Annotated in this window: 99 protein-coding genes and 1 pseudogene (1 of these 100 only partly in view); 51 read left to right on the top strand and 49 right to left on the bottom strand. The window is 64.0% G+C overall.

Translation table 11 applies throughout. The annotated features are described in order from the left end of the window. Window positions 1-409, bottom strand: partial view of an exodeoxyribonuclease III gene (locus tag GWL_RS19560; RefSeq protein ID WP_008333590.1) — the 5' portion only. 368 nt of this gene lie to the left of the window's left edge; the window shows 409 of its 777 coding nt (coding positions 1-409); its start codon is at window positions 407-409; its stop codon lies off the left edge, out of view. A 174-nt stretch (window positions 410-583) separates the two neighbouring features. Between GWL_RS19560 and pyrE the strand changes: the two genes are divergently transcribed. Further along, window positions 584-1,243, top strand: a complete 660-nt coding sequence (pyrE, locus tag GWL_RS19555; protein ID WP_008333588.1) for an orotate phosphoribosyltransferase — start codon at window positions 584-586, stop codon at window positions 1,241-1,243. Between the two features lie 90 nt (window positions 1,244-1,333). Here pyrE and GWL_RS19550 read toward each other — a convergent pair whose 3' ends face one another. The 6 genes from GWL_RS19550 to GWL_RS19525 all read right to left on the bottom strand — a co-directional run bounded on the left by GWL_RS19550 (window position 1,334) and on the right by GWL_RS19525 (window position 5,743). Continuing rightward, window positions 1,334-1,834, bottom strand: coding sequence for a hypothetical protein (locus tag GWL_RS19550; RefSeq protein WP_008333586.1), 501 nt, complete (start codon window positions 1,832-1,834; stop codon window positions 1,334-1,336). Window positions 1,835-2,015: 181 nt separating this feature from the next. Next, window positions 2,016-2,543: a TlpA disulfide reductase family protein gene (locus tag GWL_RS19545; RefSeq protein WP_008333584.1), complete on the bottom strand. Its 528-nt coding sequence runs from the start codon at window positions 2,541-2,543 to the stop codon at window positions 2,016-2,018. A 156-nt stretch (window positions 2,544-2,699) separates the two neighbouring features. Continuing rightward, on the bottom strand, window positions 2,700-3,359 hold the full coding sequence (locus GWL_RS19540; RefSeq protein ID WP_008333582.1) for a BON domain-containing protein: 660 nt from the start codon (window positions 3,357-3,359) through the stop codon (window positions 2,700-2,702). Beyond that, a complete protein-coding gene (locus tag GWL_RS19535; RefSeq protein WP_008333581.1) occupies window positions 3,352-3,948 on the bottom strand; it encodes a phosphoheptose isomerase in 597 nt (198 codons plus the stop codon). Before GWL_RS19535 ends, GWL_RS19540 begins: the two co-directional genes overlap by 8 nt. Before the next feature lie 141 nt (window positions 3,949-4,089). Beyond that, window positions 4,090-4,458: a YraN family protein gene (locus tag GWL_RS19530; protein WP_008333580.1), complete on the bottom strand. Its 369-nt coding sequence runs from the start codon at window positions 4,456-4,458 to the stop codon at window positions 4,090-4,092. Between the two features lie 7 nt (window positions 4,459-4,465). Continuing rightward, window positions 4,466-5,743, bottom strand: coding sequence for a penicillin-binding protein activator (locus GWL_RS19525; protein ID WP_008333579.1), 1,278 nt, complete (start codon window positions 5,741-5,743; stop codon window positions 4,466-4,468). 13 nt (window positions 5,744-5,756) lie between these two features. On the opposite strand from GWL_RS19525, the gene rsmI reads away from it, so the two are divergent. Beyond that, on the top strand, window positions 5,757-6,677 hold the full coding sequence (gene rsmI / locus GWL_RS19520) for a 16S rRNA (cytidine(1402)-2'-O)-methyltransferase (RefSeq protein ID WP_008333578.1): 921 nt from the start codon (window positions 5,757-5,759) through the stop codon (window positions 6,675-6,677). Window positions 6,678-6,819: 142 nt separating this feature from the next. Here rsmI and GWL_RS19515 read toward each other — a convergent pair whose 3' ends face one another. From GWL_RS19515 to GWL_RS19490, 6 genes are all read right to left on the bottom strand, one after another. After that, on the bottom strand, window positions 6,820-8,028 hold the full coding sequence (locus GWL_RS19515) for a septal ring lytic transglycosylase RlpA family protein (RefSeq protein WP_008333571.1): 1,209 nt from the start codon (window positions 8,026-8,028) through the stop codon (window positions 6,820-6,822). Window positions 8,029-8,202: 174 nt separating this feature from the next. Continuing rightward, on the bottom strand, window positions 8,203-9,312 hold the full coding sequence (gene rodA / locus GWL_RS19510) for a rod shape-determining protein RodA (protein ID WP_034351487.1): 1,110 nt from the start codon (window positions 9,310-9,312) through the stop codon (window positions 8,203-8,205). A 106-nt stretch (window positions 9,313-9,418) separates the two neighbouring features. Then, on the bottom strand, window positions 9,419-11,386 hold the full coding sequence (gene mrdA / locus GWL_RS19505) for a penicillin-binding protein 2 (RefSeq protein ID WP_008333567.1): 1,968 nt from the start codon (window positions 11,384-11,386) through the stop codon (window positions 9,419-9,421). Window positions 11,387-11,405: 19 nt separating this feature from the next. Next, window positions 11,406-11,915, bottom strand: coding sequence for a rod shape-determining protein MreD (gene mreD, locus GWL_RS19500; RefSeq protein WP_008333565.1), 510 nt, complete (start codon window positions 11,913-11,915; stop codon window positions 11,406-11,408). After that, window positions 11,912-13,015, bottom strand: a complete 1,104-nt coding sequence (gene mreC / locus GWL_RS19495) for a rod shape-determining protein MreC (protein WP_008333560.1) — start codon at window positions 13,013-13,015, stop codon at window positions 11,912-11,914. Before mreC ends, mreD begins: the two co-directional genes overlap by 4 nt. 298 nt (window positions 13,016-13,313) lie before the next feature. Then, window positions 13,314-14,357 (bottom strand): rod shape-determining protein, encoded by a 1,044-nt coding sequence (locus tag GWL_RS19490; RefSeq protein WP_006465688.1) that lies wholly within the window; start codon window positions 14,355-14,357, stop codon window positions 13,314-13,316. Between the two features lie 359 nt (window positions 14,358-14,716). On the opposite strand from GWL_RS19490, the gene gatC reads away from it, so the two are divergent. The 3 genes from gatC to gatB all read left to right on the top strand — a co-directional run bounded on the left by gatC (window position 14,717) and on the right by gatB (window position 18,065). Next, window positions 14,717-15,019: an Asp-tRNA(Asn)/Glu-tRNA(Gln) amidotransferase subunit GatC gene (gene gatC, locus GWL_RS19485; RefSeq protein ID WP_008333559.1), complete on the top strand. Its 303-nt coding sequence runs from the start codon at window positions 14,717-14,719 to the stop codon at window positions 15,017-15,019. 73 nt (window positions 15,020-15,092) lie between these two features. Continuing rightward, a complete protein-coding gene (gene gatA, locus GWL_RS19480) occupies window positions 15,093-16,559 on the top strand; it encodes an Asp-tRNA(Asn)/Glu-tRNA(Gln) amidotransferase subunit GatA (RefSeq protein WP_008333552.1) in 1,467 nt (488 codons plus the stop codon). A gap of 45 nt (window positions 16,560-16,604) precedes the next feature. Beyond that, the gene (gene gatB / locus GWL_RS19475) at window positions 16,605-18,065 is read left to right on the top strand and encodes an Asp-tRNA(Asn)/Glu-tRNA(Gln) amidotransferase subunit GatB (RefSeq protein WP_008333550.1); all 1,461 of its coding nucleotides are present in this window, start codon (window positions 16,605-16,607) and stop codon (window positions 18,063-18,065) included. Between the two features lie 86 nt (window positions 18,066-18,151). Here the strand turns inward: gatB and GWL_RS19470 are convergent, their stop codons facing one another. The 11 genes from GWL_RS19470 to GWL_RS19420 form a co-directional block, all read right to left on the bottom strand. Next, the gene (locus GWL_RS19470) at window positions 18,152-19,075 is read right to left on the bottom strand and encodes a cupin-like domain-containing protein (RefSeq protein ID WP_008333549.1); all 924 of its coding nucleotides are present in this window, start codon (window positions 19,073-19,075) and stop codon (window positions 18,152-18,154) included. Between the two features lie 138 nt (window positions 19,076-19,213). Further along, window positions 19,214-20,818, bottom strand: coding sequence for a methyl-accepting chemotaxis protein (locus GWL_RS19465; protein ID WP_008333547.1), 1,605 nt, complete (start codon window positions 20,816-20,818; stop codon window positions 19,214-19,216). Window positions 20,819-21,025: 207 nt separating this feature from the next. Next, window positions 21,026-22,519 (bottom strand): M81 family metallopeptidase, encoded by a 1,494-nt coding sequence (locus GWL_RS19460; protein WP_008333546.1) that lies wholly within the window; start codon window positions 22,517-22,519, stop codon window positions 21,026-21,028. Between the two features lie 37 nt (window positions 22,520-22,556). After that, window positions 22,557-23,816, bottom strand: coding sequence for a Zn-dependent hydrolase (locus tag GWL_RS19455; RefSeq protein WP_008333544.1), 1,260 nt, complete (start codon window positions 23,814-23,816; stop codon window positions 22,557-22,559). Window positions 23,817-23,851: 35 nt separating this feature from the next. Further along, on the bottom strand, window positions 23,852-24,556 hold the full coding sequence (locus GWL_RS19450; protein WP_008333541.1) for an ABC transporter ATP-binding protein: 705 nt from the start codon (window positions 24,554-24,556) through the stop codon (window positions 23,852-23,854). After that, complete coding sequence (locus GWL_RS19445) at window positions 24,553-25,320, bottom strand: ABC transporter ATP-binding protein (RefSeq protein WP_008333539.1); 768 nt, start codon at window positions 25,318-25,320, stop codon at window positions 24,553-24,555. The genes GWL_RS19450 and GWL_RS19445 overlap by 4 nt, the downstream gene beginning before the upstream one ends. Continuing rightward, window positions 25,317-26,321: a branched-chain amino acid ABC transporter permease gene (locus tag GWL_RS19440; RefSeq protein WP_008333537.1), complete on the bottom strand. Its 1,005-nt coding sequence runs from the start codon at window positions 26,319-26,321 to the stop codon at window positions 25,317-25,319. Before GWL_RS19440 ends, GWL_RS19445 begins: the two co-directional genes overlap by 4 nt. A gap of 41 nt (window positions 26,322-26,362) precedes the next feature. Then, on the bottom strand, window positions 26,363-27,229 hold the full coding sequence (locus tag GWL_RS19435) for a branched-chain amino acid ABC transporter permease (protein ID WP_008333536.1): 867 nt from the start codon (window positions 27,227-27,229) through the stop codon (window positions 26,363-26,365). Between the two features lie 81 nt (window positions 27,230-27,310). Next, window positions 27,311-28,504, bottom strand: coding sequence for an ABC transporter substrate-binding protein (locus GWL_RS19430; protein ID WP_008333535.1), 1,194 nt, complete (start codon window positions 28,502-28,504; stop codon window positions 27,311-27,313). Between the two features lie 577 nt (window positions 28,505-29,081). After that, window positions 29,082-30,575 (bottom strand): CoA-acylating methylmalonate-semialdehyde dehydrogenase, encoded by a 1,494-nt coding sequence (locus tag GWL_RS19425; RefSeq protein WP_008333534.1) that lies wholly within the window; start codon window positions 30,573-30,575, stop codon window positions 29,082-29,084. Between the two features lie 35 nt (window positions 30,576-30,610). After that, window positions 30,611-31,939 (bottom strand): aspartate aminotransferase family protein, encoded by a 1,329-nt coding sequence (locus GWL_RS19420; RefSeq protein WP_008333533.1) that lies wholly within the window; start codon window positions 31,937-31,939, stop codon window positions 30,611-30,613. Between the two features lie 338 nt (window positions 31,940-32,277). Here GWL_RS19420 and GWL_RS19415 point away from each other — a divergent pair, with 338 nt between their 5' ends. Beyond that, on the top strand, window positions 32,278-33,696 hold the full coding sequence (locus GWL_RS19415) for a PLP-dependent aminotransferase family protein (protein WP_008333531.1): 1,419 nt from the start codon (window positions 32,278-32,280) through the stop codon (window positions 33,694-33,696). A gap of 6 nt (window positions 33,697-33,702) precedes the next feature. Here GWL_RS19415 and GWL_RS19410 read toward each other — a convergent pair whose 3' ends face one another. After that, a complete protein-coding gene (locus GWL_RS19410) occupies window positions 33,703-34,635 on the bottom strand; it encodes a DMT family transporter (protein ID WP_008333530.1) in 933 nt (310 codons plus the stop codon). A 93-nt stretch (window positions 34,636-34,728) separates the two neighbouring features. Between GWL_RS19410 and GWL_RS19405 the strand changes: the two genes are divergently transcribed. Beyond that, window positions 34,729-35,649, top strand: a complete 921-nt coding sequence (locus GWL_RS19405; RefSeq protein WP_008333529.1) for a LysR family transcriptional regulator — start codon at window positions 34,729-34,731, stop codon at window positions 35,647-35,649. A gap of 126 nt (window positions 35,650-35,775) precedes the next feature. After that, window positions 35,776-36,423, top strand: coding sequence for an HAD family phosphatase (locus GWL_RS19400; protein WP_008333525.1), 648 nt, complete (start codon window positions 35,776-35,778; stop codon window positions 36,421-36,423). 22 nt (window positions 36,424-36,445) lie between these two features. On the opposite strand, the gene GWL_RS19395 is transcribed toward GWL_RS19400, so the two are convergent. From GWL_RS19395 to GWL_RS19380, 4 genes are all read right to left on the bottom strand, one after another. After that, on the bottom strand, window positions 36,446-38,014 hold the full coding sequence (locus tag GWL_RS19395; protein ID WP_008333523.1) for a methyl-accepting chemotaxis protein: 1,569 nt from the start codon (window positions 38,012-38,014) through the stop codon (window positions 36,446-36,448). A gap of 481 nt (window positions 38,015-38,495) precedes the next feature. Next, window positions 38,496-39,224: a DsbA family protein gene (locus GWL_RS19390; RefSeq protein WP_034351688.1), complete on the bottom strand. Its 729-nt coding sequence runs from the start codon at window positions 39,222-39,224 to the stop codon at window positions 38,496-38,498. 85 nt (window positions 39,225-39,309) lie between these two features. Beyond that, window positions 39,310-39,921 (bottom strand): NAD(P)-dependent oxidoreductase, encoded by a 612-nt coding sequence (locus GWL_RS19385; RefSeq protein ID WP_008333515.1) that lies wholly within the window; start codon window positions 39,919-39,921, stop codon window positions 39,310-39,312. A gap of 63 nt (window positions 39,922-39,984) precedes the next feature. Beyond that, the gene (locus tag GWL_RS19380; RefSeq protein WP_008333514.1) at window positions 39,985-40,881 is read right to left on the bottom strand and encodes an MBL fold metallo-hydrolase; all 897 of its coding nucleotides are present in this window, start codon (window positions 40,879-40,881) and stop codon (window positions 39,985-39,987) included. 124 nt (window positions 40,882-41,005) lie between these two features. On the opposite strand from GWL_RS19380, the gene GWL_RS19375 reads away from it, so the two are divergent. Continuing rightward, window positions 41,006-41,938, top strand: coding sequence for a LysR family transcriptional regulator (locus tag GWL_RS19375; protein WP_008333512.1), 933 nt, complete (start codon window positions 41,006-41,008; stop codon window positions 41,936-41,938). Between the two features lie 36 nt (window positions 41,939-41,974). On the opposite strand, the gene GWL_RS19370 is transcribed toward GWL_RS19375, so the two are convergent. Next, the gene (locus GWL_RS19370; RefSeq protein WP_008333510.1) at window positions 41,975-42,535 is read right to left on the bottom strand and encodes a PAS and helix-turn-helix domain-containing protein; all 561 of its coding nucleotides are present in this window, start codon (window positions 42,533-42,535) and stop codon (window positions 41,975-41,977) included. Window positions 42,536-42,802: 267 nt separating this feature from the next. Here GWL_RS19370 and GWL_RS19365 point away from each other — a divergent pair, with 267 nt between their 5' ends. Continuing rightward, the gene (locus tag GWL_RS19365; RefSeq protein WP_008333508.1) at window positions 42,803-43,498 is read left to right on the top strand and encodes a CoA transferase subunit A; all 696 of its coding nucleotides are present in this window, start codon (window positions 42,803-42,805) and stop codon (window positions 43,496-43,498) included. A 13-nt stretch (window positions 43,499-43,511) separates the two neighbouring features. Continuing rightward, the gene (locus tag GWL_RS19360) at window positions 43,512-44,162 is read left to right on the top strand and encodes a 3-oxoacid CoA-transferase subunit B (protein WP_008333506.1); all 651 of its coding nucleotides are present in this window, start codon (window positions 43,512-43,514) and stop codon (window positions 44,160-44,162) included. 106 nt (window positions 44,163-44,268) lie between these two features. On the opposite strand, the gene GWL_RS19355 is transcribed toward GWL_RS19360, so the two are convergent. After that, window positions 44,269-45,783 (bottom strand): sensor domain-containing diguanylate cyclase, encoded by a 1,515-nt coding sequence (locus GWL_RS19355; protein WP_008333498.1) that lies wholly within the window; start codon window positions 45,781-45,783, stop codon window positions 44,269-44,271. A gap of 95 nt (window positions 45,784-45,878) precedes the next feature. Here GWL_RS19355 and GWL_RS19350 point away from each other — a divergent pair, with 95 nt between their 5' ends. Further along, complete coding sequence (locus GWL_RS19350; RefSeq protein WP_237713608.1) at window positions 45,879-47,333, top strand: PAS domain-containing sensor histidine kinase; 1,455 nt, start codon at window positions 45,879-45,881, stop codon at window positions 47,331-47,333. After that, window positions 47,318-48,667 carry a sigma-54 dependent transcriptional regulator gene (locus GWL_RS19345; protein ID WP_008333494.1) on the top strand — a complete coding sequence of 450 codons (1,350 nt, stop codon included), beginning with the start codon at window positions 47,318-47,320 and terminating at the stop codon, window positions 48,665-48,667. Before GWL_RS19350 ends, GWL_RS19345 begins: the two co-directional genes overlap by 16 nt. Here GWL_RS19345 and GWL_RS19340 read toward each other — a convergent pair. From GWL_RS19340 to GWL_RS19330, 3 genes are all read right to left on the bottom strand, one after another. After that, entirely contained in the window at window positions 48,664-49,896 is a 1,233-nt protein-coding gene (locus GWL_RS19340; protein ID WP_008333492.1) for an MFS transporter, read from the bottom strand. The genes GWL_RS19345 and GWL_RS19340 overlap by 4 nt on opposite strands. A 73-nt stretch (window positions 49,897-49,969) precedes the next feature. Further along, on the bottom strand, window positions 49,970-50,728 hold the full coding sequence (locus GWL_RS19335) for an SDR family oxidoreductase (protein WP_008333490.1): 759 nt from the start codon (window positions 50,726-50,728) through the stop codon (window positions 49,970-49,972). Window positions 50,729-50,862: 134 nt separating this feature from the next. Continuing rightward, entirely contained in the window at window positions 50,863-51,681 is an 819-nt protein-coding gene (locus tag GWL_RS19330) for an SDR family oxidoreductase (protein ID WP_008333489.1), read from the bottom strand. Window positions 51,682-51,791: 110 nt separating this feature from the next. Here GWL_RS19330 and GWL_RS19325 point away from each other — a divergent pair, with 110 nt between their 5' ends. Beyond that, on the top strand, window positions 51,792-52,733 hold the full coding sequence (locus tag GWL_RS19325; RefSeq protein ID WP_008333488.1) for a GlxA family transcriptional regulator: 942 nt from the start codon (window positions 51,792-51,794) through the stop codon (window positions 52,731-52,733). Between the two features lie 14 nt (window positions 52,734-52,747). Here the strand turns inward: GWL_RS19325 and GWL_RS19320 are convergent, their stop codons facing one another. Further along, the gene (locus tag GWL_RS19320; protein WP_008333487.1) at window positions 52,748-53,080 is read right to left on the bottom strand and encodes a multidrug efflux SMR transporter; all 333 of its coding nucleotides are present in this window, start codon (window positions 53,078-53,080) and stop codon (window positions 52,748-52,750) included. Window positions 53,081-53,293: 213 nt separating this feature from the next. Between GWL_RS19320 and GWL_RS19315 the strand changes: the two genes are divergently transcribed. The 4 genes from GWL_RS19315 to GWL_RS19300 all read left to right on the top strand — a co-directional run bounded on the left by GWL_RS19315 (window position 53,294) and on the right by GWL_RS19300 (window position 56,093). Then, on the top strand, window positions 53,294-54,031 hold the full coding sequence (locus GWL_RS19315; RefSeq protein WP_008333486.1) for a hypothetical protein: 738 nt from the start codon (window positions 53,294-53,296) through the stop codon (window positions 54,029-54,031). Between the two features lie 79 nt (window positions 54,032-54,110). Then, a complete protein-coding gene (locus tag GWL_RS19310; protein ID WP_008333485.1) occupies window positions 54,111-54,455 on the top strand; it encodes a DMT family protein in 345 nt (114 codons plus the stop codon). Further along, window positions 54,455-55,678: an MFS transporter gene (locus GWL_RS19305; protein WP_008333479.1), complete on the top strand. Its 1,224-nt coding sequence runs from the start codon at window positions 54,455-54,457 to the stop codon at window positions 55,676-55,678. The genes GWL_RS19310 and GWL_RS19305 overlap by 1 nt, the downstream gene beginning before the upstream one ends. A 43-nt stretch (window positions 55,679-55,721) precedes the next feature. Then, the gene (locus GWL_RS19300; protein ID WP_008333478.1) at window positions 55,722-56,093 is read left to right on the top strand and encodes a cytochrome c family protein; all 372 of its coding nucleotides are present in this window, start codon (window positions 55,722-55,724) and stop codon (window positions 56,091-56,093) included. A gap of 22 nt (window positions 56,094-56,115) precedes the next feature. On the opposite strand, the gene GWL_RS19295 is transcribed toward GWL_RS19300, so the two are convergent. After that, the gene (locus GWL_RS19295; protein ID WP_008333477.1) at window positions 56,116-56,994 is read right to left on the bottom strand and encodes an oxygenase MpaB family protein; all 879 of its coding nucleotides are present in this window, start codon (window positions 56,992-56,994) and stop codon (window positions 56,116-56,118) included. A 409-nt stretch (window positions 56,995-57,403) separates the two neighbouring features. Between GWL_RS19295 and GWL_RS19290 the strand changes: the two genes are divergently transcribed. The 4 genes from GWL_RS19290 (at window position 57,404) to GWL_RS19275 (ending at window position 65,034) form a co-directional block, all read left to right on the top strand. After that, a complete protein-coding gene (locus GWL_RS19290; protein ID WP_008333476.1) occupies window positions 57,404-60,592 on the top strand; it encodes an efflux RND transporter permease subunit in 3,189 nt (1,062 codons plus the stop codon). 3 nt (window positions 60,593-60,595) lie between these two features. Then, entirely contained in the window at window positions 60,596-61,828 is a 1,233-nt protein-coding gene (locus GWL_RS19285) for an efflux RND transporter periplasmic adaptor subunit (RefSeq protein WP_008333474.1), read from the top strand. Next, window positions 61,825-63,303: an efflux transporter outer membrane subunit gene (locus GWL_RS19280; protein ID WP_008333472.1), complete on the top strand. Its 1,479-nt coding sequence runs from the start codon at window positions 61,825-61,827 to the stop codon at window positions 63,301-63,303. Before GWL_RS19285 ends, GWL_RS19280 begins: the two co-directional genes overlap by 4 nt. A gap of 180 nt (window positions 63,304-63,483) precedes the next feature. Further along, on the top strand, window positions 63,484-65,034 hold the full coding sequence (locus GWL_RS19275) for a methyl-accepting chemotaxis protein (RefSeq protein ID WP_008333470.1): 1,551 nt from the start codon (window positions 63,484-63,486) through the stop codon (window positions 65,032-65,034). A gap of 158 nt (window positions 65,035-65,192) precedes the next feature. Here the strand turns inward: GWL_RS19275 and GWL_RS19270 are convergent, their stop codons facing one another. Then, window positions 65,193-65,936 carry a response regulator gene (locus tag GWL_RS19270; RefSeq protein WP_008333468.1) on the bottom strand — a complete coding sequence of 248 codons (744 nt, stop codon included), beginning with the start codon at window positions 65,934-65,936 and terminating at the stop codon, window positions 65,193-65,195. After that, window positions 65,933-67,387: an ATP-binding protein gene (locus GWL_RS19265; protein WP_008333465.1), complete on the bottom strand. Its 1,455-nt coding sequence runs from the start codon at window positions 67,385-67,387 to the stop codon at window positions 65,933-65,935. The genes GWL_RS19270 and GWL_RS19265 overlap by 4 nt, the downstream gene beginning before the upstream one ends. Before the next feature lie 227 nt (window positions 67,388-67,614). Here GWL_RS19265 and GWL_RS19260 point away from each other — a divergent pair, with 227 nt between their 5' ends. The 8 genes from GWL_RS19260 to GWL_RS19225 all read left to right on the top strand — a co-directional run bounded on the left by GWL_RS19260 (window position 67,615) and on the right by GWL_RS19225 (window position 78,147). Further along, window positions 67,615-68,916 carry an efflux RND transporter periplasmic adaptor subunit gene (locus GWL_RS19260; protein ID WP_050978164.1) on the top strand — a complete coding sequence of 434 codons (1,302 nt, stop codon included), beginning with the start codon at window positions 67,615-67,617 and terminating at the stop codon, window positions 68,914-68,916. A gap of 11 nt (window positions 68,917-68,927) precedes the next feature. Beyond that, window positions 68,928-72,083, top strand: a complete 3,156-nt coding sequence (locus GWL_RS19255; RefSeq protein WP_008333461.1) for an efflux RND transporter permease subunit — start codon at window positions 68,928-68,930, stop codon at window positions 72,081-72,083. After that, complete coding sequence (locus GWL_RS19250; RefSeq protein WP_008333458.1) at window positions 72,083-73,591, top strand: efflux transporter outer membrane subunit; 1,509 nt, start codon at window positions 72,083-72,085, stop codon at window positions 73,589-73,591. The genes GWL_RS19255 and GWL_RS19250 overlap by 1 nt, the downstream gene beginning before the upstream one ends. A gap of 352 nt (window positions 73,592-73,943) precedes the next feature. Then, window positions 73,944-74,798: an NAD(P)-dependent oxidoreductase gene (locus GWL_RS19245; protein WP_008333457.1), complete on the top strand. Its 855-nt coding sequence runs from the start codon at window positions 73,944-73,946 to the stop codon at window positions 74,796-74,798. A 232-nt stretch (window positions 74,799-75,030) separates the two neighbouring features. Further along, window positions 75,031-75,864 (top strand): amino acid ABC transporter permease, encoded by an 834-nt coding sequence (locus tag GWL_RS19240; RefSeq protein ID WP_008333455.1) that lies wholly within the window; start codon window positions 75,031-75,033, stop codon window positions 75,862-75,864. Further along, a complete protein-coding gene (locus GWL_RS19235; RefSeq protein WP_008333453.1) occupies window positions 75,861-76,514 on the top strand; it encodes an amino acid ABC transporter permease in 654 nt (217 codons plus the stop codon). The genes GWL_RS19240 and GWL_RS19235 overlap by 4 nt, the downstream gene beginning before the upstream one ends. Further along, on the top strand, window positions 76,498-77,292 hold the full coding sequence (locus GWL_RS19230; RefSeq protein ID WP_008333452.1) for an amino acid ABC transporter ATP-binding protein: 795 nt from the start codon (window positions 76,498-76,500) through the stop codon (window positions 77,290-77,292). The genes GWL_RS19235 and GWL_RS19230 overlap by 17 nt, the downstream gene beginning before the upstream one ends. Window positions 77,293-77,343: 51 nt before the next feature. Then, complete coding sequence (locus GWL_RS19225) at window positions 77,344-78,147, top strand: transporter substrate-binding domain-containing protein (protein ID WP_008333450.1); 804 nt, start codon at window positions 77,344-77,346, stop codon at window positions 78,145-78,147. Window positions 78,148-78,221: 74 nt separating this feature from the next. Here GWL_RS19225 and GWL_RS19220 read toward each other — a convergent pair whose 3' ends face one another. Further along, window positions 78,222-78,944, bottom strand: a complete 723-nt coding sequence (locus tag GWL_RS19220) for a FadR/GntR family transcriptional regulator (RefSeq protein WP_008333449.1) — start codon at window positions 78,942-78,944, stop codon at window positions 78,222-78,224. A 447-nt stretch (window positions 78,945-79,391) separates the two neighbouring features. On the opposite strand from GWL_RS19220, the gene GWL_RS19215 reads away from it, so the two are divergent. Then, window positions 79,392-80,648 (top strand): MFS transporter, encoded by a 1,257-nt coding sequence (locus GWL_RS19215; protein WP_008333446.1) that lies wholly within the window; start codon window positions 79,392-79,394, stop codon window positions 80,646-80,648. Window positions 80,649-80,738: 90 nt separating this feature from the next. Here the strand turns inward: GWL_RS19215 and yfcF are convergent, their stop codons facing one another. From yfcF to GWL_RS23520, 4 genes are all read right to left on the bottom strand, one after another. Beyond that, window positions 80,739-81,398, bottom strand: coding sequence for a glutathione transferase (gene yfcF, locus GWL_RS19210; protein WP_008333444.1), 660 nt, complete (start codon window positions 81,396-81,398; stop codon window positions 80,739-80,741). A 355-nt stretch (window positions 81,399-81,753) separates the two neighbouring features. Beyond that, window positions 81,754-82,488, bottom strand: a complete 735-nt coding sequence (locus GWL_RS19205) for a GntR family transcriptional regulator (RefSeq protein ID WP_008333442.1) — start codon at window positions 82,486-82,488, stop codon at window positions 81,754-81,756. Window positions 82,489-82,682: 194 nt separating this feature from the next. Further along, window positions 82,683-85,118 carry an autotransporter domain-containing protein gene (locus GWL_RS19200; protein WP_157174288.1) on the bottom strand — a complete coding sequence of 812 codons (2,436 nt, stop codon included), beginning with the start codon at window positions 85,116-85,118 and terminating at the stop codon, window positions 82,683-82,685. A gap of 65 nt (window positions 85,119-85,183) precedes the next feature. After that, window positions 85,184-85,399, bottom strand: a complete 216-nt coding sequence (locus GWL_RS23520; protein ID WP_008333435.1) for a hypothetical protein — start codon at window positions 85,397-85,399, stop codon at window positions 85,184-85,186. Between the two features lie 253 nt (window positions 85,400-85,652). On the opposite strand from GWL_RS23520, the gene GWL_RS19190 reads away from it, so the two are divergent. The 7 genes from GWL_RS19190 to GWL_RS19160 all read left to right on the top strand — a co-directional run bounded on the left by GWL_RS19190 (window position 85,653) and on the right by GWL_RS19160 (window position 95,215). Continuing rightward, entirely contained in the window at window positions 85,653-87,728 is a 2,076-nt protein-coding gene (locus GWL_RS19190; protein WP_008333433.1) for a tetratricopeptide repeat-containing sulfotransferase family protein, read from the top strand. A 15-nt stretch (window positions 87,729-87,743) separates the two neighbouring features. Then, window positions 87,744-88,907 carry a tetratricopeptide repeat protein gene (locus GWL_RS19185; RefSeq protein ID WP_008333431.1) on the top strand — a complete coding sequence of 388 codons (1,164 nt, stop codon included), beginning with the start codon at window positions 87,744-87,746 and terminating at the stop codon, window positions 88,905-88,907. A gap of 37 nt (window positions 88,908-88,944) precedes the next feature. Then, entirely contained in the window at window positions 88,945-89,553 is a 609-nt protein-coding gene (gene cysC / locus GWL_RS19180; RefSeq protein WP_008333430.1) for an adenylyl-sulfate kinase, read from the top strand. Window positions 89,554-89,841: 288 nt separating this feature from the next. Next, entirely contained in the window at window positions 89,842-91,083 is a 1,242-nt protein-coding gene (locus tag GWL_RS19175; protein WP_008333429.1) for an MFS transporter, read from the top strand. Beyond that, window positions 91,080-91,913 carry an amidohydrolase gene (locus tag GWL_RS19170; protein ID WP_008333420.1) on the top strand — a complete coding sequence of 278 codons (834 nt, stop codon included), beginning with the start codon at window positions 91,080-91,082 and terminating at the stop codon, window positions 91,911-91,913. Before GWL_RS19175 ends, GWL_RS19170 begins: the two co-directional genes overlap by 4 nt. A 278-nt stretch (window positions 91,914-92,191) precedes the next feature. Continuing rightward, window positions 92,192-93,862, top strand: a complete 1,671-nt coding sequence (locus GWL_RS19165; protein WP_008333413.1) for a phosphoethanolamine transferase — start codon at window positions 92,192-92,194, stop codon at window positions 93,860-93,862. Window positions 93,863-93,928: 66 nt separating this feature from the next. Beyond that, window positions 93,929-95,215: an FAD-binding oxidoreductase gene (locus tag GWL_RS19160; protein WP_008333412.1), complete on the top strand. Its 1,287-nt coding sequence runs from the start codon at window positions 93,929-93,931 to the stop codon at window positions 95,213-95,215. 15 nt (window positions 95,216-95,230) lie between these two features. On the opposite strand, the gene GWL_RS19155 is transcribed toward GWL_RS19160, so the two are convergent. Further along, window positions 95,231-95,761, bottom strand: coding sequence for a cysteine hydrolase family protein (locus GWL_RS19155; protein ID WP_008333411.1), 531 nt, complete (start codon window positions 95,759-95,761; stop codon window positions 95,231-95,233). A gap of 175 nt (window positions 95,762-95,936) precedes the next feature. On the opposite strand from GWL_RS19155, the gene GWL_RS19150 reads away from it, so the two are divergent. Together GWL_RS19150 and GWL_RS19145 are read left to right on the top strand one after the other, a co-directional pair. Continuing rightward, window positions 95,937-96,119 carry a hypothetical protein gene (locus GWL_RS19150; RefSeq protein WP_008333409.1) on the top strand — a complete coding sequence of 61 codons (183 nt, stop codon included), beginning with the start codon at window positions 95,937-95,939 and terminating at the stop codon, window positions 96,117-96,119. Window positions 96,120-96,244: 125 nt separating this feature from the next. Continuing rightward, window positions 96,245-98,704 carry a DEAD/DEAH box helicase gene (locus GWL_RS19145; protein WP_034351479.1) on the top strand — a complete coding sequence of 820 codons (2,460 nt, stop codon included), beginning with the start codon at window positions 96,245-96,247 and terminating at the stop codon, window positions 98,702-98,704. 34 nt (window positions 98,705-98,738) lie between these two features. On the opposite strand, the gene GWL_RS19140 is transcribed toward GWL_RS19145, so the two are convergent. Continuing rightward, window positions 98,739-100,172, bottom strand: coding sequence for an MFS transporter (locus tag GWL_RS19140; RefSeq protein WP_008333402.1), 1,434 nt, complete (start codon window positions 100,170-100,172; stop codon window positions 98,739-98,741). Window positions 100,173-100,376: 204 nt separating this feature from the next. Between GWL_RS19140 and GWL_RS19135 the strand changes: the two genes are divergently transcribed. The 4 genes and pseudogenes from GWL_RS19135 to GWL_RS19120 all read left to right on the top strand — a co-directional run bounded on the left by GWL_RS19135 (window position 100,377) and on the right by GWL_RS19120 (window position 102,333). Further along, the gene (locus tag GWL_RS19135; protein ID WP_008333400.1) at window positions 100,377-100,658 is read left to right on the top strand and encodes a hypothetical protein; all 282 of its coding nucleotides are present in this window, start codon (window positions 100,377-100,379) and stop codon (window positions 100,656-100,658) included. 40 nt (window positions 100,659-100,698) lie between these two features. Then, window positions 100,699-101,062 (top strand): annotated as a pseudogene (locus GWL_RS23120) (SDR family oxidoreductase); the annotation flags it as partial. Between the two features lie 670 nt (window positions 101,063-101,732). Then, complete coding sequence (locus tag GWL_RS19125) at window positions 101,733-101,993, top strand: DUF4148 domain-containing protein (protein WP_008333395.1); 261 nt, start codon at window positions 101,733-101,735, stop codon at window positions 101,991-101,993. A 115-nt stretch (window positions 101,994-102,108) separates the two neighbouring features. After that, window positions 102,109-102,333: a hypothetical protein gene (locus tag GWL_RS19120; protein WP_008333393.1), complete on the top strand. Its 225-nt coding sequence runs from the start codon at window positions 102,109-102,111 to the stop codon at window positions 102,331-102,333. A 215-nt stretch (window positions 102,334-102,548) separates the two neighbouring features. Here GWL_RS19120 and GWL_RS19115 read toward each other — a convergent pair whose 3' ends face one another. The 3 genes from GWL_RS19115 to GWL_RS19100 form a co-directional block, all read right to left on the bottom strand. After that, window positions 102,549-103,052: a T6SS immunity protein Tdi1 domain-containing protein gene (locus GWL_RS19115; RefSeq protein ID WP_081486102.1), complete on the bottom strand. Its 504-nt coding sequence runs from the start codon at window positions 103,050-103,052 to the stop codon at window positions 102,549-102,551. Then, on the bottom strand, window positions 102,976-103,419 hold the full coding sequence (locus GWL_RS19110; protein WP_008333389.1) for a hypothetical protein: 444 nt from the start codon (window positions 103,417-103,419) through the stop codon (window positions 102,976-102,978). The genes GWL_RS19115 and GWL_RS19110 overlap by 77 nt, the downstream gene beginning before the upstream one ends. A gap of 661 nt (window positions 103,420-104,080) precedes the next feature. After that, window positions 104,081-104,743, bottom strand: a complete 663-nt coding sequence (locus GWL_RS19100; RefSeq protein WP_008333388.1) for an NUDIX domain-containing protein — start codon at window positions 104,741-104,743, stop codon at window positions 104,081-104,083. Window positions 104,744-104,954: 211 nt separating this feature from the next. On the opposite strand from GWL_RS19100, the gene GWL_RS19095 reads away from it, so the two are divergent. From GWL_RS19095 to GWL_RS19070, 6 genes are all read left to right on the top strand, one after another. Beyond that, window positions 104,955-105,818, top strand: a complete 864-nt coding sequence (locus tag GWL_RS19095) for a cysteine hydrolase (RefSeq protein ID WP_008333386.1) — start codon at window positions 104,955-104,957, stop codon at window positions 105,816-105,818. 29 nt (window positions 105,819-105,847) lie between these two features. Continuing rightward, window positions 105,848-107,050, top strand: a complete 1,203-nt coding sequence (pncB, locus tag GWL_RS19090; RefSeq protein WP_008333384.1) for a nicotinate phosphoribosyltransferase — start codon at window positions 105,848-105,850, stop codon at window positions 107,048-107,050. A gap of 28 nt (window positions 107,051-107,078) precedes the next feature. Continuing rightward, window positions 107,079-108,776, top strand: a complete 1,698-nt coding sequence (locus GWL_RS19085; protein ID WP_008333382.1) for an NAD+ synthase — start codon at window positions 107,079-107,081, stop codon at window positions 108,774-108,776. Between the two features lie 66 nt (window positions 108,777-108,842). Next, entirely contained in the window at window positions 108,843-109,892 is a 1,050-nt protein-coding gene (locus GWL_RS19080) for a bifunctional nicotinamide-nucleotide adenylyltransferase/Nudix hydroxylase (RefSeq protein WP_008333381.1), read from the top strand. 225 nt (window positions 109,893-110,117) lie between these two features. Further along, window positions 110,118-111,056 carry a LysR family transcriptional regulator gene (locus GWL_RS19075; RefSeq protein WP_008333379.1) on the top strand — a complete coding sequence of 313 codons (939 nt, stop codon included), beginning with the start codon at window positions 110,118-110,120 and terminating at the stop codon, window positions 111,054-111,056. A gap of 33 nt (window positions 111,057-111,089) precedes the next feature. Continuing rightward, window positions 111,090-112,010, top strand: coding sequence for an ornithine cyclodeaminase family protein (locus tag GWL_RS19070; RefSeq protein ID WP_008333377.1), 921 nt, complete (start codon window positions 111,090-111,092; stop codon window positions 112,008-112,010). Between the two features lie 74 nt (window positions 112,011-112,084). Here GWL_RS19070 and GWL_RS19065 read toward each other — a convergent pair whose 3' ends face one another. Next, complete coding sequence (locus GWL_RS19065) at window positions 112,085-112,984, bottom strand: DMT family transporter (RefSeq protein ID WP_008333375.1); 900 nt, start codon at window positions 112,982-112,984, stop codon at window positions 112,085-112,087. A gap of 219 nt (window positions 112,985-113,203) precedes the next feature. Here GWL_RS19065 and GWL_RS19060 point away from each other — a divergent pair, with 219 nt between their 5' ends. Continuing rightward, window positions 113,204-113,827, top strand: coding sequence for a glutathione S-transferase family protein (locus GWL_RS19060; RefSeq protein ID WP_008333373.1), 624 nt, complete (start codon window positions 113,204-113,206; stop codon window positions 113,825-113,827). Window positions 113,828-113,874: the final 47 nt, after the last annotated feature.

The raw sequence follows: 113,874 nt of genomic DNA, 5'->3' as shown, positions 1-113,874 counted from the left end.
GTTCCATCAGGTGCGGCAGGAAGGCTTCCATGAAGCGGAACTTGGCTTCCTGGCGTTCCTCGCTGGAGGAACCCGAGGGTGCATAGAGCGAGATCACGGTCAGGTCGCCGTAGTCGCATTCGACATAGCGGCCTTCGTCATCGAATTCGGTATTGCCGAAGCCGATGCGCACCGAGTCCGGCTGGCGGCGGCTGTAGACGCCCACGCCCGAGTAGCCCTTCTTCTGGGCATAGTGGAAATGGCCGACATAGCCGGCCGGGGCCAGGAAGTCTTCGGTCATGTCGGCGGCCTGGGCCTTGAGTTCCTGCACGCAGACGAAGTCCGGCGCTTCCTTCTGCATCCACTCGAAGAAGCCCTTCTTGGCGGCCGAGCGGATTCCGTTGAGGTTGGCGGAGACGATTTTTGGCATGGATGTCCTGTTTGCTTGTTGTGCAAGCGTGTTCATTAAGGCCGGTAGCATAACCGATAGGATGAATCATTTAAAATGGCGGCCTGATGAAGGCTTTGCCACCGCGCTGCCTTGCCCTGCGGCAAGCGGGCGCGGTCCGCACCTTCCGTTTTGACTCTTCCCGGGAAATACATTGTGAGCAACTTGCGACAGGAATTCATCGAATTCGCGGTATCGGCCGGCGTGCTGCGCTTTGGCGAATTCGTCACCAAGGCAGGCCGTACCTCGCCTTACTTCTTCAACGCCGGCCTCTTCAGCGAGGGTGCGACCCTGGCCCAGGTGGCCCGCTTCTACGCCCAGACCCTGCAGGATTCGGGTGTGGAATATGACATGCTGTTCGGCCCCGCCTACAAGGGCATCACCCTGGCCTCGGCCACTGCCGTGGCGCTGGCCGGCATGGGCCGCAACGTGCCCTTCGCCTTCAACCGCAAGGAAGCCAAGGACCACGGCGAAGGCGGCACCATCGTCGGCGCCAAGCTGCAGGGCAAGGTCGTCATCATCGATGACGTCATCTCGGCCGGCACCTCGGTGCGCGAGTCGGTGGACATGATCCGCGCCGCCGGCGCCACCCCCTGCGCCGTGCTGATCGCACTGGACCGCATGGAGCGCTCGGGCAAGGACGGTGCGCTCTCCGAACTGTCGGCCGTGCAGGAAGTGGCGCGCGAATACGACATGCCGGTCATCTCCATCGGCAACCTCAATGACCTCTTCGAGTACATCTCCAACGGCGGCGATGCCCGCCTGAGCCAGTACAAGGATGCGGTGGCAGCGTATCGGACCCGTTACGGCGTCTAAGTACCCTGGAAATGCCTCCAACAGGCATTAAATGAAGAAAAAGGCTGGATCCGCGAGGTTCCAGCCTTTTTTGCGTGCGCGTTGGAAGAATTACGCCAGATTCTGGGGCAGGGTAGTCACGCGCTGACGCTGCAGGCGGTCATCGAGCTCGCCCACCTGGGCGGCCACGGCATTCTCGGTCTGTTCCACACGCTGGTGGAGGTCACGCTGCAAGGCATCCAGACGCTGCGCCAGCAGGGTTTGCTGTTCGCTCTGGCGCTGCTGCAACTGCTCCAGCTCGGTCTTCAGATAGCCGCGCAGGTCGTTGAAGCGCGAATGCTCGGCCTGGTCGGCCAGGGCGCGCTGCGCTTCCAGCTGCTTGGTCAGGCGCCGGCTTTCCAGCATCACGGTCGTCTGCAGCGCCAGAATGTAGAGCAGGAAGAAGGCCGTCAGCACCACCACCACGCCCAGCATCACCGCACCCAGCGGCGCCTGGAACTCGGTATAGATCAGCGACAGCGTGGTCGTGGCCGTAAAGGCCGTCCAGTTGACGGCGGCAAAGATGGCGACCAGCGCCAGCAGCACAATCAGGAAAATGGTCCGGAATTTCATGTCAGCCTCCTTTGTTGTGAAGGTGTCGGCAGAGGCACGCAAGTGCTTGTCATGACAGCAATATGAATATCTTGGACTAGGTCAGGCGCAGGGATGTTCCTTGCAGTTGCCCGATTGCAATCGGAAATGAAAAAGCCGGCATCACAGCCGGCTTTTTTGGGGGGGGAGGGTGGCGCAGGGCTCAGGCGGCCGCCAGGGCCTTTTCCAGCAGCTGATGCAGTTCGGCGAACTGCGGCTCGCCCACGTAGCGTTTGATGATGTTGCCATCCTTGCCGATGACGAAGGTGGTCGGGGTCAGCTTGACGTCGCCGAAGGCCTTGGCCAGCGTGTCTTGCGGGTCGAGGGCGACCTTGAAGGGCAGCTTGCGGGTCTCGGTGTAGTTCAGCACGTAGTTGGGCGGGTCATAGCTCATGGCCACGGCCACGAAGTCCAGGCCACGGTCCTTGAACCTGTTGTAGGTCTCGATCATCTGCGGCATCTCGCCCACGCAGGTGGTGCAGCTGGTGGCCCAGAAATTGACCATGACCACCTTGCCGCGCAGATCCTTCAAGGCGACCTGCTGGCCATCGAGCTTGGTGAAGGTGACGTCGGGTGCGGCATTGCCGGCATTGACCTTGAAATAGGCGAAGGCGGCCACGGCAGCCACCACGAGGACGGCGGCCAGCTTGATCATGAAACCGTTCTTGGAAGCGTTTGCCTGTGCTTGCATGGAAAACTCCGGATTCGGAATGCGGGAAGGGGCTGCACAGGGCAACCCCATTGAAGTGAAGCATTATAGACCGCCGCGCGGGATCCTGCGGGCCGGGCCTGTACGTGAAAACCGCCGGACGGACCGGCGGTTTGACCTGCATCAGGGGGGCTGCGCTCAGCTGGTGGACTTGTTCTCGTCGGCCGGCTTGCGCTGGTAATCCTTCAGTTCGTCCTCGGTGATGTATTCGAACAGGGTCACGACCTTGTTCACGCCCGAGACGCCGCTGGCGATCTGCGCCGCGCGCTGGCCTTCTCGCTGGGTCACGCGGCCCATCATGTAGACGATGCCGCGCTCGGTGGTGATCTTGAAGGCGCTGGAATACAGCGTCTTGTCATCCACCAGGCTGGCCAGGACCTTGCTGGTGATGAGCGCGTCACTGGAGCGCGAACCGAAGCTCGATGACGGGCCCACTTCCAGTTCGTTGTACACCGTCTCGACGTTCTGGATGGCCTTGGTTTCACGTTCGGCGGCGGCCTTGGAGGCTTCGTCGGGCACTTCGCCCGACAGCAGCACCTTGCGGTTGAAGGCGGTCACGTTGACATGGGAGCCGGCGGCCACCACGTCGGGAATGCGGGCTTCGCCCTTGACGACGATCGCTTTGTCTTCCGTCTGCGCACCCAGGGTGCGACGGTCGGTGGCGGCAAAGGTGGTGGCCAGCGCACCGCCGGCAAAGACTGCAAAACAGCCCTGCAGGCTCAGGGCCATCATGCCGCCCAGGGCCACGGCCGCCAGCGGGCGGCGCAGGCGGATCAACAAGGATCGTGCATCATTCATTCGCATCATCTCCAAAAAGCGCGACGTCGATACCGTCGCAAATGCAGTGCAGCGACACCAGATGCACTTCCTGGATGCGCGCGGTACGGTCATGCGGCACACAGAGATGCACATCGGCGTCGGTCAGGATCTTGCCGATCTTGCCGCCACCCTTGCCGGTCAGGGCCACCACGCGCATGTCGCGTTCGTGGGCCACTTCGATGGCCGCCAGGATGTTGCCCGAATTGCCCGAGGTCGAGAAGGCCAGCAGGACGTCGCCGGCCTGGCCGAAGGCCTGGACCTGCTTCGAAAAGATTTCCTGATAGCTGTAATCGTTACCGACCGCCGTGAGGATGGAAGTATCGGTAGTCAGGGCCAGCGCCGGCAGCGGCAGGCGTTCGCGTTCGAAGCGACCGACCAGTTCGGCCGCGAAGTGCTGGCTGTCAGCGGCCGATCCGCCATTGCCACAGGCAAGAATCTTGTTGCCATTCGACAGTGCAGTGAACATAAGTTCAATCGCCTGTTCGATCGGTTGGGCCAACACGTTGGCAGCCTTCATCTTCAGGTCGGCGCTTTCCTGGAAATGGGCGAGGATGCGAGGATTTGTCATGGTGCCTGCGATTATAGAGGACTTGAACACGGCCAAGCCCGGGCAATTGGTAAAGAGAGGTTTCCGGAATCCGGTCGCACATGATACGCCATGCCCGGCGTGATGGCCCCATGCTGCCCGTTCAGGCAGGATCCGGGAGGATCAGGCGCTGATGGCGTTGCGCAGCCACTGCAGCTGGCCACCCTCGAGGGCGACCACGTCGAAGCGGCAGGGTGGCAGTCCGGACTGGCCTTGCAACCAGACCTGGGCTGCCACCAGCAGGCGCCGCTGCTTGGCCGCCGTGACGCTGGCCACAGCGCCGCCAAAGGCGCTGCTTGCGCGGGCACGGACCTCCACGAAGACGATGGTGGCGTTCTCCCGCAGAATCAGGTCGATCTCGCCGCCCTTGCAGCGGAAATTGCGTTGGATCAGTTGCAGCCCCTGCGCCTGGAGGTAGGCCAGCGCCCGGTCCTCGGCATCGTCTCCGGTGCGCTGGCGCGCCGTGCGCCGCAGCAGGCTGCCTGGCGCCATGATGGCCTCAGTACTGGTCGGCCAGCGGCACCGGCCAGCCGTCCTGGTAGACGGCCTGGGTTTCCTGGCGCTGGAAGAAGGTGGTGCCGCCGCTGACCATGTTCACGTTCAGCCGTCCGGTGACACCGTCGATGTCGAAGCCGGATTGCTTCTGGGCGATGCCGTAGGCCACCCGGTAGGCATCGATGCCCAGGGCGTACAGGCGTGCCAGGTCAGCATTGGGACGCTCGTTGTCATTGACGGTCGGGCGCGGGTAGCGAGCCACGGCCACGTTGTCCGGCTGCAGCTGCCAGGGGATGTCGATCAGACGCACACCATCCAGTTCGGGCAGCTTGTCGTTGGGATTGTCGCGCTTCAAGGTGTAGGGATTGATCTGTGAGGTGCCGTACAGCGGCATGTCGTTGCCCACGGCATTGCGCAACTGCACGGTCTGCGCCGCATCCAGGGCCACGAAGATCAGGGCCGGCTTTTCCTGCTCTACGCGCCTGGCCAGTTGTGCCAGGCCGGGGGCAGAGAGGGCGTTGGCGGGCGTGCTCAGTTCCAGCGTGTCCACCTGCATGCCGAGCTGGCGCGCGCGTAGCTGGAAGGAGCGGGCCGCACGCTTCTGCCAGGCCGTGCCGGTGGAAATGGCGAAGATCTTGCCGGGGGCCTTTTCCTTCTCGACCCAGTTGGCGACCTGGCGCGCTTCCTCGTCGATGGACAGGCCCACGGCCAGCATCTGCGGCGGCAGCGGCAGATCGGCTTCGCCATTCATGTCGGGCTGCGCCAGGGCCACGGTGGGTTTGCTCACCCGTCCGCTCTGGGCCACGGCGGTGACGGCGCTGCGCGAGAGCGGGCCGACCAGGATGTCGTACTTGGCCGAGGCTTCGTCATAAGCGCGCTGCATGTCGGCGGCGGAGTCACCGGTTTCGACGATGGCCAGCTGGATGTTTTCCTTCTGGCGCGAATAGGCCGTCAGGAAACCCGCGCGCACCGCATCGGCAGCGGCACCGAAGGCACCGCTGCGGGAAGGCAGCAGCAAGGCCATGTGGATGATGGGGGGCGCGGGCGGGACGGCAGGAACGGCAGGGCCGCCTGCGGCGGCGGCTTGCATCTCGGGCGAAGTGCCCGGTGGCAGGGCCAGCGGGGCCGGGTCGGCGGCGGCCGCGGGGGCGCCTGGCGTGGCAGCCTGGGCCAGCAGAGGTACACTGTGGGCTGCGGCGGCGCTGGCCGTCACCATCCATGGTGCCAGCATGCCTGCCAGCAGGGCCGCGTGCGCGGTCATTTTCTTCCAACTTGTGAACATCCCGCCCCCTTCAATGAATCAGAATTCCAGCGTCGCCGCTTCCATCCTGCAGGATGCCGCCCAGCAAAGCTATCCGGTGTCGGCATTATATGTGCTGGCCACGCCCATCGGAAATGTCTGCGACATCACCCTGCGCGGCCTGCATGTACTGGCCATCGCCGATGCAGTGGCCTGCGAGGATACCCGCAATACCAGCCAGCTGCTGCAGCGCTATGGTCTCTCAAAGCAGCTGCTGGCCACCCACGAGCACAACGAACGCGAAGCCGCCGCCAGGATCGTCGAACGCCTGCAGGCCGGCCAGCGGGTCGCCCTGGTCTCGGACGCCGGCACTCCGGCCATCTCCGACCCCGGCGCCCGTGTGGTGGACGCCGTGCGCGCGGCAGGGTTCCAAATCATCCCCCTGCCGGGCGCATCGGCGGCGGTGACAGCCTTGTCGGCCTCGGGGCTGACCGATGCGCGGTTCCACTTCGTCGGCTTCCTGCCTGCCAAGACCCGCCAGCGTGAAACCGCCCTGCAGGAACTGGTCGCCCTGCAGGCGGCGCTGGTGTTCTATGAAGCCCCGCACCGCATCGTCGAGACCGTGCAGTCGATGCTGCAGGTGTTCGGCCCCACGCGCCAGGTGGTGCTGGCACGCGAGCTGACCAAGCTCTTCGAGCACCTCCACCGCTGCCCGCTGGGCGAGGCGGTGGCCTGGCTGGAGCAGGATGGCAACCGCCAGCGCGGCGAATTCGTGGTCTTGCTGGAAGGCGCACAAGCGGTCGAGGGGGAGGATGCCGAGGGTGAGCGCGTGCTGCGCATCCTGCTGGAAGAGTTGCCCGTCAAGCAGGCGGCCGCACTGGCCGCGCAGATCACCGGCCAGAAAAAGAATGCCCTGTATGAACGCGCCTTGCAGATCCGGCAAGCTGCGCAAGACGATGGGGCCGACCACGCCTGAGGCCAGTCCGGCCCGCCAGGTGCCTGGCACAGCCGGTTCCGGCCGTGATATGAAGATGTGCGCGGCCCCCCGCGCCACGCCGCCCTGTGCGGCAAGTCCGCCGCAGGGCAGGTGAAGATATTTCCCAAAAACCGGGGCCGGCTCAGCGCTCCACGATGAAGGGGGTGCCGGCACTGCGCTGGCGCACCAGCATGGCCGCATTCTGTGCCGCCGGGCGGGTCGGATAGGGGCCGGCGTAGAGCCGATAGAGACCATTGACCTGCACCGCCTGCATGCTGTCGACGATGCCGGTGAGGCTGGGCAGCAGCTTGTCGCGTGCCACCAGGGCGTTGGCTTCTTGCGAGTAGGCACCGAACTGCAGGTAATAGCCAGCCGTCAGCGGGACCGCCTGGGGCATGGCGGGGGAAGGTGCCGAACCGCTGGCCACGGCATTGATGATGCCACCGCCACCGGCCAGACCGGCCCCGCCGGCGGCACTGGTGGTGCTGGCATTGATGGGCTGCACGGCCGCCACGGTAGGCTGTGGCGGCAGGCCTTGCGCGCTGACCGTATTGATTTCTACCGCACCGGTGGAGACGCCCTGACCAGCGGCCCCGCCATCGGCCACCCGGTTGATCGGGTCGGCCGCCGCCAGCCTGGTGCCGCCGCCATTGCGGCGGGCATCGGCCATGCGCTGGGCTTCTTCGGGCAGGATGCGTTCGACCTCCAGTTCGCTGCTGCCGCTGCCGAGGTAGCCGAGCTTGAGCGCGGCCGTGTAGGAGAGATCGATGATGCGGTTGGAGTGGAACGGACCACGGTCATTGATGCGCACGATGACCTGCTTGCCAGTCTTCAGGTTGGTCACCCGGGCATAGGAGGGAATGGGCAGCGTGGGGTGCGCGGCCGTCATCTTGTACATGTCGTAGAGCTCACCCGAGGACGTCTTCTGGCCGTGGAATTTCTTGCCGTACCAGCTGCCGATGCCGCGCTGGATGAAGGGCTGGTTCTCGTCCGTGATGGGTACATAGGTCTTGCCGAACACCTTGTAGGGCCGGCTGGCCGCCTTGGAGACCGGTTCCACCTGCGGTTCGGCATCGGCCACGTCCAGCAGTCCGTCGGGGATGTGGTCGCCCGGACCGTCATCCTTGTAGTAGCCGCCGCGACCGGAGCCCGCCGCCGGAAGCGCCGGCACATTGGCCGGCCGCGATCCGGCCGATTTGCTCGTGGTGGCCGGCGCCTGTGCAGTCTGGCGCGAGGCCTGCTGGGTGGTGCCGCAGGCGGCCAGCAGCAGGGGCAGCAGCAGCGCGCCCCAACGCAGGAGGCGGTCCCCGGGGGCGCGCCGGTGGTGATGTTCTGGAGTGTTTGTTCCCATGGCCTGTCCTTGGTCAGCAGTCGATGCGCCGGAACGGAAAAAAGCCCGTCCCGGCCGGAATGTTCGCAACGATACCAGAGTGCAATGCAGCGAAGCTGACAACAGGTCCGTGCAGCGAGTTCACGAATCGTCGTGAACTTGTCGGAGGGGCAACAATGCAGCTGCGCAGCCTGGTCAGCTCTGTACCAGCTTGCGATGGCGCTGGATGCTCATCAGGATGCCCGCGCCCAGCCCCAGCGTGACCAGGGCGGTGCCGCCATAGCTCATGAAGGGCAGCGGCACGCCCACCACCGGCAGGATACCGCTGACCATGCCCATGTTCACGAAGGCATAGGTGAAGAAGATCATGGTGATGGCCCCGCCCAGAAGGCGTGTGAAGAGCGTGGGCGCATTGGCCGTGATGATCAGGCCGCGCCCGATCAGCAGCAGGTACAGCACCAGCAGCACGATGTTGCCGATCAACCCGAATTCTTCCGAGTAGACCGAGAAGATGAAGTCGGTGGTGCGTTCGGGGATGAATTCCAGGTGGGTCTGCGTGCCCATCAGCCAGCCCTTGCCGGTGATCCCGCCGGAGCCGATGGCAATGGTCGACTGGATGATGTGGAAGCCCTTGCCCAGCGGATCGGAGGTCGGGTCGATGAGCATCATGACGCGCTGGCGCTGGTAGTCGTGCATGAAGGACCACACCACGGGCAGACTGGCCGCCCCCGCCACGAAGAGCGCCAACAGGATCTTCCACGGCAGTCCGGCAAAGAAGATGACGTAGAAACCGGCGGCCAGCACCAGCAGGCCCGTGCCCAGGTCGGGCTGGCGGATGATCAGGAAGCCCGGGATCAACAGCAGGATCGCCGCCACCAGGAAGGCATCCCAGCGCAACATGCCTTCGCGCTTCTGGAAGTACCAGGCCAGCATCAGCGGCATGGCGATCTTCATGATCTCCGAAGGCTGCACCACCATGCCGATGTTGAGCCAGCGGCGCGAGCCTTTCTTGATGATGCCGAACAGGGCCACCGCAATCAACAGCGTCACCCCCACCGTATAGACCGGCACGGCCAGGCGCAGCAGCAGCTGCGGGGAGACGTTGGCGGCGATCCACATGATGATGAAGGCCACCAGGATGTTGCGCAGCTGGTCTTCCACCCGGCCCGGAAAGTTCATCCCGGCCGAGTACAGCGTGACGATGCCCACCGAGACGATCAGGAACACGATCAGCGACAGCGCGCCGTCGAACACCGTCAGGTGCGGCTTGATGGTTTGCCACAGGGGCGGACGTTGCAGGCTCATGCCGGCTCCTCGTGCGTACAGCTTGTTGCGATGTCTGGCCCGGCACAGGGCGATGGCGCCGCGCCAGCGTTCATGTCCGCGGCCAGGGGCCAAACGTCATGGGCTTTCATTCCTGCACATCCGGCTGGACCGTCGGCGTGGTGCCGCCGTCCTCGGTGGTGGGGCCTTCGACCGGGGTGTCGGCGCCTGTCGCATCGGGGGCGACCGCCTTGATCGGCTCGTTGGGACGCTTGCCCAGCATGAAGTAGTCCATGGCCTTGCGCACCAGCGGCGCGGCCACGCCGGCACCCCAGCCCCCGTTCTCGACCACGGCCGCGATGGCGATGCGCGGTGCATCGGCCGGCGCGAAGCCGATGTAGAGGCCGTTATCGTGGTAGATACGGGCCAGCTTTTTGGAATCATACTTCTGGTTCTTGGCAATGTTGACCACCTGTGCGGTACCGGTCTTGCCGCCGGACTCATAGGGTGCGCCCCGGAAGGCCGCCGCGGCCGTGCCTTCCTTGACCACGCCCACCATGGCGCGCTTGATGAAGTCGATGTTTTCCTGCTTGAGCGGAATGCGATAGCTTTCCTTGGGCACGGTCTCGGTGCGCTCGTGGGTGACGCCATCCTCGATGATCTTGACCAGGTGCGGCTTCATCACCACGCCATTGTTGGCCAGGATGGCCGTGGCCTGCGCCAGTTGCAGCGGGGTGAAGCTGTTGTAGCCCTGGCCGATGCCCAGCGAGACGGTATCGCCGGCGATCCAGCGCTTCTGTTCGGGTTTGCGGAAGGCGGTGCGCTTCCACTCGGTAGAGGGAAGGATGCCGTGCTTCTCGTGCTCCAGGTCGATGCCGGTGATCTGGCCGAAGCCGAAGGGCTTCATGAAGTCATGAATGGCATTGACCCCCATGTCGTTGGCCAGCATGTAGTAGTAGGTATCGCACGACACCACGATGGAGCGGTACATGTCGACGATGCCGTGGCCGCCTTCCTTGTCATCGCGGAAGCGGTGGTTGCCCAGCACGAAGTAGCCGGGATCGCGGATGGCATCCTGCGGGCGGCGCTTGCCCAGTTCCAGGGCGGCCAGCGCCATGAAGGGTTTGTAGGTCGATCCGGGCGAATACACGCCCGACAGCGGTCGGTTCAGCAGCGGCCGGTCGGGCGACTTGTTGAGCTCATCCCAGCTCTGCTGGTCGATGCCTTCGACGAACAGGTTGGGATCGTAGGAAGGTTGCGAGACATAGGCCAGGATGTCGCCCGTGGCCGGGTTGATCGCCACCAGCGCGCCCTTCTGGTCGCCGAAGGCTTCTTCCACCACCTTCTGCAGCTCGATGTCGATGGACAGGATCAGGTTCTTGCCGGGCGTGGCCGGCGTGCGCGAGAGCGAGCGCACCGCGCGCCCACTGGCCGAGATTTCCACTTCCTCGTAGCCGGTGGTGCCGTGCAGCTGGGTCTCGTAGCTCTTTTCCAGACCTTCCTTGCCGATGTAGTCGGTGCCGTTGTAGTTGGCTTCATCGTCGGAATCGGAGATGCGCTCGGCATCGCGCTGGCTGATGCGGCCGATGTAGCCGATCACGTGCGCGGCCGTCTTGCCGTAGGGGTACTGGCGGAACAGGCGGGCCTGCACTTCCACGCCGGGGAAGCGATAGCGCTGGGCGGTGAACTTGGCCACTTCCTCGTCGGTCAGGCGGGTGCGGATGGGTACGCTTTCGAAATTCTTGGATTCTTCCTGCAGGCGGCGGAAGCGGCGGCGGTCGCGCGGCTGAATTTCCACGATCGTGCCCAGCTCATCGATGAGGTCATCGATGTTGGTCTTGATCTTGGAGGGCGTGATTTCCAGCGTATAGGCCGAGTAGTTGCGTGCCAGCACCACACCGTTGCGGTCCAGGATCAGGCCGCGGTTGGGCACGATGGGCACCACCGAGATGCGGTTTTCCTCGGCCTGGGCGGCGTAGGCGTCGTGACGCACCACCTGCAGCCACAGGAACCGCGCCAGCAGCAGGCTGAAGCACACCAGTACCAGGATGCTGGCAGCCAACAGGCGCATCCGGAACAGCCTCAGTTCTTGCGCGGTATTCTTGAATTCAGTCATGCTGCTTGCACCTGGCCCTTCAGATGGGGCGGTTCTCGTCGCGGTCCACGGCGCGGCGCTGGGGCGCCAGCAGCAGGATGCTCACCAGCGGCCACAGCAGCGCCGAGACCACGCTTTCGCTGAAGTAGAACCAGTCCGGCGACTTGCCCGTCACCAGCAGCTGGATCACCAGCTGCACCGCCTGGGCCAGCAGCATCAGCGGCAGCACATGCAGCGCCTGGGTACGCAACGGAAACCACAGCACGCGGCGGTGGATCATGATGGCGAAATACGACAGCAGGGTATAGGCCAGCGCGTTCTCGCCCAGGAGCGTGGCTTCGTTGACGTCCATCAGCAGGCCCATCATGAAGGCGATGCTGATGCCGACCTTGCGCGGCTGGTGGATGTTCCAGAACACCAGCGCCAGTGCCACGAAGTCCGGCACGCCGACCATCTGGCCCCAGGGCATCAGGTTCAGCACGAAGGCCACGATGAGGCTGAAGGCGATGAACAGCGGACTGGCCGGCAGGAGGATGGTTTGATTGTTCATCGTGCGGATTCCTTGGCCGCCGGTTTGGCGGCACCAGTGGCAGCGGTGGCAGCCTTGGCACCGGTGGCCGGGGTAGTGGTCGCCGCCGCAGCGCCGGCCGGCTTGGCCGGCGTAGTCACGCTGGCTGAGCCCTTGCGCTCCTCGGCCGGCTTGTCCTTGGGCGCGGGGGTGGCTTCCTCGCCGCCGTTGTCACGGGTGCTGTCACGCAGGCGGCGCTTGAAGAGCTTGGCCGATTTTTCATCGATCACGTCCGGTTCGGGACGCGGCGGCAGGTTCTGGTCCACCAGCAGGATCAGCAGCTGGCGATGACGGTCGATGCCGGCCAGCGGGCGGCAGACGATGCGGGCGAAGGCGTCCGCCGAGCGGGTTTCCACCAGCGCCACGCTGGCCACCGACAGACCGGGGGGATAGACGCCGTCGATGCCCGAGGTCACCAGCACGTCACCCTTCTGGATATCGGCGTTGGAGGGCATGAAGCGCAGGTCCAGTGCGCCGGTCTGGCCACGGCCATAGGCCACGCTGCGCAGGCCGTTGCGCAGCACCTGCACGGGGATGGCCTGGTCCTTGTCGGTCAGCAGCGTGACTTCGGAAGAAAACGGGAACACCCGCGTCACCTGGCCCACGATGCCGACATCGTCGATCACCGGCTGCCCCGGCGTGACGCCCTGTTGCGAGCCGCGATTGAGGATGATCTTGCGGGTGAAGGGATCGCGCGCATCGTAGAGGATCTCGCCGACGATGGACTTGACCGGCACCTTCTGCTGCATGTCCAGCAGCTTGCGCAGTTGCGCGTTTTCGGCCGCCAGCAGGCTTTCCTGCTGCATCAGCTGGGCATTGACGATCTGTTGCTGACGCAGCTCGCGGTTTTCCTTCTGCAGCGAGGCCAGCGAAGAAAAGTACTCGGACGAATTGGTAAAGGCGTCGCGCGGAATCATCGCTACCGTCTGGAACGGATAGAGGGCCGTGCCCAGCGCCTGGCGCAGCGTGCCCAGCACGTGCATGCGGGCGTCGACCACCAGCATCACGACCGAGATCAATGCGAAGACGGTCACGCGCACCCGGGCCGAGGCGCCCTGCTTGAAGAGTGGTGGGATTTCCATGGCGTCAGGCCGACTGCAGGGTCACGTCAGGTGACCGGCTGCAGGCGGATAACTCACTTCCTGCGTCGAAAACGGTAACAAAAAGGGGAGCCGAAGCGTTCCTGCGACGGTCCACCAGCCGGCCCTGCCCCCTGTGCGCAAGCGGTGTGCGCATCCTGTGGCTGGTCGGCGTGAACGGCGTCATATCGAACGGATCGGTTCCCCACTCATCCGGCGGTACATTGCCGCCGGTTCATGCTGTACTGCCTGCGCCTGCAGTCCGGCAGGCGCATCGTGCTGCTCGGACTTGCTACCCGGCTTATTCGGCCGAGAAGATCGAGCCCAGCTTGTCCATGCGGTCCAGTGCCATGCCCGAGCCGCGCACCACGCAGGTCAGCGGGTCTTCGGCCACGATCACCGGCAGGCCCGTTTCTTCCATCAGCAGGCGGTCCAGGTCGCGCAGCAGGGCGCCGCCACCGGTCAGCATCATGCCCTTTTCGGCGATGTCGGCACCCAGTTCCGGCGGGGTCTGTTCCAGCGCGTTCTTGACGGCCGAGACGATGTTGTTCAGCGGATCGGTCAGGGCTTCCAGGATTTCATTGCTGGAGATGGTGAAGGAACGCGGGATGCCTTCGGACAGGTTGCGGCCCTTGACTTCCATTTCCTTGACTTCCGAGCCCGGGAAGGCCGAGCCGATTTCCTTCTTGATCGCTTCGGCGGTCTGCTCACCGATCAGCATGCCGTAGTTGCGGCGGATGTAGTTGACGATGGCTTCATCGAACTTGTCGCCGCCCACGCGCACCGAACCCTTGTAGACCATGCCGCCCAGCGAGATGATGCCCACTTCGGTGGTGCCGCCGCCGATGTCGACCACCATCGAGCCGGTGGCGTCCGAGACCGGCAGGCCCGAGCCGATGGCAGCGGCCATCGGTTCCTCGATCAGGTAGACCTGGGAGGCACCGGCGCCCAGGGCCGATTCGCGGATGGCGCGACGTTCCACCTGGGTCGAGCCGCAGGGCACGCAGATGATGATGCGCGGGGAGGGGCGGAACAGCTTGGAGTCATGCACCATGCGGATGAACTGCTTCAACATCTGCTCGGTGACGGTGAAATCGGCGATCACGCCGTCCTTCATCGGGCGGATCGCCTCGATGTTGCCGGGCACCTTGCCCAGCATCTGCTTTGCTTCCTTGCCGACCGCCTGGATGGTCTTCTTGCCGTTGGGGCCGCCTTGCTGGCGGATCGCCACCACCGACGGCTCGTCCAGCACGATGCCGTGGCCGCGCGCGTAGATCAGCGTGTTCGCGGTGCCGAGGTCGATCGCCAGATCGTTCGAGAAGTAACTGCGGAGAAATCCAAACATGAGTTGTCCTGATGCGCCCGCGAGGGGGCGCTAGCTTTTTGATAGGGGGAGGTGTCCGTTCATGCTGCGGCGACGCGAAAATCAGGCGCCTGCAAGGCATTAATCCGACATTCTACCTTATAATTCCCGAGAAACCAGCAAGCCGGCTTGCCAAAAGTATCAGCACCCCGTGCCCTTCCGGCCGCCATCTGGCGCGGGTTTGCCGTTTCTTGTGCGAACCACGCCCTGACCTGGTCAAGCCGCCGCGCAAGCGAACTGGCCGCGGGCAGCCAAGGCTGCAGAATTCGTCTACCGGCCGCAGCGGCTACGGGTCTTCCAATTTCAACATCACGCGGCGCGCCCTGCGCGTCCTTTCGACCATGTCTCTAGCCCTTTCCGACGTCAAACGCATCGCCAACCTGTCCCGACTGGAGCTGACCGACGCCCAGGCCGGTGCCACGCTGGACAAGCTCAATGGCATCTTCGCCCTGGTGGAACAGATGAAGGCCATCGACACCTCCGGCGTGGAACCGCTGTCGCACCCGATCGCCGCCATTGAGCCGGCGCTGGCGCTGCGCCTGCGCGAAGATGTCGTGACCGAATCCAATCGCCGCGACGACTACCAGCAACCGGCCCCGGCCACCCAGGATGGTCTGTACCTGGTGCCCAAGGTCATCGAATGAACCCGGCGCCTGGCGCCAGCCACCGTCCGCTTCCGGCCCAGCCGGCCCGCAAGACCGCAGCGTAACCAATTCCATGCACAAGCTCACCCTCAAAGAACTGTCCGCGCAACTGCAAGCGCGCAAGATTTCCGCCACCGAACTGGCCACCTTGTTCCTGGACCGCATCGCGGCCAGCGACCTCAACGCCTTCCTGCACGTGGACCGCGATCTGACCCTGGCCCAGGCCAAGGCCGCCGATGTGCGCCTGGCAGGCAATGATGCCGGAGCTCTGACCGGTGTGCCCATTGCCCATAAGGACATTTTCGTCACCCGCGACTGGCGCACCACGGCCGGCTCACGCATGCTGCAGAACTATGTGAGCCCCTTCGATGCAGCCGTGGTGGAACAGTTCAACGCAGCCGGTACGGTGACCCTGGGCAAGCTCAACTGTGACGAGTTCGCCATGGGCTCCAGCAACGAGAATTCCTTCTATGGCGCGGTCAGGAACCCCTGGGACAAGACCGCCATCCCGGGCGGCTCCTCCGGCGGCTCGGCGGCCGCCGTGGCCGCCCGCCTGGCGCCGGCGGCCACCGCCACCGACACTGGCGGCTCGATTCGCCAGCCGGCTTCGTTGTGCGGCGTGACCGGCATCAAGCCGACCTATGGCAGCGTGTCGCGCTACGGCATGATCGCCTTTGCCTCCTCGCTGGACCAGGGCGGCCCGATTGCCAAGACGGCCGAAGATTGTGGCCTCTTGCTCAATGCCATGACCGGTTTCGATGAACGCGACTCCACCAGCCTGCAGCGTCCCAAGGAAGATTTCACCCGCTCGCTGAACCAGAGCCTGCAAGGCCTGCGCATCGGCGTGCCCAAGGAATTCTTCGGCGCCGGCCTGGCCGCCGACGTGGAAGCCGCCGTGCGCGGCGCCCTGGCCGAGTTCGAGAAGCTGGGTGCGACCCTGGTCGATATCTCGCTGCCCAAGACCGAGCTGTCCATCCCCGTGTATTACGTGATCGCCCCGGCCGAAGCCTCGTCGAACCTGTCGCGCTTCGATGGCGTGCGCTACGGCCACCGCGCCGCCGACTACAAGGACCTGGCCGACATGTACAAGAAGTCGCGCGCCGAAGGCTTTGGCGACGAGGTCAAGCGCCGCATCCTGGTCGGTTCCTACGTGCTCTCGCACGGCTACTACGACGCCTACTACCTGCAGGCCCAGAAGATCCGCCGCCTGATCGCCGAGGACTTCCAGCGCGCCCTGGCCGGGGCCGACCGCCTGTGCGACGTCATCATGGGACCGGTCTCGCCGACCGTGGCCTGGGACCTGGGCGACAAGACCGATGACCCGGTGGCCAACTACCTGGCCGACATCTTCACGCTCTCCACCAGCCTGGCCGGGTTGCCCGGCATGTCCATTCCTTGCGGATTCGGACAGGGCGAGAAGAACGGCAAGCGTCCGGTCGGCCTGCAGATCATCGGCAATTATTTCGACGAAGCGCGCCTCTTGAACGTGGCGCACCAGTTCCAGCAGGCCACCGACTGGCACCTGCGCGAACCGGCCTGATCGCTGGCCCTCGTCACCAACAACAGCATTCGCAAGGACAACATCATGCAGTGGGAAGTCGTCATCGGCCTCGAAACGCACACGCAGCTTTCGACCCAATCCAAGATCTTCAGCGGCAGCTCGACCCGCTTCGGCGCCGAACCCAATACCCAGGCCAGCCCGGTGGACCTGGCCTTGCCGGGCGTGCTGCCGGTATTGAACAAGGGTGCGGTGGAACGCGCCATCCAGTTTGGTCTGGCCATCGGTGCCACCATCGCACCGCGTTCCATCTTCGCGCGCAAGAATTACTTCTATCCCGATCTGCCCAAGGGCTACCAGATCAGCCAGTTCGAGATTCCGGTCGTGCAAGGCGGCACCATGTCCTTCGCCGTAGAGAAGGATGGCAAGACCGAGATCAAGACCATCAACCTGACCCGTGCGCATCTGGAAGAAGACGCTGGCAAGTCGCTGCATGAAGACTACCAGGGCATGACCGGCATCGACCTGAACCGCGCCGGCACGCCCTTGCTGGAAATCGTCACCGAACCCGAGATGCGCAGCGCCGCCGAAGCCGTGGGGTATGCCAAGGCCCTGCATTCGCTGGTGGTATGGCTGGGCATCTGCGACGGCAACATGCAGGAAGGTTCCTTCCGCTGTGACGCTAACGTCTCCGTGCGTCCGGTCGGCCAGGAGAAGTTCGGCACCCGCTGCGAGATCAAGAACCTGAACTCCTTCCGCTTCCTGGAAGAGGCCATCAACTACGAAGTGCGCCGCCAGATCGAGCTGATCGAAGACGGCGGCACCGTGGTGCAGGAAACCCGCCTCTACGATCCGGACAAGAAGGAAACCCGTTCCATGCGCAGCAAGGAAGACGCGCAGGATTACCGCTACTTCCCCGACCCCGACCTGCCGCCACTGGCCATCTCGCAGGAGTGGATCGATCGCGTCAAGACCACCATGCCCGAGCTGCCCGCTGCCATGCGTACACGTTTCGTGACCGACTATGCGCTGCCTGAATACGATGCCATGGTGCTGACCCAATCCAAGGGCATGGCCTCCTACTTCGAAGCCGTGGTGGCTGCGGCCGGCAAGGAACAAGCCAAGCCTGCCGCCAACTGGCTCATGGGTGACGTGGCCTCCACCTTGAATCGCGAAGACACCGACATCGCCGATGCGCCCGTGAAGGCTGCGCAACTGGCGCTGCTGTTGAAGCGCATTGCTGACGGCACCATCTCCAACAAGATCGCCAAGGAAGTCTTCGCCGGCATGTGGGAAGCCAGGTCCGACAAGGAGACCCTGGCCGATGACATCATCGAGGCCAAGGGCCTGAAGCAGATCTCGGACAGCGGTGCGCTGGAAGCCATCGTGGATCAGGTGCTGGCGGCCAATGAAAAGTCGGTGGCCGAATTCCGCGCCGGCAAGGAGCAGGCCATCAACGCCCTGATCGGCCAGGCCATGAAGGCCACGCGCGGCAAGGCCAATCCGGCGCAATTGACTGAACTGCTGCGCAAGAAGCTGGCGGGCTGACGACACCCTCCGCATCGTACAGCAGTACAGCAATACCGCAGTAGGGCAATGAACCCCACGTCTGACCAAGGACGCGGGGTTTTTCTTCAGGCAGACAGAACCAATGGCCGCCCCCGCGCCCAGCGATTGCTGGACAGCGAGAACGTCAACGAACTCACCTGGTGATACCACCCCGCGGGGATATACAGCATCTCTCCCGGCTGCACCTCGCAGCACACCAGTGCCGCCTGGCGCGCCAGCGGGAAGCGTTCCAGGTCCGGGTGATCCGGATCGAAGGGCGAGCCGAACAGGATGGCATTGGCCTGCTTCGGATAGAGATACTGGTCATGATGCGGCGGCGCCAGCCAGACCCGCTTCTTGCCCCACAGCTGGGCAAAGACATTGTCGTCATAGTCGCAATGCAGCGGCGTGATACAGCCTGCCGGACCGATCCAGAACCGCGGCGGTCCCATCTTCTCGAAGAAGTTGGGCCAGTGGCACAGGCGATTCAAATTCCGCAGTTCCAGATTGCCCAGATACGGCGGCAGCCCGCTCTCGTCGGCCATTGCCCGTTCCAGATAAGCGACCAGTGTCATGTCCTGCATGGCCCGGTCCGGCGCAAAGGCGGTGTTGATGTAATCCCCCACGCGCGCCCGCACCGGCAACTGGCCGAAGTGTTCGCGCAAGGTCTCCACGGACATCGCCGACAGCGGCCAGCGGCTGGCCATGCCGGTCATGATGAAGGGCAAGCCCGCCCGTGCGCGTGCGCGGAAGGCGGCCGTCTTCTGCGGACCCAGACGCGGGATCTCATGTACCGCCGGTAGCACGGCACTGGCCTGGCGAATGGCCTGGCGCATCTCCTGCACCGACGCCACTCCCCGCACCTGGGCATCGCGCCGGTCACGCGCAGCCTCGCGCGCGGCGGCTTCTTCAGGGCTCATCGGCAAGAGGTCGGGGCGCGGCGGCAGCGCGCGGGCAGCTGTGCGGGCGCTTGGGGCGGGAAGTGAAGAAACGGGATCAGGCTGGCTCATGCGGGCTATTGTAGCGCCGGGCCCGGCGCGCATTGCGCCGGGGGAGATGAATTCTTCTTACCGATTCCGTGCGCGCGGGGGATGCGTCGCGGCATCTGGCACGATGCCGCGTTCGTCCCGCTGCTGCCGCGCGAGGCGCTATCGCACCACCGTCACAGGCAACGTGCCACGCTGACTTTCGTCCGGTGGCGTTGCTGCCGCACCGGCATCAAGACGAAACACGCTGACCGCCTCAGTCAGCGAGGCTGCCTGATCCTGCATCGAGCGCGCCGCCGCTGCGGCTTCTTCCACCAGCGCGGCATTCTGTTGCGTGGCTTCATCGATATGGGTAATGGCCAGGTTGACCTGCTCGATGCCATCGCTCTGCTCCTGGCTGGCCAGCGAGATCTCGCGCACGATCTCGGTCACGCGCGAAACGCTCTGCACCACTTCCTGCATGGTGTCACCGGCCTGGGCCACCAGCCGGCTGCCATCGCCGACCTTCTCCACCGAATCATCGATGAGCTGCTTGATCTCCTTGGCCGCCGAGGCCGAGCGCTGCGCCAGCGAGCGCACTTCGGAAGCCACCACGGCGAAGCCGCGTCCCTGTTCGCCCGCCCGTGCCGCTTCCACGGCGGCGTTCAAGGCCAGGATGTTGGTCTGGAAGGCGATGCCGTCGATCACGCCAATGATGTCGGCCATCTTCTGCGACGAGGCGTGGATTTCCCCCATGGTCGAGACCACCTGCTCCACCACGGCACCCCCCTGGCTGGCCACCTGCGAGGCCGACGCGGCCAGTGCATTGGCCTGGCGCGCGTTGTCGGCATTTTGCTTGACGGTGGAGGTGAGCTGTTCCATGGCAGAGGCAGTCTCTTCGAGCGACCCGGCCTGCTGCTCGGTGCGCGCCGACAGGTCGAGGTTGCCCGTGGCGATCTCGCGCGAGGCGGTGTTGATGGTATCGGTGCCGGAGCGCACACGGCCCACGATGTCCTGCAGGTTGCCATTCATGGATTTCAGCGCGGCCAGCAATTGCCCGGTCTCGTCGCGGCGGTCGGCGTCGATGCGGGAAGTCAGGTCGCCCGCCGCCACCGTCTCGGCAATGGCCACCGCCTGGTTCAGCGGACGCGTGATGCTGCGCGTGAGCAGCCAGGCCAGCATGGCGCCCAGCATCATCTCCAGGGCACCCAGCATCAGCAGCATGCTGCGGCCGGAACGATAGTCACCGTTGATCGCGCTGGCAGTCTGGTCGATCACTTTCTTCTGGTAGTCGGCGTAGCGCAGCACGCTGTTGGCGTAGTCATCCATCATCTTCACCAGTACCGTATCGGTCATCTCGCGGGCGCGGGCATCATCGCCGGCGGCCTTGATGTCGAAGATCTTCTGGCGTGTGTCGCGATAGGCGACACGCAATTTGCCGACCTCCACGAACAGATGTTTCTCCTCGGGATCGGCGATGGCCGCTTCCACCCGCTTCTGCAACTGGCTGATCTGGGCTGACTGGGCGTCGATCTGTTTCTGGAAATATTGCCGGAAGGCATGGTCGTCACTCTTCATGACGGCAAAGGTCCGCACTCCGTTTTCCTTGATGGCCGCATGCCACTGCACGGCATCGCGTTCCTTCTTCAAGGCGATCTGGGTCATCTCGTCGGTGGCTTCGCCGATGTTGCCCAGGCGCCAGATCCCCAGGCCCACCATCACCGCCATCAACATCAGCAAGGCAATGAAACCGATGGCCAGGCGTACGCCGATCTTGAGGTTTTTCATCCCGTGTCCCCTTGGGTGAGGCGACCGGCGGCTGGTTTCTTGTCGTGATCTTGGGCCGGGCGCTGGTTGCAATGATGAACCGACTATCCTTCTTGCTTTTGCAGGCTACCACAGGCCCCGGCCTGTACGGCACAACTCGGGAAAGTCCCGACGTCACGGTGTTGTATTACGGCCAAGCACCGTGCCGCAAGTCAGGGCCTGCGCGGCTTACCAGTCCATGCCCGCATCCAGCGGATAGATCGGTCGACGGACTTTCTTGATCGGGAACAGCCGGAAATTGGCACTGGTCGGGCCGCCGCTGTCCGAATCGCATTCCACCAGTGCACGACTGATGGGGACGAAGACCGGTCGGCAATACATGCGCGACTTCAGGATCAGGAAATCCTGCTGCGCCGGATCCAGCCCCAGGCTGGTGAACACGCCCAGGTCATAGGGTTCGACCCGCTCCTCGGTGAGGACGATGCGTGCCGCGCCGATATCGAACAGCACGCTGCGTCCCATCTGCAAGGTCGACCCCGTATAGATCGGCCCGGTCACGGTAAAGCGGCCATCGCTGATGGCCAATACCTTGCCGGTATAAACCGGGGGCGTCTTGCTGATGCCCTGCGCGGCGAGCTCCACCTTGTTGCCGACGGCCAGCGTGAGCGTTGCGCCCACCCCGGCCTGCACCAGTTGCGCTACCGCCTCGGGGTCGCTCACCGGTCCCACGGCAATCCCGCGCAGACCCGCCTGCAAGGCCGCTTCCAGCACATCCATGGTATTGCAGGTGCCCCCTGACATGACGTTGTCGCTGTGATCCAGAAGCAGCACCGGTCCTTGCCCCGGAGCTTGGCTCAACTGGTGCGCCTGCGCCAGCGATTCGGCCAGCGGCAGGCTGTCATAGACGAAATCGGCGCGCTCTTCCCATATCTGGCGCGCAATGCGCTCGGCCACCGCATCGGCGAGCGTCACATCATTTTCCGTCACCACCACCACCGACATGCCCGCATCGCGGAAATCCGACAAGGGGAATCCCGCCAGCACCGAGACCGCCAGTACCCCCGCTTCCTGCTCGGCGGCCTTGGCCGCTTCGACTGCGCGCTGCATGGCCGATGCCGACGTATTGCTGGTCAGCGTGGCCGACAGCACAGGCACCTGGCGCCAGGCCATCTGCGGTTGCGACTTGCCCTGCAGCCGCGCCAGCAGCAGGCGCCCTGCATGTTCGCCGGTCTCGAACATGTCGATGTGCGGATAGGTCTTGAAGCTGACGATGACGTCGGCATGCGTGACCATCTTCTGCGTGACATTGCCATGCAGGTCCAATGCCACCGCCATGGGCGTGTCGGGAGCGATGCGGCGGATGCGCTCAAGCAGCGTGCCTTCGCCATCCTCGGCGTTCTCGGCCACCATGGCGCCGTGCAGGTCCAGCAGGATGGCGTCACATCCTCCCTCGATGGCGCGCACGATGGCGTCGCACATCACGGTATAGGCGTCGGCCGCTACCGCCGCGCTGGGATTGGCCCAGGCCGCCAGGGGCGTGACGATCTCGGCACCGATCCGTTCGGCCAGTTCGAGGAAAGCACCCATGGCGGTACGCGCTCCCTTCTGGTCGCGACAGGCCGCGTCGTCCCATTGCGGGGCAAAGGCTTCAAGGGGTGTGGGAATCGGCGAGAAGGTATTGGTCTCGTGATTCATGCGTGCAATGACGATTTTTGGCTTCATGTTCAGTTTTTTGCATCAATTCAACATCAGACAATGATCATTGCGTGACCACGCCCGCACTGGCCAGCATGGCCTGCAACAGCACGTTGCAACCGGCTTCCAGGTGCTCGGGGCGGGCATCTTCGATCTCGTTGTGGGAGACCCCGTCCTTGCAGGGCACGAAGATCATGCCTGCCGGCGCCAGGCGCGCGGCATAGATGGCGTCATGTCCCGCGCCGGAGACCACATCCATGGTCTTGTAGCCCAATGCCGCCGAGGCGGCGCGTACATTGTCCACGCAATCCGGATGGAAGGGGCAGGGCGGGAAGTAGGACACCCGCTCCAGTTCGATGGAAAGCCCGGTCTTCTTGCGCATGGCCTCCAGATAGGCCAGCAGGTCCTCGTGCATGCGGGTGAGCGACTCTTCGCTGACATTGCGCAGATCGATGGAAAACTTCACCTGCCCCGGAATCACGTTGCGGCTGTTGGGCATCACCTGCACCTGGCCTACCGTGCCGCGGCCATACGGGGCATAGCGGTGAGCGATGGCCACCACTTCCTGCATGATGAACGTCGACACTTGCAGCGCGTCCTTGCGAATTTCCATGGGCGTCGGTCCGGCATGGGATTCGAAACCGGTCACCGTGCAGTCGTACCACGACAGCCCCAGCACCGCCGGTACCACGCCGATGACGGTATCGGCATTTTCCAGCACCGGCCCCTGCTCGATGTGGGCCTCGTAATACGCACCGATGGGATGGTCGCCGCAGACCTGGTCGCCGATGTAGCCGATGCGTTCCAGTTCGTCGCGCACTTTCTTGCCCTCGATGTCGGTGGCGTTATAGGCATGTTCCAGCGTGAAGGCGCCGCAGAAGACCCCCGAACCCATCATCACCGGTACGAAGCGCGAGCCCTCTTCATTGGTCCACACCGCCACCTCGATGGGCGCCTCGGTCTGGATATCGTGCTGGTTCAGCGTACGGATCACCTCGATGCCGGAGAGCACGCCGTAATTGCCGTCGAACTTGCCGCCGGTGGGTTGCGTGTCGATGTGCGAGCCCGTCATCACCGGTGGCAGTGCATTGTTGCGACCGGGGCGGCGCATGAAGATGTTGCCGATCTGGTCTACCACCACGCTCATGCCTTCGGCGCGCGCCCAGGAGGTGACCAGATCCCGGCCCTGCTTGTCCAGGTCGGTGAGGGCCAGGCGACAGACGCCACCTTTGGCCGTGCCGCCGATGCGGGCCAGTTCCATCAGCGAATTCCACAGGCGCGTGCCGTCAATGCGCAGGGTGGAGGTTTGTGTTTTCATGTCCATATCGATTCCTTGTTCGGGTTGGCGGGCAGAGGTCCTCACGCCGCCAGATTCACGCCCAGACAACGGTCCTTGACGCCCTCATCGGCCAGGAACGCGGCATTGCTGCCGCTGTAGACGATGCGTCCCTGCTCGACGATGTAATGCCGGTCCGCCAGTTGGGTACAGACTTCCAGGTTCTGCTCCACCAGGATGATGGACATCCCGGTGCGCTTGATCTGCTTGATCTGCGCCACGATCTCGTCGACGATCACCGGTGCCAGTCCTTCCACCGGTTCATCCAGCATCAGCACGCGCGGATGGGTCATCAGCGCGCGCGCAATGGCCAGCATCTGCTGCTCACCGCCCGAGAGCTGGCCGCCGCCATTCCTGCGGCGCTCCTTCAGGCGCGGGAAGATGGTGTAGACCTCCTCGAGCCCCCACGCCGACTCCTTGCGGGCGGCCATGGTCAGGTTTTCCTCCACGGTCAGCAGCTTGAAGATGCCGCGATGCTCCGGCACCAGGCATACGCCGCGCGCAGCGATCTTGTAGGAAGGCAGTGCGCTGATGACCTGCCCCTCGAAGAGCACCCGACCCTGTGCCGGTGGCACCACGCCGACAATGCTCTTCAAGGTCGTGGTCTTGCCCGCGCCATTGCGTCCCAGCAGCGTGACCACCTCGCCCGCATCGACCTGCAGCGATACGCCCTGCAGGATGTGGCTCTTGCCATAGTAGCCGTGAACGTCTTCAACTTGCAGGATCATGCTTTGCCTCCGGTGATCATGCTGCCGAGATAGGCCCGGCGCACGCGTTCATCGTTGCGGATCTCGGCCGGCTTGCCCTGCGCCAGGATCTGGCCCAGCTGCATCACCGTGACGCGGTCCGAGATATCCATGACGATATCCATGTTGTGTTCGATCAGCACCACCGTGTAATCCTTCCGCAGCCCGTGGATGAGCTGCTTCATGTCGGCAATGTCGTCGATGCCCATGCCCGAGGTCGGCTCGTCCAGGAAGATCACCTTGGGCCGTCCGGCCATGGCCATGCCCACTTCCAGCCTGCGTTGCTGGCCATGTGAAAGTTCTGCACAGGCCCGCTCGGCAACGCCCTGCAGGGACAGGCGCGCCACCAGTTCATCGGCCAGTGTGCAGGCTGCAGTGAATTGTTCGGCACGTTTCCAGGGATTGAGGGCCGCCAGCGGCGCGCGGCCCTGCGCAGCCAGCCGCAGGTTCTCGCGCACGCTCAGGTTGGGAAACAGGCTGGTCACCTGGAAGGAGCGCGCCAGTCCCTTCTGCACCCGGCGATTGCCCGGCAGATGCGCCACTTCCTCACCCTCGACCAGGATGCTGCCCTCGGTGATGGGCGTGGTACCGGTCAGGGTATGGAACAGCGTGGTCTTGCCCGCGCCATTGGGACCGATTACCGAATGCACGGTACCGGCCTCGACCTCCAGCGTGATGCCGTTGACGGCGGTGAACTTGCCGTAGCGCTTGGTCACGTTGAGCGCTTGCAGGATGGGGCGGCTCATGAATGCTTCTCCTTGGTCGCAGTCGTGCTGGCGGCCTGCACCGGTTCTTTCTTGTGACCGCGCACGGCATCGATGATCTTCACGGCCAGTCCGAACAGGCCCTTCTGCATGTACAGGCTGACCGTGATCAGCAGCAGCCCCAGCAGCATCAGCCAGCGCGGCCACAGCGTGGAGAGCCAGTTGCCCACCAGCACATAGAAGCTCGCCCCCAGCACCGAGGCGAACAGGTTGCCGGTGCCGCCGATGACGGTCATCACCAGGATTGCTTCGCTGGTGTGGTACTCGATGTTGGACAGCGGTGCCACACCCGTCATCATGGCGTGCAGGCCACCGGCCAGACCGGTGACGGCGCCGGAGATGACGAAGGCGGCCAGTTTGAGCAGGCGTACGTCATAGCCCAGGGCGGAAGCACGCGCCTCGTTCTCGCGCACCGCCAGCAGCGTCTTGCCCAGTACCGAATCGACCACCCGCTGCAGCAGCCAGAACACCAGCACGAACAGGATGGCCACCACCGTGTAGTACTGCCAGGACGAGGTGGTCGGCAGCAGCGTCATCCCCAACAGCGACAGCGGCGGACGCGGGATGTCCAGCAGGCCGTTGTCTCCGCCCGTGACGTCCTTCATCGTATAGGCGAGGAAGTAAAACATCTGGGCAAAGGCCAGCGTGAGCATGACGAAGTAGGTGCCGCGCTGGCGGATCGAGAACCAGCCCACCAGCAGCGCCACCAGTGCGCCACCGAGCGCGGCCAGCGCCAGGGCCGGCAGCAGCGCCAGCTTCAACTGCAGCAGCACCACGCCAGCGGTATAGCTGCCCACGCCAAAGAAGATGCCCTGGCCGAAGGACATCAGGCCGGTATAACCCAGCAGCAGGTTGCAGCCCAGCGCGGCCAGCGCGAACACCAGCACTTCGGTGGCCAGCGTGCCGGAGGGCAGCAGCATGGGCAGCAGCAGCGCCACAGCGGCTGCCAGCAGGGTGTAACGGAAATGCGCAATCTGTTTCATGGAAGCCTCGGTGCAGAAAACGTCAAGTGGCATGAACCGCGTCAGGCCGCGCCGGGCCGGCCCAGCAGGCCATTCGGACGCAGCAGCATCACGGCCGCCATGGCCACGTAAATCATCAGGTGCGCACCCTCGGACCAGACCGTGCTCATCACGCTTTGCACGATGCCGACCAGGATGCCGCCGATGAGGGCCCCCCAGAAGCTGCCCAGCCCGCCGATGACCACCACCACGAAGGCGATGCCCAGCGCTTCCACGCCCATGAAGGGATCGGCTCCGCGGATCGGTGCGGCCAGCGCCCCGGCAAGACCGGCCGTGGCCGCGCCCAGGGCGAAGACCAGGCTGAAGATGCGTTGAATGTTCAAGCCGAGCAGGCTGACCATTTCGGTCGATTCCGAACCGGCGCGCACGATCGAGCCCAGGCGCGTGCCTTCCAGCACCCACCATAGCAGCAGCGCCATGACGGCGGTCAGGCCGATGACGAAGAGCCGGTACTTGGGATAGACGAAGCCGCCCCACATCACCACCCCTTGCAGCAGATCGGGCGGCGAGACGTTGTTGCCCAGCGGCCCCCATACCGAGATCACCGCTTCCTGGATCACCAGCGCCATGCCGACCGTGAAGAGAATGTGGAAGTGATGCGGCAGCGCATAGACATGGCGCAGCACGAAGCGCTCCACCACCCACGCGAACAGACCCACGAGCAGCGGTGCAATGAGCAGCGTCCACCAGAAATCGAGGCCCAGGCTGGTGACCTGATAGCAGAGATAGGCGCCCAGCAGGAAGAAGGCGCCATGCGAGAAATTGACGAAGCGCAGCAGGCCGAAGACGATCGACAGGCCCACCGCCAGCAGGAAGTAGAGCATGCCGATGCCTACGCCATTGGCGATCTGCAGCAGATAGATGTTCATGGAACCTCGTGACGAAGATGCAGCAAATGCGGCCTGTTCGCCCAGGCAGGCGAACAGGCCCTGAAGCTCAAGGCATGGACATCACAGCTTGCACTGCGTCTTCTCCAGCGCCAGGAAGGACTGGCCGGAGGAAACGATGTCCGCATAGTCATTCTTGTTGGCCATCTTCGCCTTGGCCTTGCCCTTGAGCAGGTAGTAGTTCTTGATGACCTGGTGATCGCCCTTGCGGATTTCCTCGGTGCCGGTCAGCCCTTCGTACTTCATGCCTTCCATGGCCGCGATCACCGCCTTGGGATCGGTACTGTTGGCCTTGATGATGGCGTCCAGAATGATCTTGGTACAGATGTAGGAACCGGCCAGGCTGTAGTTGGGATCCATCTTGAGCTTGTCGTTGACCAGCTTGACGAATTCCTTGTTGAAGGGCGAATCGATGGCATGCCAGTACTGCGCGCCGAAGTAGACGCCATCGCAGATATCCGCGCCCAGGGTCTCGAACTGTTCCAGTCCCGACGCCCAGGCCATGAGGATGGTGCAGTTGTTCTTCATGCCGAAGCTGACGGCCTGGCGCAAGGTATCGGAGGACTGCGAGCCGAAGTTGAGCAACAGCAGCACGTCGGGTTTGGCGGCAATGGCATTGGTGAGATAGCCGGAGAATTCCTTCTCGCTCAGCGAGTGGTAGCTGTTGCCCACATGCTCGATGCCCTTTTCCTTGAAGATGTTCTTGGCCGCCGACAGCAAGCCTTCACCGAACACGTATTGCGGCGTGATGGTGTACCAGCGCTTGGCATTGGGCATCTTCTCCAGCAGCGGGCGCACGGTCTGTTCAATCGCACCGAAGGTCGGCACCGACCAGCGGAAGGTGGCGTGGTTGCAGTCGCTGCCGGTGATCTCGTCGGCCCCGGCGGTGGTGATGAAGACCGCGCCAGCCTTGTCGGCTTCCTTGCCCATGGCCAGCGCCTCGCCGGAGAGGATGCCGCCGGCGAAGAAGCGCGTGCCCTTCTCGATGGTCTCCTGCATCTTGCGTACGGCGGTGGCGGGTTTGCCTTCGGTGTCGAGGTTGACGTAGCTGGTGCTCTTGCCCAGTACCTTGCCGTATTTCTGCAGGGCCAGCTTCATGCCCATGTCGGCGAACTTGCCGTTGGCAGCGAAGGGGCCGGACATCGGCACCGGACAGCCGAAGGCAATGCTCTCGGCCTGGGCAAAGACATCGTGGTAGCTCAGTGCGCCGGGTGCGGCCAGTGCAGACAGTTTCAGGAAATTGCGACGGCTGATCATGCTTGTTTCTCCCTCAAGGCTAACGATTGACAGATGACATCCACGGAATTGCGCAATGCTGCAGTACTGCCCGTCAACGCAAGTTCCATGCCCGTTCCTCCCAAAAAACTTAGGAAGATCGCGCAGGCTTGATTTGCATGGACGTGAGAAATCCTCCGCCGCGAACGGGCGGAAAAGCGTCGGTCAACAGGGTCGCGCCGTCTGGCGACAGAGCCGCAAGACAGTACGTGACGACGAATGAAACGCTGCTGCGGCGCGTCTTTGCGCCGCGTGGCGTGAGCCGGCATGAGGCTCCTCCTGCCGCTCCTAAGAGCGTGTCTCCAGTTGTGGTTTGCCGTTCTCCCGTGCTGTCGGTGTGTCTCCACCGATCATCCACGACGGTCTGGTTTTCTAAGTTTTCCTGCTTTGGTGCAAGCCCGGACGTGACTTCCTGCGGGCTGAGGATGGCTGATGCTTCCTGCACCGTGCCTGACGTTTTCTGCACCAACAAGGCCGACGGCCATCGGTGGCGCCGGACCTTCATCATACGCATCCGCCAAAGAAAAACGGCATGAAAATTTCATGCCGTTGATCCTGTTTATTTCATCTGCGGGAAAGCGAATTCCGCACCTGCACTGGCGGTATTGGGCCAGCGCTGCATCACCGCCTTGGCCCGGGTGTAGAAGCGCACCCCCTCCGGTCCGTACATGTGATGGTCGCCGAAGAGACTGCGCTTCCAGCCGCCGAAGCTGCTGAAGGCCATCGGCACCGGCAGCGGCACGTTCACTCCCACCATGCCCACTTCGATCTGGCGCACGAACTCGCGCGCCACGCCGCCGTCACGGGTATAGACGGCCACGCCGTTGCCATACTCGTGCGCATTGATCAGCTCCACCGCGCTGGCGATGTCCGGGCAGCGCAGTACGCACAGCACCGGGCCAAAGATTTCTTCCTTGTAGACCGTCATTTCCGGGGTGACGTGATCGAGCAGCGTGCCACCGACGAAGAAGCCCTTCTCGAATCCTGGCACTTGATAACCGCGGCCATCCACCACCAGCGTTGCGCCTTCTTCCACGCCACGGCCGATGAGGCTTTCAATACGTTGCTTGGCCGCCGCAGTCACCACCGGACCCATCTCGGCACCGGCCGCCATGCCTTCGTTGATCTTCAGCTTGCGCGCGCGCTCGGCCAGTGCGGCCACCAGTTCATCACCGGCGCTGCCCACGGCCACTGCCACCGAGATCGCCATGCAGCGCTCGCCGGCCGAGCCGTAAGCTGCGCCCATCAAAGCGTCCACGGCCAGCTGCATGTCGGCGTCGGGCATCACCACCATGTGGTTCTTGGCGCCGCCCAGGGCCTGCACGCGCTTGCCCTTGGCCGAGCCACGGGCGTAGATGTATTCCGCAATCGGGGTCGAGCCGACGAAGCTGATGGCCTTGACCTGCGGATGATCGAGCAGGGCATCGACGGTGACCTTGTCGCCCTGGATGACGTTGAAGACGCCATCGGGCAGGCCGGCCTCCTTCAACAGATCGGCGATCAGCAGCGCGGCCGAGGGATCGCGTTCGGAAGGTTTCAGCACGAAGCAGTTGCCGCAGGCAATGGCGATGGGGAACATCCACATCGGCACCATCGCCGGGAAGTTGAACGGCGTGATGCCGGCCACCACGCCCAGCGCCTGGCGCATCGACCAGGCGTCGATGCCGCGGGCGATCTGGTCGGTGTATTCCCCCTTGAGCATCTGCGGGATACCGGCGGCAAACTCGACGATCTCGATGCCGCGCGCCACTTCGCCCTGGGCATCCGAGAAGGTCTTGCCGTGCTCGCGCACGATGATGCGGGCGAAGTCGTCGGCGCGCTGCTGGATCAGGTGCAGGAAGCGGAACAGGACCCGCGCGCGCGTCAGCGGCGGGGTGTTGGACCAGGCCGGAAAGGCGGCCACACCGGCCTTCACTGCCGCATCGACCTCGTCGGCCGTACCCAGCGCGACCTGCGCCACCGGCACACCCTGGGCCGGGTTGAAGACATCGGCATAGCGCCCGCTGGTGGTATCGACGCGCGCGCCGCCGATGTAGTGTGCAATCTTTTCCATGACTCTTTCTTGCCTATTTTTTTCGTGAAGGGGGATCAGGCCAGGGTCTTGAGGATGGCCGCCAGCTTGCCGAACAGTTCGTCGATCTGCTGCTTGTTGATGATCAGCGGCGGCGACAGGGCGATGATGTCGCCGGTGACGCGGATCAGGATGCCGTCATTGAAGGCACGCACGAAGGCGTCATAGGCGCGGGCACCGACGCGGCCCTGGATGGAGGCCAGCTCGATGCCGGCGATGAGGCCAATGGTGCGCACATCGATCACGTGCGGCAGGCCGCGCAGGGAGTGCGCCGCCTCCTGGAAATAATCCGACACCGCTTGCGCATTCTCCAGCACGCCTTCGGTCTGGAACACCTCCAGCGAAGCCAGGCCGGCTGCGCAGGCCAGCGGGTGACCCGAATAGGTATAGCCGTGGAACAGTTCGATGCCATCCGGACCGTTCATGAAGGCATCGTGGATCTCTTTCTTGACGAACACCGCGCCCATCGGCACCACGCCATTGGTGAGGCCCTTGGCGGTGGTGAAGATATCCGGTTCCACATCGAAGTAGTCGGACGCAAAGGGCGTCCCCAGGCGGCCGAAGCCGGTGATGACTTCATCGAAGATCAACAGGATGCCGTGCTTGGTGCAGATTTCGCGCAGGCGCTTCAAGTAGCCCTTGGGCGGGATCAGCACGCCCGTGGAGCCGGCCACCGGTTCCACGATCACGGCGGCGATGTTGGAGGCGTCGTGCAGGGTGACCAGGCGTTCGAGCTCATCGGCCAGGTGCGCGCCGTACTCCGGCTCGCCCTTGGTGAAGGCATTCTTTTCCAGGTTGTGGGTATGCGGCAGGTGGTCCACGCCCGGCAGCAGCGCGGTGCTGAAGGTCTTGCGATTGCCGCCGATGCCGCCCACCGACATGCCGCCGAAGCCCACACCGTGATAGCCGCGTTCGCGGCCGATCAGGCGGGTGCGGGTGGCGTTGCCCTTGGCGCGGTGATAGGCCAGGGCGATCTTGAGCGCCGTATCCACTGCTTCCGAGCCGGAACCGGTGTAGAACACGTTGGCGAAGCGGTTGCCGGTGTAGGCCTTGAGGCGCTCGGCCAGTTCGAAGGCGCTCGGGTGGCCGAGCTGGAAGGAGGGCGCATAGTCCAGCGTAGCCACGGACTTCTGCACGGCCGATACGATCTTGGGATGGGCGTGGCCCAGTGGTACGCACCACAGGCCGGCGGTACCGTCCAGGATGGCGTTGCCGGCGTCGTCGCGGTAGTGCATGCCTTCAGCCGACACCAGCATGCGTGGCGCGGACTTGAAGTTGCGGTTGGCAGTGAAGGGCATCCAGTAGGCCGACAGGCTGGAGGGATGCGTTTGGTCTTGGCTGGACATGGCAGGCACCGTGAAAAAGGGAGAATTCGGGGAAATGAAAGACAGTGCCTGATTATTGCCAGACAGCGCCCGCATTGTTAGCTACACTTTTGATTTTCGCTGGAAACTGTATTGGTCTTCAGGGGAAACTGTATTGCTCCATCTGGCGGGAGAGCGCTGCCTGCCTGGGCATGGTCAGCCTGTCGTCGTCCCCGTATTCAAAGGGGATACGGCCTGATCTTGGCGTATCGGGAGCCACGCCACCTGGACCAATACAGTTCTGCATTTTCGCCTACACTTTGGCCTGCGGGAGCAATGCAGTCTCCCGCCAGCCGCCACACACTGTCAGAAAGGATGCCATGGCCAAGCCCGCCAGCGCACCGTTGCAACTGGATTTGAGACGCAAGACGGCTGAGCGCCTGGTGGAGCAGGTGACGGCTGGTCTGGCCGGCCTGATCGAATCGGGCGAATTGCGTTCCGGCGAGCGCCTGCCCTCGGTGCGCCAGTTCGCGCAGCATCATGACATCGGCTCCTCCACCGTGGTGGAAGCCTACGAGCAGCTGGTGGCGCGCGGCATGCTGCAGGCCCGGCGCGGTGCCGGTTTCTTTGTCGCCGCGCGGGCCGGGCAATCCGGGGCGCGTGCCGTCTTCGTGCCGCCCGAGCCGGTGATTGACTCGGCCTGGCTGCTCTCGGAAATGTTTGCCGACGAGCGCGTGCCCATCAAGGCCGGTTGCGGCTGGCTGCCCGGCAAGTGGCTCAACGATGAGGGCCTGCACCAGGCCGAGCGCCGCATCATCCGTTCGCCCGGTGCCCAGCAGGTCGGCTATGGCCACCCTTACGGATATGCGCCGCTGCGTCAGCTCATCGCGCAGTTCCTCGCTCATTGGGCGCTGGAACTGGGCATCGAGCAGGTGCTGACCACGCATGGCGCCACGCAGGCGCTGGACCTGATCATCCGCACCATGACCCAGCCGGGCGATACGGTGCTCATCGATGATCCCGGTTACTGCAACCTGATTGCGATGCTGCGCCTGGCCGGCCTGAACGTGATCGGCGTACCGCGTACGCCCGGTGGCGTGGACACCGACATGCTGGACACGCTGGCGCGCACGCATCATCCCAGGATGTTCTTCACGACCAGCGTGCTGCAGAACCCGACGGGGACGTCCTACACGCCGGCCTGCGCCATGCGCGTATTGCAGGCGGCCGAGCGCTATGGTTTCTGGGTGGTGGAGGACGACATCTTCCGCGAACTGGGACAGGCCACCGATCCCATGCTGGCTGCGCTCGATGGCCTGCAACGGGTGATCTACGTGGGCAGTTATTCAAAGACCATCGCGCCGTCGCTGCGGGTCGGCTACATCGCCTGCCAGCGCGAACTGGCGCGGCAGATCGTGCATACCAAGATGGTGTTGACGCTGACCAATTCGGAGATCAACGAGCGCCTGGTGCACAACGTGCTCACCGAAGGCCATCACCGGCGTCATGTGCAGACGCTCAATGCGACGCTCCTCAATGCCCAGTCGACGCTCAACGCCAAGTTGAGCGAAGTCGGCCTGACGCCCTTCACGACGGCGCGCGGCGGCATGTTCAGCTGGGCCACCATCGAGGGCTGTGAATTGTCAGCACGCGAGATCGCGGACCGGGCGCGGCAGAAGGGTATCTGGCTGGCACCGGGGGATTTCTTCCATCTGTCGGCGCCGCACAAGACCAGCTTCCGCTTCAATGTGGGGTATGCGGATGTGCCGGAGTTGTTTGATTTTTTGCGGGGGTTGTAGGCCGGGTTAGGTCGAATGGTTACGCGGCCGCAGCACCCACCCCGTGGCCCCCACGATCATCAAGCCGCCCATCCAGCCCTGCAGGGACAGGTGTTCCTGCATCCACACCACCGCAATGAGCGCTCCCCACAGCGGCTCGCTGCCCATCAGCAGGGCCACGCGTGACGCACTGGTGCGTGCGGCCGCATGGTTCTGTACGAAGAAGGCCACGATGGTACACAGCAAGACCAGGAACGCCATCGCCCACCAGAAGGAGGCGGTGGCCGGAAGAGGCAGCCAGCGCTGACCCGGCAGGGCCATCATGAGCACCAGCGATCCCGCCGTCATGACACCCATCTGCACCGCCGTCAGCGTGAGTGCGGGCAAGCCGAACCGCAGGCCCTGGCGGCGTGTCAGGCACACCATCACACCCCGCAGGAGCGCGGCCAGCACCATCAGGGCATCGCCCCAGCTCAGGTGCGAGAGCGTGACGCCCTCCTGGAATGCCAGCAAGGCAGCGCCCACAAACGACAACGCGCACGCAATGAGCGCCGAACGCCCGGGACGCTGGCCCAGCAGCAGCCACTCGCACCAGGGCGTGAAGACCACGCACAGGCTGATCAGGAAGGCGGCATTGGAGGCCGTCGTCATCGATACGCCGACGGTTTCGCAGATGAAGATGGCCAGCAGGACCACGCCCAGTAGAAGGGCTCCTGCCAGCGATCTTTTCCACGCGGGGACAGAGGTGATGCTGCGCAAGGCGGGGGCCAGCAGGAGAAACGTCAGGCCGAATCGCAGCACCAGGAACTGCAGCACCGGCAACTGCTCCGTGGCGATTTTCGCGGCGCTGTAGCTGCCGCCCCAGATCACGGCGACCAGCAGCAGCGCCCATTCAACAGGATTGAGTCGCAGCAGGGTTGTAGGCCGGGCGGGGGCGTGCAGCAGGGAGGACTTGTTCATGAGGTCTCATCGTGGCGTTGGGTAGAGCTGGTGTATTGTCTTGGGACCGATGAGACCTGACTAGCCAGGGATGAAGAACAGGAGTTGTGCCGCATGAGAACAAATGAGTTGGCCGAGGTACTGCATGAGCTTGTCACGTTCGTGCGAGTGGTCGACGCCGGCAGCTTTTCGGCCGCTGCGCGTCAGCAGGGCATGACGCCTTCGGCCGTGAGCCGCCAGGTGGCCCGTCTGGAAAAGATGATGGGCGTGGCATTGTTCCAGCGCACCACGCGACAACTGCGCCTGACCGAAGCCGGACTGGACGTGCTGGAGCACGGACGCAAGATGGTGGCTGCCGCACGCGCCACCTTGCTGGCGGCCGAGGGCCATGCCGGCGCACCCAAGGGACTGGTCAGGATGAGTGCGCCCAAGGCGTTTGCGCGGCACCTGCTGCAGCCAGTGCTGTTGGAATTCCTGACGAGCTATCCGGAGGTGGATGTGCATTTGATGGTAGTGGACCGGCTGGTTGATCCGCTGCGTGAAGGCGTGGATCTGGTCATCCGGCTGACGGACACGCCGCCGCCGGGTATGGTGGCGCGCGGCCTGCTGCCGGTGCGGCAACTGGTACTGGCCAGTCCGGCGTATCTCGCGGCCCATGGGCCGATCCATCATCCGGAAGACCTGATGAGCCATAGCTGCCTGACCCTGGGTGAACAGGAGCGGGACAATCGCTGGCGCTTCGTCTGCGAGACCGGATCGGCCGAGATCATCGTCGCCGGTCGCTGCGCGATCAATCACAGCGAGATGCGGCTGGCGGCCATCGAGGCGGGGCTGGGCGTAGGCTGCGTGCCCGATTTCGCGGCGCGGGAGGCTTTGGCTGCCGGTCGTGTCGTCCGGCTTCTGCGGGAATGGAATTTCGATATCAATTATTCCGGCATGGCTTATCTGCTGTTTCCATCGTCGCGCCATATTGCGCCCAAGATGCGGGTGCTCATTGACTATCTGGTGGAGGCGTTGCAGGCACAAGCGGATTGATGGGGGGAGGCTGACCAGGCCGCAAGCACCTCTGCATCTTCAGCAGGGCAATGGACGAATTCGGCCCGGTTCTTCCGGATCTGCTATCGTCGCGACGCCAGCCTTATTTACCCCAGGATTTCAACCATGACGTTTTCTGCACCAAGCCCCATCCGCGCCGTCGTCTTCGATTTCGGCGGCGTGCTCTTCGACTGGAACCCGCAGTACCTTTACGAACAACTGATCGCCGACGAGCAGGAGCGCAATCACTTCCTCACCCACATCTGTTCGCCCGAATGGAATGTGCAGCAGGATGGCGGCCGCACCCTGGCCGAGGCCACTGCGCATCTGGTGGGGCAGTATCCCGAACACGATGCGCTGATTCGCGCCTTCTACGATCGCTGGACCGAGATGCTGCGTGGTCCGTTGCCGGAAGGCGTGGCGCTCTTGCGCGAACTGCATGCGCAGCAGGTGCCGGTGTTCGGCCTCACCAACTGGTCGTCGGAAACCTATCCGCATGCGCGCGACCACCACGATTTCATGCAGCTGTTTCGCGACATCGTGGTCTCAGGCCATGAACGCTGCATCAAGCCCGAGCCGCGCATCTACCAGATCGCGCTGGAGCGCTATGCACGGCACCTGCCGGACCTGAAGCCCGAAGAGCTGGTCTTCATCGATGATGCGTACAAGAATATCGAAGGCTGTCGTGCGCTGGGTTGGCACGGCATCCATCACGTCGATGCAGCGACCACGCGGGCGTCGCTGCGCGCACTGGGAGTGCCGTGCCGGGAGTGAAGACGTCCTGATGCCCCGGTCATCAGGCGATGGCAAACACCTCCACCACGTCGCTAAGCCGGCGCGCCTGCGCCTGCAGCGCCTGCGAGGCTGCCGCAGCCTGTTCCACCAGCGCGGCATTCTGTTGCGTGACCTGATCCATCTGCGAGATGGCATGGTTGATCTCAACGATCCCCTTGCTCTGCTCGGCACTGGAGTCACTGATGGCGCCGATCACCGACACTACCCGGTCCACGCTGGAGACCACATTGCTCATGGTCTCGCCCGCACGGTTGACCAGCGCGCTGCCGCTGGCGACCTTGTCCACGGAGTCGTCGATGAGCTCCTTGATCTCCTTGGCGGCCGAAGAACTGCGCTGCGCCAGGCTGCGTACCTCTGAAGCCACCACCGCGAAGCCGCGTCCCTGCTCACCTGCGCGCGCTGCTTCCACGGCGGCATTGAGGGCCAGGATGTTGGTCTGGAACGAGATACCGTCGATCACGCTGATGATGTCCACGATCTTCCTGGACGAGTCCTCGATGGCAGCCATGGTCATCACCACTTCCTTGACCAGCTGGCCACTTTCGGCCGCGACCACCGAGGCTTCGGTGGCCAGCCGGTTGGCCTCGCCAGCGCTGTCGGCGTTCTGTTGCACGGTGGCCGTCAGCTGCTCCATGGCCGAGGCGGTCTCTTCCAGCGAGCTGGCCTGCTCCTCGGTACGCGAGGACAGATCAAGGTTGCCCGTAGCAATCTGGCTGCTGGCCGTCGCAATGGCGTCGGTACCGGAACGCACTTCACGTACGATCTCGCGCAGACCGCTGTTCATGCTCTTCATCGACATCATGAGACTGTTCGGATGGCGGGTATCAGCGTCGACCTCGCTGCGCAGGTCACCCTGCGCAATCCGCGCGGCCAGCGTCGAGGCCACGGCCGGTTCTCCGCCCAGCTGCCGCAGTACGCTCCTGGTGATGAGAGTGGCGGCGATCAGTCCGCTCGCCAGTGCCAGCATCCCCAGTGCGATGAGCAGTCTGCGCGCGGTCGCATAGACGGCAAGTGCCTCATTCTTTGCGGCGTCGTTGAGCTGATCCTCGAATGCGGAGAGCTCAGCCAGGGTATTGCGTCGTTGCGCCTGCATGGCGCCCACCGGACTGTTGACCCCGACCCTGAGCTCGTCGGTTTTTCCTGCTTTGGCGAGGTCAATCATCGTCGAGAGCAAAGGGGTGATTTCCCTTGTCTTTTGCTGGATGAGGCTCAGTGTCTTCTTCTCCGTCTCGGTGGTTTCCTCCACTTCTGCGAAGAGCTTGGCCAGTGCGCTTTCGGCCTCCGTGTAGATGACGATCTGTTTGTGCAGATTGTCGGCGTTCAGGTTCAGGTCTTGCGGTGTGCTTGCCAGCCCGATCCCGCGCGAGGACAGGGATTGTTCATAGGCTGCCGCACGCATGGTCGAGAGATGACGGATCTCCACATTGTTGACCTCGGTGATGGACAGCAATTGCTGGTTGACATCGGCGAGATCTTTCAGAGCGATGCCGATGATCAGCAGCATCAGAACGAGCACGGCACCAAAGCCGAACTTGAGGCGCGAAGAAACCGTCAGACGGGTGAAATCCATACACTCTCCATTGAGCATTTTTTAATCATAGGGTTGGGATTCAAGACGCCGCCTGAAAGTGACCGGGTGCGGATGATGTGGATGCTGATCCCACAGATGACGTCTGGAAGCGCGGATCCTGATTCAATAGGGGGCGATTGCTGTTCGAATGCCGTCCGCCATGAAAGAAGGATGAGGACAACGTGGTCTTGTCTTTCCCGATGCTGCGACCTGTCCCTCGGGAAAGCCGCTCAATGTAGAGCAAACGTGCGTGTTTGATTAGCGCTGAAAATTTAACGGCAGCATTCAAAAAAACCGTCCAATGGGCGGATGCTGCTCAGAGGGGAGGCCGCGAAAATGGACGGACTGACGCTGCAGGCGGGTCATGGCGCGGTTGCGCGATGGACGATCCTCACGGGGGCGGGGGCGAAGCCTGCGCAAGGAGCCTGCCGCGCAGCTTCGTGCGCGGCAGGCAGGGTGGATAAACGGTGCGGTCAGTGGCTTATTCGCAACGCCCACTCAGCAGGTCACATCGCACGGACCCGCCATCGGAGGCCGCTACGGACGCAGTCCCCCTCGCTTGCTCACCCAGATACGCCTTCCACTGCTCCGGCTGCCCCAGCCAGCGCCCGGTATCAAGCACTTCCAGGGTATTGCCCCGTTGCAGCACGAAGGTCGGGAAGCCGCGTCCGCCGACATGGTTCAATAATTCACGGCTGGCCTCGATGTGATTGGCCAGCTCTTCCTGTTCAACCCGCTGCAGTTCTGCGATGAAGGCAGCGGGCGCGATGCCCAGCGTCTGCGCCAGCTCGGTCAGCGTCGCTACTTCGGAGATGCGCCGTCCTTGCTGGTAATGCGCACGCTGAATCGCTGCCAGCATGTCCAGCCCGGCGGCCTCGTCCTTGAGCGCCCGCACCGCCAGCACGGCGGCGATTGGTGGTGCAGAGTCGAAGATCGCTTCGGTATCGCGCAGCAGGCCGTCGAAATAATTTTCGCCAAACGCTTGTCCGGTCATCTGCGCGATGCGGTGATCGTGCGGCATCACGTAATCACGCAGTTGCGCATCGACGCGGCGACGATTGCGACCGGCCATCATGCCGCCCCCATGCGCCTGCACAGACAGTACCTCGCGCGCCGCCGCCACCAGCGGCGCAGCGCCATAGCACCAGCCGCACAACGGATCGTGGATGTAGTGAAGCACGGTGTCGTGCGGGGCAGCGGGGGTGGTCATCATGTGATTTCCTCTTGAATGAATCGGCACAGGGCCTGACGTTTTCTGCACCGTCAGGCCCGTGATGCAATGATATGGAACGGGTTCAGTAGCCTACCGTGAAGCGGGCACGCACGTGCTTCGGCTGTTCCAGTTCGTCCAGCAGGGCCACGGCGTAGTCCTCGTAGGAGATCCAGCTCTTGCCATCGGTACCGACCAGCAGAGCATCCTGGCCGAGGCGGAACTGGCCGGTGCGTTCACCGGCGATGAACAGCGCCGAGGGCGACAGGAAGGTCCATTCCAGGTCGGTTTCTCCGCGCAGGGCATTGAGAAAGTCACGTCCACCGGACGCCTCGGGCATGTATTCGGCGGGGAATTCCGGGGTATCGATGAGCGCCTTGCCCGGTGCGATTTCCAGGCTGCCGGCACCACCGACCACAGCAAGGCGCTTCACGCCTGCTGCCTTCACCGCCGGCAGCAGGTCGGCGGCACCAAAGGCGGTGAAGCGGCCACTGGAGATGACCACGTCGGCGCCCTTGATGGCGGCGGCCAGTGCGGCAGCGTCCTTGACGTCGACCGCGACGGCGGTCAGACCGGTACGCTGGGCGATCTTGCCGGCGTCGCGGGCGATGGCGATGATGTTGTGGCCGCGGCGCAGGGCTTCGTCCACGATGCGGGTGCCAACGTTGCCGGAGGCGCCGATGAGTGCGATTTTCATGAGGTTTCCTTTCGGGTGGGGAGGGAGGATAAACAGCTTCGGATCAATGCAGTTCCGCTCAGATCAGGGCCACTTCATTTCACCCTTGATGACCTTGGCCGACAGCTCCAGCGAGCCGGTGTCGCCCAGATCAGGGTAGCGCTGCTTCATGGCGGCAATCAGGGCAGTGGCATCGGCGGCCTTGGCGGCTTCCTGGTCAAAGGTCTTCAGGTAGTCGCGGGTGAAGCGCACCGAGGCGATGTTCAGCGGTGCACCGCGGGCGTAGTGACCCGGCACCACAATCGCGGGCTTGAGCTTTTCGATGCGGGCCAGCGTGGCGAGCCAGTCCAGGCGCGACTTCATGCTTTGCGTATCGGCCACCCATACGTGGATGTTGCCGGCCACGACCACACCGCCGACCACGGCCTTGAGCGAGGGAATCCAGACGAAGCTGCGATCCGGTTGAGGACCATCCAGCCCGATGATTTCCAGCTTGCGACCTTCCAGCGTCAAGGTCTTGCCCTTGAGCACTTGCGGCGTGATGGTGGCGCGGGGGGCGTTGTCACCCAGCTTGGGGCCCCAGTAGGCCAGCTTGCCTGCAGCCGTTTTCTTGATGTGTTCCACGGTCGGCGCGGTAGCCACGATCCTGGCTTCCGGATAGGCGGCGTGCAGGGCCTCCAGGCCGAAGTAGTAATCCGGGTCGCCGTGGCTGATGTAGATGGTGGTCAGCTTCTTGCCGCTGGCGCGGATCTTTTCCACGACCTGCTGCGCTTCACGCTGGCCGAATTGCGCATCGACCAGGATCGCGTCGCGCTCGCCCGTGACCAGCACCGAGCTGACCGGGAAGATGGCTTCCTTGCCGGGATTGTAGATGTCGAGCTTGAGCGGGGCGGCGGCCTGGACGGCCGCGCCCGAGAAGGCCAGCAGGCCGGTGGCAGCGATGGCCAGCAGGGGACGCAGCAGGCGATGGGTGGAAAACATGGCGACTCCGAAAAGAGGTGGATGGGTATCAGGAGTGGCCATCATAGGATCGCTTTTGATTTCGAAAAACAGCATAATCGATCACAGTTTGTTTCTGAAATCGTTCAAATCATGAGGTGGCGGGATGGATCGCTTGATGGCCATGCAGGTCTTCGTGACGGTGGTGGATGGCGGCAGTCTGTCGGCGGCGGCCGAACAGCTGGACTTGTCGCGGCCGGTGGTGTCGCGCTACGTGGCCGAACTGGAAGACTGGGTCGGCGCACGGCTGCTGCACCGGACCACGCGGCGGCTCTCGCTCACGCCCGCCGGCAACGAACTGCTGCCGCGCTGCCGCCAGATGCTGGAGTATTCCGAGGACATGCGCCATGCCCTCGATGCGCCCGATGAAACCCCGCGCGGGCTCTTGCGCATCACCGCCAGTACCTCCTTTGCGCAGACCCAGCTGATTCAGGCCGTGGTCGACTATGGCCGCCGCTATCCGGGTGTGGCGGTGGACCTGCTGGCGCTGGACCGCACCGTGAACCTGGTGGAAGAACGCATCGACCTGGCCATCCGCATGACCAACCGGCTGGAGCCCAACCTGATTGCGCGTCCGCTCGGCGTGTGCCGCTCGGTGATTTGCGCCACCCCGGATTACGTGGCGCGTCACGGCTTGCCGCGCAGGGTGGAGGATCTGGCCTTGCACAATTGCCTGACGCATTCGTATGTAGGGCGCAGCCTGTGGCAGTTTGATCCAAAAAAGAAAAAAGCCAGGGCCGGCAAGGGAAGTCATGCAGTCAAGACGCAGACCCAGAGCGTGGCCGTCGGCGGCAGCATCAGTGCCAATGAAGTGACGGTGTTGTTGCAGGCGGTATTGGCGGGCGTGGGCATCGGTCACATGCCGGCCTACACGGTGGCACCGCTGGTGGCCAGCGGTCAGCTGGTGCAATTGCTGCCGGACTACGAACCCTTGCAACTGGGCATGTATGGCGTCTATGCCTCGCGCAAGCACATGCCGGCGACCTTGCGCACGATGCTCGATTTTCTCGCCCAGCGGTTTGCGGGCCAGCCGTTCTGATCAGGACGATCGGGTCGATCAGGACGACACGAATGATCAGGGCGTGATGCTCAGCAGCTTGTGCACCAGCTCGGAGGAGGTGGAGGCAGCGAACTTGCGCATCAGCCGGGCGCGGTGCATTTCCACCGTACGCGGGCTCAGTTCGACCTGGCGGGCGATGAGCTTGCTGGTCTTGCCTTCCACCAGCAGCGCGGCGATCTCGCGTTCGCGCGGGGTCAGACCGGGCGCGATGGGGCGCTTGGCGCTGACATCCTCGAAGGTCCAGATACCGGCCGCATGCGGGTTGTCGCGATTGAGCGCGTGGCCGGTGACGTGGCACCAGAACATTTCATCGTTGGAGCGCTTCATGATGCGCTCGTCCGAATAAAAGCCCTTTTCGTTCAAGATGGGGACCAGGCGCAGGCCGGTGCGCTCGAATTCATCGGCAGTGGGATAGATCTCCTGGAAGGAGGTCTGGCGCAGGGCATCGACCTCGTAGCCGAACATCGCCGCCATGGCCAGGTTGGCCTGCTGGATGACGCGGTTGTGGGAGACGCACATGCCAATGGGCGCGTGCATGAAAACCTGTTCAAAGTCGATGGGAAGTGGCTGGATCATGTGCTGCTGCAATTTGGCTAGGCCCTATCAACTGGCGGGACCGTCCGGCGGACGGTACCATGCTGCATTGCGCCAGGTATTTTTACCGTATTGTATGGCTTATTTCAGCTGCCCTATGATAATTGGCGCTATTTGGAGCCGAATGGGGCCTGGCGACGTCCTCATGCGTTGCGCAAGAGAAGCCCCTGCATCCATCCCTGTTGAAGCCGGCAAGTCCGCCGGCCCGCTTGCAACCCTGCTCGCAAGACAAGAGCCGAAAGGAGACTCGTGAACAAAGTGTATCCAGACGCGGCCACCGCGTTGAAAGACATCGTCAAGGACGGTCAGACCATTGCGGTCGGCGGCTTTGGCCTGTGTGGCATCCCCGAGGCGTTGATCGCCGCCCTGCGTGATTCGGGCGTGCAGAACCTGACCGCCATTTCCAACAACGCCGGTGTCGATGGATTCGGCCTGGGGCAGTTGCTCTCCACCCGCCAGATCAAGAAGATGATCGCCTCCTACGTGGGCGAGAACAAGGAGTTCGAGCGCCAGTACCTGGCCGGTGAACTGGAACTGGAGTTCACTCCGCAAGGCACCCTGGCCGAGAAACTGCGCGCCGGTGGTGCCGGCATCCCCGCTTTCTTCACCAAGACCGGTGTGGGCACGCTGGTGGCCGAGGGCAAGGAGGTGCGCGAGTTTGACGGCGAGCGCTACGTGATGGAACGCTCGCTGGTGGCCGATGTGTCGCTGGTGAAGGCGCAGAAGGCCGACAAGGCCGGCAACCTGGTCTTCAACAAGACCGCGCGCAACTTCAATCCCAACGTCGCCATGGCCGGCAAGGTCACCGTGGTGGAGGTGGAAGAACTGGTGGAAGTGGGCCAGCTGGACCCGGACCAGATCCACACTCCCGGCATCTTCGTGCATCGCATCGTGGTCAACGCCACGCCCGAGAAGCGCATCGAACAACGCACCGTGCGCGCATAAGGAGACACAGAAAATGGCATGGACCAGAGATGAAATGGCTGCGCGCGCAGCCAAGGAACTGCAGGACGGCTTCTACGTGAACCTGGGTATCGGCTTGCCCACGCTGGTGGCCAACCACGTTCCGAGTGATATCGAAGTGTGGCTGCAATCGGAGAACGGCTTGCTGGGCATCGGCCCCTTCCCCACCGAAGACCAGGTCGATGCCGATCTGATCAACGCCGGCAAGCAGACCGTGACGACCATTCCCGGCTCGTCCTTCTTCAGCTCGGCGGACTCCTTCGGCATGATTCGCGGCGGCAAGATCAACATCGCCATCCTGGGTGCGATGCAGGTCTCGGCCAAGGGTGACCTGGCCAACTGGATGATCCCCGGCAAGATGGTCAAGGGCATGGGTGGCGCGATGGACCTGGTGGCCGGTGTGGGCCGCGTGGTGGTGCTGATGGAACATGTGGCCAAGGCCAAGGATGGCAGCACCTCCAGGAAGATCCTGAACGACTGCAACCTGCCGCTGACCGGCGTGGGCGTGGTCAACCGCATCATCACCGACCTGGGCGTGATCGATGTGACCCCGGGCGGCCTGAAGCTGATCGAACTGGCCTCCGGCGTGACCAAGGAGGAAGTGATCGAGAAGACCGAAGCACCGCTGGATGTGAGCGAAGTCTGATTGTCATCCCGTCCTCAGCCGGCCGCTGCCGTTGCAGCCGTGTCGGGATGAACGAAGGGCGCCATGTCAATGGCGCCCTTTTTGTTGGAGTCCGCATCCACGTGCATCACGCCACGCCGCTGATGCGCACCGCATTGCGCCCATCCCGCTTGGCGCGGTACAAGGCCGCATCGGCGGCGTTGAGCACGTCCTCCACACGACGATGATGTTCGCGCTGCAGCGTGGCCACACCGACGCTGATGGTGAGCACGCGCAGCGGACTGGTGGCATGCACGATCAGGCGGCTGTAGACCGCGTCACACAGGCGCTGCGCCATCAGGCGGGCGCCCTGTTCATCGGTCAGTTCCAGCAGCACCACGAACTCCTCGCCGCCGTAGCGGCCGGCGCAGTCGGTGTTGCGTGGCAGGTTTTCAGCAATGGCCTGCGCCACCTCCTGCAGGACCTCGTCGCCCAGCTTGTGACCATAGGTGTCGTTGTAGAGCTTGAAATAGTCCACATCGATGAACAGCACCGAGAAGGTCGAATTCAGATTGCGCCGGCAGCGCTCCCAGGTGGCCTGCAGGGCATCGTCCAAAGCGCGGCGATTGAGCAGCCCGGTCAGGCCGTCGGTGAGGGCCAGTTCCTCCAGGCGCCTTTCGGTGCTCACCCGGCGACGCAGCTCTTGCCGGATATGCGAGAGCAGATAGGCCGAGAGCAAGGCGAAGATGAACAGCGAGAGCAGCACGGCATACAGCGTCTTGCGCCAGCTCTTGAAGATCGTCTCTTGCGCATAGCCGACGAAGACGATCAGCGGCGAATCGGGAATGCGGCGGAACGTATAGAGCCGCTCCTGGCCATCACTGTTGGCGCGGGCGAAGAAACTGCCCTCCTCATGCTGCAGAGCGTTCTTGATATGCTGGAAATTGCCGCTGCCGCTGAGGTCGCGTCCTATCATGTCCTCGCGGTAAGGGACCCGCATGTAGGCCACGCCATCGTCCGAATACAGCGAGATGACGCCATTGGCGCCCAATGACAAGCCTTCGAACAGATCGCGGAAATAAGCCAGGTCCAGCGCCATGACGACGATGCCGCCAAAGCTGCCATCTTCATTGAACAGCCGCTTGGACAGCACCACCACCTGCAGTTCATTGCCCAGCTTGGCCCGCATGGGACGGGAAACGTACAGGCCGACATTGGCCGAATCGCGGTGCGCGGTGAAGTAGGCACGGTCGGCATAATTGGGGGCGGCTTCGCCAGGACGGCGACGCGAACTGGCCAGCACCTCGCCGCGAGGGCCGATGACGGCCATCACCGTGATGTTGCTGACGCTGGGCGCGCTGCCGAACAGATAGGCATAGCGCTGCGCCTCGTTGAGCCGGTGGCCACCCAGCGGATGCTGGTAGCGGTAGGCCAGCGTGTCCAGCGACAGCGACAGTACTTCGAGGTTGCGCGAGATGGCGCGCTGGGAGATCAGCGTCACGTTGTTGGCATTGGCTACTGCCGAAAGACGGGTCTGGCGGTAACTCTGATAGAGCGTGCTGGCACACATGGCCACCACCATCAGCATGGCAATGCCCAGGACGACGACCAGGTATTTCTTCAACTGCTTGATTTTTGTTCCCCCACGAATCCCCAGGCGCAATTAACGCATAAAGCAAAACGCGCTTCCATCTTGATCGGCGGCAACGTGATTGTCCTGCAACAAATGATGAACCGGTGTGCAGCACCGTCTGTCACATGGTTTCATTGGTCGCCCGCTTCATGGTCAAATGCGAGCGCCGCCAACCGAACTGGCGCCGTGCCGGAGGCATCCTGAACATCAAGAACACCATCAAGCGCGACCTGGTCATCCTGTGGGCCTTCATTGCTCTGATCGCCCTCATCCTGGCCTTCCTGCTGCTGCAGCTGAGCCGCCAGGGCGCGTCCTCGCAGATCAGTCAGGCCACCGGCCAGGCCGCCGTGAGCTGTGCGACCATGAGCGCGGGCCTGGCGCACGCGCTCTCTTCCGGCAGTGGCGCGCCCCGCATTGCCACCGACGGAGATGGCCTGCCCGCCAGTGCGATCATGCAGGCGGTGATCGACCTGTCCCTGCGCGATCAGGCCGGAGTGGAGGGGGGCTTCTGGCATCCGCAGCGCAATGTCGTGGCCTATGCCTTCCCGACCTATGACGGCAGCGGCATCAAGCGCGACCCGCCGGGCGCGGAAATGGAACGCATCGTCTCGATGGCGCAGCGCGCCCTGGATGGCGGGACTACCGTCACCGACGTGCGTCCCGGCCTGCGCGAGGCGGTGGTGTTTGCCGCCTGTCCGGTGCCGCTGGACAAGCTGCCGCTGGCCGCCTGGACCCTCAAGCGCGTCCCCGTGATGAGTGCCACGGTGCTCAATCAGTTGCTGGTAGCCAGCGCCCTGCTGCTGGCCTTCGTGATCATCAGCGGTGTATGGCTGGGCGCTACGCTCACGCGCTGGCGCAGCCAGTCCGAACGCCTGGCCAGCCAGCTCGCCCATGCCGAACGCCTGGCCACGCTGGGCCGGGTCGCCGCCGGCATGGCCCACGAGATCCGCAATCCCATTGGCGCCATGCGCATGAAGGCCGAGAATGCCCTGGCCGCACCCCCGCAGGTGCGCGAGAAACGCGTGACCGGCGCGCTGGAAATGGTGGTCAGCCAGACCGAGCGCCTGGATACGCTGGTGGCCAGCCTGCTGGCGCTGGCGCAGCCCTTCCAGGTGCAGCGCCAGGCCACCGATCTGTCGGCCTGGATCGATGCCCGTTGCCAGGCCCATGCCGAACTGGCCGAGCGACAACAGGTGCGCTTGCAAGCCGCCATCGACAGGGGCAGCTTTGCCGGGCGTCTCGTCACGAGTGCGCTGGATCCGGTGCAGATGGCGCGCGCCGTGGACAATCTGCTGCTCAATGCCCTGGCGCATGGCACTGCAGGTGGTCATATCGAACTTGGCGCCCGCCTGCGCGACGATGGCTGGCTGGTGCTGTGGGTGGCCGATGACGGACCGGGCGTGCCGGAGGCCTTGCGTGACAGTCTGTTCGACCCTTTCGTCAGCCAGCGCAGTGGTGGCACCGGGCTGGGCCTGGTGCTGGTGCGCGAGATCGTGCATGCGCATGGTGGCGTGATCAACCTGGCCGCCAGTGAACGCGGCGCCCGTTTCGAGATGGAGTTGCCATGGCGCGCATCCTGATCGTCGATGACGATGTTGCCTTTCGCGGCAGCCTGGCCGAGACCGTCGGCGACCTGGGTCACGAGGTGCTGGAAGCCGGCAGTACTGCCGCCGGCCTGAGACTGCTGGGCGCGCATGCGGTGGACGTGGCCATCGTCGACCTGCGCATGCCGGAGGAAGATGGCCTGGTCTTCCTGCAGCGTGCCCCGGCCATCGCGGCCATTCCCTGCATCATGCTGACCGCTTACGCCAGCGGCGACAACACCATCGAAGCCATCCGCCTGGGCGCCTTCGATCATCTGACCAAGCCGGTGCCGCGCGCTGCCCTGGTGGAAACGCTGGAGCGCGCCCTGCGCCAGAGCGCGGCCCGCGCCGATACGGCAATGACGCCAGACACATCAGCCAGCAGTGAACGCAATGCCCTGGTCGGCGACAGCGAGGCCATGCGCCAGGTGTTCAAGCAGATCGGGCGGGCTGCCACCAGCGACGCCACCGTGCTGATCCTGGGCGAGACCGGCACCGGCAAGGAGCTGGTGGCGCGCGCCCTGCATCGCAACGGCCTGCGCGCGGCGCGTCCCTTCGTGGCCGTCAATTGCGCTGCCATTCCCGCCGAGCTGATCGAGAGCGAACTGTTCGGCCACGTCAAAGGCGCCTTCAGCGGCGCCACCGCAGCGCGCCTGGGCCGCTTCCAGGAAGCCCATGGCGGCACGCTGTTCCTGGACGAGATCGGCGACATGGCCCTGCCGACCCAGGCCAAGATCCTGCGCGTGCTGCAGGAACGCGAACTCACGCCGGTCGGTGGCCAGCAGGCGGTGAAGGTGGATGTGCGGGTGATCGCCGCCACCCACCGTGACCTGCCGCAGGAAATCAGCGAAGGGCGCTTCCGCGAGGATCTCTGGTATCGCCTGCAGGTCCTGCCGATCAAGGTGCCGCCGCTGCGCGAGCGTCCCGGCGACATCCTCGCCATTGCCGAACATTTCCTGCGCCAGCAGGGTGGCGACGCCCCCAAGCGCATCAGCCCGGCCGCAGCGCGCCGCCTGCTGCAGCATGCCTGGCCGGGCAACGTGCGCGAGCTGCGCAATACCATGGAGCGTGCGGCAGTGATGAGCCATGGCGCCTGCATCGAGGCCGAGCATATCGAGCTGGCTGATCGTACTGCCGTGGGCAGCGCCAGCGAAGTCGCCATCGACTGGGACGGCGAACTGGCCGTGGCCGTGGCGCAGGTCGAGCGGGTGATGCTGCAGCGGGCGCTGGCGGCGGCCAACGGCAACCGCGCCGAAGCCGCGCGCCGGCTGGGCATCTCGCGCCAGCAGTTGTATCGCAAGTTGGAAGAGCAGGGGCCTTCCGGCGGTTAAGGCGCCTTCATCCTGCGTTCCAGCAGCACGCCTGCCAGGGCGCAAGCCCCCGCGAACAGCCCGATGCCGCCCACCCATCCCAGCGCCAGGATGCCTGCGCCCACGGCGCTGCCCAGAGAGAAGCCCAGGTACATGGTCGAGGTGTTGAGCGACAAGGCCACAGAGGCCTGTGCGGGCGGACCTGCCGCGATCAGCCTGGCCATCTGCGCCGGAAAGAACGCCCACACCGCAAAACCCCACACCACCACCGCGGCCAGCACCGGCACCAGCGCGGCCTGCGGCGCCAGCAGCGTAGCCGCACTCAAGGCCCAGAATGCCAGCATCAACAGCAGCAGCGACAGCCGCACCACGCGGCCCGAGCCGAAGCGGTCATTCAGGCTGCCGCCCACGGTCACGCCCACGGCGGCAGCGGCACCCCACAGGCTGACGGACATGCCGATGCCCTGGTCGCCGAAGGAAAGCGTCTGCGCCAGGTAAGGCGCAATGTAGGGATAGGCCGCATACGCGCCCACCGACCAGAACAGGGTGATGGCCAGCAGGCGCCGGATCTGCGCTTGCCCCACCACGCCCAGCCGCTCGCCCAGGCCGGCCACGTGCAACTGCCCACCGGCACGCCGATCCACGCCCAGCCAGATGCCGGCCACCGCCACTGCCCCCATCACGGCCACGGCACCAAAGGTGGCGCGCCAGCCGAAGGCATGGCCCACCACCGAACCCAGCGGCAGGCCCAGCGCGATGGCGATGGTCATGCCGCCGCTGACGATGGCCAGTGCCCGTCCGCGCTGCTCGGGTTTGACGATGGCACCGGCCAGGGCGTTGGCGTTGGGCGTGTAGAGACCGGCCGCGACCGCCATCAGCAGGCGCGATGTCAGCAAGCTGGCAAAGCCGGTCGACTGCGCCGCCAGCAGATTGGCCAGGGTGAAGATGCCCATGGCGCCGATGAGCAGGTTGCGCCGGTTGATTCCCGCCGACAGCACCGTGGTAATGGGCGAACTGACCGCCAGCACCAGGGTAAAGACGATCACCAGGCTGGCCACGGTCGAGACGCTCATGCCGAAGTCGGCCGCCATTCTCGGCAGCAGCGGCGCAATCATGAAACCCTCGGTGCCGATGGCAAAACTGCCCAGGGCCAGGAACCCGGCGGTGAGCAGCGAGCCTTGGTGCGGCTGTGCCTGCGGCGTGGAGGAGGTGGGAGTGGTAGGAGTGGTATTCATGGTGGGTTCGACCATCAGCGAGGCGACCGGTCCATGGACAAGAAAGGGACTTCTGCCATGGCCGGTTGCGGTGGAAGAGCGGTCCCGATCAGACCGGGATGGGATTGGCGATCAGCGCGGCGTTGAAGCCATTGACTAACCCGTGTTCATTGGCACCGGGATTGTCGCGCAAGGGCTTGACGGCCTCGACGATGATTTCTTCGGCGTCGCTTTCCAGCTTGGCCATGGTTTCGGCGATGAAGGCATCCAGCGGCATGGCGCGCGGGTCGCCGCTCTTCTTGACCAGATCGGTATCGACCCAGGGCGGGGCGATCTCCTGCACCCGCACCGAGGTGTCGCGCAGCATGAAGCGCTGCGACAGGGCATACGAATGCAGGGCCGCCTTGCTGGCCGAATAGACCGCCGTGACCGCCAGCGGCACATAGGCCAGCACCGAGGTGTTGTGAATGATGGTGGCGCGCGGCTGGGCCTTGAGCAGGTCGATCAGGGCCGAGGTGAGGCGGATCGGGCCCAGCAGGTTGGTGTCGAGGATGTTGCGGCTCACCTGGTCATCGATGGTGCCGCCGGCGTCGTCGAAGGGCATGATGCCGGCATTGTTGATGAGCACGTTGAGCTTGGGGTAGCGTGCCTTGAGGGTGGCGGCGGCGGCATCGATGCTGGCCAGGCTGGAGACGTCGAATTCGATGGCATCCATGCCGGGATTGGCAGCAGTCACTTCATCGAGCAGGGCCTTGCGGCGGCCGCCGATGATGACCTGGTTGCCCAGTTTGTGGAAGGCTTCGGCCAGGGCGCGGCCAATGCCGGAGGTGCCGCCGGTGATGAAGAGGGTGTTGTCGGTCAGTTTCATGATTTTCCTTCACGTGGTCAGGGTTGGGGTGCCGCAAACGCCCGCCCGTAGCGGGCCGTCGCGGCAAGGTTCATATCGGGACAAAAAACGGCCTATCCGTGGTGCTTCGGGCAGTTGCAGGCAGCCTCGGCCGCTCAGTGCAGATCGGCGCGGGTGTAGCGCGGCGCCGGGGTATTGGCGGAGAGCTGGGTGGCCATGTGCTGGCGTGCGCTCTCGAAACGGGTCCAGGCGTCTTCGTCATGCAGCGAGGGTATGGTGACCAGCTCGCCGCGCTGGAATCCCACCAGGGCCGCATCGACCATCTGCTCGGCCGACATCACGATGGCCGGGTCCAGGTGCTCCACCGGCAGGCCGCCGATGGCCCAGAAGTCGGTGGCGGTGGCGCCCGGCAGCACGGCTTGCACCTGCACGCCCTGGGCCGCCAGTTCGTGGTGCAGCGATTGCGAGAAGGCCAGCACGAAGGCCTTGCTGCCGCCGTAGACGCCATTGAGCACTTCCGGCGCCACGGCCACGATGGAGGAAATGTTGATCACCGCACCCCGGCCACGGGCCACGAAACCGGGCACGGCGGCATAGGTCAGGCGGGTCGGGGCGGTGACGTTGAGGGCGATCATGCCGGTCATGTGCTCGACCTTGCTTTGCAGCAGCGGCGTATGGGTGCCGATGCCCGCATTGTTGACCAGCAGGGTGATGCTGGCATCGCTGCGCAGTTTCTCTTCCACCTGGGCCAGCGAATCGGCCTGGCCGAGATCGGCCTCCAGCACTTCGACGTTGCGGCCGGTCTGGTTGGTCAGGCTGGCGGCCAGGGCATTGAGGCGCTCGCGGTTGCGGGCTACCAGGATCAGGTCGTAACCCAGGCGTGCCAGGCGGTCGGCGTAGATCGCGCCGATGCCTGAGGATGCGCCGGTGACGAGGGCAGTGCCACGATGGACTTGGTTTTGCGGCTGGTTCATGCTGTTCTCCTTGGGTGTGGTGTGTCGATGGAGTGCATCTTAGGCCGCTTGCAGACTTCCTGAATGACGTATATGGTAGTGTTTTAGGACATTCGTTACGGAGTCAGGACATGCACCACATCGGCTATCTGCTCACGGAAGGATTCCAGGTCATGGGCCTGGCCACGCAGTCGGTCTTTGAATATGCCAACAAGGTCGTCGGCCACGAGTTCTACCGGATGCACAACTATTCGGTCGATGGCGGCGATGTCACCTCGTCTCTGGGCATGCGGGTCAATACCGGCAAGGCCGCCGCCTCGGCCACCATCGATACCTGGATCGTCTGCGGCGTGGGCGATCCGCTGGAGTCGCCCGCCAGTGCCGGGGAGCGCGCCTTCCTGCAGCGCGCAGCCAAGCGGGCCAGGCGCATCGCCGGCATCTGCACCGGCGGCTTCGTGCTGGCCGAGTCGGGGTTGCTGGCACGGCGCCGTGCCACGACGCACTGGGCCTTCGCCGCCGCCATGCGCACGCGCTTCCCCGACATCCAGGTGGAAGACGACCGCATCTACATCGTCGATGGCCCCCTGTGGACCTCGGCCGGCATGACCGCCGGGCTGGACCTGGCGCTGGCCATGGTCGGCAAGGACCTGGGCGAGGAGGTGGCGCGCGGCGTGGCGCACAAGCTGGTGATGCACCAGCACCGCGCCGGTGGGCAGTCGCAGCATTCCGAAATGCTGGCGCTGGCACCCAAGACCGACCGCATCCAGGATGCGCTCAACTATGCCCGCCGCCATCTCAAGCGCGCCCTCACGGTGGAAGAACTGGCCGAGCAGGCCAACCTCAGTGCGCGCCAGTTCACCCGGGTGTTTACCGCAGAGACGGGGCAATCCCCGGCCAAGGCCATCGAGGGCTTGCGGCTGGAGGCGGCGCGCTTGATGATCGAGCAGAGCCGTCATCCGCTGGAAGTGGTGGCGCGCGAGACGGGTTTCAGGGATCGCCGCCACATGCGTGAAGTGTTCCTGCGCGGATTTGGCGTGGCCCCGCAATCGATGCGGCGCGAAGTGCGCGCCTGAGGTGTGAACAGCCCCTAGTGCGCCGCACTGGCCGAAAACAGATTGATCACCATGACGCCGGCCACGATGAGCGCAATGCCTGCGATGGCCGGCCAGTCCAGCCGCTGATGGTGAACAAGCCATGCCGCCAGGGTGATGAGCACCAGACCCACCCCGGACCAGATCGCATAGGCCACGCTGGTGGGCAGGGTGCGCAGGGTCAGCGCCAGGCAATAGAAGGACACCCCGTAGCCCAGTACCACGATGATGCCCGGCAACAGACGCGTGAATCCCTGTGAGGATTTGAGGGCGGTGGTGGCGATCACCTCGGCGACGATGGCGACCGCCAGGGTCAGGTAAGCGGACATGCGGGTTTCTCCTGTGGATAAATCAAGTCGTTCAACGTGTGCCGGCGCGCGGCGCGGACAGTGTCCGGCAACGGACGCCAGGGTGTCACGAGAACGGACACCGCTCGAGGAGGAATAGTTTCAAGTCATTGATTTTCAAGGGATTCATGGCAGGCACGGGGTTTGCAAAAAAGAGAGCGTACCTCTCTCACCTCACAGCGCAAAGGAGTTGTCATGTCCCGTTCCACCTTGCTTCCTCGTTGGCCAGTCGCGTTCCCGGCCCTGGCCCTGGTCCTGTCCGGATCGATGATGGTGGCCCAGGCCCAGGCCCAGGCCCAGGCCCAGGCCGTGCCGCCGGTCCCGCCGCCGGGCGCCGCCCCCATGGCGCCCCCGCCTGCCACCTATGATGCCGCCATGACCTCCCAGGCGCCCATCACCGAAGGTCGCGTGAGTCGCCTGCTGATCAATCCCTATGGCGAAGTCGATGGCCTGATGGTGGGTGAGCGCACGGTCGTCAAGTTCCCTCCGCACCTGTCGCAGACCCTGCAGAACGCCGTCAGGCCGGGCCAGTCGGTGCGCGTGTTCGGCCAGGCGGAAGCGGCCGGGGTGATCAAGGCCGATGCCATCGTCAACCTGGCCAATGGCCAGACCGTGATCGACCGCCCGCCTGCCTTCGATGCCAATCCGCCGCTGCCGCCGCATCTGCGCGCAGCACAATTGCGCCAGCTCTCGGTGCGCGGCAAGATCGCCCTGGTGCTGACTGACCCGCGTGGCCAAGCCAATGGCGTGATCCTTGATGACGGCAGCATCGTGCGCTTCGCCCCCGACAGCCTGCGCACCCCGCTGGAACCCGGCGCGCCATTTGCTGCCAATGGCCTGGGAACCCGCAACAGTGTCGGCACCGCCATCGAGGCCATCGATGCCGGCGCCAGCGCCGATTCCCTGCAACCCTTGTACAGCCGCGTCCGATAAGGGTTTGCGGCACGGGCAGGCGGCCGCTCTGCCCGATGTCCTGCGTGTCATTTCATCCATCTGATCAAGAACAAGAACCATGTCGCCAAAAATCCTTCCCATCGTTTTCCTCATCATCTCCAACGTCTTCATGACCTTTGCCTGGTACGGCCACCTCAAGTTCGAGAACCGGCCGCTGTACCTGGTGATCCTGGTCAGCTGGTGCATCGCCCTGGCTGAATACTGCTTCGCGGTGCCCGCCAACCGCATCGGCCATACCGTCTACAACGCCGCCGAACTGAAGACCATGCAGGAGGTCATCACGCTGGTGGTGTTTTCGATCTTCTCGGTGCTGTACCTGGGCGAGCAGTTCACCATCAATCACCTGGTCGGCTTCGGCTGCATCTGCCTGGGCGCCTTCTTCATCTTCAAGGGGCCCCTTTGATGAATGCCAGCGCCGGCTCCATTGCCTGGCTGTCCAGGCTGAACTTCTTCCTGGCCGATGTGCGCGACGGACTCGGCCCTTTCCTGGGCGTCTTCCTGATGGGTCATGGCTGGGCCGCGGACGACATCGGCTATGTGATGACGTTGGGCGGTGTCGCCGGCATGCTCGCCACCACCCCTGCCGGCGCACTCACCGATGCGGTGCGCGCCAAGCGGCTGGTAGTGGGAATCGGTTCGGTGCTGGTGGTGGCGGGCTCGCTGCTGTTGCTGATCTCGTCCAGCTTCACGGTCACGGCCCTCTCGCAGGTCGGCACCGGCATCGTCGGCGCCATCATCGGACCGGCCATTGCCGGCCTGACGCTGGGCATCGTCGGCCAGCAGGGCTTGCCTGCGCAACTGGGAAACAATGAGGCCTGGAACCACGGCGGCAATGTCTTCTCGGCGGCGCTGGCCGGTGCACTCGGCTACTTCTGGGGCTTGCCGGCGGTGTTCGTGCTGATGGCGGTGATGGCGGTGGCGTCGCTGGTGTGCCTCTCGCGCATCCGGCCCGAGGACATCGACCATGATGTCGCCCGTGGCCTCGATCCTGAACGTGCCGCCGACCAGCCGCAGGCGTCCACCTGGCGTGTGCTGGCCGGTTCGCGTGCACTGATGCTGCTGGCGCTGGTGATGATGCTGTTCCACCTGGGCAATGCGGCCATGCTGCCCTTGCTGAGCCAGTCGGTGGTCTCGCGCGGCAATGCCGATCCGGCGCTCTATACGGCGCTGACCGTGATCGTGGCGCAACTGGTGATGATCCCCACGGCGCTCTTTGCGGGTCGGTTCGCCGACCGCAAGGGCTACTGGCTGTTGATCACCGTGGCTCTGCTGGCGTTGCCGGTGCGCGGCCTGGTAGCCGGGGTCTGGGATTCGGCCTGGGCGCTGTTGCCGGTGCAGATGCTCGATGGCGTCGGCGCGGGTTTGCTGGGGGTGGCCTTGCCGGGCTCGGTGGCGCGCATCCTGCAGGGTAGCGGCCACATCAACATCGGCCTGGGCGCGGTCACTACCATCCAGTCCATCGGTGCAGCCATGAGCCCGGCATTGGCCGGCGTGGTGGCCAGGCACTACGGTTATGGCGCGGCCTTTGCAGCCCTGACCGGGATCGCCTTGCTGGCGCTGGGGGTGTGGGGTGCGCTGGCGCAGCGGCGGGAACATGGGGCCGCACCGATGGCGGTTCAGCGCTAGAATCCCCGCATGCCCGCCAGGGTAGAACTTTCAAGAGTCGATCATGCGTTCCTGCCTGTTGTTTGTCCTTTGTCTTGCCAGCCTTCCGCTGGCGGCCCACGCGGCCGGCGACCCCGTCGCCGGCCGTGCCGCCTTCGCCAAATGCGCCAGCTGCCATGCGGTCGGCCCCTCGGCGCGCGGCGGCTTTGGTCCGCAGCTGACCAACGTGATCGGGCGCAAGGCCGGCTCCACCGTCGATTTCAAGTATTCCCCGGCGATGGCATCGGCCGGTTTCATCTGGACCGAAGACAAGTTGCGCGCCTTCCTCAAGGCCCCCAGCGATGTGGTCCCCGGCAACAAGATGCGCTTCTGGGGCATCGGCAGCGACAAGCAGATCGACGACATCCTGGCCTACCTGCGCAGCTTCAGGCCCTAGGCCGACATCTCGATCCTCTCCCTCAGGGCTGCGGTGGCAAGCCCATGCGTCTGCGGGCCAGATGAATGGAGCCATTGCGCATGGCCCAGCGGACAGGCTGCGCAGCCAGCCATACCGAGCGGCGCAGCAGTTCGCGCCGCATCGGTCCGCGCGGCCTCACACCCAGCATCTCCTGCGCCCAAGGTGGCAGCAGGTCCACGCCGCCGCGCATCATCAACTTCGTCCAGGGCTGTGCTACCGCGTTGGGAGCGGGTGCATCCAGGACCAGTTGCAGGGTAGTGCGGGTACGGTCGTCACAACGCAATTGCGGTCGCATGCGGTCGATGTAATCGGCGATGGCCGCCCTTGAACGTGGCACCTCGCGTGCGCCCAAGGCTTCGGCGACCAGTGCGATCTCCTCCAGATAGCGGTCTTGCCGTGCCGCCGGAAAATCCGGATGGCGATAACGCAGATAGCCCTGCAGGAAGCAATGCACCTCGGCCACGTGGACCCAGGTCAGCAGATCCGGATCGCTGGCCGCATAAGGGCGTCCGTCGGGCGCAGTCCCGGTGACGCCAAGATGAATCTGCCTGACGCGCGCAATCAGCCGCTCGGCGTCGGCCCGGCTGCCGAAGGTGGTGCCGGCGACGAACTGCGCGGTGCGGCGCAGCCGGCCCAGCATGTCGGCCTGGAAGTTGGAGTGGTCCCAGACGCCTGCCAGCGGCAGCGGATGCAGCATCTGCAGCAGCAGCGCGGCCACGCCGCCGGTGAGCATGGCGGTGAAGTCACTGTGCACCTGCCAGGTCGCCGAGTCCGGGCCGAACAGGCCGGGGTCGCCCGGCGGCTGCAGGAAGTCGGCACTGCCGGGGCCGCGACTGATGGCGAGGACGTTGGCTTCGATGCGCTGGCGCAGGAATTCCATGATGCAGAAATGGCGAGAAGGAAGGGCAGTGTGCCATAGCGACCGCATTCTTGCCGGGGCCTTCATGTGGACTTTTTTCCGGATGTGCTGGCAGCCGGCGAGAAGCGCTTCGCTGACATTTCTGTCAGAAAGCGATTTGTCGAAAAGCCTTCTGCACGCGGCTTGCGAGGCCGTTACAATAGCCACGCCGCGCGGTCCCAGAAGAACAACATCGGGGCGCAGGGCAGCGCAAAACAAGCGCACATTCAGGCAACGCGGCCGGGACACCGGGGAAACACGCCAGGCCGCGCCAGAGGTCATGCAGCATCACGGGAGAGGACGGCCGACATCGCACGGGATGCCGGCTGCGGGCAGGGCTGAGCCACAGGGCAGCCGGTCCGGCCTGCCCGTTTCACAGGGATAGCAGTTCATGAACATGGTTGCGCTGGCCTTGCGCCGCCCGTACACCTTCATCGTGATGGCCTTGCTCATCGTGCTGGCCACGCCATTGACGCTGAAGAACATGGCCACCGACATCTTCCCCGAGATCAATATCCCGGTGGTCTCCATCATCTGGAACTACAACGGCCTGTCGGCCCAGGAGATGGGCCAGCGCATCGCTGCGCAAAACGAGCGTGGGCTGACCACGGTGGTGAGCGACATCGAGCACATCGAGTCGCAGTCGCTGGCCGGGGTGACGGTGATCAAGGTGTTCTTCCAGCCCAAGGCCAACATCCAGACCGCCATTGCCCAGGTCGTGGCCTCGGTGCAGACCCAGGTGCGGCAACTGCCACCGGGCATTACGCCGCCGCTGGTGATCAAGTACTCCGCCTCCAGCATCCCGGTGATGCAGCTGGCGCTGTCCTCGCCCACGCTGCCTGAGCAGACCGTCTTCGATGCCGCCGTGCAGACCCTGCGTCCGCAACTGGTGACCATACCCGGCGTGGCCGTGCCTTATCCCTACGGCGGCAAGAGCCGGCTCATCTCGGTGGATCTCGATACCCAGGCCCTGCAGGCGCGCGGGCTGGCCCCCATCGATGTGGTCAATGCGATCAATACGCAGAACCTGATCCTGCCTTCCGGCACCGCCAAGTTCGGCGCAACCGAATACGCGGTCAGGATCAACGGTTCGCCCGAAGCGGTGGCGGGCCTCAATGAACTGCCGGTGCGCACCACCAATGGCGCCACCATCTATCTCAAGGACGTGGCCAACGTGCGCGATGGCTTCTCGCCCCAGACCAACGTGGTGCGCCAGGATGGCGCGCGCGGTGTGCTGCTGTCCATCCTCAAGAACGGTGGCGCCTCCACGCTGGACATCGTGGACAACCTGCGCAAGCTCCTGCCCACGGCCGCCCAGACCCTGCCGGAAGACCTCAAGATCACTCCGCTGTTCGACCAGTCGCTGTTCGTGAAGGCAGCCGTGACCGGCGTCATCAGCGAGGCGCTCATCGCCGCCGGCCTCACCGCGGCCATGGTGCTGCTGTTCCTGGGCAACTGGCGCAGCACGCTCATCATCGGGCTGACCATTCCGCTGTCCATCATGGCGGCCATCCTGATGCTGGCGGCGCTGGGTGAGACGCTCAACCTCATGACCCTGGGCGGTCTGGCACTGTCGGTCGGCATCCTGGTGGACCAGGCCATCGTCACCATCGAGAACATCGAACGCCACCTGCACCTGGGCAAACCGCTGCACGATGCCATCATCGTCGGCGCCGGCGAGATCGGCGTGCCGGCCTTCGTGGCCACGCTGTGCATCTGCATCGTGTTCGTGCCGATGTTCTTCCTCTCGGGCGTGGCGCGCTTTTTGTTCGTGCCGCTGGCCGAGGCAGTGGTGTTTGCCATGGCCGCTTCCTACCTGCTTTCGCGCACCCTGGTACCCACGCTGGTGATGCTGCTCATGGCCCACCATGGCCAGGTCGACAGCACCAGGCAGAGCCTGTTGCAGCGTCTCTATCGTGCCTTCGACAACCGTTTCGAGCGCGTGCGCCACGGTTACACGCTGGTGTTGTCCTCGCTGCTGGCGCACCGGCGCCGGTTCGCGCTGGGCTTCCTGGGCTTCTGCCTGCTGTCCTGCCTGCTCTATCCTTTGCTCGGGCGCGACTTTTTCCCCAATGTGGATGGCGGCCAGATCCGCCTGCACATGCGCATGCCCACCGGCACCCGCATCGAGGAAACCGCACGCGCCGCCGATGAAGTCGAACGTGTCATCCGCACCCTGATCCCGGCTTCCGAACTGGAGACCATCCTCGACAATCTGGGCGTACCCAATTCCGGCATCAACCTGTCCTACAGCAATGCCGGCACCATCGGTACCCTGGATGGTGAAATCCTGATGGCCTTGAAGCAGGGCCATCGCCCCACCGAGGAACTGGTGTCGTTGCTGCGCGAGCAGTTGCCGCGCCGCTTCCCGGGCATCGAGTTCTTCTTCCAGCCGGCCGACATCGTCACCCAGATTCTCAACTTCGGCCTGCCGGCCGCCATCGACGTCCAGTTCACCGGTCCCAACATGCAGGCCAACGCGCTCCTGGCCGCCGAACTGACCAAGCGGATCCGCCAGATTCCGGGGGCGGTCGATGCCCACGTGCATCAGCGCCTGGATGCGCCCGCGCTGGACCTGCGCATGGATCGCACACGGCTTCAGCAGTTCGGCCTGTCGGCGGCCAACGTCGGACAGAACCTGCTCATTGCCTTGTCGGGTAGCTCGCAGACGCAGCCGGCCTTCTGGCTCAATCCCAACAATGGCGTGGTCTACAGCATCGCGGTGCAGTCGCCGCAATACCAGGTCGATTCGCTCGATGCCCTGCTCAACATTCCGGTGGGCGCCGGCGCCAATGCCACCACACCGCCGCAGTTGCTGGGCAACCTGGTCGATGTGCATGCGGGACGCCAGATGGCGGTGGCCTCGCGCTACAACATCTCGCCGGCCATCGATGTCTACGTCAGCGTGCAGGGCACCGATCTGGCCAGCGTGGCCGACAAGGTCGCCACCCTGGTGGACGAGATCAAGCCCAGGCTGGCGCGCGGCAGTCAGGTGGTCATGCGCGGCCAGGTGGAGACCATGCAGTCCTCCTTCATCGGCCTGGGCGTGGGGCTGGCCATGGCCATCGTGCTGGTCTACCTGCTGGTGGTGGTGAACTTCCAGTCGTGGATCGATGCGGCCATCATCATCGCCGCCTTGCCCGCAGCCCTGGCGGGGATTGCCTGGATGCTCTTCATCACCGGCACCACGCTGTCGGTGCCGGCCTTGACCGGCGCCATCATGACCATGGGCGTGGCCACGGCCAACAGCATTCTGATCGTGGCTTTTGCGCGGCAGCGCAGGCAAGACGGTGCCACACCGCTGGCGGCCGCGCTGGAAGCGGGTTCCACCCGTATCCGTCCGGTGCTGATGACGGCACTGGCCATGATCATCGGCATGATCCCCATGGCCCTGGGCCTGGGCGAGGGGGCCGAGCAGAACGCCCCGCTGGGGCGTGCCGTGATCGGAGGTCTGTTGCTGGCCACCGTATCGACCTTGTTCTTCGTGCCGGTGGTGTTTGCCGGCGTGCATCAGCGACTGGCCCGCCGCGCCGAGAGACGTCGCATTCAGGCGGGCGGGCCCGCGCATCAGGAGTCTTGAACCATGTCGCATGACCGTCATTCCGAACTCGGCATCCACCCGCTTGGCGAGGGCGAGCCGCAACAGCGCCAGCAGATGATGAGGCGCGCCAAACTGGTGCTGGTCGTGGTCCTGCTGCTGCTGGCTGCGGGGGCCGCGCGCACCTTGGTCAGCCGTGCCGCCAATGCCCGCGCACTGGAGGCTGGCACGGCTGAACGTGCCAAAGTCTTCGTCAGGGTGGCACCCGCCCGCAGCAGCAGCGAAGGCCAGACGCTGACCTTGCCGGGCAGCCTGCAGGGCTACGTGCAGTCGCCCATCTCGGCGCGCGCCGGAGGCTATCTCAAGCGCTGGACCAAGGATATCGGCGCCGAAGTGAAGAAGGGCGAACTGCTGGCCGAACTGGATACCCCCGAGATCGACCAGCAGCTTTCGCAAGCCCTGGCTGCACGCCAGCAGGCCGCCTCCAGCATGGAACTGGCCAGGAGCTCGATGGTGCGCTGGGAAGCCCTGCGCAAGAAGGACGCCGTCTCGCAGCAGGAACTCGATGAACGCCGCAGCGCCTTCGCCCAGGCCAGTTCCAACCTGGCGGCGGCAGACGCCAATGTCGCGCGCCTGCGCCAGGTGGAGAGTTTCAAGCGTATCGTGGCGCCGTTCTCGGGCATCATCACGCGCCGCAACGTGGACGTGGGCGATCTCATCGATCCGGGTGCCGGGCGGGCGCTCTTCGTGCTGTCGCAGACCGATCCGCTGCGCGTGTACGTGAACGTACCGCAGGCCTACGCCAATCTGGTCAAGCTCGGCCAGCCGGTGACGGTGACCCAGTCCGAATTGCGCGCACGCAAGTTCGAAGGCAAGGTGGCGCGCACCGCCGGTGCCATCGATGCGACCACGCGCTCGATGCAGATCGAGGTCACGCTCGCCAATGCCGACAAGGCGCTGCTGCCGGGGGCCTTCGTGCAGGTGGCCGTGCCGTTGAAGCCCAGTGGCACACTGCTGGTGGCGGCCGATACGCTGATGTTCCGGCGTGATGGTTCGCTGGTGGCGGCGGTGGATGGACAGAACAGGGTGCAGCTGAAGAAGGTTCGTCTGGGGCGCAATTTCGGTGCGACCGTGGAAGTGCTGGACGGCTTGAGGGGCGACGAAAAGCTGATCCTCAATCCCCCCGATTCGCTGGCCGAAGGCGATCAGGTTGAACCTGCACCGGTTCAGCCCAAGGACAGGCAGGACAAATCCGCCGACAGGAAGGCTGCCTCATGAACCTGCCGCGCCGCCACAGTCTTGTGCTTGCCTTGGCCAGTGCGTTGCTGCTGGTTGCCTGCGCCAGCGGTCCGGATTACGCGAGGCCGCAGGTGGACATGCCCGCCGCCTGGACCCCGGAAGCCCCGTGGCGCACCATGCAGCCGCAGGATGCTGCCCCGCGTGGCCCGTGGTGGGAACGTTTCAACGATGCGCAACTGAACGCCCTGCAACAGCAGGCACTGGCCGGCAACCAGACCCTGGCCATTGCTGCGGCCCGACTGGCGCAGGCACGCGCACAGCTGGAGGTGGCCGGGGCGGCGCAAGTGCCGCAGGTCGGCATCAACGCACGGGCCGCGCGCGGGCGCATTTCGGCCAACCGGCCCCTGACCAACTACAACTCGCCCAACTACGCCACCGTACAGAATGATTTCGCACTGGGCCTGAACGTCAGTTATGAGCTGGATTTCTTCGGACGGGCAAGACGTTCGGTGCAGGCGGCCACTGCCTCGGCCCAGCAATCGGCGGCTGACCTGGAAAACACGCGCCTGTTGCTCACGGCCGAACTGGCCAGCAACTACTTCAACCTGCGCGAGCTGGACATCGAGCTCGACGTCGTCCGGCGCGCCATCGCGCTGCAGCGCAAGGCGCTGGAACTGGCGACCTCCCGCCATGACCTGGGCGCCACCTCGGGACTGGACGTCGCCCAGCAGCAAGCCCTGCTGGACAACACGCTGACCCAGGTGGATCTGCTCGGCCGCCAGCGTGCGCAATACGAACATGCCATCGCTACCCTGACCGGTACCCCAGCGCCGGTGTTCCGCCTGGCACCCTCGCTGGCACCCGTCGCGCTGCCGGACATTCCCTTGGGCGTGCCCTCGGACGTGCTGGAGCGCCGTCCCGATGTGGCTGCCGCCGAACGCGCCATGGCCGCGGCCAATGCCCAGATCGGTGTGGCCAGTGCCGCCTTCTATCCCAGCTTCATGCTGCAGCCCGGGTACGGAGTCGACAGCCGCAACTGGGCTACGCTCTTCAATGCGCCCAGCCTGCTGTGGTCGCTGGGGGTGTCGGCCTCGCAAAGCCTGTTCGATGGCGGTCGCCTGCGGGCGGGGGTGGATTTGAGCCAGGCCGGCTACAACGCCGCCGTGGCCAGCTATCGACGTACCGTACTGACGGCCATGCAGGAAGTGGAAGACGGCATTACCGGTATCGCCGCACTGGACCGGGCTTGTCGGCAGGCACAATCGGCCATCGCCAGTGCGCGTCGGGTACTGGAGATTGCCAGCAGCCGCTATGAGGGTGGGGCCACGCCCTATCTGGATGTGATCACCGCGCAACAGGCCTTGCTCAACAGCGAGCGCCAGGCGGCACAGTTGCAGGGGCAACGCCTGCTGGTGTCGGTGTTTCTCATCAAGGCGCTGGGCGGCGACTGGCATGAGCGCCGAGACGGGGCGCCGCTTGTGCAATCGCAAACTTTATCGCCGGCAGAGAAGTAGTGATCTGGTGGCCTGACCAGTTTCGGGGGAGTGGGAGGACATTTCTGACGGTCTTGTCAGCGCCGTGTCACAAGCGCTGCAATTGCCCCGTAAACGCCCGTGTAATCGACGATATGGCCGCTTCCCGACCTGCCTAGAATCGCCAGTGATATTCCCACGAGCAAGAACAACGAGGCAGACATGAACTGGTTCAACAATCTGAAGATTGCCAAGAAGCTCATCCTTTCCTTTGCGGCCGTCATCGTCCTGACAGTCATCCTGGGGATCTTCGCCATCAGCGAGTTGAAGGCGGTCAACCAGGCTTCTACCGACATGGCCACCAACTGGCTGCCTTCGATCAAGGCGGCGCAGTCGATCCAGGCCTCGCTGCCGCGCATGCGCATTTCGGAATTGCAGATGATCACCGCGGTCACGCCCGTCGAACGCGAGGATGCCATCAAGGCCATCCATACGCGACTGGGCATTCTGGCCAAGCAGCGCGCCACCTTTGAAGCCCAGTTGTCGGAGCCGGAGGAGAAACAGGCGTATGAGAAGTTCTCCCGAAGCTTCGCCGCCTATCTGGAGATCGACAAGAAGCTCGCCGACATTTCCGGTGCCGGCAAGGAAGAAGAAGCCCGCGCGATGTTCAAGGGAGAATCCAACAAGACCTTCCGCAGCATGCTGGAGAACATGGATGAGATCATCAAGATCAACGATGCCGGCAGCACGCGTTCCGACCAGAGCGCCACCGATGTCTTCAGGTCGGCACGTGCGTGGATCTTCGGTTTGCTGGCGGCCATCGTGGTCATCGCCCTTGCCTTGGCCATCGCCGTGGCGCGTGCGGTTTCGCGCCCGCTCAACGAAGCGGTGAGCGTGGCCGAACGGGTGGCGCAGGGTGACCTGACGGTCGATATCCGTTCCGACAGCAAGGATGAAACCGGCATGCTGATGCACTCGCTGCGTGCCATGAATGACAGCCTGCACAAGATCGTCAGTGAAGTGCGTCATGGCACCGATGCCATCACCACGGCTTCGCAGGAAATCGCCACCGGCAACCTCGACTTGTCCTCGCGCACCGAGGAGCAGGCCGGTTCGCTGGAAGAGACCGCCTCTGCCATGGAAGAGCTGACGGCCACCGTCAAGCAGAATGCCGACAATGCCCGCCAGGCCAACCAGCTCGCGGCCTCGGCCTCGGATGTGGCCAGCCAGGGGGGCGAAGTGGTGGGGCAGGTGGTGCAGACCATGGAAGGCATCACCGAGAGTTCGAATCGCATTGCCGACATCATCACGGTCATCGATGGCATCGCCTTCCAGACCAATATCCTGGCCCTGAATGCGGCCGTGGAAGCGGCGCGGGCCGGCGAGCAGGGCCGCGGCTTTGCGGTGGTGGCCTCGGAAGTGCGTTCGCTGGCACAGCGCTCGGCTTCCGCCGCCAAGGAGATCAAGCAGTTGATCGATGACTCGGTGCAGAAGGTCGGCGCCGGCAGCCAGCTGGTCGAACGTGCGGGCGCGACCATGAGTGAAGTGGTGGCCAGTGTCAAGCGCGTCACCGATGTCGTGGCCGAGATCAGCGCGGCCAGCAACGAGCAGAGTACCGGCATCGAGGAAATCAATCGCGCCATCACCCAGATGGATGAAGTGACCCAGCAGAATGCGGCACTGGTGGAAGAGGCGGCCGCTGCTGCGCAGTCCTTGCAGGATCAGGCTGGTCGCTTGTCGCAGGTGGTGAGCGTGTTCAAGATCCAGCGTTGATGCAGTGCCGGTGGATCTGACCGAGCGTTGAACATGACGGGTTTACGTAATCGTTGATTACGTAAAATCATCGTTCATGAATCCTGATCGAAAGTGACTTTCAGATTGCGTTCGATGAACTGCGGCTGATTCGGTATCCCCAGGCAATGCCGCCCGTTTCAATCCGGCGGCAACGCAAAGCAATACCCGACGCCGTACACCGCCTGAATCGCATTGTGTCCCGGAAAGCAGGGTTCCAGCTTGCGGCGCAGGTTCTTGATATGGGTATCGATGGCCCGATCGGTCACGGAGCGATCATCATCATGCAGGTGATTGAGCAGTTGTTCCCGCGAAAAGACCTGTCCCGGTGCCGCCGCAAAGGTCTTGAGCAGCCGCAGCTCCAGCGGCGTCAGGTTGAGCGGTTCGCCACGTACGCTGGCCTGGTGGCGGAGTTCATCGATGACCAGCGGGGCGGCCATCTGCGCTGCCGGCCCGACCTGCACCGAACGCTGTACCAGCGCATTGCGCCTGAGCATGGACTTGACCCGGGCCACGATTTCGCGCGGCGAAAACGGCGTCTTGCCGATATAGTCGTCCGCCCCCAGTTCCAGCCCGCGCAAGCGATCGTCTTCCTCTGCGCGCGCAGTGAGCATCAATACCGGTACATCCGAGAAGGTCCGTAGCTGGCGGCAGATCTCCCAGCCATCCATGCCCGGCAACATGATGTCGAGCAGGATCAGGTCCGGGCGCTGCGCGCGCACCGCATCCAATGCCGCATCCCCGCGTGCCACATGACGCGAGGTGTAGCCGGCCAGTGCCAGGTATTTCTGCAGCAACTCGGCCAGCTTGGGCTCGTCCTCGACGATGAGGATATCGGCGCTGGCGGGGGCGGCAAAGCGGAATTCTTCGGAGCCATCACTCATGCGGCATTCCCTTCCTCCTCCAGGCGGGCCGGCAACACGACCGAGATCCGCAGCCCGCCCAGGGGCGAGGCAGTGGCACCGATGGTCCCCTGATGGGCATCGACGATGCGCCGGCAGATCGCCAGGCCCAGCCCGGCCCCGCCGCTGGCGCGGTTGCGCGAAGCCTCGACCCGGAAGAAGCGTTCGAACAGGCGCGCCATCACCTCGGGCGGTACGCCCGGCTCGCTGTCGTCGAAGACCAGATGCCAGTGCTGTTGCTGCAGTTGGGCATGCACTTGCAGGCGACCTCCGCTGTCGGTGTAGCGCAGGCTGTTCTCGAAGAGATTGTTGAGCAACTGCTGCAGGCGTGCCGCGTCGGCGTGCACGGGCATGGTAGCGGGCAGGCTGCAGGTCAGCGTCATGCTGCACTGGCTGAAGCGTTCGGCATAGACGGCTGCGCTCTCGCGCAGCAAGGGTACCAGGTCGATGTCGCTGCGACGATAGGTGAGCGCACCGGCATCGGCCAGGGAGAGATCATAAAGGTCCCCTACCAGTTTGTTCAGATGCGCCACCTCGCTCTTGAGGGAGTGCAGCGTCTGCGTATCGGGTTGCAGCACGCCATCTTCCAGCGCCTCCAGCTGGCCGTTGAGAATGCCCAGGGGAGTGCGCAATTCATGCGAGACATCGGCCATGAATTCGCGCCGCAGTTTTTCATTGCGCTCCAGGGTCATGGCCAGCCGGTTGAAGTCCTGCGCCAGCATCCCGACTTCATCACCCGATTCCACCTCCACCCGGATCGCATAATCGCCACCGGCCAGCCGGTGCGTGGCCCGCGCCACGCGCGTGAGCGGGCGCGTGAGCACGCCCGAGATGCGCACCACCAGGAAGGCCGCCAGCATCACCGCCACCACGGCAATGATGAGCTGGGCCAGGAACTGGCTTTGCTGGAAGCGCAGGTCGAGGGCACCGATCACGCTTTCAAAGGGCGTCTGCGCCACCCAGCCGACGATCACGTCATCCTGGAGCAGGGGCCGCAGGCGCGCATCGGGACCGACCTTGGGATAGCCGATCACCAGTTGTCGTCGGGCATCCAGCAAGGAAAAGCGCAGCGTCGCGCCGGTCAGGTCGGAGGCCGTCATGGGTGGCCCCGGCGTGGTGACCACCCCATTGTGTTCGACGATGGCCGGCTTCATCAGCTCGAACCAGACGCGCGGCTTGCCGCGAATGAAGTCCCAGTTGCCATGTTCGCGATAGGCCTGCTCCAGGCGCGGCACCATGTCTTCCATGCGCTGCTGGGCCTGCTCGTTGAGATAACCGAGGAAGTCGCGGTTGAAGATGTAATGCCCGGCACCATTGATGGCCGCGATCACCACCACGATCAGCGCCAGCATCGCATAGAAGAGTTTCAGGCGGATGTTGGCGCGATAGAAGAGGCGGTCGGTCAGCTCGACAATCGAGTGGGCGATGGACATGGGGATGCAGCAGGCGGTCGGTGGAATCAGGCCAGAGCTTATCAAGAACCCGGCGTCCGGTGGCGCACAAGTTGCCGCTGCGCCCCGTCCTGTTGCAGGACGGACATACCGCCGCGCCTGCTCATTTTTCCCTCACATTTGTTGCCCATAATCGCAGGTCCGATAGCTCATTGCGCCCGGAACCCGCGCCCATGGCGGACCGCGGACGGGCAGAAAGCCTCCCGATCATGCACGACACTGCAACACTCCCGCGCCGCCAGGGGCGCCGCTCTTCCACCGCCGCCCGTCTGGCGCTGTCTCTGATGCTGGTGGCCGTCCTCGGCGCCTGCTCGCGCTCCGGCGACCAGCCCAAGCCCGCCGCCCAGTCCGAAGTCGGCTACGTGGTCGTCAAGGCCCAGCGCCAGGCACTGACCACCGAGTTGCCGGGCCGTACCACGGCCTACCTGACGGCCGACATCCGCCCGCAGGTCGGCGGCATCATCCAGAAGCGCCTGTTCAAGGAAGGCAGCAAGGTCAAGGCCGGCCAGCCGCTCTACCAGATCGATCCGGCCAGCTATCAGGCTGCCTATGACAGCGCCAAGGCTTCCCTGCTCAAGGCGCAGGCAACGCTGGCCTCATCGAAGCTGAAGGCCGATCGTTATGCCGAACTGAACAAGATCGATGCCGTCTCCAAGCAGGACAACGACGACGCCCAGAGCACCCTGCGCCAGAACCAGGCCGATGTGGAAGTGCAGAAGGCCGCCGTGCAGACCGCCGCCATCAACCTGCAATACACCAGAATCCTCTCGCCCATCTCCGGCCGCATCGAGCAATCCAGCGTCACTCCCGGCGCTCTGGTGACGGCCAGCCAGACCACGGCACTGACGACGGTGCAGCAGATCGACCCGATCTATGTCGATGTGACGCAATCCACCGTGGATCTGCTGCGCCTGCGGCGCGAACTGGCCAGCGGTCAGATCAGGAAGAGCGGTGACAATGCCGCCCAGGTCAAGATCCTGCTGGAAGACGGCTCCACCTATGAGCGCACCGGCAAGCTCGAATTCACCGGCCTCTCGGTCGATACCGGCACCGGCATGATCACCTTGCGCGCGGTGGTCCCCAATCCGGACGGCGTGCTGCTGCCGGGTGCTTACGTGCGTGCCGTGCTGGAAGAAGGTGTGGATGAACACGCACTGCTGGTGCCGCAGAAGGCGGTCAGTCGCGACCAGACCGGTGCTGCGACCGCGCTGGTGCTGGGTGCCGACGGCAAGGTACAGCAGCGCCTGGTGACCGTGGCGCGTGCGGTGGGCAACAACTGGTGGATCAGCAAGGGTCTCAAGGAGGGCGACAAGCTCATCGTCGACGGATTGCAGAAGGTGCGTACCGGTGATACGCCACGTGCCATCGACATCACCGACAGTCTGCAGAAGGATCTGGCCCGTGAAGCCGCCGCTGCCGCTGCCGATCCGTCGCTGGGCGGGGACACCGACCGGGCAGCCGGTGCGACTGCTGCCCCGGCCACTGCCGCCACCGGCACCCGGTCGAAGTAAGCGAGGCACACATGGCACGTTTCTTTATCGACCGGCCCATCTTTGCGTGGGTCATCGCCATCATCATCATGCTGGGGGGCATGATGGCTATCCGCTCGCTGTCGCTGGAGCAGTATCCCGACATTGCCCCGCCCAAGGTCAACATCAAGGCCACCTATACCGGTGCCTCGGCCAAGACCCTGGAAGATTCGGTGACCCAGGTCATCGAGCAGCAGATGAAGGGGCTGGATAATCTGCAATACATGTCGGCCAGCTCCAGCTCGGCCGGTAGCGCCACCGTCTCGCTGACCTTTACCGCCGGTACCAATCCCGACGTGGCGCAGATGCAGGTGCAGAACAAGCTGCAGCAGGTCACTGCGCGCCTGCCGCAGGCGGTGCAGAACAATGGCGTGACGGTGACCAAGGCCTCGACCGACATCCTCATGGTGCTGTCGCTGACCTCGGATGATCCGCGCATCACCAGCATCGACATCGGCGACTTCATCAGCAGTACGCTGACCGACCAGATCAGCCGCGTGGAGGGCGTGGGCGACGTGACCGCCTTCGGCACCAACTATGCGATGCGCATCTGGATCGATCCGGCCAAGTTGCAGAAATATGCGCTGATGCCCTCCGACATCACCAGCGCGCTGGAAGCGCAGAACACCGAGGTATCGGCCGGCGAGATCGGTGCGCTGCCGGCACAACCGGGCCAGCAGATCAACGCCACCATCACGGCGCGCAGCAAGCTGACCACGCCGGATGAATTCCGCAACATCATCGTCAAGTCCTCTTCCGATGGTTCGGTGGTGAAGCTCGCTGATGTCGCGCGGGTGGAGCTGGGCGGCGAGAGCTACCAGGTCGCTTCGCAGCAGAACGGCAAGCCGTCCTCGGCGCTGGCGATCCAGCTGGCCACCGGCGCCAACGCGCTGGCCACGGCGGACGCGGTCAAGAAGAAGATGGCCGAGCTGGAGCCGTACTTCCCGGCCTCGATGAAACTCAAGACCAACATCGCCTATGACACCACGCCCTTCGTGCGCGTGTCGCTGGAAGAAGTGGTCAAGACCCTGATCGAAGCCATCGTGCTGGTGGTGCTGATCATGTACCTGTTCCTGCAGAACATCCGTGCCACCTTCATTCCGGCCATCACGGTACCGGTGGTGCTGCTGGGGACCTTCGGCATCCTGGCCATGTTCGGTTATTCGATCAATACGCTGACCATGTTCGGAATGGTGCTGGCCATCGGCTTGCTGGTGGACGACGCCATCGTGGTGGTGGAAAACGTCGAGCGCCTGATGAGCGAGGAGAAGCTCAGTCCCAAGGAAGCCACGCGCAAGTCCATGCGGGAAATCACCGGTGCGCTGGTCGGTATCGCCATGGTGCTCTCGGCCGTGTTCATCCCGATGGCCTTCTTCGGTGGATCGACCGGGGTGATCTATCGCCAGTTCTCCATCACCATCGTCTCGGCCATGGCCTTGTCGGTGATGGTGGCGCTCACGCTCACACCGGCCCTGTGCGCCACCTTGCTCAAGCCGCATGCAGGCGGTCATGTGCAGCAGGGCAAATTCTTTACCTGGTTCAATCGTACCTTTGACCGCAGTGCCACGCGCTATCAAGGTGGTGTGGGCGGCCTGCTCAAGCGCGGCAAGCGCGGCCTGTTGATGTATGCCCTGATCGCCGTGGCGATGGCGGTGCTGTTCATGCGCCTGCCCACCTCCTTCCTGCCGGAAGAAGACCAGGGCGTGCTGATGGCACAGATCCAGTTGCCTACCGGCGCCACGGCCGAACAGACCGCTACCGTGGTCAAGACGGTGCAGCAATACTTCATGAACAAGCCCGAATCCGTTGATTCGGTGCTGGCCATCGTCGGCGCGGGCGTGGGTGGCAACAGCCAGAACGGGGCACGCGCCTTCATCCGCCTCAAGGCTTGGGACCAGCGTACCGGTGCCGGGCAGTCGGCCGCCGAGCTGGTACGCCGGGCCAATGCCGACCTCTCCAAGATTCGCGGTGCCCGCGTGTTCCTGATGAACCCGCCGGCGGTGCGCGGCCTGGGCCAGAGTTCGGGCTTCGATCTGGAATTGAAGGATGTCGGTGGCGTCGGCCACGATGCCTTGCTCAAGGCGCGCGACCAGTTCCTGCAACTGGCGCGCAGTAATGCGCTGCTGGCCAACGTGCGTACCACCGGCCTGGATGATACGCCCCAGTTGCGCGTGGCCATCGATGACCGCAAGGCCGATGCCTTGTCGATTTCGACCTCCGACATCAACTCGACCCTCGCCACGGCCATGGGCGGTACCTACGTCAATGACTTCCTCAGCAATGGCCGCGTCAAGAAGGTCTATGTGCAGGGCGATGCCGCCTTCCGCATGCAGGCCGAAGACCTGAACCGCTGGTATGTGCGCAATTCGGCCAGCCAGATGGTGCCGTTCTCGGCCTTCATGAGCAGCAAGTGGACTTACGGTCCTTCCCTGCTGGAGCGCTACAACGGCGTGTCTTCCTTCGAGATCGTGGGCGAACCGGCAGCCGGCGTGAGCTCGGGCAGCGCCATGGCCGAAGTGGAGAAGCTGGTGGCGCAACTGCCGGCGGGCATCGGCTTCGAGTGGACCGGTTCGTCCTACCAGGAGCGGCTCTCGGGCAACCAGGCACCGATGTTGTATGCGATTTCCATCCTCTTCGTGTTCCTGTGCCTGGCCGCTTTGTACGAGAGCTGGTCGGTGCCCTTCGCGGTGATTCTTGCGGTGCCGCTGGGTATCGTCGGGACCGTGCTGCTCACGGGCATGTTCGGGATGTCCAATGACGTGTATTTCCAGGTGGGGCTGTTGACCACCGTGGGCCTGTCGGCCAAGAACGCAATCCTGATCGTGGAATTTGCCAAGCAACTGCATGAGTCCGGCAAGAGCCTGCGGGAGGCCACCCTGGAGGCGGTGCAGCTGCGCCTGCGTCCGATCCTGATGACTTCACTGGCCTTCATGTTCGGCGTGCTGCCCCTGGCCGTGGCCAGCGGCGCCGGATCGGCCAGCCGCCGCGCCATCGGCACCGGCGTGCTGGGCGGCATGCTCTCCGCGACTCTGCTGGGCATCTTCTTCGTGCCCTTGTTCTACTACCTGATCGGCACCTGGCTGGACCGCCGCGCGGCCAACAAGCCGCCCAAGGATGACGATCACGCCATACAAAAGGAGGGCGTGTGATGACCCAGCCCATACAACAGAGCTCGATCCTGTGGACCCGTACGGCCATGGTGCTGGCGCTCACGACAGCGCTGGCGGGTTGCGCCAATCTCGCGCCCGACTACGCCCGGCCGTCGGCACCGGTGCCAGCCAGCTGGGCCCGGCCGGTCGATGGCAAGCCCGTCGGCACCCTTGCTGCCAAGGCCGCCGATGCAATCGATGCCGACCAGCTCGGCTGGCGTGAGTTCTTCCTCGATCCGCGCCTGCAGCAGGTGATCGCGGCCGCGTTGGAGAACAACCGCGACCTGCGCGTGGCCGCGCTCAATATCGAGAAGGCCCGGGCGCAATATCGCATCACCGATGCCGACCGCTATCCGGCCATTTCAGCCACCGGAACCAGCAGCGCCAGTCGCACGCCGGCGGAGTTGTCCACCAGTGGCCGCGCCACGGTATCAAGACAGCAGAGCGTGACGGTGGGCGTGAGCGCCTATGAACTGGATTTCTTCGGTCGTCTCAAGAATCTGTCGGATGCTGCCCTGGAAACCTATCAGTATCAGGTGGAGACCCGTCGCAGCACCCACATCAGTCTGGTGGCCGAAGTGGCCACGGCCTGGCTCACGCTGGCCTCGGACCGCGAGCTCTTGACACTGGCTCAGGACACCTATGCCAGCCAGTCACGTACCTATGCACTGAGCCAGCGCAGCCATGACATCGGCACCGTCTCCGGCGTCGATCTGGCCAGCCAGGAGGCCACGGTGCAAGCGGCGCGTGCGGATGTGGCCAGCTACACCAGCCAGGTCGCACAGGACATCAATGCCCTGCGCCTGCTGGTGGGCGCTGATGTCGATGCGGCGCTGTTGCCCACGGCGTTGCCCGAGACGGCCAGCGTGTTGCCGGCCACACCGGCGGACCTGCCTTCGCAGGTGCTGTTGCGACGGCCCGACGTGCTGGCGGCCGAGCACACCCTCAAGTCCGCCAATGCCGACATCGGTGCGGCGCGTGCGGCCTTCTTCCCCAGCATCTCGCTGACCGCCGACGGCGGCACCGCCAGTCGTACCCTGGGCGGCTTGTTCAAGGCGGGCAGTGGCAGCTGGAGTTTCGTACCGTCGATCAACCTGCCCATCTTCAATGCCGGCAGCCTGCGTGCCAGCCTGGACTCGGCCAAGATCACACGTGACATCGACGTGGCCAGTTATGAGAAGACCATCCAGACTGCCTTCCGCGAAGTGGCCGATGCCCTGGCCGTGCGCGCCACGCTGGATCAGCGACTGGATGCACAGGGCAAGGCCACGGCGGCCAGCGAGAAGGCTTTCCGTCTGTCCGAGGCGCGCTACAAGAACGGTATCGACAGCTATCTCACCACCCTGGTGGCGCAGCGCACGCTGTACTCGGCACAGCAGACGCTGATCTCCCTGCGGCTGACCGAGCAGAGCAATCGCATCACGCTCTACAAGGTGCTGGGCGGTGGCTGGAACGAAGACACTGCCCGCCCGCAGGGCACCGCATCGTCATCACCGGACCGCTCTTAGGCGCAGGACGCGGACATCGCGATCTGCTCCAGGCGCTGTGGTGCAGTCCTGCGCGGCTGGGGCAGGTCGGAAAGATGACCGAAGATGGATGAGTTTCGGAGGTAAATCCGGGGGGAATGGCGGGCGATCCAAGTTGGCCCTGGCTGCGCCAACACCCCCGCTTCTGCCGTCCACCTGCCCCCAAATACGGTTGACAAGCCGAACCTCGCCGGGAATAATCCGCCAAGTGATACGACGACGTACAAGATGAGTCGGCCGCACGCCCGGTACCGGGTGTGCGCGCATCACGGCCCTTGAATACAGCACCCGATCGACAACTACAACGATGAGCAACCATCAGGAGACCGCCCGCATGAGCGCAGAGACTGAACGCGATGCGTGGCAGAGCGCCCGATTTTCCCGCCTCTTGCTGACCGGCGCCGCCGGTGGCGTGGGACGGCAATTGCGGCCGCGCCTGGCGTCTTTCGCCGAGCGTGTGCGGGTAGCCGATCTGGCTGCGGCCATGCAGGGCGTGACGCCGGCCGCGGCGCATGAAGAGGTGCTGGGATGCGACCTGGCCGACCGTGCGGCGGTCGATGCCATGGTGGCCGGCTGTGAGGCCATCATCCATCTGGGTGGCGTCTCGGTGGAGCGTCCTTTCGAGGAGATCCTGGAAGCCAACATCAAGGGTGTCTTCCACATCTACGAAGCCGCGCGCCGCCATGGCGTCAAGCGCGTCATCTTCGCCAGCTCCAATCATGTCACCGGTTTTTATCGTCAGGATGAGCGCATCGATGCGCATGATCTCAAGCGTCCCGATGGCTACTACGGCTTGTCCAAGTCCTATGGCGAAGACATGGCGCAGTTCTATTTCGACCGCTATGGCGTGGAAACGGTGAGCATCCGCATCGGCTCGATCTTCCCGGAAGCGACCAATCGCCGCATGCTGGCCAGCTGGATGAGCATGGACGACTTCGAGCAACTGCTGCGGCGCGCGCTGTTCATTGCGGGTGTGGGTCACACCATCGTCTACGGCATGTCGGCCAACGCCAAGACCTGGTGGGACAACCGTCATGCCGCGCACCTGGGCTATGCGCCCAAGGACAGTTCGGAGATCTTCCGCGCCAAGGTGGAAGCGCAACCGCAACCGGCTGCGGATGATCCCGTCGCGACCCTGCAAGGCGGCGCCTTCACGGCGGCGGGACCCTTTGATCCATTGGCGGACTAAGTCAAATTTTCCACAGCGTTTTCGTTTCACCCGAGCAGTCACCTCGCATTTCGTCGTACTCCGCCGCGGCAGGACCTCTCCTGTCGCGCGGCATGGCAGCACCGCACGCAACCGCTTGACCTGAATCGCAGCAAGGCAGCACCCGGAACACCGGGCCGCTCGCACGCAGCAGGATCGCGCCCGCGCCGCACCGATGTCCGGTTTCCTGAAACCTTGATGGACCCGGCAGCCCATGAACTTCTCTCTCGACTTCACTCCGCTGGCGCCCTACTGGCCCGTGTTCCTGCACGGCGCCTGGCTGACGCTGAAGATGACCACGCTGGCGATCATCGTCGGCGTCGCCATCGGCATCTTCGTTGCCTTCGCCAAGAACAGTCCCAATCGTCTGTTGGCCCGCACCTGTAGTGCCTATATCGAGGTGGTGCGCAACACGCCCTTCCTGGTGCAGATATTCCTGCTGTATTTCGGCCTGGCCAGTCTGGGTATCCGCATGCCGACCTTCGCGGCGGCGGTGCTGGCGATGATCATCAACATCGCCGCCTATGCTGCCGAGATCATCCGCGCCGGTATCGATTCGGTGCCGCGCGGGCAGATCGAGGCGGCCCAGTGCCTGGGCCTGTCGGTCTGGCGCATCCGCTGGCACGTGATGCTGCAACCGGCCATCGAGCGCGTCTATCCGGCGCTGACCAGCCAGTTTCTGCTGATGATGCAGGCCTCGGCGATGGCCTCGCAGATCTCCGCCGAAGAGTTGACCGCCATTGCCAATACCGTGCAGTCCGATACCTTCCGTTCGCTGGAGACCTATATCGTGGTCGCCGCCCTGTACCTGGTGCTGGCGGTGCTGGTCAAGCTGGTGGCTTATTCCGTCGGTGAAACTATCTTCAAGCGCCGCCGCACCTTGCGCCGTGCTGCTGCGCTGGGCCGGCGCAGTCCGGTGTCGCGACTGCCTGCGACGGATCCTGCGGGGATGGCACCCCTGGCCCATGTGCCTTATGTGCATGGCGTATCGCGACCGGTGGCGGTCAATACGAGCGCCTCGCTGCGCATCGAAGGGAGCACATCATGATGGGCAACTTCAGCTGGACCTATTTCTTCTTCATGGTGCAGTCCATCGGCTGGACGCTGGTGCTCTCTGCGCTGGCTTTCGTGCTGGGCGGTCTCGGCGGGTTCCTGGTGATGCTGGCGCGCATCTCGCCGCGCGCCTGGTTGCGGCGGCCCGCCATCCTCTTCATCGAGTGCATACAGGGCATACCCTTGCTGATCCTGCTCTTCATCGTCTATTTCGGTCTGTCGGTGTATGGGCTGGTGCTGCCGGCGCTGGTGGCGGCCGGGCTGGCGATGATGATCTATACCAGCGCCTACCTGGGCGACATCTGGCGCGGCTGCGTGGAGGCCATGCCGCGTCCGCAGTGGGAGGCCTCCGAATGTCTGTCGCTGACCCGCTGGCAGACGCTGCGCCTGGTCATCATCCCGCAGGCCACGCGATTGTCACTGCCGCCCACCATCGGCTTTCTGGTGCAGCTGATCAAGATGACCTCGCTGGCCTCCGTCATCGGATTCGTCGAACTGACGCGGGCCGGGCAGATCATCAACAACTCCATCTTCCAACCCTTCCTGGTGTTCCTGCTGGTGGGCACCTTCTATTTCCTGCTCTGCTATCCCTTGTCGCGGTGGAGCGCATCCATGGAGAGAAAGCTCAATGTCAGCCATCGCTAAATCCGAATCCGTGCCGCATCTGCGGCCCGTTGCGTCGGCGCAGGAGCCGCAGCCCGTCATCGTCAGGCTGGACCAGGTCTACAAGAGCTTTGGTGACAACCAGGTCTTGAAGGGCGTGTCCTTCGAGGTGGCGCGCGGCGAGATGATTGCCATCATCGGTGCCTCCGGCTCCGGCAAGTCCACCGCGCTGCGCTGCATCGACCGCCTGGAGACCATCGATTCCGGCAGCATCGAGGTGGCGGGCATCCGCGTCGATGATCCGCAGGTCGACCTGCACAAGCTGCGGCGCGAAGTGGGCATCGTCTTCCAGAGCTACAACCTGTTCCCGCATCTGAACGTGCTGGAGAACGTCATGCTGGCCCTGCGCCACGTCAAGCAGCAGCACAAGGCCGAAGCGCGCCGCGTGGCCCTGGCCGCGCTGGCGCAGGTCGGGCTCGATGAGAAGGCCGGCGCGTATCCGGAACAGCTTTCAGGCGGCCAGCAGCAGCGCGTGGCCATCGCGCGGTCGCTGGCGATGTCGCCCAAGGTGATGCTGTTCGATGAAGTGACCTCGGCCCTGGATCCGCAACTGACCGGTGAAGTGCTGCGCGTGATGGAAGACCTGGCCGCCAATGGCATGACCATGCTGCTGGTGACCCACGAGATGAACTTTGCCAAGCGCGTGGCTGATCGCATCATCTACATGCACCAGGGGCGGGTCTGGGAAGTCGGTCCCGGCGACATGCTGGACCACCCGCACACCCCCGAATTACAGGCTTTTCTGGCCGCCGACCTGTAGCGCAAACGCTGTTCCCTGTACGACCTGTTCATAAAATAACGGAGACAAGTAATGAAAAACGCAAAATTGCGCACCCTCGCGCGCACCGCCCTTGCGGCCCTGATCCTGGGCCTGAGCGCCCACGCGGCGCTGGCCGACCAGCTGGACGATATCAGGAAGGCCGGCAAGATCCGCATCGCCACGACCTCCAGCACACCGTTGTTCGGCTACAGCGACGAGAAGCTGCAGCCGGCCGGTTCCGACGTCGAGGCCGCGCGGCTGCTGGCCCAGGACCTGGGGGTGCAGCTCGACCTGATTCCGGTGGCCAATGCGGCGCGCGTGCCGACCTTGCAGGCCAATCGCGCCGATATCGTGGTGGGTTCGCTGTCGATTACGCCGGAACGGCTGAAGGTCATCGATTTCTCCATTCCCTATGCGGTCATCAGCCTCATCATCGGGGCCCCCAGGAACATGGCCATCAAGGATTATGCGGATCTGAACGGCAAGCGCATCGGCGTCACCCGCGCCACGCCCAACGATACCCTGACTACCCAGAACGCCAAGGGCGCGGAGATCATGCGCTATGAGGATGATGCGACCCTGATCACGTCGATGGTGACGGGTCAGGTGGACGTCTTCTCCAGTACGCCATCCAATCTGCAGGAGATGCAGAAGAAGTCGCCTGGCAAGAACCTGGAAATGAAGTTCGAACAGAAGGCCTTTGATCTGGGCATCGCCATCAACAAGAACCAGCCGCGCCTGAAGCAATGGATCGATGGCTGGGTCAAGACCAACATGAGCAATGGCAAGCTCAACGCCATCTACAAGAAGTATCACGGCCGCGATCTGCCGGCCAACGTGCAGCATCCCGCGTAATACCGGCATGTTCCAGCGACGCCGGGCGCAGCATGGCCCGGCGTCGTTGCGTCATGCGCAGCATTGAGCCGCCTTCAGCCGCCTTCGAAGATGCGCTGGCGGGCATGGCCGATGTGCGCGCGCATGGCTGCTTCGGCCTGCTCTGGCGAACCCAGCGCGATGGCATCGATGATGGCCTGGTGCTCGTCATCGATGACCTGGATGCGTTCGCCTTCCTGCGGTGAGCCCAGGTTCTGGGCCAGCTCCATGCACTGGCGGATCGGACCCAGCGCATGTTCGATGGTGGAGATGAAGAAGGGATTGCGGGTGGCCCGGGCAATGGCCATGTGCAGCGCCAGGTCCTCTTCCACGCCGGTCTGGCCCTGCAGTTGCGCGCGCCGCAGCGCCTCCAGGCAATGGCGCATCAGGGCGACATCCTCTTCCTTGCGGGCCGCGGCAGCGATGCCGGCCGCGCCCACCTCCACGCATTCGCGAAAGGCGTAATAGCGCTCCACATCATGGATGCTGGCAATCTGCGCCGGGGCACTGCTTTGCAGCACCGGCAGCCGCTGCACGTAATTGCCCGAGCCGCGGCGCGAGACCACGATGCCCTCCGAGCGCAGCCGCGAGAGCGCTTCCCGCACCGTGGTGCGGGAAGCCTCGTAGCGCTGCGCCAGCTCCACTTCGGTGGGCAGCTTGCGGTTCTCCCCCAGCTCCCCGCGCAGGATGGACGCGATGATCTGCTTGCAGATATGTTCGGAACGGCTGAGATTGCCGCGACGTGAAGGATCGGGGGAAGGCGGATTGAATGCTGACATGTATGATGACTGCTGCCGATGAGTTCGTCTGCGGACACTATGAAGGAGTCGACGCCAGGGTGCAAGCCTTGTCCTCGGGCGCTGCACGATGATTCAGCCTGTCGTGCCAAAATCGCCTGCGAAAGCGCTTTGCGGGAAGAAAACTGCAGCGAATTCGGTTGACTTCCTGCCCACTGATCATTAGAGTTGTCCACCTGCATGAAGAATTAGTCCGACTAATCGCAGCATAACTTATACGACATCGTATAAATAAATGACAAAAAAGATAAAAAACCTTCCTTTGGAGACAGGCATGGACTCCCGACCTGCCTGACGCCAGGCGGCCCGGTGCCGCCCGGGGCTGACGGCTGTGCGCCATCCACCGCGAGAGCGGGCGTACAGCCGGGTCCGGGCGGCCACAGGTCGCGCCATGCCTGCCTGTTGAAGAACTATCCTTTTGGAGACGCCATGAAGTACGTAAGAGGAATCCGCTGGTACATGGTGACGCTGGTCACCCTGGCCCTGATCGTCAATTATCTGGCCCGCAACACCTTGTCGGTCGCCGCGCCGACCATGATGAAAGAGCTGAACATGAGTACGGAGCAGTACTCGTACATCGTGGTGTCATGGCAGATCTGTTATGCGCTGATGCAGCCGGTGGCCGGCTACATACTCGATGCCGTAGGGACCAAGATCGGCTTCGGCATCTTCGCCCTGGCCTGGTCGCTGGTATGCGCCGGGGCGGCACTGGCTACGGGCTGGCAGGGGCTGGCCTTCTTCCGTGCCCTGCTGGGCATCACCGAAGCGGCCGGCATTCCGGGCGGCGTGAAGGCGTCCACCGAGTGGTTCCCGGCCAAGGAGCGCTCGGTGGCGATCGGCTGGTTCAACATCGGCTCCTCCATCGGCGCCCTGTGCGCACCGCCGCTGGTGGTGTGGACCATCCTGCATGGCGGCTGGAAAATGTCTTTCGTGGTGGTGGGGGCACTGGGCGTGCTGTGGTTCTTCCTGTGGATGCTGTTCTACAAGAGCCCGCGTGACCAGAAGCTGCTCTCGCCGCAAGAGCGCGACTACATCCTCGATGGCCAGGAGAAATCGCCCGAGAAAGTGGTCCGCGAAAGCTGGACCAAGATCGTGCGCAGCCAGAACTTTTGGTCGATCGCCATCCCGCGCTTCCTGTCGGAACCGGCCTGGCAGACCTTCAATGCCTGGATTCCGCTGTACATGGCCACCGAGCGCCACATGAACATCAAGGAAATCGCCATGTTCGCCTGGTTGCCTTTCCTGGCCGCCGACATCGGATGTGTTCTGGGCGGCTACCTGAGTCCCTTCTTCCACAAGCATCTGAAGGTCTCGCTGTTCACCTCGCGCAAGCTGGTCATGCTCACGGGCTGTCTGGCCATGATCGGGCCGGCCTGTGTGGGCTTCGTCGACAGTCCCTATGTGGCCGTGGCCTTGCTCTCCGTGGGCGGCTTTGCGCACCAGACGCTGTCGGGCGCGCTGTATTCGATCACCTCCGATGTGTTCACCAAGAACCAGGTCGCCACGGCCACCGGCCTGACCGGCATGAGCGGCTACCTGGGCGCGACACTGTTCACGCTGCTCTTCGGCGTCCTGGTCACGCAGATTGGTTACGGTCCTCTGTTCATCCTGCTGGCAGTCTTCGACCTGTTGGCTGCGGCGGTGGTGTTCGCGATTGCCCGTCCGCGTCCGGACGCCATTGCCTGACGGTGCTCATACGGAGTTCGTCCTGCAAGGGGCGACGTCTTGCGACGTCGCCCCTTTTTCATGATCAGCGCGGATCAGCCATAGCGATGGTTACGTGGTGGGCGTCGACAGAGGCGGGCGCTGCATTGCCACCCATTCCTGCACGGCGGGCCGTTGCCATTGTGTCCGTGCATAGTCGGCCAGGCGCGGCGGCACGGCGTCGTCGTGCAGGGCAAGACGATTGATCATCAGCGCCAGGTCGGTATCGGCGATGCACCACTCACCGAAGAGGCAGTGAGCACCTTCCGGCAGCAGGGCGTGTGCAACACTGAACAGTCGTTGCACGGCGGCCCGCGCCTGCGCTGACAAGGGCGGCTTGCGTGCACCGTAGAACAGCACTTGGGTATTGCGCTCTTCGCGCAGGGGCAGCAGGTCGCTGCGCAACCAGGCCTGCACCTGCCGGGCGCGAGCCCGCGCGACGGGGTCGGCCGGGTAGAGCGACGGGCCGCCGAAGACATCCTCCAGATATTCCGTAATGGCCGATGACTCGGACAGTGCCAGGCTGCCGTGCTCCAGGGTCGGCACGCGCGCGGTCAGGGATAGCGTGGCATAGGCCGCATCCTGATGGGCGGCGGCATCCAGATCGACCGTATGCAGCGTGAAGGGCAGGGCCTTGGCGCGCAGGGCGACGAAGACCGACATGGCGTAAGGACTGGCGTACTGGGCGTCGACGTGCAGCTGCAGAGCCTGTGGATGACGATCGTATTGCATGTGTACCTCGTGAAGAACGGTTGAAGAAAGCCGTTCCGCCGGTAGTACGCCGGGGCGAGGTCTGAAAGGGCAGCGCTGTTGCGATTCAGTCCCGCCAGGCGATCCGCCGGACGGGACGTGACATCCCCGTCAGCGGAGATGCCGTTTTTTGGTGTTCAGCCCGCGCATGCCGACGCCAGCGGCCACAAGGGCAGCGGGTGACTGGATGAGGGATCGCTTCAGTTGCATGGTGGGAGAAGTGATGGGCCGAGCGACGATAGTAAACCAGATTGCAGCATTTTTGCCATGCGTGTGCGCTTAAGCCACAGCGGGATCGGTCCGCAGGATACAACGCCCGCCGATAGCTGAGCGTGAGTCAGCGAATTTCAGCGCTATACCTGAACTTGTTTGCTGCCCCGCGTGACTGTCGCCATTCCAGGGGAGTGCCGTCCGAGCCGAAGGCGATGCGTTCGATCACCACGACCGGCGTCTTCTCCGCCAGGCCCAGCAGCCGCGCCTGCGCAGCCGTGACGGTCTCCACCGTCAGGGTCTCGCGCGCAGAGGCGACGATGAGCCCGCATTCGCGCTCGTAGAGCGGATACAGAAGATCACCGAAGTCTTCCGGGGCCTTGTCGGCCAGGGCCTTGAAGCGCTGGGCGCACAGATAGATGTTCTCGGCCAGCACCGGTTGGCCGTCGACCTTGCGCAGACGCAGCAGTTCGATCACCCGCGCATGGCTCTTCAGGTGCAGGGCCTCGGATACCCGGCGCGGCGCTTCGATGAGCTTGCGGCTGACGATCACGCTGGTCGGTTGCAGCGCTCGACCATCGGCCGCTTCAAAGCGGAAGAAGCGGAACAGCGAGTTGTCGAAACGCGCCTTGCGCACAAAGGTGCCGCGTCCATGAGTCCGTTCCACCAGACCCTCGCTCATCAGCGTTTCGACCGCCCGGCGTACCGTTCCGATGGCCACCTGATAGGTCTGGCTCAGTTCTGCCTCGGAGGGGATGGCCTGGCCTGGTTGCCATTTCTGGGCGCGGATCTGCGCCGCGAGCTGGTCACGCAACTGGAGGTAGAGCGGCAGGCGCGCATCGGCGCCATTCTGGTCGAGCATGCTGAGACTTGCCTTGCAATGAGAAAGTGCTCAGTCTACCCGGGGCAGCGCGCGTCCACAACGACAGGGTGTACCGGCAAAAGCAAAGCTTGCCGTCCTGTGCATCAAGATTTCCTCGGCAGCCTGGCCGCCTGCTTAAAAAAATCCCGCATCACTGCGGGATTTTTTTCGTGCAAGGCTGCTCCTGGCGTTACTCAATACTGCCACCGCAAACGCACATCTCCGGTCTGGGAATGATATCCGCGTCCGGCCTCCAACGTGTAGTTGGCCGACAAGCTGAGGTTCCCGCTCCGTTGCAGCGTCGCTCCCAGCACGATGACACCGGTATTGCGTACCGGACTGGCGCCTGCCGTGGTGAAGCTGGTCGCCCCGCTCGGATCAGCCGCGAAGCTGGCGGCGGTGTTCAGGCGCGAGTCCTGGAACTCATGGCGCCAGCGCAGTTGCGCTGATGGTTTCAGTCCACCATAGGAGGTATCGAGCTTGCGCTCCAGTCTGGCACCGATATCACTCTTGAGTGAAGTCGCGGTCGCCGCCTGCACCGTCAGTGCCGCGCCGCTGCCGCCGGTTTCGGTGTAGCCGTTCTGACGCAGCTTGCTGTAGGTCATGCCGGCCAAGGGCGTGAGCGTCATCTCGTTGGCAAGCGCCAGGGGATAGCCCGCTTGTACGGACGCCGTGCTCTGCAAACCGTTGAAGCTGCCGTTGGCCACGCCATTGAAGCCGGTGAAGCTGATCGGACGCACGGTGCTGTATTGCTGCTGCGCCAGGCCCGCCATCACATTCAGATACCACGGCTTGCCGTCATAACCTGCATAGGCGGTCAGACCATACGAATTGATCGAGGCCGAGCTGCCACTGTTGTTGCCGTCGTTGCCGACATTGGTCCTGGCATAACTGAACAGGCCGCCGGTACGCCAGCTTTCGGTGGTCTGCAAGTCGCCACCGATGAGCAGGCCGCGGTAGCTGGAGTGGTAGCCGGAGACGCCATCGCGCTCGTCCTGGGTGGCCCCGCCGCCGAAGAACTGTCCCCACATCGCCGGGTCGAGGCTGCGCTCGCCCGTGGACACGCCACTGGCACCACTTTGCGCCAGGCGCAGACCATCAAGGTGGCTGCTGGTGACATTGAGCACGGCATTGTTGGCCGCATCCGTCCCTCTGGCGGCCGCTTGCTGCATGGCGGCGGGATTCAATTGCGCGCCGGCGCGGTTGGCGCTGGCGGTATCGTTCAATGCCAGCGCCGGATTGAAGACACTGAGCAGCTGGGCGTTGACACCGCCGTAGCTGTAGAGCCCATTCAAGGCCGAGATGGCATTGGCATTGGTCGCGAAGTTGGAGCGCGAGGACGAGGATGCTCCTCCCGATCCGCCGGACGACAGGGACAACACCAGGCTATTGAAGCCACCGGAGGTATCGACCGAACCCGTCACCGTTCCGGTGAAGCCGGTGGCGGCATAGTTCAGTGTGGCGGCGTTGTAGTTAGCGGTGCCGCTGGTTTGTATCACCAGGAAGCGCTGGCCTGCGGCGAAGCTGTAGCCGAGCGCTTTGAGCGTGACATGAGAGCCACTGTCAATGACCGTGTTACCCGTGACGACCAGGCGACCGTAGCCGGTATCGCCGCTCACACCTGCGCTGTGGGCCCCCGCAGCCACGCCGATGGCAAGTGTGGCGGCGGCGCTCTGCTGATAGGTCCCCGTGATGGTGATCCGATTGTTGACCTGCAGCGTGGCACCGGTATTGTTGACCGTGCGGCCGCTTGCAACGATGTTGTCGTTGAGCAGCAGGTTGCCGCTGCCGAAATTGATATTCGATCCCGCGTTGGTGATGGTGCCGATATCGGCGCTGCCCACACCGCCGTTGCCCCCGGTCAGCGTACCGTAGATCGTTCCGCTGCCGCCGTTGATATTGAGTGCGCTGCCACTGGCGTTGTAAACGGCGCCCGCGATCACGCCGCTGTTGATGATCTGACCAATGCTTGCTGCCCCGTTTTGTATCAACACGGCCACCGGTGCGGAAATGGTGCCGCTGTTGTTGAGCGTGCCAATGGTTCCCGAATCGGCCACCAGGGCTGACTGGCCTGATGTGATTGCGCCGCTGTTGGTCAGCTGGCCAATGGTGCCAGAATTGTAGACGCCGTAACTGTTGCCGTGAATGGTTCCTGAACCATTGTTGGTGAGACTTGCGATGCTGTTGCCATTGTAGATGCCTAAATAGTTGGAGCTTATTTGATTGTTGTTGACCAATGTGCCGATGGTCGCATTGTTGTTGATGACATAACCGCCCGCAGCACTGATGAAGCCGTTGTTCACCAGGCTGCCTATGGTTCCGGATTGATTGGTTATTGCAGAAGCACCTTGAATCAAGCCATCGTTGCTGATCGCGCTGATGCTGCCGCCGCTATTGGCGATGGCAATCCCCGATCCCGCGATCGTTCCCGAGTTGCTCAATGTGCCCCCGGTTCCGGAGACCATTGAAACGATGGTGCCCGCCCCGGACAATATCCCGGTACCGGTAACGGTCAGGTTCGCGTTGCTCCAATTGATACAGGACGTGCCATTGGAATTGATCACCGTGTCCGTCGAGACAGACAGGCACACCGCCATCGCCTCGTCGTGTGCGCCGATGCTGATGGCCATGGCAACCATGGACACCATGGTCAGCTTTTTGGGTAGCCTGCGTTGACTGATGGGTCGCATATCTTTCATGTTGAGTGGCGTGAAATTTTCAAGTTGTCCTGCGGCAAGTTGTTGATGGATGAGGTCTTGCCCTGTCCCCGTTTTTCCGACTTCGGGTTTTTGAATCCAACTTCCGTCGCTGCTGCTTCGGCTTGCAACAAACCTTGAACGTTATCGGCGCAAAGCTCACTTTTTGAAGAGCGTCCTGTCACTTTTCTCAAAATAGCTTCGTCATCCGGCACAAGTTTCCATGTGGATATTGTCGGTAACGGAGTCTGTCGCTATGCGCTCCGACGACAGCGCAGCCATGGCAGGGGCTGATATTCACCTTTCCTGCCATGCAATTGATAAGATCGCGAAAGTCATGGCGACCGGGGCGTTGAAATAGGAGACGCATACTGATATGTCCGTACGGAAATACCCGGCTTCGCACCATGAGAATCTTGATAGGGCGGAGTGCTTTTGAACCAGAACAACTATCCCACAACTTCCCCGATGACAGTCGAAGAGGCGCTCAGGCAGGCTTATGCGCATTGGAATGCAGGTCAGGCCCCTCAAGCCGAACAGCGTTGCCTGCAGGTCTTGCAGGTGTTGCCCGGGCAGCCAGATGCGCTGCATTTGCTGGGCTTGATCGCTCACGCTTACGGCAAACCTGATCTGGCGATCGACTACTTGCGCCAGGCTTGCCTGCCGCCCACTGCACCCGCGCTCTACCGCAGCAATCTGGCCGAAATGTGCCGTCAGAAGGGCTTGCTGGCCGAAGCGGAACAACATGCGCGACGTGCCACTGAACAGGAGCCGCAACTGGTCGCAGCCTGGAGCAATCTGGGCATCATCCTGCAGGAGAGCGGGAAGTTCGAGGCAGGCCTGCAATGTCTGGAACGCGTGGCCGCGCTGCAACCCGAAAATGCCGAAGTCTTCAACAACCTGGGCAATACCTTCGTGCGCCTGGGACGGCTTGACCAGGCGCAGGAGTCCTATGCACGCGCGCTGACGCTGCACCCTTCCTACGCCGAGGCACACAGCAACCTGGCCTATCTGCTCCACGACCTTGGACGGTACGACGAAGCGATTGCTGCGGCCCGACAAGCCATCGACATCAATCCGCAGCTCACTGACGCCTATTTCAACCTGGCGCAAATCGAAATCTCGCGCATGCGCTATGCCGAGGCCATGCGCTGGATCGATGCCCTGATGGCCTTTGCCCCGCAGCATGTCGGCGCATTGACGGCGCGCGCACTCCTGCTGCTCAAGGCTGACCATCTGGATCAGGCGCTGGCATGCGCGCGCCAGGCGGTTGAACTCATGCCCAACAGTGCCAATGCCCACAATGTGCTGGGTCAGATCTTGCAAGCACTGGGTCAACATGATGACGCTGCTGGATGTTTCGAGCGCGCGGCAGCGCTGCCTGGCACCGTGGCGGAAGAAGCCCTGGTCTCCCGCGCCTTGCTGAGGCTGGAGAGCGGCGACAAAGAAGGGGCCAGCAATGCGTTCGCACAGGTACTGGAACGCTTTCCCGGTTCGGTTCGTTCGATGGCGGCACGAGCGGATACCAAGACCTACCGTGCCGACGATCCCGACATCGCTGCGATGGAGGCCGCCCTGGTACAGGCAAGAAAGCCCTCGCTCAGTCAGCAAATGAGTCTGCACTTTGCCTTGGGCAAGGCTTATCTGGATACGCACGATTCCGAGCGAGCCTTCCTGCACCTCAATCAGGGCAATGCCCTCAAGCGTGCGACCTTCGCGTATGACGCCGGCGCCATCAGCACCTGGATGTGCAGCATTGGCGATGCGTTTGTCCCTGCGCTGATGGACAAATTCAAGCATGCGGGCGCCCCCTCGGCGCGGCCGGTATTCGTTCTCGGCATGCCCCGCTCCGGCACGACGCTGGTAGAGCAGATCCTGGCTTCCCATCCGGGCATCCACGGTGCGGGAGAACTTGGCGCATTGCGCCACGCCGTCGATGCGGCAGGCAAGTTCCCGGATGCCCTGCTGCATTGGGGCAGTGAAGACTTTGCCGCCATCGGGCGCAACTATCTGGCCCGCACCGAGCGCATCGCTCCGGACGCCTTGCGCCTGATCGACAAGATGCCGTCCAATTTCCTGTATGCAGGACTGATTCCGCTCATTCTTTCCGGGGCGCGCATCATTCACTGTCGGCGCGACCCGGTGGACACCTGCCTGTCCTGCTACAGCAAGCATTTCGCGGGGGAGCAGGGCTTTGCGTATCGTCTCGATGAGCTGGGCATCTTCTATCGTGACTATCAGGCGCTGATGGAGCGTCTGCGCCAGGTGCTGCCGGCGGACCGACTGTTGGAAGTCGATTACGAAAGCGTGGTGGATGACCTGGAGAGGCAGGCGCGACGCATGATCGCGTTCCTCGACATGCCGTGGGACGAGGCCTGCCTGCAGTTCCATCAGACGCGCCGCGTCGTCCGTACCGCCAGCGTCAGCCAGGTGAGAGAACCGATCTACGCCACCTCCAAGGGTCGATGGCATCGCCATGCGGCGCAACTCGGCCCGTTGCTGGCCGCGCTCGGCATGGATCTCCCTGCCGGACCGACCGCATAGGAGCGGCTGGCGACCATGTTCGACTACCAGTCCATTCATCAACAGGCGCATGCGCTGCTTGAGCAGGAACGTCTGGTCGAGGCCGAGATCCTGCTGCGCCAGGCGCTGGCATCCGGTAGCGGTCCGGTTTTCCTGTGGAAGCAGCTGGCCCATGCCGTCCGCCAGCAGGGCAAGATCGAGGAGGTTCGCCAGATTCTCGAGATGATCGTGCAGGCGGTCCCTGGCGACATGGCGGCACGCTTCGATCTGGCGGAGATACTCCTCGCGCAAGGCGAGTTCACGCGAGGATGGCAGCAGTACCGTTTCCGCTACAGGATGGACCATACCCGCATGATCGGGCGCCATGTGCAAAGCCCCCGTTGGGAAGGACAGCCGCTTCACGGCAAGACGCTGTTGATCCACGACGAGCAGGGCTATGGCGACACCTTCCAGTTCCTGCGAATGCTGCAATGGGCCCGCCAGCGCAGCGGCGCCCGCATCATCCTCGAGATCAACGCCGAAAGCTACGCGCTTGCTGCCCGCTGCAGCGGATACGACCAGATCATTGTCGCCGGCACCATTCCGCCGCCGTTCGATTTTCACTGCGAGTTGATGAGTTTGCCGCTGGCAATGGGCCTGACGTTGGACGATCTGCCTGTCAGTGTCGGCTACCTCAGCGCCGACCCGGCGCGCCTCGACAAATGGCGTACCCGCCTGGCATCACTGCCACGACCGCTGGTCGGCCTCGTCTGGGCGGGCCGGCCGATCCATGCCAACGACCGGCAACGCTCCATGGGCTTGTCCGAGCTGGCGCCGCTGGCGCAGCAAGGCATCACCTTCCTCTCGCTGCAGAAGGGACCGGCGAGCGCGGAAGCGGCGCATCCTCCACCGGGTATGGCGCTGCTGTCGTTGAGCGAGGAGATTGCCGACTTCGAAGACACCGCTGCCATCCTCAGCCTGATCGACGTGCTGGTATCGGTGGATTCGTCACCCGTGCACCTGGCCGGTGCGCTGGGCAGGCCGGCCTGGGTAATGCTGCCTTTCGTAGCGGACTGGCGCTGGTTGTTGCAGCGTGAGGATACCCCCTGGTATCCCTCGCTACGCCTGTTCCGTCAGCAGTCGCGGGGCGTATGGGGAACGGTCTTGCAATCTGTTCGCGCCGAACTGGGCCGCCTGCGCGAGGCCTCGGTGCAAACCTGACAGGTACAGCCATTTTTCACATTCCAGGAGTCATGTCGTGACCGCCGTGCCACCCAACATCACCACGATTTCACATACCGTCAGTCGCCGCGAGCGCTACATCCACTATGGCCATGACGGTGCGGTGCTCTGGCTCACCGGTCTGTCGGCGTCGGGGAAATCCAGCCTGGCCATGGCACTGGAGCAGGCACTCATGCGCCTGGGATATTCCTGCTATGTCCTGGATGGAGACAATATCCGCAGCGGGCTCAATGCCAATCTCGGCTTCAGTGCGCAGGATCGCCGGGAGAACATTCGCCGTGTCGGCGAAGTGGCGGCGCTGTTCGCCGATGCCGGACTGATTTGCATCACTGCATTCATCTCGCCCTACCGAAGCGATCGTGCCCAGGCGCGCGCCTGCTGCCGCCAGGCTTTTCACGAAATCCATGTCGCCGCCGATCTGGCCACTTGTGAGATGCGTGATCCCAAGGGCCTGTACCGCAAGGCCCGCATGGGTGAGATCGACGACTTCACCGGCATCAGTGCGCCTTATGAGGCCCCCGAACATGCCGACTATATTGTCCGGAGCGGTGCTGAATCACTGGATGAAAGCCTGGATAAGCTGCTGCGCTACGTGCGTACGGTGCTGCCGCGCAACCCAGCATGAAGGCCTTGGAAGAGATATCGGCGGCAACATCCTCCTCCCGCTCCTGCTGAAGCTTGAGTGCAATGACCACGAAAACACGGCGCACAGGAAGATTGTTGCGCCATCCCGGCTGTGTTATCTTCCGTTAACTCATATAGATGACTATATGAGTAGTTGAGTAACTGAATAATTCATCCGATCAATCAATCCGCTACGCGCCGCCATCGGTCTGGCACCACGTTCCGTCACAGCATGGGCTGCCGGGCGGGGCAGCCCGAGGTTGCGCGCCTTCAGCATAGAGGACGAGACATGTTTTCATGGTATCGGCAGGTCACTGCCAAGGAACGCAAGACTTTCTGGGCCTGCTTCAGTGGTTGGGCACTGGACGCACTGGACGTGCAAATGTTCAGCCTGGCCATCCCCGCACTGATTGCAGCCTTTTCGCTCTCCAAGGCCGATGCCGGCATGATCAGCGGAGCCACCCTGGTGGCCTCTGCCATTGGCGGCTGGTTCGCCGGCACTCTGTCGGACCGCTACGGACGCGTCAAGACCCTGCAGATCACCATCATCTGGTTCTCCCTGTTCACCTTCCTGAGCGCGTTCGCCCAGAGTTATCCGCAACTGCTGGTGCTCAAAGCCTTGCAGGGCTTCGGTTTCGGCGGCGAATGGGCGGCCGGTGCGGTGCTGATGGCCGAGACCATCCGCGCCGAACATCGCGGTCGTGCCATGGGTACCGTGCAGAGTGCCTGGGCCGTAGGCTGGGGCGGTGCAGTGCTGCTGTTCTCGGTGCTCTTCACCATGCTGCCGCAGGAAATGGCCTGGCGCGCGATGTTCATCATCGGCCTGCTGCCCGCGCTGCTGGTGGTCTACGTGCGGCGTTCGGTGCCCGAGACCGATGCCTTCCTGGCCGGTCGCAAGGCAGCTGCCGGCAAGCCCGCCGCCAGCACGCTGCTGGGCATCTTCCGCCCCGATGTGCTGCGCCTGACCCTCATCGGCAGCCTGCTGGGCGTGGGTGCGCACGGCGGCTACTACGCACTGATGACCTGGCTGCCGACCTACCTCAAGACCGAGAAGCACCTGTCGGTGCTCTCTACCGGCGGCTACCTGGCCGTCATCATCATCGCCTTCTGGTGCGGCTGCATCGTCAGCGCGCAATTGCTGGATCGCATCGGCCGTCGTCGTACCGTGGCCAGCTTCGCCCTGTGCTGCGTAGCCACTGTGCTGTGCTACATCTTCCTGCCCCTGAGCAACACCCAGATGCTGGTATGCGGCTTCCCGCTCGGCTTCTTCGCCGCCGGTATCCCGGCTAGCCTGGGGGCGCTCTTCAATGAGCTGTACCCCAGTGGCATTCGCGGTACCGGCGTGGGCTTCTGCTACAACTTCGGACGCGTGGCCTCGGCCGGTTTCCCGGTCCTGGTCGGCCACATGAGCGACTCCATGCCGCTGGGCCAGGCCATTGGCATCGATGCTGCCATCGCTTATTCGCTGGTCGTGATCGCCGTGCTGATGCTGCCGGAAACCCGGGGCCGCCAGATGGAAACCGGCGCATGAGTTTTCCCGCCGTGCCCCCAGCCGCGCTGCGCATCGATACTCACGCGCACGTCTTTGCGCGCGGCCTGCCGATGGCCGACGTACGCCGTTACACGCCGGCCTATGACGTCACGGTCGATGAATACCTGGCGCGGCTGGATGCACATGGCATGAGTCATGGCGTACTGGTGCAACCGAGTTTCCTGGGCAGCGACAACGATTATCTGCTGCAAGCCATCGCCCGTGCCCCGCAACGCCTGCGCGGCATCGCCATGGTCGACGCGGATATCGGCCTGGCGCAGTTGCAGGCCCTGCAGCAGGGCGGCGTGGTCGGCATACGCCTGAACCTGGTGGGCGGTGCGCCGCTGCCCGATTTGCGCGGTGTCTGGCACGACACGCTCACGCACATTGCGGCCATGGGCTGGCAGGTCGAGATCCATCGCGAGGCCGCGGATTTGCCGCTGGTGCTGGAACCCTTGCTGGCACTGGGTTTGAACGTGGTGGTCGATCACTTCGGCCGGGTCGATGCGGCGCTGGGCGTGGACGACCCCGGTTTTGGCTACCTGCTGTCCATCGCCGCCTCGCGTCAGGTGTGGGTGAAATTGTCGGCGCAGTATCGCAACGGCGGCAGCGAGGGTGGTGCCCGTTTCGCGCGCCGGGCCTGGCCGCTGCTGCGCCGGCACTTCGGGGTCGATCGCCTGCTGTGGGGCAGCGACTGGCCGCATACCCAGCATGAAAGCGTGACCGACTACGGCGACAGCTGGCGACGCTTCGAGGCCCTGGTGAGTGATGAACAAGACCGCCGGCGCATCACCGGCGAGACGGCGGCGCAGTTATTCCGTTTCGGCTGAGCCTGCGCACCGCGGACAGGGAAGCAAAGAACCCGACGGGGATGGATGTACCGCTGCACTCACGCGGCAGCGGATCTGAGCCGGCATGGTTGGCGTTTTTCATGCGGGGTGCGATACTCTGCCGCGCCGCGCGGAAACAAATCATCGCCGAGCCTGTCCTATCGCGCAGGCCCGACAGCGTGTCGGCACCAGGGTGAACAAGCCGCCAGGGAAGCGGTGTCACGGACAATATTTCTTCGGGATAACATCTTGCCGGGTGGGGCGGCGGAAAGACTGCATTGAACAAACTGGTCAACCGACTTGGCCTGGGTCTCGTGGGCCTGGTCATCTTCTGGGCACTGGATCGCATCAGCACCAATGAACTGGCCAAGAGCAGCGTGCTCATGGCGACCGCCTTGCCGGGCATTGCCGGCCTGTTCCTGATATTGCCCTGGCTGCGCGAGCGGCCGCAGTGGTTCTCGCGCGCTACCCTGGCCGTGCTCGGGCTGTTCTTCCTCGATGCGGCCATCAAGGGTTTCCTGCGCGACTACTTCGGCCTGCGCCCCAATCCCATTCTGGTGCTGCAAGCCGTCTTCAACACCAACCCCGCCGAGAGCAGCGAGTTCTTCCGCCACAACTGGCGCGACGTGGCCCAGGCCGTGCTGGCCTTTGTGGTGATGATGAGCCTGGCCTGGCTGGGCGAGCGCTGGCTGCGACGCCGCGAGCAGGCCCGGCCCGCCGCACCCTGGCGCTGGCGTGGCCGGGCCGCCGTGGGCGCCTTGCTGGCCGTGTTCGTGGCCCTGCATTTCAATCCCACCATGGCCAAGGAAAACCCGCTGCTGTTCTGGCCCATCCGCTATCTCGACTATCGCGACCAACTGGCCCAGGCCGCCAGCATGGAAGCCGATGTGGCGCGCAACATGGCGCATCGCTCCGACTGGCAGGTACGTTACACGGGACCGGAACGCAACACCGTCGTGTGGATCATCGGCGAGAGCCTCAACCGCACCAACATGTCCCTGTATGGCTACGAGCGCCCGACCTCGCCCACCCTGGAAGCGATGCGCCAGGAGCTCATCGTGTTTCGTGACGTGGTCTCCTCGGAACCGGCCACCATGGCCTCGCTGATGAAGATGTTGACGCCCGCCGACCTCAACGATCCGCAGGCCTGGAACCGCAAGCCGGATGTTCTGATGCTGGCGCGCGAGGCGGGGTTCCGCATTCACTGGCTGTCCAACCAGCCCCCCAATGACGGCTGGCTGGGCCTGGTCTCGCGCCGTGCCGACGAGCAGGTATTCATCAACAAGGGGGCCGGGCGCGGTGAAAACAATTTCGACGGCAACCTCTTGCCGGCGCTGGAAACCGCCTTGCAGGACCCGGCCCCGAAGAAGCTGATTGTGGTGCATCTGCTGGGCGCGCACCCTACCTATGACATGCGCTATCCCGGCGAGTACGCGCGTTTCGACACCGTGCGCGACGGCGTGACGGAGAAACTGGAAGGTGCTGACCGCTCGGCTTGGATACGCCAGCTGCGCAATGAATACGACAACGCCATGACCTACAACGACTACGTGGTCGGCAGCATGCTCAGACTCACCATGAACGCGGCGCGGCAGGACAATGCCAGCCTGCTCTTCAGTTCCGACCATGCGCAGGAGGTGGGCCATACGCGCAATCACGCCGGTCAGTCGGTGAGCGACGCCACCGGTTATGAAATCCCGATGCTGGTATGGACCCGCTCCTTCACCGGCAAGAGTCCGGAAGACAAGGCCCAGCTCGAGTACCGTCCCTACCAGACCGACCAGCTGGAGCATACGGTCATGGGCCTGCTGGGCGTGCAGTCACGCTATTACGATGCGCGCCATGACATCCTCAGCGTGCAATTCGGCAGTGGCCATTTTCATCAGCAGCGGCGCATCAATGGCCAGCCCTATCTGCCGCGCACGGTGCTCTACAACCAGGCGCGGTGATCCTGCACGCGCCTGACGTCTGCGACCAGTTCTCGTATCATGCAGCTTTGCGTCGCACATCCCGCCATGTCCAGCTCCCCTGAGATCATCTTTCCCCGCCATGCCGTGATCATCGGCAGCGGTGCCGTCGGCCTCATGAGCGCCATCCATGCGCTCGACCAGGGCTTGCAGGTCACCCTGCTTGATTTCAATGCAGCCGGTAGTGAAGAAGCCTCCAGCTACGGCAATGCCGGCTGGTTGTCCTCGCATTCGGTGATCCCCCCGGTGGAGCCGGGCATGTGGAAGAAGGTGCCGGCTTACCTCATGGATCCGCTGGGGCCCTTGTCGATTCGCTGGCGCTACCTGCCGCGCCTCACTCCATGGCTGGTGCGCAACCTTGCCAGTGCGCGGCGTGATCGCATCCGTAGCACGGCGCGCGCCTTGCGCACCTTGGTGGCCGACGCCCGCAGCCTGCATCTGGAGGTAGCGCAGCGCGCCGGCGTGGCCCACCTGATCGATACTTCCGGCGTCCTGCACGTCTATCGTTCGCGCCAGCATTTCGACAACGACGCCTTCGGCTGGGGTGTGCGCCGCGAGCTGGGCATCCAGTGGCAGGAAGTGGAGGGCGCCGCCCTGCGTGCGCGTGAACCGGACCTGGACCCGGCCTTCGGCTTTGCAGTGCAGGTCGACGAGGCTGGTCACTGTCGCCATCCCGCCGCCTACCTGCAGGCCTTGCAGGCCTATGCACTGGCGCGCGGTGCGCATCGTGTCGACGGGCGCGCCACCGGTTTTCGCGTGGAGCAGGGACGGCTCAAGGCGGTGCTGACCGAACAGGGCGAACTCGCCTGCGATGCCGCCGTCATCTGCGCCGGTGCGCGTTCCAAGGCACTGGCAGCCGCCGCCGGCGATCAGGTGCAACTGGAGAGCGAGCGCGGCTACCACGTCGTCATCAGTGGGCAGGACCACCAGGCGCGCGCCCGTACGCCCATGATGGTGTCCGAATTCAAGGTCATTGCGACCCAGATGGAGACCGGCTTGCGCATTGCCGGGCAGGTCGAGTTCGCCTCCTTCGAGGCGGCGCCGGACTGGCGACGCGGCGAGATCATGCGCGACATCGCGCTCAAACTTTTCCCCGGCCTGCCGCGCACGCTGCCGGTGGAGGACGTGAAATACTGGCTGGGTCGCCGTCCCAGCACGCCCGACGGCATGCCCTGCATCGGCCCGGCCAGCGCCAGTGCCGACATCATCCACGCCTATGGCCACGGTCACATCGGACTGGGTTGTTCAGCCCGCACTGGACGCATCGCCGCACAGTTGCTGGCGGGGCAGGCGCCGGAAATCGATTTGACGCCGTTCAGCCCGCAGCGGTTCTGAACGCCCCGGGAAGGATCAGAAGGCGACATCGCAGGCCGCCGTGATGGTAGCGCGCACGCCATACGCCCCCAGATTGGCCAGCGTAGCCTGATGATGTGCCACCACCTCTGGTACCGACAACACGCCATTGGGCGCGGTGGTGTGCGCTCCGGCGGCCGGCGTCACCGCAAAGCCCAGCGCCAGCGCGCGGCGCACGGTGGATTCCACGCAGAACTCGGTCTGCATGCCGCAGATCACCAGACGCGTCACGCCGCGTTCGCGCAGCAGGGATTCCAGCGCGGTCTGGTGGAAAGCGTCCGAGCCGCGCTTGCGCAGGTAGAGGTCATCGGCCTGGTGATGCAGTCCGTGTGCAAGTTGCCATCCGTCACTGTCGTGCTGCAAGGAGCCGCCGTCTTCGTGTTGTACGAAGATCACCGGCACGCCCGCCGCACGCGCATTTGCCCGCAGCAGGTTGATGTTGGCAATGGTGGCGTCGCCGTCGGCAACGGCCTGCGCACCGGTGCAAAGGGCGCGTTGGACATCGATGATGAGCAGGGCAGTGGTCATGATGGCGAGGCGGCAAGTAGCGAAGGAACAATGCGTCAGGGTAACAGAGTACCCCGCACGGTGCGACGCAGGGATATTGCCAGCGTGACACTGCGGCAATTTGTCCCATTTCATCGGGCCGGGGCCTTGGCTACAATGAGGTCTCCCAAGTTTTTCCATTTCTGCATCTATCTCCATGACCGCCCTGTTTGACCGCGTCGAAGGCTTCCTGCGCAAGGCATCCGGACTGCACATCGTGCTGGCTCTGCTGCTGGTATGCAGCCTGCTGTGCTGGGCCGTATGGGTATGGGCCACCGGCGAGGGCCGCACACCCTTCGCGATGATGCTGGACTTCTGCATCACGCCGCCCGCCCGGTAAGAGGTCCCGTCACTGCCCATGCGTAGTGCGCATGCGCAGGACGTCCAGCGGTTTCATCCGCGCTCCTGCACGCCTGGCGCTGAAGCGCCCTACAATGACTGCTTCCCCGTTCTTCCCCCGGTCGCATGTCCGCTTCGCATTCCCCCAGCGCATTCCATCCCCGCCTGACCCTGCAGACGCTCACCCGTGGTGACGGCTTGTTGGGCATGCGTGCGCATGGCCTGTTCGGGCCACGTGGCGGCATGGTGACGGTGGCGCAGATCGACTGGGTCTATGGCCAAGGCGCGCAGCGCTGGAGCACGCCGGCGCCCGTGGGCCATCCCGATGACGAGCTCACGTACACGCCAGCCCATGTTGTGCGTGACCTTGTTGCCGAGTCCAACGCGCTGGAGATCCTTCGAGAGATGGGCCTGCTGCCCTTGCGGGAAGATGCCCTGCAATGGCGTGCCGACAATCCCCTGCACGACGCCGGTCCCCTGTGGACTCTGATGCTGGAAGAAAGCTTCGGCGATTTCTGGGCCGACCAGGCGCCACGTCTGCAGCAGATGGGCTGGACTCTGCGCGTGCGTCCCGGCTTTGCACATGAGAGCGTTCCGGTCACGGCATGGCGCTTCATCGTCAGCAGCGAGACCGGTGAGGTCAGTGCGCGCGAAGTGGCCGCACCCTTGCTGCCGCGCCCCTTCTCCAGCGAGATCTTCGACGGCCTGGACCCCAGTGGTCGCTGGCTGCTCTCGATGGGCATTGAGGTCGATGGCCAGACCCTGGATGTGGCGCCGATGGTGGCCGACCTGCTGCGCCGCGATCCGCGCTGGGCCGATGCCCAACAGGTAGAGCGCATGGACCCGCACGCCGTGATCTCCCTGCGCGCTCCCGGTGGCCGCCGCATCGATGCCATGGCCGGTCCGCTCAAGGCAGTGGTGCTGGCCCTGCTGGACCTGCTGGTCGACCTCAAGCGCAAGGAAGGTCCGCTGCCACTCTCGCCCTGGGATGCGCATCGTCTGGAGAGCCTGCAGACCGGTCTGCAGACGTTGGACGGTGGCGCGCCCTGGCACCTGAGCGGTGCCGGTGGCGTGCTGCAACTGGCCCGGCGCCTGCGCGCCGCCGGCAGTGTGCCGCCGGTGGCCGCGCCCGGGGGATTGGGTCTGCCCCTGCGCGCTTACCAGTTGCAGGGCGTGGCCTGGATGCAGTACCTGCGCCAGCATGGCCTGGCCGGTATCCTGGCCGACGACATGGGCCTGGGCAAGACTGCGCAGCTGCTGGCCCATCTGCTCATCGAGCAACAACAGGGACGGCTCGACCTGCCTGCGCTGGTGGTAGTGCCGACCTCGCTGTTGTTCAACTGGCAGCAGGAAGCGCAGCGCATCGCCCCCACCCTGCGCGTGAGGGTGCTGCATGGCCAGCAGCGTGCGCAGCATGTCAGCGCCGTTGCCCAAGGACAGGCTGACCTGGTCCTGACCACCTATCCCTTGCTGTGGCGCGACCTCGACCTGTTGCTGTCGCTGCGCTTTCATCTGCTGGTGCTGGACGAGGCGCAGACCATCAAGAATGCCGCCGCCCGCAGCACCGCCGCCGCGCGTCGTCTGCATGCGCGCCATCGTCTGTGCATGACCGGCACACCACTGGAAAATCACCTGGGCGAATTGTGGAGCCAGTTCCATTTCCTCATGCCGGGCTTTCTCGGCGATGCACGCAGCTTTGCGCGACTGTGGCGCAAGCCCATCGAGCAACAGGGAGAAACCGTGCGCGCGCGCCTGCTGGCCCAGCGCGTACGTCCCTTCATCCTGCGTCGGCGCAAGCAGGATGTGTTGCAGGAGCTGCCCGCCCGCATCGAGATCGTCGAGCGCCTGCAATTGCAGGGGCGCCAGCGCGACTTGTACGAGAGCGTACGCATTGCCGCCGACAAGCAGGTACGTCGCGCGCTGGAGCGGCGCGGTCTGGGCAGTAGCCAGGTCACGGTGATGGATGCGCTGCTCAAGTTGCGGCAGGTCTGCTGCGATCCCTATCTGTTGAAGCAGGGCCGCATGCCGCGCGGACTGGAACGCGCCAAGATCGAGTGGCTGTGCGATACCCTGCCGTCCTTGGTGGAGCAGGGGCGGCGCATCCTGGTCTTCTCGCAATTCACCAGCATGCTGACGTTGATCGAGGCGCAACTGCAGACGCTGCAACTGCCTTGCCTGATGCTCACCGGTGACACCGAGCCGGCCGCCCGCAGCGGTGTGATCGCCCGCTTCCAGCGCGGTGAGGTGCCGCTGATGCTGGTGAGCCTGAAGGTCGGCGGGGTCGGCCTGAACCTGACTGCCGCCGATACGGTGGTGCTGGCCGATCCGTGGTGGAATCCTGCCGTCGAAGAGCAGGCCATTGCCCGCGCGCACCGGCTCGGGCAGACGCGCCAGGTCGTGGTCTACAAGCTGGTCATCGAGGGCAGCATCGAAGAACGCCTGCTCGAACTGCAAACGCGCAAGTCCGCCTTGGCCGATGGCATGCTGGGCCGCGATGACACCGCCACCATCAAGTTCGGTGAAGAGGAATTGCAGGCATTGCTGGCACCGCTGGGAGCGGGCATTGCGGAAAAAATCCTGTCATAAGCCCGGCTGATGACAGGATGGTTGTCTCATCAGCTCAGGTTTTCCATTCCGCCACCTCTTCGAGCGTGCGCCTTTCCGCATCCACCGCAAAGCGCAGCGCGCATACCCCGGCCAGCAGCGCCAGACATGCGCCCAGCGCATAGCCTGCGGCCACCGCATGGCGGTCGCCACTGGCGATGAGCCAGCCCAGCAGCACCGGGGCAAGGAATCCGCCTACGCCGGTGCCGATGGCGTAGAAGATCGAGATGGCCATGGCACGCATGCGCAGCGGGAATACCTCGCTGGCGGTGAGGTAGGCCGAACTGGCCGCCGCCGAGGCGACGAAAAACACCGCACTCCAGCACAGCGCCAGCGAGCGCGCATCCAGCAGCCCGGCATTGAAGGCCCAGGCCGTGGCGGCCAGTCCGGCACCGGAGAGCAGATAGGTGGCCGCGATCATGCGGCGACGGCCGATGCTGTCGAACAGATGGCCCAGCAACAGCGGCCCGAGCACATTGCCCAGCGCAAAGGGAAAGATGTAGAGCGCCACGCGATGGTCCGGCACCTGGAAGAAGCGCGTGAGCACCAGCGAATACGTAAAGAAAATGGCGTTGTAGACGAAGGCCTGGGCCACCATCATCAGCGCCACCATCACGCTGCGTTGGCGATAGCGATGCAGCAGCACGTGGGCGATCTCGCGCCAGGGCAGCATGCCGCTGCCTGCCGCGCCACCTTGGGCTGCTGCGCCGGGAGCGTGGTCCACGGCGGGCAGGGCTCCGTGTTGCTGCTCGACCTGCGCTTCGATGCTGCGCACCACGGCTTCGGCTTCGGCGTGGCGGCCGTGCATGAGCAGCCAGCGCGGGCTTTCCGGGACATGCCGGCGCACCAGCAGTACCGCCACCGCCAGCACCGCGCCCAGCAGGAAGCATGCGCGCCAGCCCAATGCGGCGCCCATCACCTGCGGGTCCAGGATTACCAGCGACAAGCCTGCACCCAGCGCCGCCCCGATCCAGAAACTGGCGTTGATGATGAGGTTCACCCGTCCACGCACACGCGCGGGCACCAGCTCATCGATAGCCGAGTTGATGGCCGCATATTCGCCGCCGATGCCCAGGCCGGTCACGAAGCGGCACAGTGCCAGGAACAGGAAATCCTGCGCAAAGGCGGTGGCCAATGTCGCCGCCATGTAAAGCATGAGCGTGAGCATGAAGAGCCGCTTGCGTCCCAGGCGGTCGGTGAGGCGGCCGAAGATGAGTGCTCCCAGCACGGTACCGGCGATGTAGAGCGAGCCGGTCCAGCCGACCTGGGCCGCATCCAGCGCCAGGGTATCGCTGCGCTCCAGCACGCTGCCCAGCGAGCCGACCAGGGTCACTTCCAGCCCGTCCAGCACCCAGGCCACACCCAGTGCGATGACCACGCGCCAGTGCCAGCGCGACCACGGCAGGCGGTCGACGCGGGCAGGGATGTTGGCGGACGGGGTGGCAATCATCGGGGGCTCCGTGGACGGGGAATGCGGGTCGGGTGCATCCTGCAGCCCGGGCCTGAACGGCAGACCGTGTGCCGGTGGCGCCGGTTCCTGTGGATGAGCTTGGCCGCCTGTCGCCCCCGGCGCCTCAGTCATTTCCTGATGGGCGCCTGCGAGGCCGCGCGCTACCATCGCCGCATGACCTGAGATAACGACGACGGGGAGGACATGGACTGGTTCGACAACATCATGCAGTACGCCATCTATGCCGCCCTGGCAATGTGTTCGCTCGGGCTGGTGGCGGCCATTGCGCTGTTCATCGCGCTGGAACACCGCTGGCAGGAGCGCGTGACGCAGGATGTGGAGGACCTTGCCGCCCGCTTGCAGTCCGGGCCCCGCGATGACAACCTGCCCATTCATCCCTGGGAGGAGTTGCGCAACCGCATCGGCGAGATGCAGATCGTGGACGAAGAGACCGACCGGCCCAGTCCCTACAAGAACGTCGCCTGACGCTCCCGCGCTTTCTTTCCCGGCACCGGCCGGGCCCTAAGGCGCCCGCGTGATCGGGGTGGATCACAATGCGCCCATGATCAGCATGGAAGCCTTCGTGCGGGCCGATCTCTCCAGTGCCGATGGACTTGGTTGCGCGTGTGAACTATCTCGGCTTGCGTCATCTCACCGAACTGCTGATTCGTCGCATGCCGCCCGGCAGTGCCATCGTCAACGTGGCCTCCATCCTGGGTGACTTCGTGACCATGCTCGGGCAGGAGCGCGTGCAGAAGGATTTCCACCGCGTGAAGCGGCCGGCCTATCCGGACGAGATCGCCGCTGCCATCGTCTGGCTGTGCGATGACGGCAGCCGCTGGATCAATGGCGTGAACCTGCCGGTCGATGGCGGCGTGGCGTCGACCTATCTGTGCGTTGCCCAAGGCCACCAGACTGCTGGACAACATTCCTACAACAGACAGAGCCGTTGTCCGCTTAACGGCCCGCTTTTCCGGCGTGATACTGCTCTCAACAGTGACAACGCGGCACGCTTGCTTGCCGCGACAAGACGGGAGATCCGCACCATGCCAGCCACCACCCCATCCACTACCGACCAGCCCGCGCGCCTGCGCAAGTCTCTCGGGGGTGGACGCCTGCCGCCGGTGGAGCGTCCGCCGCAGCTGCCCATGCCCCCTGCGCGGATATCCTCGCAGCCTGGCTCACCGACGTCCCGTACTGCGGCCGAGGCCGATCATGCCAAGCCCGTAGTCAGGCAAGCGCAGCACGAGGAATACACCCGGCCCCTGCGCGCAAGCCAGCGTCAGTGGACCTGATGTCGCGGCTTTGTTTCATTTCCGGACTATCGCTCTGATAGGCAATGACGATTGTTCCAGAACCCGGAACACTCAATTCTCTCCAGCATGGTTTTTCTCCCTCGCGCTCTTCCGTAGACTTCAGTCCATCGATGAACGACATCGCAACGCAAGAAACGATGCGGTTCTAGAGAGTGGTATCGGCCGACCGACATCCCGGCCAGGTGCTCACTGAACTGTAATGAACCTGACTCAAGTCCACTTAACGCATTCAAGGAGAAACATCATGTCCGCAAAGACCATCATCGCCGCTGTCCTGGCCCTGTCCGCTTCGTCGGTCGCTTTCGCTGAAGCCCAATACCCGGTCGACCAGCCTTTCGTTTCGCACACCACCCGCGCTGCAGTGAAGGCTGACCTGGCCCGCGCCCAGGCACAAGGCATCGCCAACCAGCCTGACTCGGTGTTCCCGGTTCTCGGCAACGGTCCCGTCAAGAGTGAAGTGCAGACTGCTGACAGCACCGCCGATTCGACCTACGCTGGTGCCTGATGCAGGGCCATCCGATGCGTGGGCCGGCTTGATCGGCCACGCATCGCGGTTCGCTGCATCGTCACTGGTGTGACGCAGGAACCCCGGCACGTAAAACAAGAAAGAGGAATTCATCATGCTGCATCAACTGTTCTCGCGTAGCCTCTCCGTGTATCCGCGGATCTACCTGCAATTTGCCGCTCTGGTCGGTTTGCTCATTGCCGCTGAGTTCAGCTTGAGTACGCTATCCATGATGCTGACCCAGCGCGCCGTCTATCGCGTCTCGCAGCGCGTGCGCCACCGCCGTGAATTGCAGCGTCGTGAACGCTATGCCGACACCGGCGGCAATTGCTGTGCCTGAGCCTGGCTCAAGAATTTCGCTATGAAAAAAGCGGCGCACCTGTTGTGGGTGCGCCGCTTTGTTTTTTGGCGTTGATGCCGATGGCGGTTTTCGGGGGGAGGGCTGTTGTCGATGGATGGGCTTTGGACATTCGCTCAGTGTGATTCGTCCCAATGCGGAGGCGGCGGCATTGACGAATGGCTGAATGTTGGCTTGCTCTCTCACCACGGTACGTTTCAAGAGTCGAGCAACTTTTCAATATCGATTCCCGCGAATGGCAATTCTGGCTCCGCGAACTGGCGGAGTATCGTCAAGTGCACATTGGCATTCACCTTGACCAAATTTTCGAGGAGGATTTTTCCTCCTAGCACGATAGCAGGCTCGAATCCATAGATCTCATGCGGTTCAAGCGGGCCTAATTTGGATCTGGCGCGTTCGAAGAGCGGCTGTCCGTTCTCGTCTTCCATTTCAAACCGATCTGGATCGCTGAACGCAAAAAAACAGCGGATCGAAAAATCCAGGTCCTCCTTGGTTTTTTCCTTCAATTCATGTTCTAAAGCAGAGATCATATTGACGGCACAATCAATCGTGACGCTACGCCCCGTCTTCTCACCGCATAAATAAAGACCACCAAATGCAGACCTTGCAATCACGTGGAATGCGTCAATCTCGTCCAGCTTTGGCGGCTTCCTCCGCTTCCTTTGCCGACTTCGCTGCTTTGGCAAGTTCTTCTGCCTCATGCGCACCTTTGCCAACCCGGGATGCCGTTCCTGCACCCCTTGCCATACCAACTGCGCGTTTGGCGACCTTGCCAACGGAGGTGACCACCTTCCCGCCCGGTATCATGCTCGCCGCAGCAATCCCCGCTTCAACGTAGTCGCCCTCGGCGGTATAGATGGCGGCATCGATCGCACCCGTGATGATCGACAATCCAGGAACGAAACTGGCAACGCCCAGCACGCCGTGCACCCAAGGACTGGACTTCTGCCAAAACGTTTTCTCGGCCGCAGTCTCTGCCTTGATGGCTGCATTGGTTCCGCCACCGTGCGGTTCGATGTGCGTGAACGACCTGTCAGCCTGTTCGAGGATGACGCCTTTGGTCGTCATGACACTGCATCCCGCGTCATGTCGACCGGGCGGCAGGGCAAGTCGTCGAGTTCAAACCAGGTGTGATCGACCAAGCGCGCGCTGGCGTCAAGCCGGTTGACTAGCGGTTCATTTTGGGAGACGGGGTGAAACGGGGAAAGCCGCCGCAGAGTGCGGGCGTAGAGAGTGTCCGGAAGCAGCTGTTCCAGACCCGGGGATGCTTTGGGCATGCGTAGATCCTGTGCTCATCAAGTATCCCTCCCTGATGCAACACTGGCCCGCATTGTAATGTTTCCTTTTGGAAACTAGAACCCATTTCATAAATAGGCGTGAGATGCGTTCTGTCCAGAAAGGGTGCTGGCAAGGCGCGCGACGCGTCGTGTGGTGGTGCCACACGCAAGGAGCGCAACGCGGCCAGCGCCCTTTCTGGACAGAACCCGGAGGGAGCGGCCCGTTTGGGCGAATTGCTGCGTTACGAATTTGGGTCAAGACGCCCAGTCTTGACCCAAATTCGCGCCTTGCACTTCATCCCAAACGGGACTCGCTCGCACTCACGCCTATTTATGAAATGGGTTCTAGCAACTCCCGAATGATGACTGCGGCTACGAACTGCTGAAGATACGACCAATGAGCAGTCCACCCAGCGATGTCCCTGGGCCGCTCACGTTGCGGCTTGCCATCATCAAAGCCCGCGCTCCAGCAACTGCAACTGTTCACGGAAGGCGGGCTTCAGGCGATACAGCTGCGCCGGACGATGCGCCCCGCTCTCGAACTGGCCATCGACCGGTTCGAGCATGTCCATCTCGGTCATCTTGCGGCGGAAGCTCACCTTGTTGATGCTCTCGCCCATCAGCACTTCATAGACCCGCTGCAACTGCGGCAAGCTGAAGACATCGCCCAGCAGATGGCAGGGCAGGGACGAGTACTGGCTCTTGCTGCGCAGGCGCGAGACCGCCATCTCGATGATGTCCCCATGATCAAAGGGCAGGGGCGGCAGCCGGTCCACGCTGTGCAGGCGAATCTCGTCCCGCTCGGCCTGGGCGATGGTGCTGGCCGGCACCAGCGCGTAATACGCGATCGATATCGACCAGCCACGCGGATCACGCGCCGCGCCGGAGAAGGTGGCCAGTTGTTCCAGATAGGGCGCGGCGATGCCGGTCTTGTCCAGCAGCACGCGGCGCGCGGCATCGCGCGCATCGACATCGGTACGCGCATGGATATAGCCGCCGGGCAGCGCCGCCACTCCCTTGAAGGGGGCATGTTCGCGCTTGAGCAGCGCCACCTCCAGTCCCTCGGCTGTGAGCGTGAGCAACGCCACATCGACTGTGCAGATCACCGGATCCATTTTTATCCTCGCCTTGTCCAAGTGGGGGAAGTCTAAAGGTACTTAGTGTCATTGTGAATCTATTTGTTGTAATTCGAATCATGGGTGGCCTGTAAAGCCCATTTAAAGGGCAAATCAAGAAAAATCACGAAATCTTTGTTAGTTGCAAAAGTAAATTAAGTGGTCTACACTGGCCTCACCGTAACCCGACGCACTCCGAAAGGTGGACACCATGAAGCGCTCCCTGCATCTCCTCGTGATCGATCCGCAAAACGATTTCTGCGATCTGCCGGCGCACTGGCTGCCGGTGGACCCGGCCACCGGCGGGGTATTGCAACCAGCGCTGCCGGTGGCAGGCAGCCATGCCGACCTGCAACGCGTGGCGCGTCTGATCGACCAGGGCGGTGAGGGCCTCTCGGCCATCAGCATCACCCTCGACGCACACCACAGGCTGGACATCGCTCACCCCACGTTCTGGCAGCAAGCCGATGGCACGGCGGTCACGCCTTTCACCCAGATCGAGGCCGCGCAGGTGCGTGCCGGCATTTACCTGCCACGCGATCCACGAGCGCTGCCGCGCGCACTGGCCTATCTCGATGCGCTGGAAACCGCCGGACGCTATCGCCTCATGGTCTGGCCGGTGCACTGCGAGATCGGCAGCTGGGGCGGGGCGGTCCACGCCGATGTGCGCGCCGCCTACAACGGCTGGGAAGAACGCACGCTGGGCGTGGTCACCAAGCTGGGCAAGGGCAGCAACCCGTGGACTGAGCACTATTCGGCCGTGATGGCCGAAGTGCCGGATGACGATGATCCCGCCACCCAGCTCAACCGTGGCTTCATCGCCACCCTGGGCGAGGCCGATACCGTCTACATCACCGGCGAGGCGGGCAGCCACTGCGTGCGCGCCACCACCGAGCACATCGCCGCCAACCTCGATGCCGCCGGCCGTGCCCGACTGGTGCTGGTGACCGACTGCATGAGCCCGGTGGCCGGCTTCGAGGCGCAGTATCAGGATTTCCTGGCCGCCATGTCACAGGCCGGTGTGCGCCTGGCCACTTCCGAGCAGGTGCTGCAGGAACTGCAAGCCAACGCCTGATCCATTCACGTCTGAAAGGAGTGCCCATCATGGCACCCGTCGTTCGCAGTCTGCTGGAAACCGATCTCTACAAGTTCACCATGTGGCAGGCGCTGCTGCACAGCCATCCCGGTGCCCAGGCCGAGTACACCTTCGTGTGCCGCAATCAGCCGCAATTCCCGCTGGCCGAACTCAAGGCGGACGTGGAGCGCGAGCTGGATCACCTCTGCAGCCTGCGCTTTGGCAGCGATGAACTGGACTACCTCGCCCAGCTGCGCTACATGAAAAGTGACTTCATCGATTTCCTCGCCCTGTTTCGTTTCCAGCGCAAGTTCATCGAGGTCAGCACCGAGGGCGAGCGCCTGTGTATCGTGGCGCGCGGTCCGCAGGTGCATGTGATGGGCTTCGAGATCTTCGTGCTCTACATCGTCAACGAGCTGTATTTCCGCCGCGTCGGATCGGCTGCGGCGCTCGGGGAAGCAAGCCGCCGCCTGCGGGACAAGATCGGGCTGCTGCGGGCCTTCGCTGCCGAGCCGCCTCGCCGTCATCCCTTCGAGTTCTTCGACTTCGGCGTGCGCCGCCGCTACAGCGCTGCGTGGCAGGAGGAAGTGGTGGCCACGCTGGCGCGCGAGCTGCCGCAGTATTTCAAGGGCACTTCCAATGTCTGGCTCGCCAAAAAATATCAGCTGGTGCCCATCGGCACCATGGCCCACGAATACCTGCAGTCCTATCAGTCCTTCGGCGTGCGCTTGCGCGATTTCCAGAAGGCTGCGCTGGAAGACTGGGTGCAGGAATACCGCGGCGACCTCGGCGTGGCCCTGACCGACGTGGTCGGCATGGATGCCTTCCTGGCCGACTTCGACCTGTACTTCGCCAAGCTCTTCGACGGCCTGCGGCACGACTCCGGCGATCCCTTCGAATGGGGCGAGAAGGCGCTGGCGCACTATCGCAAGCTACGCCTGGATGCCAATACCAAGCGCCTGGTGTTCTCCGATGGTCTGGACCTGCCGCAGGCGCTGCGTTTGTATCGTCACTTTTCCGACCGTGCCATGACCGGTTTCGGCATCGGCACCAACTTGAGCAACGACACCGGCATCGCGCCGCTGAACATCGTCATGAAGCTCTCGTCCTGCAACGGCCAGGCCGTGGCCAAGCTGTCTGATTCGCCGGGCAAGACCCTGTGCAAGGACGAAACCTTCCTGGCCTATCTGCGCCAGCTGTTCGGCATCGCCGTGCCGGCCACCCCTGCCTGAGCCGCTGCGGCGGCAGAAAGGACGCATCATGCTTCGCATCGCCATCGCTCAATGCAATCCCACCATCGGTGACTTCACCGGCAACCTGGCGCTCCATCTCGATGGCCTGCAACGGGCCGCCCAGGCCGGTGCCGACCTGCTGGTCTTTCCCGAACTCTCGATCTGCGGCTACTACCCCGGCGACCTGCTGGAAGAACCGCGCTTTCTGGCGCAGGCCGAACTGGCGCTGCAAGAGCTGACAGACGCTACACGCCAGCTGCCGGGACTGACTGTCGTCATCGGCGCGCCGCGCCGCAATCCCGGCCCCGGCAAGCCGCTCTTCAATGCCTTGCTGGCCGTGCGCGAGGGTGCCATCGTGGCCGAGTATCACAAGCAATTGCTGCCCGTGTATGGCGTCTTCGATGATGGCCGCCATTTCGAGGCCGGTCCCGAGACCGCCTGTGTGTTGCCCATCAAGGGCCTGCGGGTCGGCTTCCTGATCTGTGAAGATGGCTGGAACGACGACCTGCGCAGCTACCGCGTCAATCCCTTCGAAAAGCTGGCCCAGGCCGATGCGCAACTGGTGGTCTCCATCAATGCCAGCCCGTCGGACGTGGGCAAGCGCAGCCAGCGCCACGCCCTGTTCCAGGCCGCCTGCCTGCGCCGTCAGATGGCGCTGCTCTACGTCAACCAGGTCGGCGGGCAGGACCAGCTGGTGTATGACGGCGGCTCCTTCGCCATGTCGCCGCTGCAGGGGCTGGCCTTCGAGGCGGCGCGCCTGGCCGAGGATTTCCAGGTCATCGCCTTCGAGAGCGGACGCTTCCTGCGCAGCGACGGTGTGGGCGAACCGATCCGGGAGGACCAGACCCTGGCCACGCCCGAATTCCAGCGCCGCCAGATCCTGCTCGGCCTGCGCGACTATGCGCGCCGCTGCGGCTTCGGCAAGGTAGTGGTCGGTTCTTCCGGTGGCATCGATTCGGCGCTCACCATCGCGCTGGCGGTTGAGGCACTGGGTGCGCAGAACGTGGTGGCGGTGACCATGCCGTCGATGTTCTCCAGCACCGGTTCGGTCGATGACTCCGAAGCGCTGTGCCAGGCCCTGGGCGTGACCCTGTTCCGCCACCCCATTGCCGACCTGGTGCGCGAATTCGAGGATGGCTTCGCCCGGGCCTTCGGCGCACCCCTGCGCGGGCTGCCGCTGGAAAACCTGCAGGCGCGCGTGCGCGGTGCCATCCTGATGGAATACTCCAACGGCTATGACGCCCTGCTGCTGACCACCGGCAACAAGAGCGAGATCTCGGTAGGCTACTGCACCCTGTACGGCGATACCAACGGTGGCCTGGGCCTGATCGGCGATCTCTACAAGACCGAGGTCTATGCCCTGGCGCGCCACCTCAACGCGCAGGCCGGTCGCGAGCTCATCCCTGCTGCCATCATCGACAAGGCGCCCTCGGCAGAACTGGCACCGGACCAGCGCGATACCGACAGCCTGCCGCCTTACGAGGTGCTCGACGAGATCCTCAAGTGGCACATCGAAGGCAGCCGCCTCCCTGTCGAGCAAGCGCAGGCCGCCGCCAGCGCGGTAGAACAGCTCAGGGGAACCGACACCGGGGCGGCGTTGGTCGAACGCATCTGTCGCATGGTGGCGCGCAACGAATACAAGCGCCGCCAGTCGCCGCCGGTGATCCGCCTGCGCGCACGGGCCTTTGGCAGCGGGCGGCAGATTCCCATCGCGGTGCGCTATTGACTCGCACCGGCTGCGACGATGACCGGCAGCCTTTGATCCTGTTGTCAGCATCATCAAGGAAAGCACATGCCCATCCTGAATCCGCAATACGACGCCGCCGTGGTGATCGGTCGCTTCCAGCCCGTGCACAACGGCCACCTGCATCTGCTGCATCACGCGCTGGAGTGCGCTGCCACGGTCATCGTGGTACTGGGCTCGGCCTTCCATGCGCGCAACACCAAGAATCCCTTTACCTGGGAGGAACGCGCCGCCATGATCGCCGGGGCCATGCCGCCCGGGCAACGTGAACGCCTGCGCTTTGTCGCCACCCGTGATTACTACGACGACCGCCGCTGGTCAGCCGAGGTGCGCCGCCTGGTCGCCACCCGGACCGATCCCCAGGCCAGGGTGCTGCTGGTCGGTCATTTCAAGGATGCCTCCAGCTACTACCTGCACCACTTCCCGCAATGGCAGCTGGAAACCCTGCCGCGCGCCGGTGACATCGATGCCACCGATATCCGCAAGGTCTGGTTCGAGGCCGAGGACCTGGAGGTCAGCCTCGACGTGCTGGCCCCGCTGGTACCGTCCAGCGTACGCCACTATCTGCGTGCCTGGTCGCTGCTGCCGCATTACGCGGCGCTGGTGGAAGAACATCGCCAGCTGCGCAAGTATCATGCGGCCTGGGCGGCGGCACCCTATCCACCGGTCTTCACTACAGTCGATGCGGTCATCCGGGCGGCGGACCATGTACTGCTGGTGCAGCGCAAGGGCTTTCCGGGGCGCGGCCTGTGGGCCATTCCCGGTGGCTTCCTGGACCAGCGCGAGCGCCTGATGCAGGCGGCCCTGCGCGAACTGGCCGAGGAAACCAACCTGGCCGTGCTGGACGTGACGCTGGAAGAGGCGCTGGTGGACGTCAAGATCTTCGACCATCCTGACCGCAGCGCGCGCGGACGCACCATCACCCACGCCTACTATTTCGACCTGCGGCTGGAGCACTTGCCGGAAGTGGAGGCCGCCGATGATGCAGCCCAGGCGGTGTGGACGCCCATCGACCAGCTGGCCGCGATGGAGGCGAGCTTCTTCGATGATCACTTCCATATCCTCGATACCTTCCTGGACCTGACCGGCGGGCATTGACCCTGGCGCTCGCTGCGGCAGCTGTTGCGCAGAGGAAAGCATTGCTTTTGCATCTTCATTTTCATCCTGTCGTGGCAGGCTCCATGCCAAAATGGCATGGGGCGCTGTCGATGCCGTTTCGGTATAGTGGCTGGCGTTCCAAGGGAGGGCGACCGCCACGCACAACATGGCCGGCGCCATAGACAAGCCGCCGGACCGGCGCGGCAAGCCAACGGGGTAGGGAAGATGGAAATCAAATGGGTGGAGGACTTCCTCTCGGTCGTCGATACGCTGAACTTCAGCCGTTCAGCCAAGCTGCGCAATGTCACGCAACCGGCCTTTGGCCGCCGCATCCGCTCGCTGGAGACCTGGCTGGGCGCAGAACTGTTCGACCGCTCGTCCTATCCCTGCACGCTCACGCCGGCCGGCGAGTCCTTCGTACCGATCGCCAAGGAAATGCTCAACCAGTCCATGCAGGCGCGGCTGGTACTGCGCGGCCAGCTGGCCGGTGCGCAGTCCTCGGTGCGTTTTGCCATGCCGCATACGCTGCTGCTGACGGTCTTCCCCAAGCTGCTGTCGGAAATCGAAAAGACCATCGGCGCCATCGCCACCACCGTCATGGCGGGCAATGTGCACGATGCGGTCATGGCCCTGGTGGAGCGCAACTGCGACCTGCTGCTGTGCTATGACCATCGCCAGCAGGGCATCGCCCTCGATACCGAGCGCTATGACGTGCTCTCGCTGGGCAAGGAGCCGCTGCGCCCCTACGTCAAGACGCTGCCCGGCGGATTGCCCAAGTACGTCTTGCCGGGCACGCCCAATGATCCGCAACCCTTCCTGAGCTATTCCCCGTATTCCTCGCTCTCGCGCATCGTCGAGAAGGCCCTGCATTCCAGCCCGCGCCGCGTGCATCTGTTCCGTCGCTTCGAGACCGATCTCGCCGAGGGTTTGAAGAGCATGGCCGTCGAAGGCCATGGCATCGCCTGGCTGCCGGCCAGCGCGGTCGCGCGCGAGATCGCCGAGGGCAAGCTGACCCTGGCCATCGCCCCGAACGACAGTGAGGCGCTGGAACAAGGGCTGTGGTGCGACGAGATGGATATCCGCGTCTATCGCCGCCTCGATGGCGCCAATCCGGACATAGACCGGATTTGGAACTATCTCAAGGCCGAGCACGGTACGCCGTAATTACTCCTGCATTTTTTGAAGCCAAGGTCCCCAATGAAATTTCTTACCAACCAGCAGGTCAGCGAACTGCTGACCACCGAAGACGCCATCGCCTCCATGCGCGAGGCCTTTGCCCACGCCGCCGAGGGCGCGCACCAGGGGCGCGTACGCACCAGTGCCGCCAATGGCGTGATGCTGTCGATGATGGGCGCGGTCATCCCCTCCGCCGGGATTGCCGGGGCCAAGGTCTACACCACCATCAAGGGCCAGTTCAAGTTCGTCATCCAGCTGTTCTCCAGCCAGACCGGCGCACCGCTGTGCACGCTGGAAGGCGATGCCATGACCGGCCTGCGCACTGCGGCCGCCACGGCGGTGGCCTGCGACGCGCTGGCCCGCAAGGATGCCGCCACCCTGGCCGTGATCGGTACCGGTGTGCAGGCGCGCTCGCACATTCCGGCGCTGCTGCAGGTGCGGCCCTTCAAGGAAGTGCTCATTGCCGGCTTGTCGGGCCGGGAAGCCCTGGCCGAGGAGGTCACGCGCAACCACGGTGTGTCGGCGCGCGTGGTGAGCATTGACGAAGCTGCGGCGGCAGCGGACGTGCTGGTGACCGTGACCCGCTCGGCCACGCCGCTCTTTGATGGCAAGCTGCTGCGCCCGGGCGCCTTCGTGGCGGCCGTCGGCGCCTCCAAGGCCAACGTGCGCGAGCTGGATGATACCGCCATCGGTCGTGCCGCCGCCCTGTTCGTGGAATGGAAGCCGCAGGCGCAGCAGGAGGCCGGAGACCTGGTGCAGTGTGCGCCGGGCGTGTTCGACTGGGAGCAGGTGATGGAACTGGCGCAGGCCGTCGATGGCAGCCTGCCGTACCAGCGCCGGGAAGAGGACATCGTCATTTACAAGGCCATCGGTATCGGCCTGGAAGATGTGGCGCTGGCGGGACTGGCGTATCGCAAGGCGTGCGCGCAGTACGGCTGGTAAGCCGGACCCGGGTGGCATGAAAAAAGGCGCTGCGGATTTCCCCGCAGCGCCTTTTTATTTGGCCCAGCCTGGAATCAGGCTGCCACTTTCTTGTCACTGGCGGCGGCTGCCGGCTTGGCCCGCAAGGCGGTGGCGGTGGCGATGAGCACGATGGCGATGCCCGCCACGGTCCCCGGGGTGACCGGTTCGTTCAGCAGCAGCCAGGCCCACAGCGAGGCCGTCATCGGCACCAGGAAGGTCACGGTGATGGCCTTGGTGGCACCTTCGGCGGCAATCAGTTGGAAGAACAGTGCATAAGCGATACCGGTACAGACCACGCCCAGCACCAGTACAGAGAGCAGGGCCGGCAGCGTACCCGCTTGCAAGGCATGCGGCAGCGAGGGTGCCGCCAGCGGCAACAGACAGAGGGCTGCGGCGAACTGGCTGCCCGTGGCCATGGCGATGGGCGGGATGCCACCGGCGCGCATGCGCGTGAAGGTGGCGGCGAAACCATAGCTGACCGCCGCCCCCATGGCCGCCAGCACACCGGCGACCACCAGCGCGTCGACTGGCGCCGGACCGATGCCGACCAGCACTGCCACACCCACCAGACCCAGCACGAAGGCGCCGGTACGCAGCAGGCTCAGACGCTCGCCCAGCAGCAGGAAACCGAACATGGCCGTGAAGATCGGTGCCAGCGAATTCATGGTGGCCATGTAGGCCGAGGGAATGTGCAAGGCCGACCAGGCAAAGAGTGCAAAGGGCAGGGCGGTATTGAAGATGCCGATGACCAGGTAGGGCAGCCAGTTGCGCCGCCATTGCAGCGATACCCCGCGCATGCGCGCAAAGGCCAGCAGCGAGAGCGTGGCCAGCGAGGCGCGGCCGAAGGTGGTCAGCATGGGACCGAAGACCGGCGCGGCAATGCGCATGAGCATGAAGCTGGTGCCCCAGATGGCAGCCAGCAGCAACAGCTTGGCGATGTTGGAGGAGGACATGGAAGTGGGCGGTACCGCAATGCGGCGTCGGGATGGCCAGTCGGATGATGATTGTACGGCCACTTCCGAAAGCCGTCCCGGTACAGTTGGCAGCTTTGTACCGGGCCACTTGGCTGCAGCGCAACAGACACCGGGGAGAATGAGGAAGAACTGTGCATGGCACCGTACCGGGCCACTTGCTAGACTTGCCAGCCTGACACTTACTGTACAGGAGCCTGCATGCTGACGATTTACGGCCGTGACAATTCCATCAACGTACGCAAGGTCCTGTGGGCCTGTAGCGAGCTGGGCATTGCCTTTGAGCGGCAGGACTGGGGCATCGGTTTCAGGGCGACCAGCGAGCCGTCCTTCGTTGCCATGAATCCCAATGCGATGGTGCCGGTGATTGATGATGATGGCTTCGTGCTGTGGGAGTCCAACAGCATCTTGCGCTATCTCGCCGGGCAGTACGGCGGCACCGCGCTGTATCCGCAGGCGCCGCGCCTGCGTGCGCGCATCGACCAGTGGATGGACTGGCAGGCCAGTGACCTCAATCGCAGCTGGAGTTATGCCTTCATGGCGCTGGTGCGCAAGTCGCCCGAGCATGGCGACGCGCAGCAACTGGCGGCGTCCATCGCTGGCTGGACGCGCTTCATGCAGGTGCTGGAGCAACAGTTGCAGCACAGCGGCGGTTTCGTGGCGGGGCCGACATTCACGCTGGCCGATATTCCGGTCGGGTTGTCGGTCAATCGCTGGTTCGGCACGCCCTTGGACCATGCGCCCTTGCCGGCCGTGGCAGCGTATTACGAGCGCCTCAGCGAGCGGCCGGGCTTCCGTGCCCACGGCCGCAACGGCATGGCCTGATGACGGCGGGCGCGGTACACTGCGGCCTTGCGCATGCGCCCATTTCC

Source organism: Herbaspirillum sp. GW103, from assembly GCF_000261365.1.
GTDB lineage: Bacteria > Pseudomonadota > Gammaproteobacteria > Burkholderiales > Burkholderiaceae_D > Herbaspirillum.
Note: the sequence above shows the minus strand (reverse complement) of the source record. Positions and strands in the feature narration are given on the sequence as shown.

What these genes read in the sequence shown, in the direction of transcription:
- GWL_RS19135 (WP_008333400.1), top strand. Translation starts at nt 100,377, where the DNA reads ATGGACTGGTTCGACAACATCATGCAGTACGCCATCTATGCCGCCCTG.
- GWL_RS19185 (WP_008333431.1), top strand. Translation starts at nt 87,744, where the DNA reads ATGTTCGACTACCAGTCCATTCATCAACAGGCGCATGCGCTGCTTGAG.
- GWL_RS19280 (WP_008333472.1), top strand. Translation starts at nt 61,825, where the DNA reads ATGAACCTGCCGCGCCGCCACAGTCTTGTGCTTGCCTTGGCCAGTGCG.
- GWL_RS19230 (WP_008333452.1), top strand. Translation starts at nt 76,498, where the DNA reads ATGTCAGCCATCGCTAAATCCGAATCCGTGCCGCATCTGCGGCCCGTT.
- GWL_RS19100 (WP_008333388.1), bottom strand. Translation starts at nt 104,743, where the DNA reads ATGGATCCGGTGATCTGCACAGTCGATGTGGCGTTGCTCACGCTCACA.
- GWL_RS19425 (WP_008333534.1), bottom strand. Translation starts at nt 30,575, where the DNA reads ATGGAAAAGATTGCACACTACATCGGCGGCGCGCGCGTCGATACCACC.
- GWL_RS19445 (WP_008333539.1), bottom strand. Translation starts at nt 25,320, where the DNA reads ATGAGCCGCCCCATCCTGCAAGCGCTCAACGTGACCAAGCGCTACGGC.
- GWL_RS19515 (WP_008333571.1), bottom strand. Translation starts at nt 8,028, where the DNA reads ATGGGAACAAACACTCCAGAACATCACCACCGGCGCGCCCCCGGGGAC.
- GWL_RS19350 (WP_237713608.1), top strand. Translation starts at nt 45,879, where the DNA reads ATGGTTTCATTGGTCGCCCGCTTCATGGTCAAATGCGAGCGCCGCCAA.
- GWL_RS19470 (WP_008333549.1), bottom strand. Translation starts at nt 19,075, where the DNA reads ATGAGCCAGCCTGATCCCGTTTCTTCACTTCCCGCCCCAAGCGCCCGC.
- GWL_RS19320 (WP_008333487.1), bottom strand. Translation starts at nt 53,080, where the DNA reads ATGTCCGCTTACCTGACCCTGGCGGTCGCCATCGTCGCCGAGGTGATC.
- GWL_RS19345 (WP_008333494.1), top strand. Translation starts at nt 47,318, where the DNA reads ATGGCGCGCATCCTGATCGTCGATGACGATGTTGCCTTTCGCGGCAGC.
- mreD (WP_008333565.1), bottom strand. Translation starts at nt 11,915, where the DNA reads ATGAACAATCAAACCATCCTCCTGCCGGCCAGTCCGCTGTTCATCGCC.
- mrdA (WP_008333567.1), bottom strand. Translation starts at nt 11,386, where the DNA reads ATGACTGAATTCAAGAATACCGCGCAAGAACTGAGGCTGTTCCGGATG.
- GWL_RS19225 (WP_008333450.1), top strand. Translation starts at nt 77,344, where the DNA reads ATGAAAAACGCAAAATTGCGCACCCTCGCGCGCACCGCCCTTGCGGCC.
- GWL_RS19070 (WP_008333377.1), top strand. Translation starts at nt 111,090, where the DNA reads ATGAAATTTCTTACCAACCAGCAGGTCAGCGAACTGCTGACCACCGAA.
- GWL_RS19435 (WP_008333536.1), bottom strand. Translation starts at nt 27,229, where the DNA reads ATGAACATCTATCTGCTGCAGATCGCCAATGGCGTAGGCATCGGCATG.
- rodA (WP_034351487.1), bottom strand. Translation starts at nt 9,312, where the DNA reads ATGAGCCTGCAACGTCCGCCCCTGTGGCAAACCATCAAGCCGCACCTG.
- GWL_RS19395 (WP_008333523.1), bottom strand. Translation starts at nt 38,014, where the DNA reads ATGGATTTCACCCGTCTGACGGTTTCTTCGCGCCTCAAGTTCGGCTTT.
- GWL_RS19175 (WP_008333429.1), top strand. Translation starts at nt 89,842, where the DNA reads ATGTTTTCATGGTATCGGCAGGTCACTGCCAAGGAACGCAAGACTTTC.
- pncB (WP_008333384.1), top strand. Translation starts at nt 105,848, where the DNA reads ATGGCACCCGTCGTTCGCAGTCTGCTGGAAACCGATCTCTACAAGTTC.
- GWL_RS19385 (WP_008333515.1), bottom strand. Translation starts at nt 39,921, where the DNA reads ATGAAAATCGCACTCATCGGCGCCTCCGGCAACGTTGGCACCCGCATC.
- GWL_RS19460 (WP_008333546.1), bottom strand. Translation starts at nt 22,519, where the DNA reads ATGAAGCCAAAAATCGTCATTGCACGCATGAATCACGAGACCAATACC.
- gatB (WP_008333550.1), top strand. Translation starts at nt 16,605, where the DNA reads ATGCAGTGGGAAGTCGTCATCGGCCTCGAAACGCACACGCAGCTTTCG.
- GWL_RS19415 (WP_008333531.1), top strand. Translation starts at nt 32,278, where the DNA reads ATGGCCAAGCCCGCCAGCGCACCGTTGCAACTGGATTTGAGACGCAAG.
- GWL_RS19490 (WP_006465688.1), bottom strand. Translation starts at nt 14,357, where the DNA reads ATGTTTGGATTTCTCCGCAGTTACTTCTCGAACGATCTGGCGATCGAC.
- GWL_RS19450 (WP_008333541.1), bottom strand. Translation starts at nt 24,556, where the DNA reads ATGATCCTGCAAGTTGAAGACGTTCACGGCTACTATGGCAAGAGCCAC.
- GWL_RS19120 (WP_008333393.1), top strand. Translation starts at nt 102,109, where the DNA reads ATGCTGCATCAACTGTTCTCGCGTAGCCTCTCCGTGTATCCGCGGATC.
- GWL_RS19155 (WP_008333411.1), bottom strand. Translation starts at nt 95,761, where the DNA reads ATGACCACTGCCCTGCTCATCATCGATGTCCAACGCGCCCTTTGCACC.
- GWL_RS19205 (WP_008333442.1), bottom strand. Translation starts at nt 82,488, where the DNA reads ATGCTCGACCAGAATGGCGCCGATGCGCGCCTGCCGCTCTACCTCCAG.
- GWL_RS19430 (WP_008333535.1), bottom strand. Translation starts at nt 28,504, where the DNA reads ATGATCAGCCGTCGCAATTTCCTGAAACTGTCTGCACTGGCCGCACCC.
- GWL_RS19325 (WP_008333488.1), top strand. Translation starts at nt 51,792, where the DNA reads ATGCACCACATCGGCTATCTGCTCACGGAAGGATTCCAGGTCATGGGC.
- GWL_RS19080 (WP_008333381.1), top strand. Translation starts at nt 108,843, where the DNA reads ATGCCCATCCTGAATCCGCAATACGACGCCGCCGTGGTGATCGGTCGC.
- GWL_RS19075 (WP_008333379.1), top strand. Translation starts at nt 110,118, where the DNA reads ATGGAAATCAAATGGGTGGAGGACTTCCTCTCGGTCGTCGATACGCTG.
- GWL_RS19085 (WP_008333382.1), top strand. Translation starts at nt 107,079, where the DNA reads ATGCTTCGCATCGCCATCGCTCAATGCAATCCCACCATCGGTGACTTC.
- GWL_RS19455 (WP_008333544.1), bottom strand. Translation starts at nt 23,816, where the DNA reads ATGGACATGAAAACACAAACCTCCACCCTGCGCATTGACGGCACGCGC.
- gatA (WP_008333552.1), top strand. Translation starts at nt 15,093, where the DNA reads ATGCACAAGCTCACCCTCAAAGAACTGTCCGCGCAACTGCAAGCGCGC.
- GWL_RS19250 (WP_008333458.1), top strand. Translation starts at nt 72,083, where the DNA reads ATGACCCAGCCCATACAACAGAGCTCGATCCTGTGGACCCGTACGGCC.
- GWL_RS19060 (WP_008333373.1), top strand. Translation starts at nt 113,204, where the DNA reads ATGCTGACGATTTACGGCCGTGACAATTCCATCAACGTACGCAAGGTC.
- yfcF (WP_008333444.1), bottom strand. Translation starts at nt 81,398, where the DNA reads ATGCAATACGATCGTCATCCACAGGCTCTGCAGCTGCACGTCGACGCC.
- rsmI (WP_008333578.1), top strand. Translation starts at nt 5,757, where the DNA reads ATGAATCAGAATTCCAGCGTCGCCGCTTCCATCCTGCAGGATGCCGCC.
- GWL_RS19160 (WP_008333412.1), top strand. Translation starts at nt 93,929, where the DNA reads ATGTCCAGCTCCCCTGAGATCATCTTTCCCCGCCATGCCGTGATCATC.
- GWL_RS19170 (WP_008333420.1), top strand. Translation starts at nt 91,080, where the DNA reads ATGAGTTTTCCCGCCGTGCCCCCAGCCGCGCTGCGCATCGATACTCAC.
- GWL_RS19065 (WP_008333375.1), bottom strand. Translation starts at nt 112,984, where the DNA reads ATGTCCTCCTCCAACATCGCCAAGCTGTTGCTGCTGGCTGCCATCTGG.
- GWL_RS19465 (WP_008333547.1), bottom strand. Translation starts at nt 20,818, where the DNA reads ATGAAAAACCTCAAGATCGGCGTACGCCTGGCCATCGGTTTCATTGCC.
- GWL_RS19270 (WP_008333468.1), bottom strand. Translation starts at nt 65,936, where the DNA reads ATGAGTGATGGCTCCGAAGAATTCCGCTTTGCCGCCCCCGCCAGCGCC.
- GWL_RS19125 (WP_008333395.1), top strand. Translation starts at nt 101,733, where the DNA reads ATGTCCGCAAAGACCATCATCGCCGCTGTCCTGGCCCTGTCCGCTTCG.
- GWL_RS19530 (WP_008333580.1), bottom strand. Translation starts at nt 4,458, where the DNA reads ATGGCGCCAGGCAGCCTGCTGCGGCGCACGGCGCGCCAGCGCACCGGA.
- GWL_RS19535 (WP_008333581.1), bottom strand. Translation starts at nt 3,948, where the DNA reads ATGACAAATCCTCGCATCCTCGCCCATTTCCAGGAAAGCGCCGACCTG.
- GWL_RS19265 (WP_008333465.1), bottom strand. Translation starts at nt 67,387, where the DNA reads ATGTCCATCGCCCACTCGATTGTCGAGCTGACCGACCGCCTCTTCTAT.
- GWL_RS19390 (WP_034351688.1), bottom strand. Translation starts at nt 39,224, where the DNA reads ATGACCACCCCCGCTGCCCCGCACGACACCGTGCTTCACTACATCCAC.
- GWL_RS19140 (WP_008333402.1), bottom strand. Translation starts at nt 100,172, where the DNA reads ATGATTGCCACCCCGTCCGCCAACATCCCTGCCCGCGTCGACCGCCTG.
- GWL_RS19340 (WP_008333492.1), bottom strand. Translation starts at nt 49,896, where the DNA reads ATGGTCGAACCCACCATGAATACCACTCCTACCACTCCCACCTCCTCC.
- GWL_RS19525 (WP_008333579.1), bottom strand. Translation starts at nt 5,743, where the DNA reads ATGTTCACAAGTTGGAAGAAAATGACCGCGCACGCGGCCCTGCTGGCA.
- GWL_RS19420 (WP_008333533.1), bottom strand. Translation starts at nt 31,939, where the DNA reads ATGTCCAGCCAAGACCAAACGCATCCCTCCAGCCTGTCGGCCTACTGG.
- GWL_RS19235 (WP_008333453.1), top strand. Translation starts at nt 75,861, where the DNA reads ATGATGGGCAACTTCAGCTGGACCTATTTCTTCTTCATGGTGCAGTCC.
- GWL_RS19145 (WP_034351479.1), top strand. Translation starts at nt 96,245, where the DNA reads ATGTCCGCTTCGCATTCCCCCAGCGCATTCCATCCCCGCCTGACCCTG.
- GWL_RS19190 (WP_008333433.1), top strand. Translation starts at nt 85,653, where the DNA reads ATGACAGTCGAAGAGGCGCTCAGGCAGGCTTATGCGCATTGGAATGCA.
- GWL_RS19110 (WP_008333389.1), bottom strand. Translation starts at nt 103,419, where the DNA reads ATGACGACCAAAGGCGTCATCCTCGAACAGGCTGACAGGTCGTTCACG.
- GWL_RS19405 (WP_008333529.1), top strand. Translation starts at nt 34,729, where the DNA reads ATGAGAACAAATGAGTTGGCCGAGGTACTGCATGAGCTTGTCACGTTC.
- gatC (WP_008333559.1), top strand. Translation starts at nt 14,717, where the DNA reads ATGTCTCTAGCCCTTTCCGACGTCAAACGCATCGCCAACCTGTCCCGA.
- GWL_RS19260 (WP_050978164.1), top strand. Translation starts at nt 67,615, where the DNA reads ATGCACGACACTGCAACACTCCCGCGCCGCCAGGGGCGCCGCTCTTCC.
- GWL_RS19305 (WP_008333479.1), top strand. Translation starts at nt 54,455, where the DNA reads ATGAATGCCAGCGCCGGCTCCATTGCCTGGCTGTCCAGGCTGAACTTC.
- GWL_RS19245 (WP_008333457.1), top strand. Translation starts at nt 73,944, where the DNA reads ATGAGCGCAGAGACTGAACGCGATGCGTGGCAGAGCGCCCGATTTTCC.
- GWL_RS19220 (WP_008333449.1), bottom strand. Translation starts at nt 78,944, where the DNA reads ATGTCAGCATTCAATCCGCCTTCCCCCGATCCTTCACGTCGCGGCAAT.
- GWL_RS19550 (WP_008333586.1), bottom strand. Translation starts at nt 1,834, where the DNA reads ATGAAATTCCGGACCATTTTCCTGATTGTGCTGCTGGCGCTGGTCGCC.
- GWL_RS19410 (WP_008333530.1), bottom strand. Translation starts at nt 34,635, where the DNA reads ATGAACAAGTCCTCCCTGCTGCACGCCCCCGCCCGGCCTACAACCCTG.
- GWL_RS19310 (WP_008333485.1), top strand. Translation starts at nt 54,111, where the DNA reads ATGTCGCCAAAAATCCTTCCCATCGTTTTCCTCATCATCTCCAACGTC.
- GWL_RS19290 (WP_008333476.1), top strand. Translation starts at nt 57,404, where the DNA reads ATGAACATGGTTGCGCTGGCCTTGCGCCGCCCGTACACCTTCATCGTG.
- mreC (WP_008333560.1), bottom strand. Translation starts at nt 13,015, where the DNA reads ATGGAAATCCCACCACTCTTCAAGCAGGGCGCCTCGGCCCGGGTGCGC.
- GWL_RS19295 (WP_008333477.1), bottom strand. Translation starts at nt 56,994, where the DNA reads ATGGAATTCCTGCGCCAGCGCATCGAAGCCAACGTCCTCGCCATCAGT.
- GWL_RS19440 (WP_008333537.1), bottom strand. Translation starts at nt 26,321, where the DNA reads ATGAAACAGATTGCGCATTTCCGTTACACCCTGCTGGCAGCCGCTGTG.
- GWL_RS19335 (WP_008333490.1), bottom strand. Translation starts at nt 50,728, where the DNA reads ATGAAACTGACCGACAACACCCTCTTCATCACCGGCGGCACCTCCGGC.
- GWL_RS19380 (WP_008333514.1), bottom strand. Translation starts at nt 40,881, where the DNA reads ATGTTTTCCACCCATCGCCTGCTGCGTCCCCTGCTGGCCATCGCTGCC.
- GWL_RS19300 (WP_008333478.1), top strand. Translation starts at nt 55,722, where the DNA reads ATGCGTTCCTGCCTGTTGTTTGTCCTTTGTCTTGCCAGCCTTCCGCTG.
- GWL_RS19240 (WP_008333455.1), top strand. Translation starts at nt 75,031, where the DNA reads ATGAACTTCTCTCTCGACTTCACTCCGCTGGCGCCCTACTGGCCCGTG.
- GWL_RS19200 (WP_157174288.1), bottom strand. Translation starts at nt 85,118, where the DNA reads ATGGCCATCAGCATCGGCGCACACGACGAGGCGATGGCGGTGTGCCTG.
- GWL_RS19115 (WP_081486102.1), bottom strand. Translation starts at nt 103,052, where the DNA reads ATGAGGCAGAAGAACTTGCCAAAGCAGCGAAGTCGGCAAAGGAAGCGG.
- GWL_RS19095 (WP_008333386.1), top strand. Translation starts at nt 104,955, where the DNA reads ATGAAGCGCTCCCTGCATCTCCTCGTGATCGATCCGCAAAACGATTTC.
- GWL_RS19545 (WP_008333584.1), bottom strand. Translation starts at nt 2,543, where the DNA reads ATGCAAGCACAGGCAAACGCTTCCAAGAACGGTTTCATGATCAAGCTG.
- GWL_RS19315 (WP_008333486.1), top strand. Translation starts at nt 53,294, where the DNA reads ATGTCCCGTTCCACCTTGCTTCCTCGTTGGCCAGTCGCGTTCCCGGCC.
- GWL_RS19255 (WP_008333461.1), top strand. Translation starts at nt 68,928, where the DNA reads ATGGCACGTTTCTTTATCGACCGGCCCATCTTTGCGTGGGTCATCGCC.
- GWL_RS19150 (WP_008333409.1), top strand. Translation starts at nt 95,937, where the DNA reads ATGACCGCCCTGTTTGACCGCGTCGAAGGCTTCCTGCGCAAGGCATCC.
- GWL_RS19215 (WP_008333446.1), top strand. Translation starts at nt 79,392, where the DNA reads ATGAAGTACGTAAGAGGAATCCGCTGGTACATGGTGACGCTGGTCACC.
- GWL_RS19540 (WP_008333582.1), bottom strand. Translation starts at nt 3,359, where the DNA reads ATGAATGATGCACGATCCTTGTTGATCCGCCTGCGCCGCCCGCTGGCG.
- GWL_RS19400 (WP_008333525.1), top strand. Translation starts at nt 35,776, where the DNA reads ATGACGTTTTCTGCACCAAGCCCCATCCGCGCCGTCGTCTTCGATTTC.
- GWL_RS19285 (WP_008333474.1), top strand. Translation starts at nt 60,596, where the DNA reads ATGTCGCATGACCGTCATTCCGAACTCGGCATCCACCCGCTTGGCGAG.
- GWL_RS19330 (WP_008333489.1), bottom strand. Translation starts at nt 51,681, where the DNA reads ATGAACCAGCCGCAAAACCAAGTCCATCGTGGCACTGCCCTCGTCACC.
- GWL_RS19370 (WP_008333510.1), bottom strand. Translation starts at nt 42,535, where the DNA reads ATGATCCAGCCACTTCCCATCGACTTTGAACAGGTTTTCATGCACGCG.
- GWL_RS19375 (WP_008333512.1), top strand. Translation starts at nt 41,006, where the DNA reads ATGGATCGCTTGATGGCCATGCAGGTCTTCGTGACGGTGGTGGATGGC.
- GWL_RS19360 (WP_008333506.1), top strand. Translation starts at nt 43,512, where the DNA reads ATGGCATGGACCAGAGATGAAATGGCTGCGCGCGCAGCCAAGGAACTG.
- GWL_RS19275 (WP_008333470.1), top strand. Translation starts at nt 63,484, where the DNA reads ATGAACTGGTTCAACAATCTGAAGATTGCCAAGAAGCTCATCCTTTCC.